Source organism: Arthrobacter sp. MSA 4-2 (assembly GCF_016405885.1).
Lineage (GTDB): Bacteria > Actinomycetota > Actinomycetes > Actinomycetales > Micrococcaceae > Arthrobacter_D.
Genome location: NZ_JAEKGC010000006.1, coordinates 1 through 115343 on the forward strand (window position 1 = coordinate 1; position 115343 = coordinate 115343).

General features: G+C 67.5%; 96 protein-coding genes, 1 other RNA gene and 1 pseudogene (1 of these 98 running past the window's edge). 40 read left to right on the top strand and 58 right to left on the bottom strand.

The genetic code is table 11. The features are described 5' to 3' along the window. Positions 1-270: 270 nt before the first annotated feature. From I6N91_RS07930 to I6N91_RS07955, 6 genes are all read left to right on the top strand, one after another. Positions 271-4095, top strand: coding sequence for a multifunctional oxoglutarate decarboxylase/oxoglutarate dehydrogenase thiamine pyrophosphate-binding subunit/dihydrolipoyllysine-residue succinyltransferase subunit (locus tag I6N91_RS07930; protein ID WP_198812055.1), 3825 nt, complete (start codon positions 271-273; stop codon positions 4093-4095). A gap of 125 nt (positions 4096-4220) precedes the next feature. Beyond that, positions 4221-4817, top strand: coding sequence for a GDSL-type esterase/lipase family protein (locus I6N91_RS07935; protein WP_133404947.1), 597 nt, complete (start codon positions 4221-4223; stop codon positions 4815-4817). Positions 4818-5107: 290 nt separating this feature from the next. Next, positions 5108-6886 (top strand): ABC transporter family substrate-binding protein, encoded by a 1779-nt coding sequence (locus tag I6N91_RS07940; protein ID WP_198812056.1) that lies wholly within the window; start codon positions 5108-5110, stop codon positions 6884-6886. A gap of 103 nt (positions 6887-6989) precedes the next feature. Next, positions 6990-8522, top strand: a complete 1533-nt coding sequence (locus tag I6N91_RS07945) for an ABC transporter permease (protein WP_198812057.1) — start codon at positions 6990-6992, stop codon at positions 8520-8522. Positions 8523-8532: 10 nt separating this feature from the next. Continuing rightward, the gene (locus tag I6N91_RS07950; RefSeq protein ID WP_233091624.1) at positions 8533-9567 is read left to right on the top strand and encodes an ABC transporter permease; all 1035 of its coding nucleotides are present in this window, start codon (positions 8533-8535) and stop codon (positions 9565-9567) included. Further along, the gene (locus tag I6N91_RS07955; protein WP_198812058.1) at positions 9564-11351 is read left to right on the top strand and encodes an ABC transporter ATP-binding protein; all 1788 of its coding nucleotides are present in this window, start codon (positions 9564-9566) and stop codon (positions 11349-11351) included. Before I6N91_RS07950 ends, I6N91_RS07955 begins: the two co-directional genes overlap by 4 nt. An 86-nt stretch (positions 11352-11437) precedes the next feature. Here the strand turns inward: I6N91_RS07955 and I6N91_RS07960 are convergent, their stop codons facing one another. Further along, the gene (locus I6N91_RS07960; protein ID WP_198812059.1) at positions 11438-12403 is read right to left on the bottom strand and encodes a zinc-binding dehydrogenase; all 966 of its coding nucleotides are present in this window, start codon (positions 12401-12403) and stop codon (positions 11438-11440) included. Positions 12404-12548: 145 nt separating this feature from the next. Here I6N91_RS07960 and I6N91_RS17560 point away from each other — a divergent pair, with 145 nt between their 5' ends. After that, entirely contained in the window at positions 12549-12623 is a 75-nt protein-coding gene (locus I6N91_RS17560; protein WP_369299106.1) for a 50S ribosomal protein bL37, read from the top strand. 67 nt (positions 12624-12690) lie between these two features. Here the strand turns inward: I6N91_RS17560 and rsrA are convergent, their stop codons facing one another. After that, positions 12691-12951, bottom strand: a complete 261-nt coding sequence (rsrA, locus tag I6N91_RS07965; RefSeq protein ID WP_198812060.1) for a mycothiol system anti-sigma-R factor — start codon at positions 12949-12951, stop codon at positions 12691-12693. Next, complete coding sequence (locus I6N91_RS07970) at positions 12948-13691, bottom strand: sigma-70 family RNA polymerase sigma factor (RefSeq protein WP_269823068.1); 744 nt, start codon at positions 13689-13691, stop codon at positions 12948-12950. The genes rsrA and I6N91_RS07970 overlap by 4 nt, the downstream gene beginning before the upstream one ends. Positions 13692-13989: 298 nt before the next feature. Between I6N91_RS07970 and I6N91_RS07975 the strand changes: the two genes are divergently transcribed. The 4 genes from I6N91_RS07975 (at position 13990) to I6N91_RS07990 (ending at position 17379) form a co-directional block, all read left to right on the top strand. Next, positions 13990-14538 (top strand): DoxX family membrane protein, encoded by a 549-nt coding sequence (locus I6N91_RS07975; RefSeq protein WP_198812061.1) that lies wholly within the window; start codon positions 13990-13992, stop codon positions 14536-14538. A 5-nt stretch (positions 14539-14543) separates the two neighbouring features. After that, positions 14544-15893, top strand: a complete 1350-nt coding sequence (aroA, locus tag I6N91_RS07980; protein ID WP_198812062.1) for a 3-phosphoshikimate 1-carboxyvinyltransferase — start codon at positions 14544-14546, stop codon at positions 15891-15893. Beyond that, positions 15886-17019, top strand: coding sequence for a ribosome small subunit-dependent GTPase A (locus I6N91_RS07985; protein WP_198812063.1), 1134 nt, complete (start codon positions 15886-15888; stop codon positions 17017-17019). The genes aroA and I6N91_RS07985 overlap by 8 nt, the downstream gene beginning before the upstream one ends. Before the next feature lie 156 nt (positions 17020-17175). Further along, positions 17176-17379, top strand: a complete 204-nt coding sequence (locus I6N91_RS07990; RefSeq protein WP_026532371.1) for a cold-shock protein — start codon at positions 17176-17178, stop codon at positions 17377-17379. Between the two features lie 126 nt (positions 17380-17505). Here the strand turns inward: I6N91_RS07990 and fmdA are convergent, their stop codons facing one another. Genes fmdA through I6N91_RS08005 form a run of 3 tightly spaced genes read right to left on the bottom strand, consistent with a single transcriptional unit; the run spans position 17506 to position 19761 of the window. Continuing rightward, entirely contained in the window at positions 17506-18762 is a 1257-nt protein-coding gene (gene fmdA / locus I6N91_RS07995) for a formamidase (RefSeq protein ID WP_198812064.1), read from the bottom strand. A 41-nt stretch (positions 18763-18803) separates the two neighbouring features. Further along, entirely contained in the window at positions 18804-19094 is a 291-nt protein-coding gene (locus tag I6N91_RS08000) for an FmdB family zinc ribbon protein (RefSeq protein ID WP_198812065.1), read from the bottom strand. Between the two features lie 31 nt (positions 19095-19125). After that, complete coding sequence (locus I6N91_RS08005; RefSeq protein ID WP_198812066.1) at positions 19126-19761, bottom strand: AmiS/UreI family transporter; 636 nt, start codon at positions 19759-19761, stop codon at positions 19126-19128. A 346-nt stretch (positions 19762-20107) separates the two neighbouring features. On the opposite strand from I6N91_RS08005, the gene hisN reads away from it, so the two are divergent. From hisN to I6N91_RS08040, 7 genes are all read left to right on the top strand, one after another. Further along, entirely contained in the window at positions 20108-20917 is an 810-nt protein-coding gene (hisN, locus tag I6N91_RS08010) for a histidinol-phosphatase (protein WP_120165147.1), read from the top strand. Between the two features lie 65 nt (positions 20918-20982). Then, on the top strand, positions 20983-21732 hold the full coding sequence (locus I6N91_RS08015; RefSeq protein WP_198812067.1) for a class I SAM-dependent methyltransferase: 750 nt from the start codon (positions 20983-20985) through the stop codon (positions 21730-21732). Between the two features lie 32 nt (positions 21733-21764). Beyond that, positions 21765-22670, top strand: a complete 906-nt coding sequence (locus tag I6N91_RS08020; protein WP_198812068.1) for a metal ABC transporter solute-binding protein, Zn/Mn family — start codon at positions 21765-21767, stop codon at positions 22668-22670. Then, on the top strand, positions 22667-23419 hold the full coding sequence (locus I6N91_RS08025) for a metal ABC transporter ATP-binding protein (protein ID WP_198812069.1): 753 nt from the start codon (positions 22667-22669) through the stop codon (positions 23417-23419). Before I6N91_RS08020 ends, I6N91_RS08025 begins: the two co-directional genes overlap by 4 nt. A gap of 1 nt (position 23420) precedes the next feature. Next, positions 23421-24332, top strand: coding sequence for a metal ABC transporter permease (locus I6N91_RS08030; RefSeq protein WP_198812070.1), 912 nt, complete (start codon positions 23421-23423; stop codon positions 24330-24332). Further along, complete coding sequence (locus tag I6N91_RS08035) at positions 24333-25070, top strand: metal-dependent transcriptional regulator (RefSeq protein WP_198812071.1); 738 nt, start codon at positions 24333-24335, stop codon at positions 25068-25070. Positions 25071-25174: 104 nt separating this feature from the next. Further along, a complete protein-coding gene (locus I6N91_RS08040; RefSeq protein WP_198812072.1) occupies positions 25175-26275 on the top strand; it encodes a glutamate--cysteine ligase in 1101 nt (366 codons plus the stop codon). A gap of 12 nt (positions 26276-26287) precedes the next feature. Here I6N91_RS08040 and I6N91_RS08045 read toward each other — a convergent pair whose 3' ends face one another. The 9 genes from I6N91_RS08045 to prfB all read right to left on the bottom strand — a co-directional run bounded on the left by I6N91_RS08045 (position 26288) and on the right by prfB (position 34524). After that, on the bottom strand, positions 26288-28054 hold the full coding sequence (locus I6N91_RS08045; protein ID WP_198812073.1) for an alpha-glucosidase: 1767 nt from the start codon (positions 28052-28054) through the stop codon (positions 26288-26290). 51 nt (positions 28055-28105) lie between these two features. Continuing rightward, positions 28106-28327 (bottom strand): hypothetical protein, encoded by a 222-nt coding sequence (locus tag I6N91_RS08050; RefSeq protein WP_120165139.1) that lies wholly within the window; start codon positions 28325-28327, stop codon positions 28106-28108. Between the two features lie 166 nt (positions 28328-28493). Beyond that, positions 28494-28861, bottom strand: a transfer-messenger RNA (tmRNA) gene (gene ssrA, locus I6N91_RS08055). A 146-nt stretch (positions 28862-29007) separates the two neighbouring features. After that, positions 29008-29379, bottom strand: coding sequence for a hypothetical protein (locus tag I6N91_RS08060; protein WP_198812074.1), 372 nt, complete (start codon positions 29377-29379; stop codon positions 29008-29010). After that, positions 29379-29852, bottom strand: coding sequence for an SsrA-binding protein SmpB (smpB, locus tag I6N91_RS08065; RefSeq protein WP_120165137.1), 474 nt, complete (start codon positions 29850-29852; stop codon positions 29379-29381). The genes I6N91_RS08060 and smpB overlap by 1 nt, the downstream gene beginning before the upstream one ends. Positions 29853-29918: 66 nt before the next feature. Next, entirely contained in the window at positions 29919-31418 is a 1500-nt protein-coding gene (locus tag I6N91_RS08070) for a M23 family metallopeptidase (protein ID WP_198812075.1), read from the bottom strand. A gap of 36 nt (positions 31419-31454) precedes the next feature. Next, on the bottom strand, positions 31455-32369 hold the full coding sequence (gene ftsX / locus I6N91_RS08075) for a permease-like cell division protein FtsX (protein ID WP_198812076.1): 915 nt from the start codon (positions 32367-32369) through the stop codon (positions 31455-31457). Beyond that, complete coding sequence (gene ftsE / locus I6N91_RS08080) at positions 32366-33070, bottom strand: cell division ATP-binding protein FtsE (RefSeq protein ID WP_133404986.1); 705 nt, start codon at positions 33068-33070, stop codon at positions 32366-32368. Before ftsE ends, ftsX begins: the two co-directional genes overlap by 4 nt. A 335-nt stretch (positions 33071-33405) precedes the next feature. Next, positions 33406-34524 (bottom strand): peptide chain release factor 2, encoded by a 1119-nt coding sequence (gene prfB / locus I6N91_RS08085; RefSeq protein ID WP_198812077.1) that lies wholly within the window; start codon positions 34522-34524, stop codon positions 33406-33408. A gap of 327 nt (positions 34525-34851) precedes the next feature. Here prfB and I6N91_RS08090 point away from each other — a divergent pair, with 327 nt between their 5' ends. After that, positions 34852-35466 (top strand): hypothetical protein, encoded by a 615-nt coding sequence (locus I6N91_RS08090; protein WP_198812078.1) that lies wholly within the window; start codon positions 34852-34854, stop codon positions 35464-35466. Positions 35467-35628: 162 nt separating this feature from the next. Then, positions 35629-37743: a hypothetical protein gene (locus I6N91_RS08095; RefSeq protein WP_233091625.1), complete on the top strand. Its 2115-nt coding sequence runs from the start codon at positions 35629-35631 to the stop codon at positions 37741-37743. A gap of 53 nt (positions 37744-37796) precedes the next feature. Here I6N91_RS08095 and I6N91_RS08100 read toward each other — a convergent pair whose 3' ends face one another. Continuing rightward, positions 37797-38075 (bottom strand): hypothetical protein, encoded by a 279-nt coding sequence (locus tag I6N91_RS08100; protein WP_198812079.1) that lies wholly within the window; start codon positions 38073-38075, stop codon positions 37797-37799. 35 nt (positions 38076-38110) lie between these two features. Beyond that, entirely contained in the window at positions 38111-38299 is a 189-nt protein-coding gene (locus I6N91_RS08105; RefSeq protein ID WP_198812080.1) for a hypothetical protein, read from the bottom strand. A gap of 81 nt (positions 38300-38380) precedes the next feature. Here I6N91_RS08105 and I6N91_RS08110 point away from each other — a divergent pair, with 81 nt between their 5' ends. After that, positions 38381-39397, top strand: coding sequence for a GlxA family transcriptional regulator (locus I6N91_RS08110; protein ID WP_198812081.1), 1017 nt, complete (start codon positions 38381-38383; stop codon positions 39395-39397). Next, positions 39394-40767, top strand: a complete 1374-nt coding sequence (locus I6N91_RS08115) for a CoA transferase (RefSeq protein ID WP_198812082.1) — start codon at positions 39394-39396, stop codon at positions 40765-40767. Before I6N91_RS08110 ends, I6N91_RS08115 begins: the two co-directional genes overlap by 4 nt. Before the next feature lie 10 nt (positions 40768-40777). Here the strand turns inward: I6N91_RS08115 and ftsW are convergent, their stop codons facing one another. Further along, positions 40778-42019, bottom strand: coding sequence for a putative lipid II flippase FtsW (gene ftsW / locus I6N91_RS08120; RefSeq protein ID WP_198812083.1), 1242 nt, complete (start codon positions 42017-42019; stop codon positions 40778-40780). Between the two features lie 581 nt (positions 42020-42600). Between ftsW and I6N91_RS08125 the strand changes: the two genes are divergently transcribed. The 4 genes from I6N91_RS08125 to I6N91_RS08140 all read left to right on the top strand — a co-directional run bounded on the left by I6N91_RS08125 (position 42601) and on the right by I6N91_RS08140 (position 46341). Continuing rightward, positions 42601-42804, top strand: a complete 204-nt coding sequence (locus I6N91_RS08125; RefSeq protein WP_198812084.1) for a hypothetical protein — start codon at positions 42601-42603, stop codon at positions 42802-42804. 183 nt (positions 42805-42987) lie between these two features. After that, on the top strand, positions 42988-44547 hold the full coding sequence (locus I6N91_RS08130; RefSeq protein WP_198812085.1) for an APC family permease: 1560 nt from the start codon (positions 42988-42990) through the stop codon (positions 44545-44547). Continuing rightward, positions 44547-45779 (top strand): saccharopine dehydrogenase family protein, encoded by a 1233-nt coding sequence (locus I6N91_RS08135; RefSeq protein ID WP_198812086.1) that lies wholly within the window; start codon positions 44547-44549, stop codon positions 45777-45779. The genes I6N91_RS08130 and I6N91_RS08135 overlap by 1 nt, the downstream gene beginning before the upstream one ends. Before the next feature lie 169 nt (positions 45780-45948). Further along, positions 45949-46341, top strand: coding sequence for a hypothetical protein (locus I6N91_RS08140; protein WP_198812087.1), 393 nt, complete (start codon positions 45949-45951; stop codon positions 46339-46341). 117 nt (positions 46342-46458) lie between these two features. On the opposite strand, the gene I6N91_RS08145 is transcribed toward I6N91_RS08140, so the two are convergent. The 4 genes from I6N91_RS08145 to I6N91_RS08160 form a co-directional block, all read right to left on the bottom strand. Then, on the bottom strand, positions 46459-47199 hold the full coding sequence (locus tag I6N91_RS08145; protein WP_198812088.1) for an NYN domain-containing protein: 741 nt from the start codon (positions 47197-47199) through the stop codon (positions 46459-46461). 166 nt (positions 47200-47365) lie between these two features. Then, positions 47366-48058, bottom strand: coding sequence for a hypothetical protein (locus I6N91_RS08150; RefSeq protein WP_198812089.1), 693 nt, complete (start codon positions 48056-48058; stop codon positions 47366-47368). 278 nt (positions 48059-48336) lie between these two features. After that, positions 48337-49740, bottom strand: a complete 1404-nt coding sequence (locus tag I6N91_RS08155; protein ID WP_233091626.1) for an MFS transporter — start codon at positions 49738-49740, stop codon at positions 48337-48339. Further along, entirely contained in the window at positions 49737-50261 is a 525-nt protein-coding gene (locus tag I6N91_RS08160; protein ID WP_198812090.1) for a helix-turn-helix domain-containing protein, read from the bottom strand. Before I6N91_RS08160 ends, I6N91_RS08155 begins: the two co-directional genes overlap by 4 nt. Positions 50262-50558: 297 nt before the next feature. Between I6N91_RS08160 and I6N91_RS08165 the strand changes: the two genes are divergently transcribed. After that, positions 50559-50921, top strand: coding sequence for a cupin domain-containing protein (locus I6N91_RS08165; RefSeq protein WP_198812091.1), 363 nt, complete (start codon positions 50559-50561; stop codon positions 50919-50921). Positions 50922-51080: 159 nt separating this feature from the next. Here the strand turns inward: I6N91_RS08165 and I6N91_RS08170 are convergent, their stop codons facing one another. Next, complete coding sequence (locus tag I6N91_RS08170) at positions 51081-52376, bottom strand: FG-GAP-like repeat-containing protein (protein ID WP_233091627.1); 1296 nt, start codon at positions 52374-52376, stop codon at positions 51081-51083. A gap of 494 nt (positions 52377-52870) precedes the next feature. Here I6N91_RS08170 and I6N91_RS17105 point away from each other — a divergent pair, with 494 nt between their 5' ends. Then, complete coding sequence (locus tag I6N91_RS17105) at positions 52871-53032, top strand: hypothetical protein (RefSeq protein WP_233091628.1); 162 nt, start codon at positions 52871-52873, stop codon at positions 53030-53032. Between the two features lie 75 nt (positions 53033-53107). Here the strand turns inward: I6N91_RS17105 and I6N91_RS08180 are convergent, their stop codons facing one another. The 9 genes and pseudogenes from I6N91_RS08180 to I6N91_RS08220 all read right to left on the bottom strand — a co-directional run bounded on the left by I6N91_RS08180 (position 53108) and on the right by I6N91_RS08220 (position 59365). Further along, entirely contained in the window at positions 53108-53761 is a 654-nt protein-coding gene (locus I6N91_RS08180; protein WP_198812093.1) for an HNH endonuclease family protein, read from the bottom strand. Between the two features lie 605 nt (positions 53762-54366). Further along, a pseudogene (locus tag I6N91_RS08185) lies at positions 54367-54700 on the bottom strand (CpaF family protein); the annotation flags it as partial. A gap of 61 nt (positions 54701-54761) precedes the next feature. Continuing rightward, entirely contained in the window at positions 54762-55226 is a 465-nt protein-coding gene (locus tag I6N91_RS08190; RefSeq protein ID WP_198812094.1) for a pilus assembly protein TadG-related protein, read from the bottom strand. A 7-nt stretch (positions 55227-55233) separates the two neighbouring features. Beyond that, entirely contained in the window at positions 55234-55623 is a 390-nt protein-coding gene (locus I6N91_RS08195; RefSeq protein ID WP_198812095.1) for a hypothetical protein, read from the bottom strand. Positions 55624-55687: 64 nt separating this feature from the next. Further along, positions 55688-56083, bottom strand: coding sequence for a TadE/TadG family type IV pilus assembly protein (locus tag I6N91_RS08200; protein ID WP_198812096.1), 396 nt, complete (start codon positions 56081-56083; stop codon positions 55688-55690). Positions 56084-56086: 3 nt separating this feature from the next. Further along, positions 56087-56299, bottom strand: coding sequence for a hypothetical protein (locus I6N91_RS08205; protein ID WP_233091629.1), 213 nt, complete (start codon positions 56297-56299; stop codon positions 56087-56089). Between the two features lie 44 nt (positions 56300-56343). After that, positions 56344-57267 (bottom strand): type II secretion system F family protein, encoded by a 924-nt coding sequence (locus tag I6N91_RS08210; protein WP_198812239.1) that lies wholly within the window; start codon positions 57265-57267, stop codon positions 56344-56346. Positions 57268-57284: 17 nt separating this feature from the next. Beyond that, on the bottom strand, positions 57285-58142 hold the full coding sequence (locus I6N91_RS08215; protein ID WP_198812098.1) for a type II secretion system F family protein: 858 nt from the start codon (positions 58140-58142) through the stop codon (positions 57285-57287). Then, a complete protein-coding gene (locus tag I6N91_RS08220) occupies positions 58139-59365 on the bottom strand; it encodes a CpaF family protein (protein WP_198812099.1) in 1227 nt (408 codons plus the stop codon). Before I6N91_RS08220 ends, I6N91_RS08215 begins: the two co-directional genes overlap by 4 nt. Before the next feature lie 336 nt (positions 59366-59701). Between I6N91_RS08220 and I6N91_RS08225 the strand changes: the two genes are divergently transcribed. From I6N91_RS08225 to I6N91_RS08240, 4 genes are all read left to right on the top strand, one after another. Then, positions 59702-62788 carry a hypothetical protein gene (locus I6N91_RS08225; protein ID WP_198812100.1) on the top strand — a complete coding sequence of 1029 codons (3087 nt, stop codon included), beginning with the start codon at positions 59702-59704 and terminating at the stop codon, positions 62786-62788. Between the two features lie 430 nt (positions 62789-63218). After that, positions 63219-66098 (top strand): FG-GAP-like repeat-containing protein, encoded by a 2880-nt coding sequence (locus tag I6N91_RS08230; RefSeq protein ID WP_198812101.1) that lies wholly within the window; start codon positions 63219-63221, stop codon positions 66096-66098. Positions 66099-66197: 99 nt separating this feature from the next. Further along, a complete protein-coding gene (locus I6N91_RS08235) occupies positions 66198-69092 on the top strand; it encodes a GH25 family lysozyme (protein WP_198812102.1) in 2895 nt (964 codons plus the stop codon). A 69-nt stretch (positions 69093-69161) separates the two neighbouring features. Beyond that, on the top strand, positions 69162-70949 hold the full coding sequence (locus I6N91_RS08240) for an ABC transporter ATP-binding protein (RefSeq protein ID WP_198812103.1): 1788 nt from the start codon (positions 69162-69164) through the stop codon (positions 70947-70949). A gap of 137 nt (positions 70950-71086) precedes the next feature. Here I6N91_RS08240 and I6N91_RS08245 read toward each other — a convergent pair whose 3' ends face one another. Genes I6N91_RS08245 through I6N91_RS08255 form a run of 3 tightly spaced genes read right to left on the bottom strand, consistent with a single transcriptional unit; the run spans position 71087 to position 73156 of the window. Beyond that, positions 71087-72121 carry a glycosyltransferase family 4 protein gene (locus I6N91_RS08245; RefSeq protein ID WP_198812104.1) on the bottom strand — a complete coding sequence of 345 codons (1035 nt, stop codon included), beginning with the start codon at positions 72119-72121 and terminating at the stop codon, positions 71087-71089. Further along, positions 72108-72485 carry a DUF2304 domain-containing protein gene (locus I6N91_RS08250; protein ID WP_198812105.1) on the bottom strand — a complete coding sequence of 126 codons (378 nt, stop codon included), beginning with the start codon at positions 72483-72485 and terminating at the stop codon, positions 72108-72110. Before I6N91_RS08250 ends, I6N91_RS08245 begins: the two co-directional genes overlap by 14 nt. A 5-nt stretch (positions 72486-72490) precedes the next feature. Further along, positions 72491-73156 (bottom strand): glycosyltransferase family 2 protein, encoded by a 666-nt coding sequence (locus I6N91_RS08255; RefSeq protein ID WP_198812106.1) that lies wholly within the window; start codon positions 73154-73156, stop codon positions 72491-72493. Positions 73157-73583: 427 nt separating this feature from the next. Between I6N91_RS08255 and I6N91_RS08260 the strand changes: the two genes are divergently transcribed. Continuing rightward, positions 73584-75545: a DUF6541 family protein gene (locus tag I6N91_RS08260; protein ID WP_198812107.1), complete on the top strand. Its 1962-nt coding sequence runs from the start codon at positions 73584-73586 to the stop codon at positions 75543-75545. Between the two features lie 114 nt (positions 75546-75659). Here the strand turns inward: I6N91_RS08260 and I6N91_RS08265 are convergent, their stop codons facing one another. The 4 genes from I6N91_RS08265 to glf are packed head-to-tail and all read right to left on the bottom strand — an operon-like array spanning position 75660 to position 80499. Next, positions 75660-76388 (bottom strand): ABC transporter ATP-binding protein, encoded by a 729-nt coding sequence (locus tag I6N91_RS08265; RefSeq protein WP_198812108.1) that lies wholly within the window; start codon positions 76386-76388, stop codon positions 75660-75662. A gap of 3 nt (positions 76389-76391) precedes the next feature. Further along, positions 76392-77291, bottom strand: coding sequence for an ABC transporter permease (locus I6N91_RS08270; RefSeq protein ID WP_307843284.1), 900 nt, complete (start codon positions 77289-77291; stop codon positions 76392-76394). Continuing rightward, complete coding sequence (locus tag I6N91_RS08275; protein WP_307843285.1) at positions 77288-79315, bottom strand: glycosyltransferase; 2028 nt, start codon at positions 79313-79315, stop codon at positions 77288-77290. The genes I6N91_RS08270 and I6N91_RS08275 overlap by 4 nt, the downstream gene beginning before the upstream one ends. Continuing rightward, positions 79312-80499, bottom strand: a complete 1188-nt coding sequence (gene glf, locus I6N91_RS08280; RefSeq protein ID WP_198812109.1) for a UDP-galactopyranose mutase — start codon at positions 80497-80499, stop codon at positions 79312-79314. Before glf ends, I6N91_RS08275 begins: the two co-directional genes overlap by 4 nt. A 161-nt stretch (positions 80500-80660) precedes the next feature. On the opposite strand from glf, the gene I6N91_RS08285 reads away from it, so the two are divergent. Together I6N91_RS08285 and wecB are read left to right on the top strand one after the other, a co-directional pair. Then, positions 80661-81836, top strand: a complete 1176-nt coding sequence (locus I6N91_RS08285) for a glycosyltransferase (RefSeq protein ID WP_198812110.1) — start codon at positions 80661-80663, stop codon at positions 81834-81836. 9 nt (positions 81837-81845) lie between these two features. Then, positions 81846-82898 (top strand): non-hydrolyzing UDP-N-acetylglucosamine 2-epimerase, encoded by a 1053-nt coding sequence (wecB, locus tag I6N91_RS08290; RefSeq protein ID WP_198812111.1) that lies wholly within the window; start codon positions 81846-81848, stop codon positions 82896-82898. Here the strand turns inward: wecB and I6N91_RS08295 are convergent. The 7 genes from I6N91_RS08295 to I6N91_RS08325 are packed head-to-tail and all read right to left on the bottom strand — an operon-like array spanning position 82879 to position 90295. Next, positions 82879-84030 carry a glycosyltransferase family 4 protein gene (locus I6N91_RS08295; RefSeq protein ID WP_198812112.1) on the bottom strand — a complete coding sequence of 384 codons (1152 nt, stop codon included), beginning with the start codon at positions 84028-84030 and terminating at the stop codon, positions 82879-82881. The two genes, wecB and I6N91_RS08295, sit on opposite strands and share 20 nt — an antisense overlap. Then, positions 84027-85019 (bottom strand): Gfo/Idh/MocA family protein, encoded by a 993-nt coding sequence (locus I6N91_RS08300; RefSeq protein WP_198812113.1) that lies wholly within the window; start codon positions 85017-85019, stop codon positions 84027-84029. Before I6N91_RS08300 ends, I6N91_RS08295 begins: the two co-directional genes overlap by 4 nt. A gap of 1 nt (position 85020) precedes the next feature. Then, positions 85021-86112, bottom strand: coding sequence for a DegT/DnrJ/EryC1/StrS aminotransferase family protein (locus I6N91_RS08305; protein WP_198812114.1), 1092 nt, complete (start codon positions 86110-86112; stop codon positions 85021-85023). After that, positions 86109-86705, bottom strand: coding sequence for an acyltransferase (locus I6N91_RS08310; protein WP_198812115.1), 597 nt, complete (start codon positions 86703-86705; stop codon positions 86109-86111). The genes I6N91_RS08305 and I6N91_RS08310 overlap by 4 nt, the downstream gene beginning before the upstream one ends. After that, complete coding sequence (locus I6N91_RS08315) at positions 86702-88078, bottom strand: hypothetical protein (RefSeq protein WP_198812116.1); 1377 nt, start codon at positions 88076-88078, stop codon at positions 86702-86704. The genes I6N91_RS08310 and I6N91_RS08315 overlap by 4 nt, the downstream gene beginning before the upstream one ends. Next, on the bottom strand, positions 88071-89000 hold the full coding sequence (locus I6N91_RS08320; RefSeq protein WP_307843286.1) for a glycosyltransferase family 2 protein: 930 nt from the start codon (positions 88998-89000) through the stop codon (positions 88071-88073). The genes I6N91_RS08315 and I6N91_RS08320 overlap by 8 nt, the downstream gene beginning before the upstream one ends. A gap of 5 nt (positions 89001-89005) precedes the next feature. Further along, the gene (locus I6N91_RS08325; RefSeq protein ID WP_198812118.1) at positions 89006-90295 is read right to left on the bottom strand and encodes a nucleotide sugar dehydrogenase; all 1290 of its coding nucleotides are present in this window, start codon (positions 90293-90295) and stop codon (positions 89006-89008) included. Positions 90296-90557: 262 nt separating this feature from the next. Here I6N91_RS08325 and I6N91_RS08330 point away from each other — a divergent pair, with 262 nt between their 5' ends. Beyond that, a complete protein-coding gene (locus I6N91_RS08330; RefSeq protein ID WP_198812119.1) occupies positions 90558-94460 on the top strand; it encodes an FtsK/SpoIIIE domain-containing protein in 3903 nt (1300 codons plus the stop codon). Between the two features lie 4 nt (positions 94461-94464). Here the strand turns inward: I6N91_RS08330 and I6N91_RS08335 are convergent, their stop codons facing one another. Continuing rightward, a complete protein-coding gene (locus I6N91_RS08335; protein ID WP_198812120.1) occupies positions 94465-94887 on the bottom strand; it encodes a hypothetical protein in 423 nt (140 codons plus the stop codon). 237 nt (positions 94888-95124) lie between these two features. Here I6N91_RS08335 and I6N91_RS08340 point away from each other — a divergent pair, with 237 nt between their 5' ends. Next, the gene (locus tag I6N91_RS08340) at positions 95125-95373 is read left to right on the top strand and encodes a WhiB family transcriptional regulator (RefSeq protein ID WP_086994524.1); all 249 of its coding nucleotides are present in this window, start codon (positions 95125-95127) and stop codon (positions 95371-95373) included. A 117-nt stretch (positions 95374-95490) separates the two neighbouring features. Here the strand turns inward: I6N91_RS08340 and I6N91_RS08345 are convergent, their stop codons facing one another. Genes I6N91_RS08345 through I6N91_RS08360 form a run of 4 tightly spaced genes read right to left on the bottom strand, consistent with a single transcriptional unit; the run spans position 95491 to position 103856 of the window. After that, the gene (locus I6N91_RS08345) at positions 95491-96966 is read right to left on the bottom strand and encodes a PAS domain-containing sensor histidine kinase (protein ID WP_198812121.1); all 1476 of its coding nucleotides are present in this window, start codon (positions 96964-96966) and stop codon (positions 95491-95493) included. A 13-nt stretch (positions 96967-96979) separates the two neighbouring features. Next, the gene (locus I6N91_RS08350; RefSeq protein ID WP_198812122.1) at positions 96980-101797 is read right to left on the bottom strand and encodes an NAD-glutamate dehydrogenase; all 4818 of its coding nucleotides are present in this window, start codon (positions 101795-101797) and stop codon (positions 96980-96982) included. Between the two features lie 47 nt (positions 101798-101844). After that, positions 101845-103191: a P-loop NTPase gene (locus tag I6N91_RS08355; protein WP_198812123.1), complete on the bottom strand. Its 1347-nt coding sequence runs from the start codon at positions 103189-103191 to the stop codon at positions 101845-101847. Continuing rightward, a complete protein-coding gene (locus I6N91_RS08360; protein WP_198812124.1) occupies positions 103188-103856 on the bottom strand; it encodes an SAF domain-containing protein in 669 nt (222 codons plus the stop codon). The genes I6N91_RS08355 and I6N91_RS08360 overlap by 4 nt, the downstream gene beginning before the upstream one ends. Before the next feature lie 243 nt (positions 103857-104099). Between I6N91_RS08360 and I6N91_RS08365 the strand changes: the two genes are divergently transcribed. After that, entirely contained in the window at positions 104100-104327 is a 228-nt protein-coding gene (locus tag I6N91_RS08365; protein ID WP_120165081.1) for a helix-turn-helix domain-containing protein, read from the top strand. 12 nt (positions 104328-104339) lie between these two features. Here I6N91_RS08365 and I6N91_RS08370 read toward each other — a convergent pair whose 3' ends face one another. Continuing rightward, entirely contained in the window at positions 104340-104891 is a 552-nt protein-coding gene (locus I6N91_RS08370; RefSeq protein WP_198812125.1) for a hypothetical protein, read from the bottom strand. 111 nt (positions 104892-105002) lie between these two features. Between I6N91_RS08370 and I6N91_RS08375 the strand changes: the two genes are divergently transcribed. Together I6N91_RS08375 and I6N91_RS08380 are read left to right on the top strand one after the other, a co-directional pair. After that, entirely contained in the window at positions 105003-105794 is a 792-nt protein-coding gene (locus I6N91_RS08375) for a LysM peptidoglycan-binding domain-containing protein (protein ID WP_198812126.1), read from the top strand. A 51-nt stretch (positions 105795-105845) separates the two neighbouring features. Continuing rightward, on the top strand, positions 105846-106337 hold the full coding sequence (locus tag I6N91_RS08380) for an Rv3235 family protein (RefSeq protein WP_198812127.1): 492 nt from the start codon (positions 105846-105848) through the stop codon (positions 106335-106337). A gap of 12 nt (positions 106338-106349) precedes the next feature. On the opposite strand, the gene secA is transcribed toward I6N91_RS08380, so the two are convergent. The 6 genes from secA to mtrB form a co-directional block, all read right to left on the bottom strand. After that, positions 106350-109082 (bottom strand): preprotein translocase subunit SecA, encoded by a 2733-nt coding sequence (gene secA, locus I6N91_RS08385; protein WP_198812128.1) that lies wholly within the window; start codon positions 109080-109082, stop codon positions 106350-106352. Between the two features lie 90 nt (positions 109083-109172). After that, positions 109173-110384, bottom strand: a complete 1212-nt coding sequence (locus tag I6N91_RS08390) for a winged helix-turn-helix domain-containing protein (protein WP_198812129.1) — start codon at positions 110382-110384, stop codon at positions 109173-109175. A gap of 91 nt (positions 110385-110475) precedes the next feature. Further along, positions 110476-111207: a ribosome hibernation-promoting factor, HPF/YfiA family gene (hpf, locus tag I6N91_RS08395; RefSeq protein ID WP_159618043.1), complete on the bottom strand. Its 732-nt coding sequence runs from the start codon at positions 111205-111207 to the stop codon at positions 110476-110478. Positions 111208-111331: 124 nt separating this feature from the next. Continuing rightward, complete coding sequence (locus I6N91_RS08400) at positions 111332-112291, bottom strand: ComF family protein (RefSeq protein ID WP_198812130.1); 960 nt, start codon at positions 112289-112291, stop codon at positions 111332-111334. Between the two features lie 168 nt (positions 112292-112459). Then, positions 112460-114190, bottom strand: a complete 1731-nt coding sequence (locus I6N91_RS08405; protein ID WP_198812131.1) for an LpqB family beta-propeller domain-containing protein — start codon at positions 114188-114190, stop codon at positions 112460-112462. Further along, a protein-coding gene (mtrB, locus tag I6N91_RS08410) for an MtrAB system histidine kinase MtrB (RefSeq protein WP_198812132.1) crosses the window boundary here: on the bottom strand, positions 114177-115343 show its 3' portion. 636 nt of this gene lie beyond the right edge of the window; only the last 1167 of its 1803 coding nucleotides appear in the window; its start codon lies beyond the right edge, outside the window — the gene reads right to left on this strand; its stop codon occupies positions 114177-114179. Before mtrB ends, I6N91_RS08405 begins: the two co-directional genes overlap by 14 nt.

The window sequence follows — 115343 nt, forward strand, 5'->3', positions numbered from 1 at the left end:
ACCACCTCCGAGGCCGAGGGCACCAGGAACACATCGGCATAGGTCAGGTCGGTGGACGGATCATTGATGAATCGCATTATTTCTCCCGCAATCGAGTACCTACCGAGTTTAGTCGCCCGCCGGGACACCACCGATTCGACCGCCGGTCAGTGATTCGCCTGTTCCTCGTTCGTGTTACTAGACTGGAAGAAGGTCTAACCACCGTCCAGGACGTCCGCACAGATGGACTTTCCCGCGCTCAGGGCTACTTACGGAAGAGGCGTATACCAAGTGCCAGAACAAACCAGCCACCGTCTACCTGAAGAGTTCGGCGGAAACGAGTGGCTTGTTGACGAACTCTACGAACAGTTTCAGAAAGACCGGAACTCGGTCGACCCGAAGTGGTGGGATCTCTTCGACTCCTTCGATGCGGAAAATCAGCCAAAAGAGAACGGCCAGGGCAATGGTGCCCCTGCTGTAGAAACCAAGGCACCCGCCGCAGCCGCGGCGCCTGCCACCAGCGAAGCGCCGGTTGTGAAGACCGAAGCCGCCGCACCCAAGGCCTCGGGCGAATCGCCCGCCTCGACACAGCAGTCGGGAAAGCCTCCCGTGGCAAAGGAGCCGGCGAAGGAGCCGGCCCCCAAGCCCGCAGCGGAGAAGAAGCCCGAACCCGCCAAGCCGGCCGGCCCGCCCATCCCGGCCCAGCTGCCGGAGACAGCGCGGAACACCCAGATGGACGAGGACACGGTCAGTGTCCTCCGCGGACCGGCGAAGGCCATCGCGACGAACATGGACGCGAGCCTCTCGGTTCCCACCGCCACGAGCGTGCGCACCATCCCAGCGAAGCTTTTGATTGACAACCGCGTCGTGATCAACAACCACCTCGCCCGCGCCCGTGGCGGGAAGGTGTCGTTCACCCACATCATCGGCTACGCCATCGTGCGCGCCCTGGCCCAGTTCCCCTCCCAGAACGTCTACTACGACATCATCGACGGCAAGCCCTCGGCGGTGCAGCCGGCACACGTGAACTTCGGCCTCGCGATCGACATGCCCAAGCCCGACGGCACGCGGCTGCTGGTGGTACCGAACATCAAGAAGGCCGAGAACATGAACTTCTCGGAGTTCTGGCGCGCCTACGAGGACCTCGTCAAGAAGGCCCGCGGCGGCAAGCTCGGCGCCGACGACTACGCCGGAACCACCGTGTCGCTCACCAACCCCGGCGGCATCGGCACCGTCCACTCGGTGCCCCGCCTCTCCAAGGGCCAGGCGTGCATCATCGGTGCCGGCGCGCTCGAGTACCCGGCCGCGTTCCAGGGCGCCAGCGAGAAGACGCTGGCCCAGCATGCGATTTCCAAGACCATCACGCTGACCTCCACCTATGACCACCGGGTCATCCAGGGTGCCGGCAGCGGCGAGTTCCTGCGCATCATCCACCAGCTCCTGCTGGGCGAGCAGGGCTTCTACGACGAGATCTTCGAATCCCTGCGCATCCCGTACGAGCCGGTGCGCTGGAGCGCGGACATCCAGGTCGACCCGATGGACGAGATCAACAAGGTCGCCCGGATCCAGCAGCTCATCCACGCCTACCGGGTGCGCGGCCACCTCATGGCCGACACCAACCCGCTGGAATACGTCCAGCGCAAGCACGCGGACCTCGATGTGCGCACCCACGGCCTGACCCTGTGGGACCTCGACCGCGAATGGCCCACGGGCGGCTTCGGCGGCAAGCCGATGCTGAAGTTCCGGGACATGCTCGGTGTGCTCCGCGACGCCTACTGCCGCACCACGGGCATCGAGTACATGCATATCCAGGACCCGGAAGAGCGCCAGTGGTTCCAGGACGAGCTTGAGCACCCCTACTCCAAGCCGAGCCGCGAGGAACAGCTGCGCATCCTGCACAAGCTGAACTCCGCCGAGGCCTTCGAAACCTTCCTGCAGACCAAGTTCGTCGGCCAGAAGCGCTTCTCGCTCGAGGGCGGTGAATCCCTCATCCCGCTGCTCGATGCCATCATCTCCGGGGCCGCCGACGACGGGCTCGACGAGGTGGCCGTCGGTATGGCCCACCGCGGCCGGCTGAACGTGCTGACGAACATCGCCGGCAAGACCTACGCCCAGGTGTTCCGCGAGTTCGAAGGAACCCAGGACCCGCGTTCGGTTCAGGGCTCCGGCGACGTGAAGTACCACCTCGGCACCGAGGGGACCTTCACCTCCGACGCCGGCAACACCACCCGCGTGTACCTTGCGGCGAACCCCTCCCACCTCGAAGCGGTCGACCCGGTTCTCGAGGGCATCGTCCGGGCCAAGCAGGACCGGCTCGACCAGGGAGGGGCGTTCCCCGTGCTGCCGATCCTGATCCACGGCGACGCAGCCTTCGCCGGCCAGGGCGTCGTGGCGGAGACGCTGAACCTCTCGCAGCTGCGCGGCTACCGCACCGGCGGCACCATCCACGTCATCGTGAACAACCAGGTCGGCTTCACCACCTCCCCGACGTCGTCGCGGTCCTCGGTGTACTCCACCGACGTCGCCAAAATGGTCCAGGCGCCGATCTTCCACGTCAACGGCGACGACCCCGAGGCCGTGGTGCGGGTGGCACAGCTCGCCTACCAGTTCCGCCAGCGGTTCAACAAGGACGTCGTCATCGACATGGTCTGCTACCGCCGCCGCGGACACAACGAGGGCGACGACCCGTCGATGACCCAGCCGATGATGTACAACCTGATCGAGGCCAAGCGGTCGGTCCGCAAGCTCTACACCGAGGCCCTCATCGGCCGCGGCGACATCACCGAGGAAGAGGCCGAGCAGGCGCTGCGCGACTACCAGGAACGACTCGAGCGGGTCTTCGCCGAGACCCACGCGGCCCAGACCTCGCCGATGCCGCTGGTCTCCGAGGATCCCGCCGCGGTCTCGAACCTCGAGCGCCCCTCCGCCCAGCAGTCCGACGGCGAGGAGGCCGCGCCTCAGCCCACCGCCATCTCGGCCGAGGTCCTCGCCGCCATCGGCAAGGCCCACACCAACGTGCCGGAGGGTTTCACCGTCCACCCCAAGCTCAAGGCGCTCCTGGAGCGCCGCGAGCAGATGTCCCGCGAAGGCGGCATCGACTGGGGCTTCGGCGAAATGGCCGCCCTCGGCTCGCTGCTGATGGAGGGCGTCCCCGTCCGCCTCGCCGGGCAGGACACCCGCCGCGGCACCTTCGTGCAGCGCCACGCGGTGTTCCACGACCGCGCCAACGGCACCGAGTGGCTGCCGCTGGAGCGGCTCAGCGAGGACCAGGCGAAGCTGTGGATCTACGATTCGCTGCTTTCGGAATACGCCGCCATGGGCTTCGAATACGGCTACTCCGTCGAGCGGCCCGACGCGCTGGTGATCTGGGAGGCGCAGTTCGGTGACTTCGTCAACGGCGCGCAGACGATCATCGACGAGTTCATCAGCTCCGCCGAGCAGAAGTGGGGCCAGCGGTCCTCGCTCGTGCTCATGCTGCCGCACGGCTACGAGGGACAGGGCCCCGACCACTCCTCGGCACGGATCGAACGGTTCCTCCAGATGTGCGCCGAGGAGAACATGGTCGTGGCCAACCCGAGCAGCGCGGCCTCGCACTTCCACCTGCTGCGCCAGCACGCCTACCGCCGGCCGCGCAAGCCGCTGATCATCTTCACGCCGAAGCAGCTGCTGCGCCTGAAGGCGGCGGCAAGCTCGGTCGAGGACTTCACCCAGGGCAGCTTCCAGCCGGTCATCCCCGACACCCTCGAGACTCCGGGCGCCGAGGTCGAGCGGGTCATCCTGGTCTCCGGCCGGCTCTACTACGACCTGCTGTCGGCCCGGCAGAAGGCCGACGACAAGAAGACCGCCATCATGCGTGTCGAGCAGCTCTACCCGCTGCCGCTCGACGAGATCAAGGAGGCGCTGTCGGCGTACCCCAACGCCGACGTCGTCTGGGCCCAGGACGAACCGGCCAACCAGGGTCCGTGGCCGTTCATCGGGCTAAACCTGCCCCAGCACATAGAGGGCGGCATCGAGCTCGCCTCCCGGCCGGCCTCGGCTGCGACCGCTACGGGCTCCGCCAAGCACCACGCGGTGGAGCAGGAAATCCTCGTGCGCAAGGCTTTCGGAAGAAAGTAACGGGCCGATCAGTATGATGTTGGGTGGGGACCTGTGCCCCACCCAACGCATTTAACGCATTACTCCAGTTCCGCACGGCGCAAATCCGTGCGTGCACCGACACCAATCAGTAACCGAGGGATCCAGTGGAACAACGCAGAATCCGGCTAGCCGCAGTGGGCGACGAACTTCTCGCAGGACTTGGAGATCCCCGCGCGCTGGGCTGGCTTGGACGCGTCATGGCCCGCACCGCCCCCGACGGCGTGCAGGTCGAGGCCTATCCCCTGGCCGCTCCACGCGAAGGCACCGAGTCCCTGGCCAACCGGTGGCTGCAGGAGACCGGGCGCCGGTTCGACGACGGTTTCGAGAACCGCCTCGTCATCGGCCTCTCCGACCGGGACCTCGACCTCGAGCTCTCCACGGCCCGCAGCCGGCTGAACCTCGCGAACATCCTCGACGGTGCCGCCCAGATGAGCGTCAAGGTCCTCGTCGTCGGGCCGCCCCCGGGGCTCGACCCCGAGCGCAACCGCCGGCTGGGGGAACTCTCGGCGGCCTTCGCCGACGTCACCACCCGCCGCAAGCACGTCTACATCGACACCTTCACCCCGCTGGTGGCCCACGAGCAGTGGCGCAACGACCTCGCAGCGAACGGCGGAACTCCCGGCCAGGCCGGCTACGGGCTGATGGCCTGGCTGGTGCTCCACCGGGGCTGGTTCCAGTGGCTTGAGATTCCAGCCTCCTAGCGAGCCCTGCCCTGTCGAAACAGCAGAAAACCACCCTCTCCCGCCGCGGAAGGGTGGTTTTCTGCTGTTTCGGCGGAGTGAAGGGTGTGACACGGCGCTGTTACTTCTGTGAAACCAAATCTCTCCATGTTTCCGCAAGGTAACGAATCAGTTATTACTTATTTACTGGGTGTCCGAGGCAACAAACCTTGGCTATGCTGACGGAAGTGTGATCGCTGTCACTGTAGCTATCCACTTGAACGGGACTGACCAACCGGTCCCGTGCGCCTCTAGCACAGTAAGGATGACGAATGCGTAATAAGCGCACAGCCTCTCTCGCGGCTCTTTCCATTGGGGTGCTTCTGCTCAGCGCCTGCGGATCGGCCGGCGGGACGGCGCAGCAGCCCTCCGAGGCTGCAGAGGAAGAGCTCGCCACGACCATCAATGTGGCCATCAGCCAGACCCCGGACGCCTACAACAGCTACACCGCCAACGCCAACAGCGTCTACAACACCTACGTGAACAACGTCGTTCACAGTACGTTTGTCGCCTTCAACGCCGACGGCGAGCTGGAGCGCAATGAAGATTTCGGCACCTTCGAGAAGACGAGCGACGACCCGCTGACCGTCAAGTACAGCATCAATGAGGATGCCGTCTGGTCCGACGGGACGCCGATCGACTTCGACGACGTCCTGCTGCAGTGGGCCGCCGCCTCCGGCAAGCACCCGAGCGGCGAGAAGGACCCCGACACCGGCGCCGAGACCGACCTGTTCCAGGCCGCCTCGACCAACGGTTTCGCCCAGGTCGAGCTTCCCGAGGGCGAGGCCGGCGACAAGGAGTTCGAGTTCGTCTACTCCGAGCCCTACGCCGACTGGGAATCGCTCCTCTCCGAGCCCATGATGCCGGCCCACATCGCGGCGGAGCAGGGCGGAATGTCCCCCGAGGGTGACGGAGCCGAGCTCATCGAAGCGATCAAGGGCACCGACATCGAGGCGCTCAAGCCCGTCGCCGAGTTCTGGAACACCGGCTGGAACTACGAGGCTGATCTTCCCAGCCTCCCCGACGAGGCGCTGATCCCCTCCTCCGGCCCCTACAAGCTGGACAACGCGGTCAACGGCACGTTGACCCTGGTCAAGAACGAGGAGTACTGGGGCAAGGAGCGCGCGGCCAAGACCGAGACCCTCGTCTACAAGACGGTCGTCGACGAAGAAGCCGTCCAGGCCCTGGAGAACGGCGACGTCGACGTCATCGACCCCTCGAGCCCGACGGTCGACACCAAGTCGGCTCTTGAGCAGATCGGCGAAACGATCACCGTGGAGACCGGTGAGACCCTCACCTTCTCCCACGTTGACCTGGCCCAGCGGCCCGGCGACGTCTTCGAGGACCTCAAGGTGCGCCAGGCCTTCGCCAAGTGCATGCCGCGCGAGGACATGGTCGAGAAGTTCGTCAAGCCCATCGAGCCCGAGGGCAAGGTGATGGACCTGCGCGAGTACCAGCCGGCCCAGCCCGACTACGACACGGTGCTTGAAGGTGCCCCCGCGGCCACCGAGAACGCCGAGCTCGACATCGAGGGCGCCAAGGCCCTGCTGGCCGACGCCGGCAAGACCGAGCCGGTCAAGGTGAGCCTGATGTACTCCTCGACCAGCCAGCTGCGCGCCGACATGGTTGCCCTCATGAAGGCCTCCTGCGACGAGGCCGGCTTTGAGATCATCCCCCAGCCCGAGGAGGAGTGGGCCGCAATGCTCTCCCAGCCCGGCTCCTGGGACGCGGTGCTCTTCGGCTGGGCCGGATCCGGCCTCGTAGCCTCCGCCGAGTCGATCTACGTCTCCGACGGCGAGCAGAACTTCGGCGGCTACAAGGACGAGAAGGTCGACAGCATCTGGAAGGAAATCGTCACGAACACCGACCCCGAAAAGGTCGTCGAGATGAAGACCGAACTGGAGCAGCAGCTCGCCGAGACCCAGTACAACGTGGTGCTCTACGCCAACCCGGGCATCAACGCCTGGAACTCCAAGGTCGAGGGCGTCCAGCCCAACCCGACGCAGACGGGCCTGACCTGGAACGCCTACGAGTGGACGAAGAAGAAGTAACCCGCTGACGCGGGGCTGTACAGAAGGGCGGGCAGATCCTTGGGTCTGCCCGCCCTTCTGACGGCACCCGGCTCATCTGCAGACCGTCCCTAGGAGCCCCCCAGTGTTGTTTTTCATTGCCAAACGTCTAGTCATCTCCTTTTTCATCATGGCGGCGGCCACGACGCTCATGTTCTTCCTCGTCATCTCGTCGGGCGATCCCCTCAGCGACCTCGGTGAGGCCTCGGGCTCGGCGAAGAAGGCGACGATCGCCGCACGCACCGAGGCGATGAACCTCGACCAGCCACCGCTCATGCGCTACTTCCTGTGGCTTCAGGACCTGGGCCACTGCCTCGTCCCGGGCGGCGTAGACTGCACCCTCGGCACCGACCGTTCGGGGAACGCCGTCCTCCCCCAGCTTGAAAGCGCCATCGGCTCGACCTTCCGCCTCGTCCTAGTGGCCACGGTGATCGCCCTGGTCCTCGGGGTGGTCGTGGGCATCGTCACGGCGATCCGCCAGTACACGACGTTCGACTACTCGATCACCTTCATCTCCTTCGTCCTGTTCTCGCTGCCGCTGTTCTGGCTTTCGACCCTGCTCAAGCAGTACATGGCGATCGACCTCAATACGTGGCTTGCCAATCCGCAGTTCCCCTACCTGACGATCCTGCTCGTCGGGGTGGTCGCCGGCGTCATCTGGACCGTCGTCGTCGGCGGCGACAGGAAGCGCAGGCTCACCGTCTTCGGCATCGCCGCCGCGGCGACCGCCGTGGCCCTGTGGCTGCTGCTGGTGACCGGCTGGTTCGTGACTCCGGGCCTGGGTCCGGTCGGCATGCTGATCTCAGCCGGGGCCGTGGCCCTGCTCTGGACCGCCCTGCTCGCCGGGTTCCGGCGCCGCCGCATCCTCTACGCCGCGCTGACGGCCGCCGCGGTGGGCTATGCCGGGTACCTCCTCTCCATCCCGCTGCTGGCCAATCCCAACTGGCTCACCGTCCTTGCGCTCCTGGGGCTGACTGTGGCGGCGGCCTACGCCGCCGGCGGCTTTGTCGGCGGCCCCTACCGGGCGCGCGCGGCGCGGATCTCCGCGGTGATCGCCTTCAGCATCGGACTGCTGATCTTCCTCGACCGGCTCCTGCAGGCCTACCCTGAACTCTCGGCGCGGTCCGGCGGCCGTCCCATCCCCACCACCGGCTCCGAGTCTCCGAACCTCTCCGGAGGCTTTTGGGAGACCAACCTCGATTACGCGCTGCACCTAATCCTGCCGACCATCGCCATCACCCTGATCTCCTTTGCCACCTACACGCGGTACACGCGGGCGAGCCAGCTCGATGTGATGAACCAGGACTACATCCGGACGGCTCGGGCCAAGGGGCTCAGCGAGCGGACGGTGCTGGTAAAGCACGCCTTCCGCAACGCGATGATCCCGATCACCACGCTGATGGCGTTCGACTTCGCCGGCGTGCTCGGCGGGGCCGTGATCACCGAGACGGTCTTCGGCTGGAACGGCATGGGCAAGATGTTCGTCGACGGCGTCCACACCGTCGATCCCGCACCCGTGATGGCCTTCTTCCTCGTCGTGGGAACGGCGGCGGTGCTCTTCAACATGCTCGCCGACATCGCCTACGCCTTCCTCGACCCGCGCATCACCCTGAGCTAGGAGCCGAATCATGAGCAGATCCGACATCGAGCCGGCAGATTCCCGCCCGCAGGTTGAGCTATCCGAAATGACGCTCGCGAGCCAGGACACCGACATCGCCCGCGGCGCACCCACCCGGCAGCAGACCGAGCGCGTCCGCACCACCGAGGCGAAGAGCCAGGGCCGCCTGGTCCGCGAGCGCTTCTTCCGCCACAAGGGCGCCCTGGCCGGCATGGGCCTGCTGGCCCTGATCGTCCTGCTGTCCTTCAGCTCCATCGGAGTGGCGGGAATCCCCGGCTGGTGGAACAAGGACTACGACGTCCTGGCCGCCCGCTTCAATGAGGGCAGGCCGACCCTGACCCTCTGGCCGTTCAGCCTCGGCGAGCACCCCTTCGGGCAGGACGTGCTGGGCCGCGACTACTTCGCGCTGACCATGCGCGGCATCCAGACCTCCCTGATCATCGCCATGACGGTCGGCCTGGTCGCCACGCTCGTCGGCACCGCCGTCGGGGCCATCGCCGGATACTTCCGGGGCTGGACCGAGGCCGTCCTGATGCGCATCACCGACGTCGTGATCACCATCCCCACGGTGGTCATCGCCGCGGTGATGGCCGGCGTCGTCGCGCGCTTCGGCATCCTTCCCTTCGGCGTCTTCCTCGGTCTGGTCACCTGGACCGGCCTGGCCAGGATCGTGCGCGGCGAGTTCCTCTCGCTGCGGGAGAAGGAGTTCGTCGAGTCGGCGAAGTCGGTGGGCGCGAGCTCGGCCCGGATCATTTTCCGGCACATCCTCCCCAACACCGTCGGGGTGATCATCGTCTTCGCGACCCTCGCGATCTCCGGGGCGATCCTGCTCGAGACGGCCCTGAGCTACCTCGGGCTCGGCGTCGTCGCGCCCGACACCTCGCTGGGCAAGGCGATCAACGACAACCGCTCGGCCCTGACCGTACGGCCCTGGCTGTTCCTGTGGCCGGGCGCCTTTATCGTCGGCATCGCCCTCGCCGTGAACTTCATCGGAGACGGCCTGCGCGACGCCTTCGATCCCAAGCAGACAAGGATCAAGCAATGACAGCTGAGCACACCGGGACGCTCTCGGACGACGCCGTGTCCCCGGCCGACGGCCCCATCCTCTCGGTGCGCGGACTCGGCGTCGACTTCAACGTCGACAACGAATGGGTGATGGCCGCCGAGGACGTCTCCTACGACATACACCCCGGCGAAATCCTTGCCATCGTGGGCGAGTCCGGCTCCGGCAAGAGCATGTCCTCGATGGCGCTGCTGGGGCTGCTGCCCCGCAACGGCCGCTCCAAGGGCAGCGCGAGGCTGATGGGCAAGGAGCTGATCGGCGCCCCGCAGAAGACCCTGAGGCGGATCCGCGGCAACGACGTCGCGATGATCTTCCAGGAACCGATGACGGCGCTCAACCCGGTGCTGACCGTGGGCGAGCAGATCCGCGAGGCGGTTGAGCAGCACACCGAGGCCTCCCCCGCCGCCGCCAAGGAACGGGCAATCGAACTGCTGCGCATGGTGGAGATCCCCGAGCCGGAACGTCGCTACGACTCCTATCCACACCAGTTCTCCGGCGGGCAGCGCCAGCGTGCGATGATCGCCATCGCCCTGGCCAACGACCCAATGCTGCTCGTCGCCGACGAACCGACGACCGCGCTCGATGTCACCGTGCAGGCCGAGGTTCTCGAACTGCTGCGCCGGCTCAACAAGCGCCTGCGCAGCGCCATCCTCCTGATCACCCACGACATGGGGGTGGTGGCGGACCTTGCCGACCACATTGTGGTGATGGAGCGGGGCCGGATCGTGGAGTCCGCCCCCTCGCAGCAGCTGTTCCTCACCCCGAAGGAGCCCTACACCCGCCAGCTGCTCGATGCGGTGCCGTACCTGGGCTCGAAGGTCGGAGGGGTCCTCACCGACGTCGAGGTCGTCGACGGCAGCATCCGGATCCACGAGGACTACGCCGAACGCGCCCTGGCGCACCGGCAGGAGCACACCGCCGCCGGCACCGTGCCCGCGCTGGAACTGGCGGGCGTGGACATCGAGTATCCGGGCCGTTTCCGGCAGCCGCCCTTCAAGGCGGTTCACGACGTGTCCTTCACCATCCTGCCCGGGGAGGTCATGGGGCTGGTCGGCGAGTCGGGCTCGGGCAAGTCGACGATCGCCCGGGCTGTCACCGGGCTGATCCGGACCAGCGCGGGCAGCGTGCGGATCGCGGGGACGGACATTACCTCGCTCTCCGCCCGGCAGATCCTGCCGCTGCGCAAGAAGTTCGCCATCGTCTTCCAGGACCCGGCCGCCTCGCTGAATCCGCGTCTCTCCATCGGGGACAGCATCGGCGAGCCGCTGTACCTGCACGAGAAGCTCTCCCGGGCCGATCTCGACCGGCGGGTGCAGGGCCTGCTTGAGGACGTGCAGCTGCCGGTCTCCTTCCGGAACCGGTACCCGCACGAGCTCTCCGGCGGCCAGCGCCAGCGGGTGGGCATCGCCCGCGCCCTGTCGCTCCGGCCGTCCCTCCTCGTCGCCGACGAGCCGACGTCAGCCCTTGACGTGTCGGTGCAGGCCGCGGTGCTGAAGCTGCTGCAGGAGCTGCAGCGCGAGCGGGGCTTCGCCTGCCTGTTCGTCAGCCACGACCTTGCCGTGGTCGAGCTGCTCGCCAGCCATATCGCGGTGCTCAGCAAGGGCCGCCTGGTGGAGCAGGGCACCACCGAGCAGGTGCTGAAGTATCCGCGGGATCCGTACACCCGGCGGCTCCTCGCCGCGGCGCCGGTGCCGGACCCCACGGAGCAGGCCGTGCGGCGCGAACAGCGCAACGCGATCCTCGCAGCGGGCACGACAGCGTCCTAGAGGTACTGTCCAGGCAGACAGCAGGCCCCCGACCTTCCGTCGGGGGCCTGCTGCATGCCGGGCCGGCCGCACCAGGGCCGGCCCGACTAGTGCCGGAAGACGATCTTGCCGAACACGTCGCCGGCGGCCATCCGGGCGAAGCCGTCCGCCGCATCCTCGAGGCCGATCACCGAGTCGATCGGCGGGCGGACGCCCGTGGCCGCCAGGAAGCGGGTCAGCCGGAGCAGCTCGTCCCGGGTGCCCATGGTGGAGCCGAGGACCCGCAGCTGGAGGAAGAACACCCGGTTCAGCTCCGCCGAGGGCGCCGGCCCGCTGGTGGCGCCGCAGGTCACCACCGCTCCCCCGGGCCGCAGCGCCTTGAGCGAGTGCGACCAGGTCGCCTCGCCGACGGAGTCGAAGACGACGTCGACCCGCTCCGGCAGGCGGGCACCGGCCTCAAAGGTGTCCGCGGCCCCCAGGGCGCGGGCACGGTCGAGCTTGTCGGTGTTCCTGCCCGTGACCCAGACGCGGAAGCCGGCGGCCGCCGCGAGGCTGATCAGGGCCGTGGAGACGCCGCCGCCCGAGCCCTGGACCAGGATCGTCGAACCGGGGGCCGCGGGCGAGACGGTGAACAGCATCCGGTAGGCGGTCAGCCACGCCGTCGGAAGGCAGGCGGCCTCCTCGAAGGAAAGGTCTTCGGGCTTGGGCACCAGGTTGCGTTCGGGCACCCACACGTAGTCCGCCATGGTGCCCGGATAGCGTTCGGAGAGCAGGGAGCGCTGCGGGTCGAGGGTCTCATCGCCCTCCCATCCCGGCGCGGACAGCACCGAGTGCACGATCACGCTGCGCCCGTCGTCGTCGACCCCCGCCGCATCGCACCCGAGGACCATGGGGAGGCGCTCATTCGGGAGGCCCACCCCCTGGAGGGAGAACAGGTCGTGGCGGTTCAGCGCGGAGGCCACCACCCTCACCCGGCGGAACCCGTCCGGCGGCGCGGGCGGCTCGAACTCCCCCACCCGCAGGGCCCCGAGCGGGTTGTCCTTCGATGTCGCTTCGACGTAGGCGGCGCGCATTGGAAATCTCCCTCGGTAGGTGCTGTGCCCCCATCCTAGGGCGGGCCTGCGGGCCGGGCGCCCGGCGCGCAGGGCGTTTAGGAGGCCCCCGCCGGATGTGGGAGACTTGAATGCAGTTCTGTAGGCATATCTAAGGAGGCCAGCCATGAGCAAGCGAGCACGCAAGCGCCGCGACCGTAAGCGCGGAGGCGCTAACCACGGTAAGCGTCCCAACACCTGATCGTTGGAACACAGCAAAAGACCCCCGGCCTTCCGGCACGGGGGTCTTTTTCTGTCTGCGGCCGGGCCTAGTGCCCGGCGGTCTTCAGCTGGCCGATCCGCTCGAGGATGTTGTCCTTCAGCGAGGTCGGTGCCTTCTCGCTGCAGGAGCGCTTCACGACCTCCCGGATGACGCACTCGAGGTCGTGCTCCTTGGCGCACTCGGCGCAGCTGTCGAGGTGCGCCTTGATCTCTACGAGGTCCTTGTGCGAGAGCTCGCCGTCAAGGTAGTCGTACAGCTTCTCGATCCGCGCATCGGGGCAGTCCCCCAATTCTTCGCAATCCTTCATTTCGCACTCTCCTGTTTCGTGCCCTTGACACCCTCCACCGCGGCCGGGGTGCCCAGCCCCCGCTCCAGCGCGTACTCCGACAGGAGGTCGCGCAGCAGCTTGCGCCCGCGGTGCAACCGGGACATCACCGTCCCGATGGGCGTATTCATGATTTCTGAGATTTCCTTGTACGCAAAGCCTTCGACGTCCGAGAAGTACACCGCCAGGCGGAACTCCTCCGGGATCGACTGCAGCGCGTTCTTGATGTCCGAGTCCGGCAGGTGGTCCAGCGCTTCGGCTTCGGCCGACCGCAGACCCGAGGAGGTGTGTTCGGCCGCCTTGGCCAGCTGCCAGTCCTCGATTGTGTCCGAATGCGACTGCAGCGGCTCCCGCTGGCGCTTCCGGTAGAGATTGATATAGGTGTTCGTCAGGATCCGGTACAGCCAGGCCTTGAGGTTCGTTCCCGGCTTGTACTGATGGAATGCCGAGAACGCCTTGGTGTAGGCCTCCTGCACCAGGTCTTCGGCGTCGCTGGGGTTGCGGGCCATGCGCATGGCCGCCGAGTACAACTGGTCGACGTATTGCATGGCGTCCCGCTCGAAGCGGGCCTTGCGGTCTGCGTCCGATTCCGTGGATACGTCCAACTGGTCATTTTCGGTCGAGCTGCTGCCCGCCGGAGCTGTTGTATTCATTGGGGGAAAGTCTACGCGCCCGTTGCTGGGCGCGGCCGAGCGGCGCCGCTGCTCCAGCGTAACGTTCAGCTGGAAGTCGGGCGCGAGCTGTTCCGAAACACTTGCAGGTGTACCCAATGTGCCCCCGTCCGTCGATTTCGCTTACTCAGATGGAACCCCGGCAGGGGCCGCCTTATTCCACCGGCTCCCCCGGAGCGGCGAGGGATCACCGCAGAGCACATTTTTCCGGCGGGATCACCCCCTGCCGGTGCGGCGGCGGGCGGATCGCCTCGCACGTCCAAAAGTGCAAAACTAGACCCAGCGTGCTTCGTAAGTTCCGAATCATCATGAACACCGGCGCCGGTGCGCCGGCAACCAGGAGGCTCTTGTGACCCTTGTCCGCGTTATCGCCCGACCACTGACCGCCAGCAGCTTCGCCTTCTCGGGGGTGGACCGGCTGCGGAGCGCAGGAAAAAACGCCGAGCAGCTCGAACCCGTCCTGACCCGGCTGGGCAAGGCCGTCCCGTCCCTGGCCCCGGTGACCGGTGACGCCAAGCGGGTCGCCCAGGTCCTGGGCGGCGTGCAGCTCGGCGCGGGCATCCTGCTCGGTCTTGGACGGTTCTCCCGGGTCGCCGGAACGCTGCTCGCGGTCTCCGCCGCGGCCAACACGCTTGTCGATTTCAAGTCGGCTGACTCCTCGACGCCGGCAGCCCGCAAGGAACGCCGCGGTCAGCTGCTGCGCAACCTCTCCCTCGTCGGGGCGGCCCTGCTGGCCTCCGTTGACACCAACGGCCGCCCCGGGCTGGCCTGGCGTGCGGAGCACTTCGCCTCGGGTGCCAAGAAGAACGCGGTGGGGATCAGCAAGGACGCCCGCAAGCAGCTGAAGAAGGCCGACCTCGCCGTCCGCCGCACCGCCGCCGACGTTGTGGGTTCCTAACGTCCATGGCCCTTCCTTCTGCCGGGACCGCCGTGCCTCAGCAATCTCCAGGCGTCTGGCCGGCCCCCCGGCCCGCCGCGCCCGTCGACGCCGTCGTTGAGGTTCCGGGTTCCAAGTCCCTGACCAATCGGTACCTCGTGCTGGCGGCCCTAGCCGACGGACCGTCGACGCTGCGCAACCCGCTCCATTCCCGTGACTCGGCGCTGATGATCGATGCCCTGCGTGCGCTCGGCGCAACGGTCACCGAGATCGAGGGGACCGGGCGATTCGGGCCGGACCTGCACGTGGTTCCCTTTCCCCGGGAGCGCCGGGAGCGGCGGATCGACTGCGGGTTGGCCGGGACGGTGATGCGCTTCGTGCCGGTGCTGGCCGCGCTGCAGGAGGGCGCCACCGCGTTCGACGGCGATCCGCACGCCCGCCAACGCCCCATGGGTGCCACCATCGGCGCCCTGCGCGGCCTGGGGGTTCCGGTCAAGGACGGCGGTGCCGGCGCCCTTCCCTTCACCGTCGACGGCCGCGGCGCCGTCGAGGGAGGGCACCTGGCGATCGACGCCGGCGCGTCCTCGCAGTTCGTCTCAGCGCTGCTCTTGGCCGGGGCGGCGTTCACGCGCGGGCTCCACCTCGAGCACGCCGGCGGCCGGCTGCCCAGCCTCGAGCACATCGCGATGACGGTGAGGGTGCTGCGAAGTGTCGGTGTGGACATCGACGACAGCGTCCCGATGTCCTGGCGGGTCAGCCCCGGCCCGATCCGCGCCTTCGACATCGCCATCGAACCGGATCTCTCCAACGCCGGGCCGTTCCTCGCCGCCGCCGTGGTCACCGGCGGCAGGGTGACCATCCCGAACTGGCCGGCGGAGACCACCCAGGTGGGTGACGCATGGCGGCAGATCCTTCCCCGCCTAAGCGCCTCGGTGGAACTGGCCGGCGGCGCCCTGACGGTCACCGGCGGCCCGCGCATCACCGGCGGGGATTTCGCCGACACCAGCGAACTGGCGCCGACGGTGGCCGCGCTGTGCGCCCTGGCCGAGACCCCCTCGACCCTGAGCGGCATCGCCCACCTGCGGGGGCACGAGACGGACCGGCTGGCGGCCCTTGTGCGGGAGATCAACGCCCTGGGCGGGAACGCCGAGGAAACCGCGGACGGTCTTCTCATCCGGCCCGCCTCCCTTCACGGCGGCGTGTTCTCCACCTACGACGACCACCGCATGGCCACGGCCGGCGCGGTGATCGGCCTCGCCGTCGACGGGGTCCTCGTCGAAAACATCGCCACCACGGCCAAGACGCTGCCGCAGTTCCCCGAACTGTGGGCGCAGCTCGTGGCCACGGCGCGCACCGGAGGCTCTCCGGGTGACTGAGGCCGGCAACCGGAGGGGCTCCCGGGCCTGGGACGAGTCCGATGTGCGGATCCGCCCCAACAAGAAGGGAACACGTCCCCGCACCAAGAACCGTCCGGCCTACGAGGACGCCGTCACCGGCAGGATCGTCACCGTCGACCGCGGCCGCTATACCGCCGTCGTCGATGAGGACACCCCCGACGAGCGGCTCATCGTCGCGGCGCGGGCCCGCGAGCTGCGCCGCAGCGCCGTCGTCGCCGGCGACCTGGTGGCGCTCGTCGGGGACCTCTCCGGCGGCCCGGACTCCCTGGCGCGCCTGGTGCGCGTTGAGGAACGGCGCACCGTGCTGCGCCGCAGCGCCGACGACACCGACCCGGTGGAGCGCGTCGTGGTCGCCAACGCCGACCAGCTGGTCATCGTGGTCGCCGCCGCCAACCCGGAACCGCGCACCGGATTCATCGACCGCGCACTGGTGGCCGCCTACGACGCCGGCATCCGCCCCCTGCTGTGCGTCACGAAGGCGGACCTGGTGCACCCGGCGCCGCTGCTTGCCAACTACGAGCACCTCGACCTGCGGGTGGTGATCAGCAGGACGGCCGCCGACACCGGCGGCATCGAGGCCACCTCCGACGACGGCGCCTCGGCCCGCCTCTCGGGCGGCGCCATCAACACCCTGCGGGAGGAGCTCGACGGGCAGGTCAGCGTGCTGCTGGGCCACTCCGGGGTGGGCAAGTCCACCCTGGTCAACGCCCTCACCGGCTCCACGCGCGCCACCGGAGGCGTCAACGCCGTCACGGGCCGGGGCCGCCACACCTCGTCCTCGGCCGTTGCGCTCAAGGCCGCCGGGTCCGCCCCCGGCACCTGGATCATCGACACCCCCGGCATCCGGTCCTTCGGCCTGGCCCACGTCGACCCCGATCGGATCCTCCAGGCCTTCCCCGACCTTGAGCCCGGAACCGCCGACTGCGAACGCGGCTGCCTGCACGACTCCAACGCCGTGAACTGCGGCCTCGACGGGTGGGTCGCCAGCGGCGCCGCCGGCGAATCCGGACCGGTGCGCCTTGCCTCCCTGCGGCGCCTGCTGGGCGCAGGGTCCACGGACTCCCGCCAGGCGGCCCAGGAGGCGAAGGAACTGGGGAGCCAGTAAACCCTGTTAGACTGAAGTCAGTTGTTGTGTTGCGCATTGAATTTCTGGCCTTGAATCCTCCTTTCGGAGTTCGAAAGCTGTTTTGATAAGCGAAAACGAACACCACGACGAGCGCACCGGAGTTCGGGGCGTCTCTCACAAGGTAAGGATCTTAAAATGGCTACAGGTACAGTGAAATGGTTCAACGCTGAAAAGGGCTTTGGTTTCATCGCTCCCGAAGACGGCGGCGCCGACGTGTTCGCACACTTCTCCGCAATCAATTCGAACGGCTTCCGTTCACTCGAAGAGAACCAGAAGGTCAACTTCGAGACCACCCAGGGACCCAAGGGCCCCCAGGCTGAGAACATCACCGTTCTCTAAGGTTTCTCTCCTCCGGGATTGCAACCTCCGGCCGCGCTGAGCGGCCGAACCAAGGGTCACCGCTGCGGCATAAGCCGCCGGTGGCCCTTGGCCGTTAACGGCTCCCGGTGGAGGCCGGGGGCCCTCCTAGGTGTTGTTCGACCGTGGCGCGCCCATGCCGGCGTTTACCCGGTGCGGGCCGGCCGCCGAGGGACGCACATCGAAGTCGAAGATCGCCGTCGGGATGTAGACCGTCGAGCACGAGTTGGGGATGTCCACCACGCCGGACAACCTGCCCTCGATCGGCGCCGACCCCAGCAGCAGGTAGGCCTGCTCGGGGCTGTATCCAAACTTCGTCAGATAGTCGATGGCGTGAAGGCACGCGCGCTGATAGGACAGGTGCGAGTCGAGGTAGTGCTGCTTGCCATCAAGGGTCACCGACGTGCCCGAAAAGGCGATCCACTCGCTGTACCGGGGGTCCACGATGCCGGGCATGAAGATGGCGTTCTCACTCACGCCGTAGGTTTCCATGCCTCCCTTGATGACATCGACTCGAAGGTCAATGAAGCCGCCCATCTCGATCGCGCCGCAGAAGGTGATCTCGCCGTCGCCCTGGGAGAAGTGAAGGTCCCCCAGCGAGAGGTTCGCGCCGTCGACGAACACCGGATAGAAGATCCGGGTGCCCTTCGAGAGGTTCTTGATGTCCTGGTTGCCGCCGTTCTCCCGGGGCGGCGCCGTGCGCGCCGCCTCCCCCGCCACACGGTCGAACTCCGACGCCGGCAGGCTCCCGAGCACCGCCTCCCGCGGTTCGGGCGGCAGCGCGAGCGGCGGCACGCGGTTGGGGTCAGTGGCGATCAGGTCGCCTTCGCGCTGGTTCCACTTCGCCAGCAGCTGCGCGGAGGGAGCCGTACCCATCAGGCCGGGGTGGATGAGCCCCACGTAGGACACCTCAGGAACATGCCGCGAGGTCGCCACCTGGCCGGTGAAGTCCCAGATCGCCTTGTAGGCGTCGGGGAACTGGTCGGTCAGGAACCCGCCGCCGTTGTTCCGCGCGAAAATACCGGTGTAGCCCCACCCCTGCCCGGCCAGCGGCCCTGAGTCCTCCTGCGGGATCGGTCCGACGTCGAGGATATCGACGACGAGGAGGTCGCCCGGCCTCGCTCCTTCGACGGCGAAGGGCCCGCTGAGCTTGTGGACGGTGAGCAGCGGGGCGTTGAGGATGTCGTCGGCGGAGTCGTCGTTGACAATGGCGCCGTCGAACCATTCACGGCAATGGACCCGGAATGAATCACCGCGCCTCACCGTGGCGACCGGCGGAATTTCCGGATGCCACCGGTTGTGTCCAATTTTCTCCTGGTCCTCGAATTTCTTGGTCGAATCGAGCGGAAATATAACGTCAGGCATTTGAACTCCTCCAATATCTGGATCTGGCCGCACCCCGGAAACTAGGGCCGCGGCAGTTTCTGGTGAAGCGGATTGGACGAATAGGGCGGGGTCCTGCGTGAATTCGTCGACGGCAGCGTCCCGGTCACCACCTGCGGTTCCGATGCACTGCGGTGTGTTGAATCGATCAGCTGAAAGGCCGCCGTGCCCGTTCGAGAAAGGTGGGGCGCGCTGATCTTCCGCCGCGCATCCTGGCCGCAGCTGGGGCAGGTCTGGACGTCCGCTGCTGCTTCCATGGGTCGGATCACTTCGAATGCTGCGCACTGAGGACAGGAATACTCATAGATGGGCATAGGGCAGACCTTTCTTTTGGGCAATGGACACTCAGGCCGGTGACACAGCCGCCCCCTCCTCCGACCTCTTTCCGTGCGGGATGCCTTTGCGCCCGAGGAAGAGACCTGCCGCCAGGGCGGCAACGGCTGCAACCGTCACCAGCAGGGCAAGCCCCGTGTTCGTCTCATACCTGCCCACCAGCAGGAAGAACGCAGGAATCGTCCCGGTGATGTGGGCGACGAAGATCGTGAACCAGCCGGTGGCATAGGTCAGGGAATCCCGCCCCAGTCCCAACAGGAGGAAGAACAGGAACCAGAGAACGGCCCAGGTCAGCCAGATGGCACCGAAGACAGGGTCCCCCACGAGGGTGAACTGGAGGGCGCCGATCACGAGGGCACAGGCGGCAACGAAAAGCGAGAACCAGCCAAGGCCCTCACCGCTGACTCCCGTGACCTGGAGTATCCCGACGTAGAGGTAGGTGAAGCCGAAGAGATACAGGCCGGCAGCCCCGAAAATGGTGGGCAGGTCGTTATTGGCCTGAATGAGGATGATGGTTGGGAAGACAACCTGCATCGTCCCGACAAAGAAATTGAGAATGGCCGCGGATTTACCGGGGACTACCCCGATAAGCATTAGCCCGTTGATGAAGAGAACCGCGCCCACGTATAACAAACCAACGCTGCTCATGGCGCTCCGTCGCGATACCAGGAGTGGAGAGAGATACAAGGCGGCTATTCCCGGTCGCCTCGGCGGGGATCCGGAAACAGCGGACGACATCAGAAGAAGTACGTTGTGACGGCGATCCTAGTCCTGCCCACGAAGGGTGTCGACACCGGCCCGGCAGCCCGTGCCCGGCGTGGACCACCTGAGAGACGGTGGATATAATATGCACTCGACCTGTGCGCCGGTTCGGGGAATGGAGAACGCCGGGCGCCTCCGGGACTGGGAGGCGCCAATCATTCTCGGCTGCACGGGCATCGTCGGGCCCCGGCGCCTTTCCGGGTAATGGCCCCGGAAGCGATAAGTTGAAGGCATGAACCTCGTCCAGAGCTACAACGATGACCTGCGCCTTGCCCACGTGATGGCGGACTCGGTCGATGACCAGACCATGTCCCGGTTCCGGGCGCAGGACCTCCGCGTAGAGACCAAGCCCGACCTCACCCCGGTCACCGACGCCGACCGGGCGGCCGAGGAATCGATCCGCAGCCAGCTCTCGCGCGTGCGCCCGCGTGACGCCGTGCTGGGCGAAGAGTTCGGGAGCACCGGATCCGGGTCGCGGCGCTGGATCATCGACCCGATCGACGGAACCAAGAACTTCGTGCGCGGCGTGCCCGTCTGGGGCACGCTGATCGCCCTCGTGGACGAAGGCCGGCCGGTGGTGGGCCTGGTGAGCGCCCCGGCGCTGGGCAAGCGGTGGTGGGCGGCCGAGGGCACGGGCGCGTTCATGGGCAAGTCCCTGGCGGCCGCAACCCGGCTGCGGGTCTCGAACGTGTCCCGCCTCGAGGACGCCTCGCTCTCCTATTCGAGCCTCTCGGGGTGGAAGGCACGCTCTGCCCTGCCGGAGTTCGTCAACCTCACCGAGCGGGTCTGGCGCACCCGCGCCTACGGGGATTTCTGGTCGTACTGCCTGGTGGCGGAGGGCGCCGTCGACATCGCGTGCGAACCCGAACTCAACCTTCACGACATGGCGGCCCTGGTGCCGATCGTGACCGAGGCCGGTGGACGGTTCACCTCCCTCGACGGCACCGATGGCCCTTACGGCGGCAACGCACTGGCCACCAACGGCACGCTCCACAGCGAGGTGCTCCGGATGCTCAACCCGCAGATGGACGATCTGCTCTGACGGGCGCACAGCAGGGAGCACCCGGCGGCCCGCGGAGGCCCGCACCGGCGCGCAGCGGGCCCCGGATGGACCCCGGCCGCCGCCGCTCGATGGCGGCCGGGTACCTCACCGGCGCCGGCCGCTACGACCGGGTCCGCCCGTCCTACCCCGATCAGATCGTGACGTGGCTGGTGCCGCCGGCCGCCGATTCCGCCGCCGACCTCGGTGCCGGCACCGGGATTTTCACCCGCATGCTGCTCGACCAGGGGCTCACCGTGACCGCCGTCGACCCCTCCGCGGACATGCTCTCCGTACTCGCCTCCCGCCTGTCCGGTGCGGCCGTGCTCACCGGGACCGCAGAGTCCACCGGCCTGCCCGGTGCCTCGGTGGACCTTGTCACCCTCGCCCAGGCCTGGCACTGGGTCGATCCTGCTGCCGCTGCGGCGGAGGCGGCCCGCATTCTCGTGCCGGGCGGCACGCTCGGGGTCCTCTGGAACCAGCTCGACGTCGGCCTGCCCTGGGTCCACCGGCTCTCGCGCATCATGCACGCGGGCGATGTCTACTCCCCCGGGTACCGGCCCGACTTCGGCCCGCTCTTCACTCCGCCCGAACCGCTGAGGGTGCGCTGGACCCAGGAGCTGGACGCCGCCGGCGTGGTTGACCTGGCGAAGTCCCGCAGCTACTACCAGCGCGCCTCCGAGGCCGCCCGGGCCCGGCTCGAAGGGAACCTCCGGTGGTACCTCCACGACTACCTGGCATTTCCAACCGACGCGGTCATCTCGCTGCCGTACTTCACCTACGCCTGGCAGGCCAGGGCCCGCACCGCCTCCCCATAGCGTTACGGACCGCCGAAGCCCTATATTTAGGTATGCCGAAATTCCTCGCGGGCCTCCTGCTGTGTGCGTGCCTTGCCCTCACCGGCTGCGCGGGTGCGCCGGTGCCGGAGCCCGCCGCCGTCTCGGACGACCGGCCCGTCGTCCTCACCACCTTCACCGTGCTCGCCGACCTCGTCGATGAGGTCGGCGGCGGGCACGTCCGGGTGGAGTCGGTCACCAAGGTCGGCGCCGAGATCCACGGCTACGAGCCGACGCCGTCGGACCTCATCCGCGCCCAGGACGCCGACCTCATCCTCGACAACGGGCTCGGCCTCGAGCGCTGGTTCGAGCGTTTCCTGCTCTCGGTCGACGCCCCTCATGTGGTGCTCTCCGACGGCGTTGACCCCGTGGACATCCGCTCCGGCGACTACCGCGGCCTCGCGAATCCGCACGCGTGGATGTCCCCGCTCGCGGCCCAGACCTACGTCGACAACACCGTCCGGGCGCTCTCGGACCTCAGCCCCGAGCACGCGGCGGCCTTCGAGGCCAACGGAGCGGCCCTCAAGGCCGAACTGCAGGCCCTGCTGGAGACCCTGCGGGCCGGTGCCCGCGACACCGAAGGCGCGGCCCTGGTGACCTGCGAGGGCGCCTTCTCCTACCTCGCCCGCGACGCCGGACTCAAGGAGGCGTTCATCTGGCCGGTGAACGCCGACGCCGAGGGCACGCCCCGCCAGATCCGCGCGGTCATCGACTTCGTCTCCCGCCACGACGTCCCCGCCGTCTTCTGCGAATCGACGGTGAACCCCTCCGCGCAGGAGCAGGTCGCCGCCGCCACCGGCGTGAGGCTCGAAGGGCCCCTGTATGTCGATTCCCTCTCCGGCCCGGACGGTCCGGTTCCGACCTTCCTGGACCTGCTGCGCTACGACATCTCCCTGATCACCGAAGGACTTTCCGGATGAGCACCCTTTCCGCCGCCCCGCCGGCCCTGCGGGCCACCAACCTCACCGTGAGCTACAACGACGTGCGCGCCCTCGACGGGGTGGGCGTAATTGTCGAAACCGGCAGCATCTGCGGCCTCGTCGGGGTCAACGGGTCGGGCAAGTCGACGCTCTTCAAGGCCCTCATGGGCCTGCTCGTGCCGGCCGCGGGCACCGTTGAACTGTACGGACGCACCAGCCGGGAGGCCCGCCAGCGCGGCCTGGTCGCCTACGTACCGCAGGCCGAGGACGTCGACTGGGACTTCCCGGTCTCCGTCGCCGACGTCGTCGCCATGGGGCGCTACGGGCTCATGGGCCCCTCCCGGCGCGCCTCGGCCGCCGACCGGGCCGCCGTCGACGCCGCCCTGGAGCGGGTGGGCCTGGCCGGGCTCCGCCGCCGGCAGATCGGCGAACTCTCCGGCGGGCAGCGCAAGCGGGCGTTCGTTGCCCGCAGCATCGCCCAGGATGCGAGGCTGCTGCTGCTCGATGAACCTTTCGCCGGGGTTGACCGCTCCAGCGAGGCGACCCTGACCACGCTCCTTCAGGAACTGCGCGACGAGGGCCGGTCGGTGCTGATGTCCACCCACGACCTCGCCGGTGTGTCCCAGCTGTGCGACTCGGCCGTCCTGCTGCACAACCGGGTCCTCGCCCGGGGCCGGCCCTCGGACGTGCTCACCCCCAGCAACCTCGCGCTTGCCTTCGGCGGCGCCCTCGAAATCCGGGAGCCCTGAGATGGACCTTCTGAACTGGCTCACCGAGCCGCTGCAGTACGGGTTCCTGACCCGCGCCCTGATCGTGACCGTCGCGGCGGCCGTGGTGTCCGCCGTCCTGTCCTGCTGGCTGATCCTGATGGGCTGGTCGCTGATGGGTGATGCCGTCTCGCACGCCGTCCTGCCCGGGGTGGCCCTGGCCTACATCGTCGGGATTCCGTTCTCCATCGGCGCGTTCGTCTTCGGGGCCGGCGCCGTCGCGCTGATCGGGGTGGTGCGCTCGACGACGAAGCTCAAACCCGACACGGTGATCGGCGTGGTGTTCACTGCCTTGTTCGCCGCGGGGTTGGCCATCGTCTCCAGCACCCCCTCGCAGATCGACCTGCTCCACATCCTGTTCGGCAATGTGCTCGGGGTGACCGACGGCGAACTGTGGCAGGTGCTCATCCTCGGCGCCGTGACCCTCGCGGTGGTGCTGTTCAAGCGCCGCGACCTGACCCTGCTGGCCTTCGACCGCACCCATGCCCACGTGATCGGGCTGAACACCAAGTTCCTCTCGGCGCTGCTGCTGGGCCTGCTCGCGCTCAGCGTGGTGGTGGGCCTGCAGGCGGTCGGCATCATCCTCGTGGTCGCCATGCTCATCACCCCCGGCGCCACGGCGTTCCTGCTCACCCGCAGCTTCGACCGCATGCTGGTCCTGGCCGTCGGCATTACGGTCGCCGCCTCCCTCGCCGGAATCTACGCCAGCTACTACCTCGATATCTCCACCGGCGCCGCCGTCGTCCTCGCCCAGTCCCTTGTCTTCACCGTGGTCTACCTGGTGGCCCGGCCCAACGGTGTGCTCTGGCAGCGCCTCCGCGTGCGCCGCAGCCGACGGCGTTCCCCTTCCGCCGAGGCCCACGTGGGCGACGCACCGGCCGGGGCGGTGTCCTGAATGGGGCCGAGGAACACTCCGGCCCTGAGCATCGGTTCGGCGAGCGTCCAGGACTACGTCAAGACCGTCTACGCCTTCACCGAGTGGCAGGACAAGCCCATCACGGCGTCGCAGCTGGCCGGGAGGCTGTCCATCGCGGCCTCCTCGGTGACCGAGATGGTCGGCAAGCTCGTGGACCTCGGTCTGGCGGAGCGGGAAAAATACGGCCCCATCCGGCTCACCCCGGAGGGACGCCGGCTCGCCCTGGCCATGGTGCGCCGGCACCGGCTCCTTGAAACGTTCCTCGTGCAGGAGCTCGGCTACCGCTGGGACGAGGTGCACGACGAGGCGGAGGTGCTCGAGCACACCGTCTCGGACGCCTTCATCGAACGCCTCGATGCCAAGCTGGGGCATCCCCACCGCGACCCGCACGGCGATCCGATTCCCACGGCCGATGGGCATATCCGCCTTCCGGCGGCCTTTCCCATCGCCACGCTCGACGACGGGCACCGCGCCCGCCTGGCCCGGGTGAGCGACGACGACCCGGAGGTGCTGCGCTACCTCAGCGGCAGGTCCGTGGGGCTTGACGTCCCACTGACGGTCACCGGCCACCGGCCGTTCGGCGGGGCACTGGCCGTCGTCTTCGACACCGCGGCGGGCCCCGCCCCCGTGGAGGTCAGCGACGCCTTGGCGCAGGCCCTGTGGGTTGAGACCCTCGAGCCCCACCCCGGCTGCGTCATGCCGGCCGCGGCGGGCTGACCGGTCCGGTTTCGGAATGTGTTTCCGGCTGACGTGCCCGGTGTCCTTAGACTGGTCAGGAAATGCCGCGCCACGACCGTTCCCCACGACCCCGGAGCCGCCCCATGACCACTCTCGGCCTTGAAGAGGAGTACCTGCTGGTGGACCCGGCCTCGGGCCTGCCCGTCCACCGCGCTACGGAGATCCAGGAACGGCTCGAGCTGACTCCGGAGATCGACCCGGACGACATCCAGCGGGAACTGCTCAGCTGCCAGATCGAGACCGCGACGCCGGTGTGCAGCACCCTGACCGAGGCCGAGGAGTCCCTGCTGAACTTCCGGCGGCAGCTCGACGCGGCGGCCCGCGAGTACGGGGTGCTCGCCGCGGCGACCGCAACCGCCCCGCGCATCGAGCAGGAGTACCCCCAGCTGACCGACAAGCAGCGCTACCACGAGCTGAAGGCCAGCGCGCCCGGAATCGTGGGCGACCAGTTCGTCAACGGGCTGCACGTACACGTCGGCATTCCCGATAAGGAGACCGGGGTCCAGGCCCTGAACCGGATCCGCCCGTGGATCCCCATTGTCACCGCCCTGAGCACCAATTCCCCGTTCTGGCTCGACCGGGACAGCGGATTCGGCAGCTGGCGGCTCGTCCACTACCGCCGGTGGCCGGTGCAGGGCGTGCCGCCGGTCTTTGAGGACGCCGCCGACTACGAGCGGCGCATTGAGCGCCTCGTCGCCACTGGGGTAATCATCGACCGCGGGGTCCTGACCTGGATGGCGCGCCTTTCCGACCGCTACCCGACCCTTGAGGTCCGTGCCGGGGACGTCCAGCTGGAGGCCCAGGACTCGGTGCTGATCGGTGCGCTCATCCGCGCCCTGGTCACCACCGCCGTCGCTGACGCCGACGCCGACACCCGGTTCCTCGACCCGCATCCCGAACTGCTCGATGCCGCCCTGTGGCAGGCAGCCCGGGACGGGCTCACCGGCGACTCGGTGGACCTGCGCACGGGCACGCTCACGCCGGCCCGCGCGCAGATGGAGCGCCTGCTCGACTACGTAGGCCCCGCCCTTGACGCCGCCGGGGACACCGCCTGGGTGCAGGCGGGCCTGGCGACGGTCTGGGAGCAGGGCACCGGCGCCGAGCGGCAGCGCCGGGCCATGAAGGAAGGCGGGCTGCCGGCCCTGCTCGAGCTTTACTCCTCCACCCTCATCAACGAGAGGTAGCCCGGGCGTCCGTCAGGACACGTCGATGACGCGCACCTCCCAGGGGCGCAGGGTGTACCGCTCCATCGCCGAGGCCCGCCCGGCACCGCCGTGCCCCGCGGCGTCCCGCGGGCTGCCGTCCCGGGCGGTGCCGGCGTCGTCGTCCCCATAATTGCCGAGCAGCAGCGTGCCTCCGCCGAGCCCGGCCGGAAGCCCGAGGGGCTCCCCCGAGACGTTCCCGAGCACCCGGAGCACGGCGCCGTCCAGCGTCCGGGTGAACGCATAGAGCACCGGATGGTCGGGATACTCAAGTTCGAAGCGTCCCCGCTGCACCACCGCGCTGCCGTGCCGCAGGGCGATCAGGCGCTGGTAGAACCGGTAGACCGAGCGCGGGGAGGAGCGGTCGAGTTCGGCGTTGACCGCGGGAAAGTTCGGGTTGACGGCGATCCAGGGGGTGCCGGTGGTGAACCCGGCGTTGACCCCGCCGGTCCACTGGACGGGCGTGCGCGCGTTGTCCCGGCTCATCCTGCGCAGGGCGGCCAGGACCTCCTGCGGGTCCCGGCCGTGCTTCATCGTTGCCTCTTCGTACCAGTTGAGGGATTCGACGTCCCGGAAGTCCTCGATGGAGGTGAAGGGCACATTGGTCATGCCCAGTTCCTCGCCCTGGTAGATGTACGGGGTGCCGCGGTGAAGGTGCAGCAGGGCCGCCCACAGCGTCGCGGATTCGTAGCGGTAGGCGCCATCGTCGCCGAAGCGCGAGACCAGGCGGGGCTGGTCGTGGTTGTCGAGGTAGAGGCTGTTCCAGCCCGTGTCCGCCAGGCCCTTCTGCCACCGGTTCCAGGAGGTTTTCAGGTCGCGCAGGTCGAGCCCCCGGTAGTCCCACTTGCCGCCGGGGCCCTGGTCGAGGCTGACGTGCTCGAACTGGAAGACCATATCCACCTCGGCGCGGGCGGGGTCGGTGAACAGTCTCGCCTCCTCCACCGTGACCCCGGGCATCTCGCCCACGGTGATCAGCCCGGCCCCGCGGCCGGCGAAAACTTCCCGGTGCATCTCGGCGAGGAATTCGTGGATTCGGGGGCCGGACATGAACTGGGGTCCGCCGTCGCCCCACAGGTGCCCGGGCGGGACGGCGCCGTCGGCCAGCGGGAGGGTCTTGGAGAGAAAGTTGATGACGTCCATCCGGAATCCGTCGACGCCTCGGTCGAGCCACCAGTTCATCATGTCGTACACGGCGGCGCGGACCTCGGGGTTTTCCCAGTTCAGGTCCGGCTGCTCCCGGGCGAAGAGGTGGAGGTAGTACTGCCCGCTGGCCGGATCGAGGGTCCAGGTGGGGCCGCTGAAGAACGACCCCCAGTTGGTGGGCTCGGCGCCGGGCTCCCCCGGCGCGAAGCCGGTCCGGGGATCCCTCCACCAGTACCAGTCCCGCTTCGGGCTCTGCGGGGAGGACGCGGAGTCAAGGAACCATGGGTGCTCGTTGGAGGTGTGGTTCACCACCAGGTCCATCACGAGCTTCATGCCGCGGGCGTGGAGGCCCGCCACGAGCGCGTCGAAGTCGGTGAAGGTTCCGAAGACGGGGTCGATGCGCTGGTAGTCGCTGATGTCGTAGCCGTTGTCCTTCTGGGGCGAGGCGTAGATCGGCGACAGCCAGAGGATGTCGACGCCGAGCTCGGCCAGGTAGTCCAGCCTGCCGAGGATCCCGGCCAGGTCGCCGATGCCGTCCCCGTCGGCGTCGGCGAAACTGCGCGGGTACACCTGGTACACGACGGCGCGGGTCCACCAGGGCGCGGGTGTCTCGGTCATGGGCGGCTCGCTTTCGGTAGGGGCATGGCGGTGCCGGCGGGCACCGGGCCGCTACCGGCCCTCATTGCGCCGCAGCAGTCCGACGATGAGGCAGAACAGGCCCAGGGCCAGCGGGACCAGGGTGTAGAGGGTGTGGGTGCCGCCCACGTAGCTCATGATGAAGATGTAGATGAAGCTTCCTCCGACAAGCAGCCAGCCCAGAATGATCAGCGGGCGCCCGCGGTGCGGCGGGGGCAGCGGTGGAAGCCATGACGGCCGATCGGTCGAGCTCATGGCGCCAGTCTAGTGTTGCCGCGCCCGCCGCCGGTGCTTCTCCGGCGGCGGACGGCAACCCGCGCGGGAAGCTGCGGCAGGGGTTAAACTGAACGGCCCCAGGCTCTCCGGAGTCCGGAAGGCCTGGGGCAGGGGTCCTCACACCGCCCGAAGGAGGCGGAGGATCAGGTGGAGATGGCGGGAATTGAACCCGCGTCCGATGCAGTGTTGTCAGGGCTTCTCCGGGCGCAGTTTGCGTCGGTTTTTCTCAGCTCCAGCCATCGTGCAAACAAGTGGCTGCCGAGCTCAGTTGTATAAGAGTCCCCCTGGTTCCTACAACAAAAACCAGGAGCAGTGGCCCTCTAAATGACGCCAGGATCCGGGGCGAGAGCAAACCCGGTCTGACGGACTAGCTAGGCTGCTTAGGCAGCGAGAGCGAAGTCAGTGCGCTTTGATTCGGCACTTATTGTTTTACAGAGAGCGTTAACGAGATAACCCTGTATCCTCGGCCCGCTTCCCCTGTCGCGACTAACATCGTCGAAACCTGTCATCCCCGTATTGAGTTACCAATGTCCGGAACCCGCCGTGAGGTGTGTCCCAGACGTTTAGTGTAACGCATGTGCCGCCGCGGTGATTCCCTGCGGTGCGTCCCTGCGGTGCTTCCCTCCGGGGCTTCCCTCCGGGGGTTGACGGGACCGGCGTCAGAAGCGGATGCCGAGGATGACCACCTGCGCCTGCCACAGGGCGACGACGACGAAGGACACCGTGACGAAGGCGATCCCGAGGGCCGCCAGGGCCGTCGTGGCTGCCTGTTTGCGCCGGAAGCTCCACCAGAACACTGCGGCATTGAGCAGCAGGAGCACCGGGGAAATCCACACCAGCACCTGGGCCAGGTAGATGTAGATCAGGAAGAAGAAGGGAATCAGGGAAAGGATCCCCACCGGAACAATGGCGAACAGGAGGAGCAGGTCCACGACGGCGCCGAGGGTGACCCACCACGGGCGCCTGTAGCGCAGCTCCGATTCGTCGGGGTGCTCGGATTCCTCCTGCGCCTCCCAGAAGACATTGCTCATCAGGCGCCGAGGTTCTTCTCGCGCATTGCGCGCAGTGCCTCGCGGTTGTCCTGCTTTTCGCGCAGCGTCTGGCGCTTGTCGTAGTCCCGCTTGCCGCGGGCGACGGCGAGTTCGACCTTGGCCCGCCCGTTGAGGAAGTACAGCTGCAGTGGCACCAGGGTGAAGCCGGACTCGCGGATCTTCTGGGAGATCTTGGTCAGCTCCTCGCGGTGCAGCAGCAGCTTCCGGCGGCGGCGGGCGGCGTGGTTGGTCCAGCTCCCCTGCGTGTACTCGGGGATATGGATCGCCTCGAGCCACAGCTCGTCGTTATAGAACACCGCGAAGCCGTCAACGAGGGAGGCCCGCCCGGCGCGCAGGGACTTCACCTCGGTGCCCATCAGGGCGATGCCGGCCTCGTAGGTGTCGAGGATTTCGTAGTCGTGCCGGGCCTTCCGATTGGTGGCCACTACCTTCCGGCCACTTTCCTTGGGCACGGCAAACTCCTTCAACAGCGGGGGCGGGCCGGAGCCCGCGTGGAATAAGTGGGTCCTATTCTACGGCTACAGAAGACCGGAAGGATCCACGAGGCTGCCGTTGAGCACCGCCTCGAAGTGAAGGTGGCAGCCGGTGGAGTTGCCCGTGGTCCCGGTGTAGCCGATGAGCTGGCCGGCGCTGACCCGCTGTCCCGGATACACATTGAAGCTGGCCAGGTGGTAGTAGTTCGTCGCCAGGGCGTTGCCGGCCCGCACTCCGTGGTTGAGCACGATCCGGTTTCCGGCGCCCTTCAGGGCATCGGAGTCGGCGTACCAGACCTCGCCCGACGCCGGGGCGTACAGCGGGGTGCCGCAGCCGACCCCGTAGTCGAGCCCGGTGTGGGTGTAGCCGCCGGTGCCGTTGAAGTCGATGCTGCCGATCGGGGTGGGGCGCCAGCCGAAGCCCGAACTGACCGGGCCGTTGACCGGCGCGAGGAGCTTGAAGTCGGACGGGTTTCCCAGGACCGGCGGCTTGATGACCGGCGCGACCGGGGCGGGTGCCACCGGCGCCACCGGGGCGGGGGCCGGACGGTTCTGGGCGGCGGCCTCGGCGGCGCGGCGCTCGTTTTCAATGCGGGCGGCCTCGGCGGCGGCAGCGGCCCGGCGCTCGTTTTCGACCCGCGCGCGTTCCTCGGCCTCGGCCTTGAGCCGGGCCTCCTCGGCCTTGCGCGCTTCCTCGAGGAGGCGGCGCTGGCGTTCGGCGATGTCGGCGGTCACCTTCTCATGGGCCGCTTCGACGCTGGCCAGTTGCGCTTCGATGACCGGCTTCTGCTTCTGGAGCTTCGCCGAGAGGGCCGAGGTGTCGGCGATGAGCGTGTCGACCTTCGCCTTCTCGGTGGCGGCGGCGTCCCGCGCCGCCTGTTCGGCCTGGAGGGCGGCTTCGGCCTCGGACTTCAGGTCCTTGATCTCCGCCTCGACGGCGGTGAGGCGGGCCTGGCTGTTCGCGTTCGTCGCGCTCTGCTGGGAGAGCCGGTCCATCGCCGCGTTCTGTCCGCGCAGCGCCTGGTCGACCATGTCCATGGAGTTGGTGAGGGATTCGGCGCCGTCTGCGCCGAGCATGAGGGAGACGTCCGAGGGGACGCCGCCGTTCTTGTAGGCCTGGGTGGCGATCTGCCCGATCACCTTGCGGGTGTCCTCGATGGCCGCCTTGTCCTTGGCGAGCTGGTCGGCGATCTTCGTCTTGGTTTCCTCGGCGAGCTGCACGCGCATGGCCAGCGCGCTGACCTCGTTGGCCGCGGATTCAACGCGTCCCTGCGCTTCGGCGAGGGCCTGCTGGGCCGCCGGGAGCTGCCCCTGGTACACCTTCAGCTGTGCGATGGTTTCGGTGATGTCCTCATCGAGGTACTCGATGGACTGCTGCACTTCGCTGATCTCCGACTCGAGGGCCGACTTGCGGTCCTCGAGGTCGTCGGCGAAGACGGGCGTACCGAAGCCCAGGGCAAGGGCGGCCGCAAGCGCGATCGAGACCCCCGCCGTCGTACGGATGAAAAAGGGCCGTGGGCCCCGATGCACCGAGCGTAAATCCATGAAATGTACCTGTCCCCTAGTACTGCCGAACCGGCCCTAGACCTTCACGTAGCGCCGCAGGGTCAGGAGTGATGAGACCCCAGCCAGCAGCGCGCCCAGAAGGATGAGCGCCGGAACCAGCAGGAGAACCTGCTGATCCGAAATGAACGCCGTCTCCGGATACTCACGGGCGAGCCAGCCGCCGATGACGAAGCGGGACATTCCCCACAACGCACCGGAGGCCAAGAGAGCTCCGACAACAGCGGCGATTACCCCTTCCAGGATGAAGGGCAGTTGAATCACTGCCTTTGAGGCTCCGACCAGCCTCATAATCCCGGTTTCCCGCCGTCGGCTGAAGGCCGACAGCCGGATGGTAGTCGCTATGAGGAGTATTGCACACACTGTCATCACCCCCGCAACCAGTAAAGCCCCTAGTGAGGCGCGGTTCATGACGGAAAAGACCTTTTCGAGCAGCTCCCGCTGGTCGCTGACGACGTCGACGCCGGGCAGGGAGGAGAACGCCTCGTTGATGACCTCATACTTCTCCGGGTCGACGAGGTTCACCCGGAAGGACTCGGGGAGCTGGTCCGCGGTGACCGAATCGACGATCGGGGAATTGGCGAACTGGTCCTTGAAGTGCCCCAGGGCCTCGTCCTGGGATTCGTATTCGACCGACGCGACGTAGGGGGTGAAGGCCTCCGACTCGAGCATGCCGCGGATGGTGTCCCGCTGCTCCTCGGTGACCGGGCCGGCGGCGCAGCTTGGCGAGGTCGAGTTCTCGACGCACAGGAACACGGCCACCTGCACGCGGTCGTACCAGTAGCCCTTCATCTGGTTGATCTGCAACTGCAGCAGTCCGGCCGCGCCGACGAAGGTCAGGGAGATGAAGGTGACCAGGATGACGGAGATGACCATTGAGAGGTTCCGGCGGAGCCCTGAGCCGATTTCGGAAAGGATGAACGCGAGCCTCATTCGGCCACCGCCTCCGTCTCGCCGATGTAGATGCCCTGGGCGTCATCGCGCACCACCGCGCCGTTGCGCAGCTCGACGACCCGCTTGCGCATGGTGTTCACGATGTCGTCGTCGTGGGTGGCCATGACCACGGTGGTGCCGTTGGAGTTGATGCGGTCGAGCACCTTCATGATGCCCATCGAGGTGGTGGGGTCAAGGTTTCCGGTCGGCTCGTCCGCGAGGAGGATGCCGGGGCGGTTGACGATGGCGCGGGCGATCGCCACGCGCTGCTGCTCACCGCCGGAGAGTTCGTGGGGCATGCGGTTGTTCTTGCCTTCGAGGCCCACGGTCTTGAGGACCTCGGGGACGGTCTCGCGGATGACCGCGCGGCTCTTGCCGATGACCTGCATGGCGAAGGCGACGTTGGCGAAGACCGTCTTATTGGGCAGCAGGCGGAAGTCCTGGAAGACGACCCCGATGCCGCGCCGGAGCCGGGGCACGCGCCAGCTCGGGATGTTGGCCACGTTCTGGCCCGCGACGTAGACGGCGCCGCGGGAGGCGCTGTCCTCCTTGAGCACGAGGCGGATGAAGGTCGACTTGCCCGAGCCCGAGGCTCCGACAAGGAACACAAACTCGGACCGGTCCACCTCGAGGGAGACCGAATCGAGCGCGGGGCGCGACGTGGCGTCGTACACCTTGGTGACGTTTTCGAATCGGATCATGACTACTCTGCGCCCATTGTGTCCAGCCGGTTCACGGGCATTTGCTGGAGGAAGGAAGCACCGGCTCCTCGACTATAGCCACGCCTGTTTGCCTTCCGGGAAAGCCGCACCGTGTGTCGGAAGTGAAAATTGTTGTTTGAGCACCGCCCGAAACGGGACCGCCGCGGCCCGTGAAGCAGCGTTCATGCTGCCTAATATAGGGCACCGCCTGCCCGCCCGTTGAGGAAATTGGGGACTTCGGCAGGAGAGGGGCGCAGGGAACCGGCCCGCAGTGCGGTGGCAGGGTGCGGGCCCGGCACGCGGCGTGCGGCCGCGGGGTGCCTACGGGGGCGCCCCTACTGGGCGTCGGCGTTACGGTTGTTGGTGCGCCAGCGGATGCCGGCGTCGATGAAGTCGTCGATCTCGCCGTCGAACACGGCCGAGGTGTTGCCCACCTCGTGCTCGGTCCGGAGGTCCTTGACCATCTGGTAAGGGTTCAGGACGTAGGAGCGCATCTGGTCGCCCCACGACGCCTTGATGTCGCCGGCGAAGGCCTTCTTCTCGGCGTCCTCCTGCTCCTTCTTGAGCAGGAGCAGCCGCGACTGGAGCACGCGCATGGCGGCGGCGCGGTTCTGGATCTGGGACTTCTCGTTCTGCATCGAGACGACGAGCCCGGTGGGAAGGTGGGTCAGGCGCACCGCGGAGTCGGTGGTGTTGACGGACTGGCCGCCGGGCCCGGAGGAGCGGAAGACGTCGACGCGGATGTCGTTGTCGGGCACCTCGATGACGTCGGTCTGCTCGATGAGCGGGATGACCTCGACGGCGGCGAAGGAGGTCTGGCGGCGGCCCTGGTTGTCGAAGGGGCTGATCCTCACCAGGCGGTGCGTCCCGGCCTCCACCGAGAGCGTGCCGAAGGCGTAGGGGGCCTTGACCTCGAAGGTCGCTGATTTCAGCCCGGCCTCCTCGGCGTAGGAGGTGTCGAGGACCTGGGTGGGGTAGCCATGGCGTTCGGCCCAGCGCAGGTACATGCGCAGCAGCATCTCGGCGAAGTCTGCGGCGTCCACTCCCCCGGCGCCCGAGCGGATGGTGACGACGGCTTCACGCTCGTCCCACTCACCGGCGAGCAGCGTGACGATCTCGAGCTGGTCCAGGGCCTTCCCCAGCGACACGAGTTCCTTCTCGGCCTCGGCCAGGGTGTCCTCGTCGTCCTCGGCCTGCCCCAGTTCGACCATGATCTCCAGATCGTCGATCCGGGTCTGGAGCGTTTCGAGGCGCTCGAGGGCGGACTGCCGGTGGGAGAGCTTTGAGGTGATCTTCTGCGCCGCGGCCGGGTCGTCCCACAGGTCCGGGGCGCCGGCCTCCTCGCTGAGCTCCGCAATGTCCTTGCGGATTCCTTCGACGTCGGAAACCTGTTCGATCGAGGTGTACTTGGCGCGCAGTGCGCGGATCTCTGCGGAAAAATCGGTGGCTGCCATGGTGAGTCCAGCCTACGTCATCCGCACCGGAGGATCCCGTCCGGGTGCGGCGGGCCCGGATCGGGAACCGGCCGGCGGCGCCCCCGGGGGCGGGCCCGGCTCCCGGGCCCGGAAGGCCGGATACCCTCCCTTTAATTGGGTAGGGGCGGGGCCCCAGCTCCCATTGACAGCGCGAAATTCGCGGGCATAGGTTTGCCGCATTGTGCGCCCGGACTGACGGACTTGGACACCCTTTCCCTCAGCGGACCTGTCGCCGCTTCGGCATCCACTGCATATTCAGGCAGGACGCGCTCTCGCTGCTCTCCTGCAACGCTCAGGAGCCCGAAAATGAAAACCCAGACAAAGGTGTGCCTTCCGCTTCTCACCACGCTCTGCCTTCTCGCCGGGTCGGCGTCGGCCGCCGCCCAGGAGGAAGAACCCGCCCCCTGGCCGCCCGCAGACACCGGCGGTGAATATCTTCCCGTTCCCGAGGACTATTACGAGCCTTTCAGCGTCAAGGCGTGCGGCAGCACCGTCACCGTGGCATCCGGCGACGTCCGGGAGGTCGAGTACAAGTCTCGGGTGAAGGATGACGGAAGAACCAAGGTGAAATACCGCGGAGATGCCACCGTTGATCTGACCCGGGCCTCGGACGGTGCGTTCATTGACGAACTCGATATCTCCGGACCGGGCACCCAGCGCATTTCCGCCGATGGGTTGTCCATCGAAGACTCGCTGAAGGGCGCCTCGATCATCTTCCCCATGGGTGACCGGGACGCCCAGGCGCTGGCAGCGGCAGGCTTCCCCGAATTTTTCTACTACGAGGGCGGAACGCTGACCATCGAAGCCCAGTTGTCCGAGGACCCGGCCGCCGTCGAACCCCTCTCGGTGAGGGTCACGACGAACACCACCAGGCAGGTGCGCGATGTGTGCGAGATGCTCGACGAGGCAGGACCGATGTAGCTGACCCCACCGGGCACCGGAGTGGAAGTTGCCAGAAGAAAGCGCAGGATTTACGCAGGTTTTTCCCCGAGGCCGGAATCGACAGCCGGCATGTGGGAGCCTCCCCTAGAGTGATGCCGGTCGGATCAGCCGACCACTTTTACCTTGGGGGAGGAGACGTCCTTGTCTCTGCATAAAAACGTCAAAAATCGGCCACCGTCGAACCGGATGCTCAGGGGCACCACCCTGGCCGGAGTAGCGGTCCTGCTCGCGGGCCTGATCACCGGCCCTGCCGCCTACGGCACCTCTTCAGTGCCACCGGAGCCCACTCCGACGGGGGCGGCCGAGACGCCCCTCCCCCCGGCCGATGAGGCCCCGCCCGCGGCGGTGCCCAGCGAACCGGCTCCAACCGAAACCGTCGAGCCCGTCGAGGAAACCGACGGCCCTGTGAACGTCGCGCTTCCCACGGTCGACGGCCCCGCCGTCGTAGGCAAGCCGGTTACCGTCTTCACCGGCGAGTGGACGGGCGTGGAAGAATTCGGCACCCTGTTGCTGGAGTGGACGGCCGACGGCGAGGTGGTCCACGAGACCACTGCGCCGCCCGGTAAGACCTTCCAGTTCTGGATCCCCGGAACCGCCGGAGGAAAGAGCCTGGTCTTGTCGGTGCGGCCTGGGTTGCTCGGTGAGCCCGTCACGACAGAACCGCTGGACGTGGGAATCGGAACCATCGACGGGGTGGGGTGGACCAACCTAATCATTGGCAAACCGGCTGTGGGGCAGGAGTTGAGCCTCCATGCCTCCTCGTGGTCAGACACCTATGGGGTCGTGCCCGTCGCGACCTACCAGTGGTACCGCGGCACCTCCGCGATTGCGGGCGCGGTCTTCCGCACCTACACGCCGGTCGCTGCCGACCTCGGACAAAAGCTCTGGGCGGAAGCGACCCTCAGCGCGCCGGGATATGCGCCGGATGTCGCATCCTCAGTCGAGGTAACCGTCGGACCCGGTGCGCTCACGGCACCGGTGCCGAGCATCACCGGTACTGCCCGCGTGGGCCAGGCCCAGACCGCCAATCCCGGCATCTGGCCGGCAGGCACCACCCTGTCCTACCAGTGGTACCGAGGCACAACCCCCATCACCGGGGCGGTTGGGCGCACCTACACCACCGTGGCGTCCGACAACGGGCAGGCAGTCAAGGTCCGCGTCCGTGGCACCAAAACCGGCTACACCAGTGTGTACAGGGATTCCGCTGCGCGCACGATCGCAGCGGGAGTCATCACCGCGACCACGCCGGCCACCGTCAGCGGCACCCACCGCTACGGCCAGACGCTGAAGGTCTCCCAGGGCTGGTCTCCGGCACCGGCCGTCATCAAGTATCAGTGGTACCGCGCCGGTATTGCCGTGTCCGGCGCCACCGGATCATCGCTGTGGCTCAACTCCTCCTACATCGGCCAGACGGTGTCCGTCCGGGTCACCGTTTCCAAGCCGGGCTACACCACCGTCTCGACCACCACCGTGCGGAAGACCGTCGGGAAGGCCGTCTTCGCGGTCACGGCGGCGCCGCGGATCACCGGAACAGCGAAGGTGGGCTACACGCTGACCACCAGCCTCGGCACGTACAGCCCGGCTCCGGCTGCCTACGGGTTCCAGTGGTACCGCAACGGCATCGCAATTTCCGGGGCTACGAACCGCTCCTACAAGCTGACTACCACCGACGGCGGCAAGCAGATCACCGCCCGGGTCTACGCCAAGGCCAACTACTACGAGACCCGCTCAACCCTGAGCGCCGCAGTGGCCATTCCCGCTGTCCCGGTCGTGGTGCTCGGCGGCGATGGAATCTACAAGGTCGGAACCACGCTGAAACCCGGGCTCTATAAGGCCACCGGGACCGGCGAGGAATGCCAATGGGCGCGCCTCAACAGCTTCGTCTGGGACCCCGAGGGAAACAACATGAACGCCCATTACATGGGGCCAGCAAAGACCTACGTTCAGATCCTTGCAACCGATGTCGGCTTCCGGACCGAAGGCTGCGGCAAATGGACCACCGTCACCAGTGCGGGACCGCGGGCGACGAGCATCACCGCCAACGGCACCTACCGGGTGGGCATCGACATTCTCCCGGGCACGTACTACGCCTATGGCACGGGCGATGACTGCTACTGGGAGACCCTGTCCGGGTTCAGCTATGACATGAATGAGTTGATCAGCAACTACTACGGACCGCAGAGGACCATCGTGACCATCCCAGCCGATGTCAAAGGCTTCTTCGTGTACGGCTGCGGAACCCTGACCCGCAAGTAGCGCGCCGCCCCTCGAGGCCGGGCTCCCCTGACCAGGGGGGCCCGGCCAACGCGTCAGGGGCAGCAGTCGGGGGCCACCGGCTGCATTGACCCGGTCAACAGTGCAGCGCTTCTCCTGGCTGCCCGCACCGGTGGCCGGAGGAACCCCAGGCGCTGGAGAAGGCCCGGTCCCCGGAACAGCGGGCGGACGGAATGCGCCGGGCCCGGGCGCAGCGGGTCGGCGGTGCCGGCCCTCCTGCGTTCCGCGTTCCGGCGGTGTTCGGCCTCGGTGAGGAACCGTGACTGTTCCGCAGCATGAAGACGGAGGAAGTATTCGGCGGGTTGATTCAGCATCGGAGTTCCTTCGACATTGAACTTCTCGGATGGGGTCAGACGCCGGCGTCGGGGAAGGTGCCGGCATAGGGAGCGCTGGGTAGCGTGCCCGCCCGCCACGCGGCGTGGCCGGGAGGCGGCGGAACCGAGTGGAACCCGTCGGAATGGATCAGCCGCAGCAGGCCGAGCCCGGAAAGGCCGACGACAGCGGCGGCAATGGCTGGGAAAGTGAGAAGAAAGTCCATGCCTCGAGTCTGCGATTCGGCGACCCCAAAAAATAGTGGCAGAAACGCCACTTTCCATCGATTTCCTGCCATACTGTGATCATGCTCACTTCAGTGGCCCTGATCGTCCTTCCCGGCGTCACGCCCTTCGAGTTCGGGGTGATCTGCGAGGTCTTCGGCGTCGACCGCTCGAACCTCGACGTAGGCCTCCCGGCCTTCGATTTCCGCATCTGCACCCCGGTGCCGGGAACCGTGGAGACCGAGACCGGCTTCTCCATCGTCGTCGAGCGCGACCTGTCCGCCACGGTGGATGCGGACCTCGTCGTCATGATCCCCTCCCACTCCGGGGACCCCCTCCCCGACGCCGTCGCAGACGTCCTCCGGGCCGCCGACCGCCGCGGCGCGCACCTCTTCTCGGTGTGCTCCGGGGCCTTCGCCCTGGCCGAGGCGGGGCTGCTCGACGGCAGGCGGGCCACGACCCACTGGTCGCATGCCCGCCAGCTCGCGGAGCAGTACCCGGCCGTGACGGTCGACGAGAACGTGCTGTACGTCCAGGACGGCAACATCCTGACCAGCGCCGGCACCGCCTCCGGGATCGACGCGAGCCTCCACCTGATCCGCCAGGAGTTCGGGGCGCGGGCCGCCGCCGCCGTCGCCCGCGGCATGGTGGTGCCCCCGCACCGGGACGGCGGGCAGGCCCAGTACATCGAACGTCCCATCCCCGCCTCGGGCGGGGACCCGATCGAGGAGCTCCTGGTGTGGCTCAGCGCCAACCTCGAGGAGGAGCTCTCCGTGCCGGTTCTGGCGCGGCGGTTGCACATGTCGGAGCGGACCTTCGCACGGCGGTTCCGGGCGGTCACCGGGGCCACCCCGGCGGCATGGATCACCGCGCAGCGCGTCCAGCGGGCCCAGCTGCTCCTGGAGGAAACCCATCTGGGGATCGACTCCATCGCCCGCAGGAGCGGCTTCGGCCAGGCCGTGCTGCTGCGCCAGCACTTCCACAAGGTGCTGGGCGTCAGCCCCGCCGCCTACCGCCGTACCTTCCACGGGCCGCCCGAGACCTGCTGCAGCCTCGTGGCCCCCGACGCGTCCGAGCAACCGGCCGAGCAGCCGGCATGAGCACCGGCGGGGAGGGAGCCTCCCTGCTGACCCGCGCCTGGTCGGCGCTCGGAGACGATCCCGCGGCGCTGCAGCGCGTGCCGCCCGGCGGCGAGCCGGCCCTCACCTCGGCCCTGAACGTGCCGCGGCTGGCCCGGGACGCCGTCGCCGCCGCCTCCCTCGCCGCTGCCCTCTGGACCGACTCCCTCCTCCCCCGCGGCCGCCCCCGGGCCATCCACCTCGACGCCGGCCGGATCGCCACCGCGTTCCTCAGTGAGCGCCACCTGCGGATCCGGGGTGACAGCCCAGACCTCTGGGCGCCCCTGTCAGGATTCTGGGAGGCCGCCGACGGGTGGGTGCGGACCCACGCGAACTACCCGCACCACCGCGGCCGCCTCCTCGCCGCACTGGAGCTGGGATCCGACGCCGGTCCGGACGACCTCGCCGCCCGCATCCGCTCCGCCGCGGCCCGGGACACCGAGGACCGGGTGTACGCCGCGGGCGGGATCGCCGCCGCCGTTCGGCCCGCCGGGCAGGGCCTGGCCGACTGGGGCGGCCCGGCCGACGCGCCGCCGCTGGCGCTGACCCGGCTGGGAACGGCGCCCACCCGCTTCCGCGGCTCCCCCGCCACCGCAGCGGCACCGCTGAAGGGACTGCGGGTGCTGGACCTCACCCGGGTGATCGCCGGCCCCGTCGCCACACGCACCCTGGCCCTGCTGGGGGCCGACGTCCTGCGGATCGACAGCCCGGCCCTTCCCGAGATGCCCGTCCAGCACCTCGACACCGGAGCGGGGAAGCACAGCGCCCTGCTCGATCTCTCCCTGCCGGCCGATGAACGCACCTTCCGGCGCCTGCTCGACGGCGCGCACGTCGTCGTCACCGGCTACCGGCCCGGGGCCCTCGACCGGTTCGGGCTGGAGCCTGCGGCCCTGGCCGGCGGGCACCCCGGCATTATCCTGGCCCGGCTCAGCGCCTGGGGAAACACCGGCCGGTGGGCGCAGCGGCGCGGTTTCGACAGCATCGTGCAGGCGGTCAGCGGCATTGCGATGCGCGAGTCCTCCGACGGCGCCCGCCCAGGCGTCCTGCCCGCGCAGGCACTTGACCACGCAGCCGGTTACCTCCTGGCCGCCGGTGTGCTCTCCGTCCTGCGGCGCCAGCAGGACGAGGGCGGCACCTGGCTCCTGGAGTCCTCCCTGGCCGGGATCGCGGCCGGGCTGCTGCAGGACTACCGGCCGCTGCTGCCCCGTGCGGAGGCCGGCCCGCCGACGATCGCGGTGAACGCCGAGGGCATCACCACCGCCCTGCCGGCGGTGGCCTTCGACGACGGACCGGAGGACTGGCCGTTTCCGGCACGGCCATGGGGCGCCGACCCGCCCGAGTGGCAGCCGTAGGACCGGCCGCTCAGCCGGAGCCGACCGCGTCCCGGGTGGTCCCGGCCGTGCGCAGGCAGGAAAGCAGGACGCCCACCAGGGCCAGCAGGGCGATGATTGACGAGCCGCCGTACGAGATAAAGGGAAGGGGTATGCCCACGACCGGAATCAGGCCCGTGACCACGGCGATGTTCACCACCGCCTGGCCCAGCACCCAGACCAGCGCCGAGCCGCAGAGGCAGATGGCGTACGGGTTGTCCGCAAGGCGTGCGATCCGGACGATCGCGACGGCCAGCGTGGCGAACAGGATCAGGACCAGGGCGGCGCCGGCCAGGCCGAGTTCCTCCCCGAGGACGGCGAAAATGAAGTCATTGTGGGCCTCGGGAATCCAGTGGACCTTCTGGCGGCTCTGCCCCAGGCCCACCCCGAACACCCCGCCGCCGGCGAGCGCATAGACGGCGTGGGTGCCCTGGTAGCCCAGCCCCTCGGCGGCCCCGGCGCCGGAGGGGTCAAGCCAGACGAGGATCCGCTTCAGGCGGTTCGGGCTCGAGAGGACCGCGATGATGACGGCGAACAGGACGACGCCCGCACCGAGCATCAGGGAGCGGAGCCGGGCGCCCGTGAAGAAGAAGAGGCCGCCGACCACGGGCGCGAGGATCAGCGCCGTTCCGAGATCCCGGCCCGCCAGCACCAGGCAGAGTGCAATTCCAGACGCCAGGAGGACCGGCACCACCCCGTGCCGCGGGTTGCGCTGGAGGTTCACCCGGTCGGTGAGGACCCCGGCGCCCCAGAGGATCAGGCTGAACTTGAGGAACTCCGAGGGCTGGATGGTCATCGACCCGATGGCGATCCAGTTCCGGTTGCCGTTCACCTCCACGCCCAGCGGCGTGAAGACCAGCACCGCCAGAGCAAAGGAGCCCAGCAGCGCCACCCGGGAGAGCCTGCGGTAGAGGCGGAGCGGGATCCGCGCGAAGACCAGGAGGGCGATCAGCCCGAGGGCGCACCACAGGCCCTGCCGCAGGAACGTCCCGTAGGGCGACTGTCCCTGTGCGGCGAGGGCGAAGGACGAGGCGGACAGGACCATGATGAGCCCGATGGCCACCAGAGAGAAGGTCGTGGCCAGCAGCAGGGCTGAAGCGCTTTTGGCGGAGCCGGGCCCCCGCGGGCTGAGGAACCGGAGCTGGCGGGAGAAGACCGGGGCCAGGCGGCTGCGGCGCGGCGCATCGATGGATGGGGAGGTCGTGGGTCGTGGTAGTGGTCGAACTGCTGTCATAGCGTCCTGCCATTTCGGTCGACTGATCCGGCGGTGGCGGCGCTTTTTCTTTTCCGATAACCCCCACTAAACCGCGCCGTTCCGGCGACGGTACTTCACGTAATTTGCAGTGCCCGGTTCAAATTCGGTGTCGTCCCTACTCGAATACTTCGAGCCACTACTTGGTTTTTGGGAGTGCGTCCCAGTAGTTGCGCGTAGAGTCGCCACATGGAAGCGGTACCCCGGCATTTGCGCCCATCGACTACGGCATTGCCCGGATCGATTCTTTGGGGGCCCGTACCGAAATCCTCGCATGCTGATCGGTTATTCGAGGTCCACGTGGATCCGTTCGGAGCGACCTGCACCGCTGATATCGACGCTCATTTTGCGAATGGTGAATTCCAGTTCGAGCAGCGGCGTATTGAATGCGTGTAGCGGCGGCCGGCCGGAAATGAGCGGAGGCCCGGAACACTTTCAGGGCATCGCGTGTGGCGGGCGAGGCATCGGCAGGTCATGAAGTCGCCGGGACGGCGTATGCCCTTGTAGGGCGGAATCAACGCGCCTACCGTTGAGGGACAGTCCACGTCGTCAGGGGCACAATCATGGCAGAACTTCGCATCGAACAGTGGTGGGTCCTTTTGGACGTCATGCCGAAGGAATGGTTCCGCGAGAACCTCCGGGCGACGGCAATCGATCCCGACGCCGCCCGAGCCGTGAGCGAGGTCGGCGGCCCCGACCTCAGCGGGACGACTCTCTCCTCCGGCGACTGGGACTTCATCGAGACCCAGTCGGAGTTCGTGGACTGAGGCGCGCACACAACCCATCCGCACCCCTCGGCGCTTCCGGGCTGGGCTGCGGAGGTTCCTGCGCCCACCCATCCCCGGACCTAAAAAGAGCCGTTACAAAAACCGACTAGTCAGTATAGTGAGGGGCGTCACATCGTTTGCGGTCGACAATGACGCCGGCCGGCCGGACAGCGGAGGCGCACGATGAGTTCCACAGCGACTGGAAGAGATGCTCAAGGCACGCCGTCGGGTGAGGGGAAGGGACTCGCGGCCGGGACCCTGGGCGTGTGGGGGTCGGTGATCATTGGGCTGGCCTCGACCGCGCCCGCGTACTCGCTGGCGGCATCGCTCGGCTTCGTGGTCCTCGCGGTCGGAGCGCAGGCACCGATCGCCTTCATCCTGGCGTTCATCCCGATGCTGTTTATCGCCTTCGCCTACCGGGAGCTCAACCGGGATGTCCCCGACTGCGGCACCTCCTTCACCTGGGCCACCAAGGCGTTCGGCCCCTGGGTGGGCTGGATGGCGGGCTGGGGGGTGGCGGTCGCCGGCATCATCGTACTCGCCAATCTCGCCCAGATCGCCGGACTCTATATGTGGCTGCTCGTGGGCGACGGTTCGCTCGCCGAAAATTCCTTCCTGGTCACCGCCACCGGCGTCTTCTTCATCGCGCTGATGACCCTGGTCAGCTACCGCGGTGTCGAAATCGGCGCGAAGCTGCAGAACGTCCTCCTGGCGGTCCAGTACCTGGCGCTGGCCCTGTTCGTGGTGTTCGCCCTCATCGGGGTCGCCAACGGCACCGCCGAAAACGCCACGGCGCCGTCGCTCGACTGGTTCAACCCCTTCGCGTTCGACAGCGTCGCAGGGTTCACCGAGGCCATCCTGCTGGCTCTATTCATCTACTGGGGATGGGACACCTGCCTGGCGCTGAACGAGGAGACCCGTGATGCCCGCCGCATCCCGGGCCTGGCGGCGCTGGTCACCACGGTCCTGCTGCTCGTCACCTACGTCGCGGTCACCGTGGCGGCGATGATGTACGCCGGGGTGGGCGAGGAAGGCACCGGTCTGGGGAACGAAGTGAATGCCGAGGACGTGTTCTTCGCCCTCAAGGACGCCGTACTCGGCCCGGCCGCCTGGCTGCTGGTGGTGGCGGTGCTCGTCTCGGCGGTCTCCTCCACCCAGACCACCATCCTGCCGACCGCGCGCGGCACCCTCTCGATGGCCGTCTACCAGGCGCTCCCCCGCCGGTTCAGCACGGTGCACGACCGTTTCCGGACGCCGTCCTTCTCCACCCTGGTGATGGGGATCGCCGCCGTCGCCTTCTACGTGGTGATGACCATCGTTAGTGAGAACATCCTCGCCGACTCGATCCTGTCCCTCGGCCTGGCCATCGCCTTCTACTACGCCATCACCGGGTACGCCTGCGTCTGGTACTTCCGCGGCGACCTCTTTACCTCCCGGCGCAACTTCGTCTTCCGGTTCCTGTTCCCCCTCCTGGGCGCACTGATGCTGACGGCGGCGTTCATCCGGTCGGCGATCGACATGGCCGACGTCGACTACGGGTACAGCGTGCTCTTCGGGATCGGCGGCACCTTCGTCGTCGGCATCGGGTCCCTCGCCCTGGGACTGGTGTTCATGCTGGCCTGGCGGACCCGGAAGGGGTCGCAGCCGTTCTTTCGCGGGGAGAGCCTGAACGCCGACACGCCCGTCCTGGTGCCCGACTCCCCCGATACCTACCGGCGCTCGGTCGACGGCGGTCTCGCCTGATGCGCATCCTCATCGTCGGTGCCGGTGGCGTGGGGTCCGCAGCGGTGCGGATCGCCGTCCGGCGCCGGTTCTTCGAGCTGCTGGTGGTGGCCGACTACGACCCGGCCCGGCCGCAGGCCCTGGTGGATTCGCTCGACGACGGCCGCCTGGTGGCCGCGCAGGTGGACGCGTCGTCGGCGGACGCGGTCGCCGCGCTCGTGCGCGAGCATGGCATCACCCACGTACTCAACGCCGTTGATCCCCGCTTCGTCATGCCTATCTTCAACGGCTGCTTCGACGCCGGGGCGACCTATCTCGACATGGCGATGAGCCTGTCGGTCCGTCACCCGGAGGAGCCGTACGCGAAGACCGGGGTGATGCTCGGCGACGAGCAGTTCGCGCTCGCGCAGCAGTGGGAGGGCGCCGGCCGACTGGCCCTGGTCGGGATGGGGGTGGAACCGGGGCTGTCGGATGTCTTCGCCCGTTACGCGGAGGACGAACTGTTCTCCTCGATCGACGAGCTGGCGGTGCGCGACGGCGCCAACCTCGTCGTCGCGGGGGCCGACGGCGAGCCGGCGTTCGCTCCGTCCTTCTCCATCTGGACCACCATCGAGGAGTGCCTGAACCCACCGGTGGTCTTCGAGCGCGGGATCGGCTGGTACACCACCGAGCCGTTCAGCGAACCGGAGGTCTTCCGGTTTCCCGAGGGGATCGGGGAGGTGGAGTGCGTCAACGTTGAACATGAGGAGGTCATCCTCATGCCGCGCTGGACCAAGGCCCGCAGGGTGACGTTCAAGTACGGCCTGGGGGACGAGTTCATCGGCGTGCTCAAGACCCTGCACAAGCTGGGCCTCGACTCCACCGAGCCGCTGATGGTCAAGGGGGCCGCCGTGGCACCGCGCGACGTCGTGGCCGCGGCGCTCCCCGATCCGGCGACCCTCGGCGATCGGATGACGGGCAAGACCTGCGCCGGCGTGTACGTGACGGGGATCGGCCGGAACGGCGCACCCCGGGCTGTGTACCTCTACCACGTCGTGGACAACGAGTGGTCGATGGCCGAGTACGGATCGCAGGCGGTGGTGTGGCAGACCGCCGTGAACCCGGTGATCGCGCTGGAGCTGCTCGCGGCCGGGATCTGGCAGGGCACGGGCGTGCTCGGGCCCGAAGCCTTCGACTCCCGGCCGTTCCTTGAGCTGCTGGCTGCCGATGCGCCGGCCGGCTACGGGTCGCCGTGGGGGCTCGAGGAGCGCTGAAACCCAAAGGACTTGGTGCGCCAGGACCTTCGGGGCAGCGTGATGTCGCGTCCGCGTATGCGCGGGCGCCCCGGGGAAAACAATTCGTTGACGCAACTGTGCGCGGCCCTTAGGCTTCGGTCACTGGTGCTGGGGGCAGTCCGACAGAGAAGCGGAAGGACCACCAACCATGAAACATCTGACCCGATTGGTTGTCGCCTCAGGCGCCGGCCTCGTTCTCGCCCTCACTGCCTCGCCGGCCCTGGCCGCGCCGTCCGACCCGGGCAGCAACCGCGCCCAGGTGGAGCACGCCGAATTCAGCAGCCCCGATGGGTCATTCACCTACGAGCGCCGCGGCGTGACCCGAAATGCCGACGGTCACTACACGACCAACACCCGCGAGAAGACGACCATCGGTCAGTCATCGTTCGACTATAAGACCCACTACACCGTGACCGACAAGGTGACGAAGCTCAGCAGCCAGAACACTGTCACCGAGAATGGCGAGACCTGCCGCACCAACTCTCAGGTCGTCATCACGAACAGTGAGACGCGCAGGGAGAATAGCGGTTCGGGCTGCTAGCACGCAGGAAGGCGAACCCGCCATAACCATGACTTCATGGGCGGCGGGGCTTCCTTGGCGCCCAAACCTGTGCTTGGCCGGGATTCGGCCATTGCTTTGAGCCAGCACGACCGTCTCTCATACGGAGGCGTTCCGCGCGACGTTGCGCTTGTCTCTAACCAGGATCTTCTGGTTCTCACGTTTAACCTCAAACAACCCTGTTGCCTCGATCAGGTTGCCCAATTTCGGATAGCCGTAGTTGCGTGGATCCATCGACGCCTGGTTTCCTATTTGGCTTCCGATCGAAGCGAGATTGGCCCAGCCGTCATCCCCACTGGCAGCTTCCACCGCATTGCGCATCAGGAGCACCAGACGGGTATCACCACGCAGCTTTCTCGGGTCGACGCCTCCGGCGGGCATGGTGTCAGGGCTCGTTGGAGGTTGCCCCAGCCCTTCGACATAGGTAAATAACGAACATGCATTGACAAACGGCTCCGGGGTTTGCCTCTGGCCAAAGCCGTACACCTTCAAGCCGTCCGCCAGTATGCGCATGACCAGAGGAGTGAAGTCTGCGTCGCTCGAAACGAGGGCGAACGCATCGATTGAACCCGCACTCAGCAGATCCATGGCATCAATCACCATCGCCATATCAGCCGCATTCTTGCCAGTGCTGTACGCAAATTGCTGGATGGGTCGTATCGCGTAGGGATGGAGAGTGGCCTCCCACTGCTGCAGATGTGGGCTTTTCCAATTCCCGTAGGCCCTTCGCACATTAGCGACGCCGTGCCGGGCCACCTCGGTAAGGACGACGTCGACCTTGGATGCTGGCGCATTGTCGGCATCAATAAGCAGGGCAATCCGCTTTTCGACTGGAATCACCTGTTGAGCATGCAGGCAGAAATCAGGTTAGTCAACCTATGCGAGTGCATAAACAAAATGTCGCCTTCACGGCTGCTTGTCGACCACGGGCGAGGAGCGATCCCATTGGCGTCATAAGGACTCCAATGGGTATTCACCCTATCTTCCGAACCAGCCGATCAGAAGGTCAGGGCTGGGCGTCGATCCTCTCGTTGCGCGCACGAATGAAAGCCCTGCTGTGTTGTAAATACTCGAGGTATTCGTCGGGGGTCCTCGGAACTGCCGGCGTCCTGAAGTTGTCGAACGGGTGGAAGAAGCGGATGGTGCCATCCTCATTAATGAGGTCCTGCAGAAGGAAAAATTCAACGTACCCGTTGAAGTCCTTGAACAGGGCAAAAAAGTCTGAATACCTGTCTAAGACTTCTCCAAACTTGTTTGACGATTCGCCTGAATAGTGGCGGCGGATGCATTCCAAGGTTATGTCGAAGCGGTCGGCGATGCTGGGGTTCAATCCCCGCGCACTATTGATCTCCACTTTTCCGCCGATGCGGTTGCCGGGAAACACGAGGGCGCTGCCGGCGGTGTAGCCGCCGTATTGAGGCAATTCATCGGCTGGGATCTGCGCGATGGCTGCAGACGCCTTGTCCGTCAGCCTCGTGGTGATGGCGTCGCTGGCAAGGAGGAAGACACCCAGTTCGGACCGATGCACGAGGTACCTGCCGGGCTCTTGCACCAAATCGAAGCGTCCTCCGCCGTAGGGCAGATCCTTGCTCCACAGCAACTGGTGATGGTTGCGCAGGGTCGGGCTGTACTTGTCGGGATCCTTCCCCTGAGGCGTATCGGAGCGGTAGTTAAAGGACGTGTCAACGCCTGCGGTCATGATGCGGCTCCCCCTGCTTGCGCCTCATTCAACGAGCTCCGTCACCGGTTCCGCTGCGTCGAGGCTACTGGCCGTGGCCAGCTCCCCGGCCGCCACGAGACGAGACATTACCGCCCCCTGCCGTCCTCCTGCGTGTCCGCCGCACATCTGTTGCGGGCGATGCGTATTAGTAGCGGCATCGACGAGCCCGGACGTGGACGACGTACCAGCCTGGCAGACCGCTGTTCGATGCGATGAGGTGGCGGTGATGGCCTTCTCGCCCGCTCAGCGGCCCAGCGCTAGGCGGCCGTCCGCTCTGTCGCTTGCTGCCCGGGGCTGCGCTGCTTACGGATGGTGGCGCTGATGACGGCTGCGATGGTGCACATAGCTGCCGCCCCGAACCAGGCGTAGGTGTACTGGCCCGTGGCATCCCTGATGGCACCGGCGCCCAGTGCTGCCGCGGCTGCTCCGAGCTGGTGGGCTGCGAACACCCAGCCGAACACCACGCTGCCGTCCGCGCCGAAGGTTTCCCGGCAGATGGCCGCCGTCGGCGGCACGGTGGCCACCCAGTCGAGACCGTAAATCACGACGAAGACGATCATGCTGGGCTGGACTTCGGCGCCCAGGAGCAGCGGGAGCGCCAACAGGCCGATCCCGCGGAACTGGTAGTAGACGACGAGCAGGATCCTCGGGTTGAACCGGTCCGTCAGCCAGCCGGAGGCGATGGTGCCCACGATGTCGAAGATGCCGACGACGGCGAGCAGGCCGGCGGCAGTGGTTTCCGGCATGCCATGGTCGTGCGCCGAGGGAATGAAGTGGGTGCCGATCAGGCCGTTGGTTGTGGCGCCGCAGATCGCGAAACCGGCAACCAGAGCCCAAAACGTCCGGACGCGGCTGGCCCTCCTAAGGACCTGCAGAGCGCGGACCGCGGCGTTCCTCCGGGGACCGGTCTCCGGCGTTGGGGTTACCGGCAGCGTTCCGTCGGCAGGTGGGGTTTCGCCGTATGGCAGCACGCCTGCGTCGGCCGGGGAGTTCTTGAGAAACTTCAACACCAGCGGCACCACAGCCAAGGCGCCCGCGGCGATCAGCAGGGACGCCTGCCGCCAGCCCGGATCCTGGGCGAGCAGGGCGATGAACGGCAGGAAGACCAGTTGGCCGGCAGCACTGCCCGCCGTGAGGATGCCGATCACCAGCCCCCGGCTCTTGACGAACCAGGTGTTGGCGATGGTGGCGGCGAAGACCAGGGCCATGGACCCGGTGCCTAGCCCGATCAGCAGGCCCCAGGTCAGCAGGATCTGCCATGCCTGGTTCACCAGCACGGTGAGGGCGCTTCCTGCACCGATCAGCACCAGCGCGGTCGCCGTCACCGCCCGAATACCGAACCGCTCCATCAGGGCAGCTGCGAACGGTGCCGTGAGTCCAAAGAGGACGAGGTTGATGCTGACGGCTGCCGATAAGACGGTGGTGGACCAGCCGAACTCCGCCTGCAGCGGCACCATCAGGGCCCCCGGTGCCGCTCGGAACCCTGCGGCACCCACCAGCGCGAGGAAGGCCACGGCGGCAACGGTCCAGGCGGGGTGGAAGCGGCGGGAACGCGCGGGTGCGGGGGCGCCGCCGGTGGCGGGGTTGTGGGTTCCGCCGGCCACTCCCCGGCCGGCTTCCGCGGCCGTTCCGTCGACGTCGACGGTGCGGTCCGCGCTCATACTGCTGCCGCCTTCGTCGCTTCAGCGGACGGCACCACGGCGGTGGCCAGTTCCACCGGCGCATCGGTCCTTGTCTGGCTGTGCCACTTCGTGGTGGCGGCAGTCAGCCGTTCACCGCACCCGGTGCAGGTGTCGGCGGAGCCGGTGCGCTGACCGCAGACGGAGTGGATGACGTACATATGTGCCTGCTCGGAAGGTGCAGGGAGGTGTTTCTCGGACCAGATCGTGACCGCGTTCAGGACCGGGAGGGCGTCCTCCCCCATCGGGGTGAGAACGTACTCACTTCTGGTGCGACCGCCGTCGTTGTACGCCCTCTTCGTGAGCAGCCCGGACTCCACGAGATCTGCAAGACGCCTGGTGAGAACGGAATCGGACACTTCCAGCCGGAGCTTCATGGCATCGAAGCGCCCGTTCCCGAAGAACACCTCCCGGAGCACCAGGAGGATCCAGGGATCACCAAGGACGTCAACGCCGCGGGCCATGCTGCAGTCGCGTTCGGACCAGTCTGATCGGAGTGCCATACCGGCACTCTAGCTGACTTTCTTCAAGATAGGCAGGTCCATGCCGAGAGATTGTCGGGAACACCGGTCTCCGGTCAGCCACGGGGCCACACCGGGTGCAGCTCATCCGGGGACCATATGCCCTAGGCAGCAAGGGGCGACCGGGTTTATACCTTGTGGCAGTAGCCCAGTGCATGGGCGGCCCTTCCGCAGCGGGCACCATCAGCTGCATTCCATACCCATCCGAGGAGGTGAAAATCCCCAGAGAGCAGTCACCGGAACCTAAACAACGAGCAATTTCATCCACAGGAGGTCAATATGCCAGGGCTAGTTCGAAAAAGCCTCGATTCGCCCGAGGAGACGCGTCCCTTCGAGGGCGGTACGGGCCAGCTTCAACTCGTCAACCTGGAGCAGGGCGCCGTGGGCCGCGCCACGTTCAATCCGGGATGGCGCTGGTCCGAGCACGTCAAGCCGATCGCCAAAACCGACAGCTGTCAGGCCGCCCACATGGGCTATTTCATTTCCGGCCGGATGAAGGTCGTAATGAACGACGGCGAAGAGATGGAGTATGGGCCCGGCGACTTCGCCACCATGGCGCCCGGGCACGACGCCTGGGTACTGGGAGACGAACCCTGCGTGATCATTGACTGGCAGGGTTTCGCGGACTACGCCAAACCCTGAAGTCACGGGCGCAGCCCGCCGGAGATGAGAAGTCCGCGCCGGCTCAGGCCCGGGCTTCTCACCGACCGGCCGCAGCAGCCGCGGCCGCAAAGAATCTCCGGAACGCAGGCAAGGCCGCCGGGGTGGCCGCCGGTTAGTGCGTTGGAACTGTGCTGGAGGTCAGAAGATCGCGTTGAGTCCGTTCCACCCGCTGCCGATCTGCACTCGGGGCAACCACCCGCCTGACCCATTGCCCCGGTACAGCCACAGGTTGCCCTGACGGTCCCGTCCCACGACGTCGGCGGTACGGTCGCCATTGAGATCTCCGGGGCTCATCACCGCCGTCAGTGAATTCCAGCCTGATCCCACCCGGACGCGCGGCAGCCACCCGCCTGCGCCGTTTCCCGGATACAGCCATAGGTATCCCGTCGCCGTTTCGCGTGCCAAGAGGTCCACACGTCCGTCGCCGTTGAAGTCCCCCGGTCCGACGATGGAGTTGAATGAGTTCCAGCCAGTTCCCGCCCGGACCCGCGGCAACCATCCACCGGTACCGTTTCCCCGGTACAGCCACAGGTACCCGGTCGACCGCTCCCGCGCGAGAACATCGACGAACTGATCTCCGTTGAAATCGCCTGGCCCCACGATGGAATTGAACACGTTCCAGCCGGTTCCCACCCGTACCCGTGGCAACCATCCGCCGGTTCCGTTTCCCCGGTAGAGCCACAGATATCCGGTGGCCGCTTCCCGGGCCAGCACGTCGGCTTTTCCGTCACCGTTGAAGTCACCTGGTGTCTCGAGCGCGTTCAGCGGACCCCAGCCCGCTCCGATGCGTGTACCAGCCCATACCGCGCCGTTCCCCTTCCCCCGATACAGCCGGAGGTCTCCGGTCGCCGTCACCCGGGCCATCAGGTCGTTGTTCCAGTCGCCGTCGAAGTCGGCGGTGGACCGCGAGAGGGTCGATGCCGGGACGGCTAAGGGCGTGAAGGCGTAGGGTTCGCAGGTCAGATCGTAGTCCCGTGTGTCGTCGTACCACTGAGAGAGGTACACCCGGCCGCCGGAGAAGCTGGACTGCCGGCATCGATCCAGCGCTTCGCTCGGATAGTCGAGCCTGCCAGCGGTGGCCCACACCGGCACCCCGGGCAACCGCCACGACCCGGTGATGTCAGCCCAACCCGCCGCATAGGAGTACAGCCCGTAGGAAAACCCCGAGTCACGGAGGCCGCGCATCAGCCCTTCGATGATGAGCCGGTTATCCCGCCGCTGAGCGGCGGTGCCCGTCGGCCAGGGTTGAGCCGGACGCGGCTCGACGTCGATCCATACAACCGGCGGACGGAAACCGACCCGGCTCATGCTGGCGACGGCGAACTTCGCCTCGGCGTAACCCACGTTGGACAATTGTGCGGCCCGGGTGGTGGCAGTCCACGGTCCCCGGGCACCGTACGCACTCAACTGCGCTGCAGTGGGGAACGCAGCCATTGCGTAACCGTGGGTCTTCTTGTTGTTGTTTCTGGCCCAGTTGACTTGGCTTGCCAGACAAGGATTCTCGGTGAAGGGCAAACCCTTCGTCAGCCCAATGATGACGAATTGGGTGGAGACCGGTGGCAGAGGCAAACCAAACCCGCCGACGGAGGACGGACACTGAGGCCAGGACACGTCGTGGCCATAGAGGGGCGCGGCGTGAACCGGCGGTGCGACGGTCACGGACCCAGACAAGAGGGCAAGCGATGTTCCGAGAGCTAGAACCATCCGGCGGAGCGAGCCAACCACCATGCCAACCACCTCATCCAAGGTGAGTATTTTATCGCCGATCGCGGGTCTTGGTCGGTTGGAGGCTTATCACAATTGAGGGTCCAATTGGGGTCGGAAGCCGCTCCAGCCTCTCGATCATCTCTCGGGAACTCGCTGGGGATTCCAACCCCGACGCTCAGCAGATTGTGGCCGACGGGTTGGCACGGTCCATCGTGCGGCAGGTGAACGCAGCATGGCTGGGCAACCTCGCCGCCCCTGCACCCAAGGGCCTGGCTTCCCTGACGACGTCGGGCGTCGTCACCGCTGGCGGGCTGGTAAACCCGGTTCCATTTGCGGCAGCGTTCTCCAATGCTGATGGACAACCGCCCCTGGGTAACACCTGATAATGAAAGAACCGGCCCCGTTTTTCGCCTGAGGTTGAATGCTCTCGTTCTGTCTGGCTTAGACCCAGATCGAGCCTAGTACTTAACGACCGTGAGTGAGGCGGCCGGGCACTGGTCGGCTTTCTGAACCAGGACGGCCTTCTCTCGTGAGTCGACGGTCATGCCCCACCGCGTCTTCACCATGACCCACTGGGCGATGTAGGAGCACTGGTTGGCCGGCGGCATCCAGTCCTCGGGGCCCTTGGCCTGCTTCTGCTGGTTCAGCAGGTTCGTCTGCGCGTTCAGCGAATGGGCGTAAAGGTCGTTGTAGAACGTGACCCTGCGGGCCTGGGTCCAGTTCCGGGCACCGGAGCCCCAGGCCTCGGCCACCGGGACCAAGTGGTCGATCTGCACCGTGGTGGGCGAGGTGTGGACCTTGTTGTCCCAGCTCGTGACCCACCGGCCGGCAGTGACAGTGCACCCGCCCGAACTGTAGGTCGGCGCCACCCTGGTTTCGGAGATGAGGACCTCGGCGCGGGTGTACTGGCAGTCCCTGTTCGTGTCGATCCAGCCGCTGCCAAAGTACCGGGCCCGGTCATAGCCAAGATTGTTCTCTGCGGCGAGGGGCAGGGCGCGGGCCGCAGCCCGCAGATTTGTGGTGTAGGTGGTCCCTGCGTCTGCAGGAACGGTAATTCCGGTGAAGAGGAGCCCCGCGGTGAACGCGGCGATGAGACCAGCTTTGATTTTCATGATTTCCCAGCTTTCGGGCGCCTCCAGCAAGCGCCATATACACAAATTTGCGGCCAACCCCGCCTAGAGATCCTCCAATGACAGAAATACAGTGGTCAGGCCCACGCAATACGGTGTCACCACGAGGTCCAGCTGTTTCCCTATACCGGGCACTGATCCACTGCCACTGCCTCCGGGATGGTGTCTTAAATCCGTACCGTAGTCGGGGAGATGCGCACCTTCTTGTCCAGGTGATCATCTTCGGGTTCGGCCTCAGCGCGTGAACATCTGCCACCGCGAATTCGCTGAACCCATATTTCCTCCGAAAACATGATAGGCCGTAGCCCGCCAGCCGAAACCAAGGAATTACAGAGGTTTTATGCAGTTTTAACGCACCAAACCGATCTGTCACAACCCGCGTGGGAAAGTGACGCAGTGTCTAGGAGAACGCTGAAAATTTTCGTGCGAATGGGGAAAAATTGGGAGCGAATAGCGGGTTGCCGCTACGCCTGAAAGGCGCCCCACCTACGGTCTCACCTAGAACGCGGGGAGGACCCGCGTCTCATCCTGCGAATGCCTGGGTGTATCTACTACCGTCGATGGGTAGGGATGTGTCGGTGGTCGTTTTGTACCGCGCCCGAGACGAGGATGTTCACCCAGCCCCGATCGCGGCGCCCAGGAACCGGGCCGCCTGCGGCGTCAGCGTCCCCAGCCCGATGAGGTGCTCCAGGCGGGTAGCCGGGTGACGAACCGGCGGATATTTACAGCCCAGTGCCTGCGGGTGACATCCAAGATCACCACGTGCAGCCTCGAGCCATCGGGCAGGGAGGCATCGACAAAGGACGAGGAGGGATCGACGCGCCGCCCCGAAGACTTGAGCATCCACTCCACGAGGTCCCGGACTTGCTGGGGGCAGGTCAACGAGGTCAGTTGGGAGTCTATGCCGCGGGCGACGTTCAACTTCGGGGGGACGCTGGCTCACTGCTCCTCGCCCGTTGCTTTCTGTGTCCTCGCTGTGCCGTCAGCGGGTGAGTTCGGAGCGGGCGTCGGCGGTGGCGGTGATCGGGATTCCGTCGGGCACCAGGACGGTGACCAGGGGCGGGTGGACGACGGCGGTGAGGACCACCTGCGCGGTCCTGCCGTCAGGTGTGCCAGTCGCCCGATCCACGGCCAGGGAGGGAAGCCGCTGTCCTGCGCCGGTGCGCTGCAGATACCCCTCGGCCGTGGACCGCACGGTGCCGGGGTCAAGCACCGGTTGCGGGCCGGTGCCCGCTGTGGGGTCGATGGTGAAGGTGTCCGCGGCGGTCAGGGCGGCGCCGTCGGCCGCCGACAACAGGCGCGAATGCCCGAGGTAGACCGCCGATGCGGCAAGCACCACCGCCAGGACCAGCAACAGCAACAGCAGATAACCGATGATCAGCACCCCCACCTGACCGTCCTCGTCCGCCCAGCCGATTCCCCGTCCGGCCTCTCCCCCTGCCTTCATGCCGGGCTCATCCGAACCGCTCCACCGACTGGGTGGCACTCGAATCCACCGTGACCGCCGAGTCATTCACCCCGGGCATGGCGGGAATCAGCGGCAGCGGCACCGCCAGGCGGACCACGACCGTGACGGTGGAACCCGGGGAAAGACAGACACCGTCACAGGACAACTCAACCTGGGCCTGCTCCGGGGAGAAACCGAAGTTCTCCACCGCCACCAGGGCCGCCTGCCGCGCCTGGGCCTGACCCTGCTCCGGAGTGTCGGCCTCTACGAACACCTTGGCCGCGTGGTCGGCCGCACCCACCACAGCGAACGAACCGCCCTGCAGCTGCCCCGCCGACAGGATCAGGTAGACCACTGGGACCAGCAAGATCAGACCGAGGAACGTGAACTCGAGCACCGCGCTGCCAGCCTCCTCCCGAGCCCGGAAGCGTGCAGTGCGGACCAGCCCGGACCGGGCGGGCCTACGACGGAAGGACCGCACGGCCCTGCACCTCCAGCACCCCGGCCGGACCGAGCAGACCCACCACCGGAAGCGGAGCCCGCACCACCACCTCCACGAACTGCGCCCCCGGGGCCCCCGAGCGTTGGACCGTCACATCCGAAGCGAAGTCCTCCCCCACCCCCGCGGTGATCAGCTCGGCGGTACGCTGCCCGGCATCCCCGGGACTTCGGTCGGCAAGGGTCCCGTACCGGGCACCCGAGGCGGCCGCGTCGATCAGGGTGTTGCGCACGTGCAGCACCAGCATCAGCTGGACCACCGCCAGGAAAATCACCGTGAGCAGCCCGCCGATCAGCGCGAAATCGACAACCGCCGATCCCGCCTCACCCCGCAGGCCCCGGCGAACTCGCGACCGCACCACCTACGGGGACACCTGATTCATCGCCGCCTCGAACAGGCCCTGCAGCGCAGGCCCCGCCAGGGCCAGCAGCCCCGCCACAAGGACCGCCGACATCAGCGTGATCATCACCCACCCGGGCACATCCCCGCGCTCAGCGTCGGGGTCGGAGACGACCCGCCGGTAGATGGCGGCGAGGGCCAGCCAGGCGCGGGCACCACTTCGATCTCTTGCCATTGTCGTCTCCATTCTCTGAGCGGCCGGCTTTCCGGTCGTGCGGTTCAGAATCCAAGGTTGATCAGCGCAATGCCGGGGTACACGGCGAAGAGGACAGTCAGGGGAAGCACACCGAAGACCAGCGGAACCATCATGGCGATCTCCTTCTTACCGGCCGATTCCATGAGCTCCCGTTTGGACATGTCGCGCACGTCCTGCGCCTGGGCCCTCAGCACCTCGGCCAGCGGGGTGCCGCGCTGGACCGCGACGGTCAGCCCGTCGACGAACCGGGCAAGCGGGGCCAGCTGGGTGCGGCGGGAGAACTCCTGGAACGCTTCGACCACCGGGGTCCCAGCCCGGGTTTCGGCAAGCACCCGCCCGAACTCCCCGGCCAGCTCGCCGCGGGCGGTCCTGCACACCCGTTCCAGGGCGCCGGTCGCGCTCTCTCCGGCGCTGACGGCCAGCGCCATCAGTTCGGCAAGGCTGGGAAATTCCGCGAGCATCCGCGTCTCCCGGCGCGGGATCTGCCGGGTCAGGAGATAGTCGCGGAACAGGTACCCTCCGACGGTGCAGGCGAGAACCAGGACCGCAGCGAAGAACGCGTTCGATCGTCCGGAGCCGGCTGCCAGGACCGTCAGGGCGGTGGACGCACCGAGTCCGAGCGCCGCCCAGAGGATCTGCTGGGCCCGGAAGTCGGTAACGCTCAGTCCTCCACCGGCCTGCACCAGTCGGCGGTCCAGCAGGGTCGATGCGGGATTGAACCGGTTCAGCCGGCGCACCGCATCACGGAGAACCGGCTGCAGGATGCGGCCCAGGGGGCCGAAGGGTGCCGGGCGGCCCGCGTCCGCGCCGAGCAGGCGGGACCGGACGTCCACGACCTTCAGCTGCGGGCTGATCCGGTCCACGAATCGGACACTCCGCGCCGACGGCAGCCCCGCGAGCACCATCCACAGGCCAAGTCCGAGCGTACCGCCCGCCAGGAGGGACATTGCCACCACCTGCCCGGTCACCGGAGCACCCTCTCGTCCTCGGGCAGTGCGCCGATACGCAGCATCATGCGGTAGCAGACGATCGACACCACTAGGCCTCCGGCCAGGACCAGAGCGCCGGCACCGGAGTTGTAGGCGCGGACGGCTTCAGGCCGGGTCGCCAACAGGAGCAGCACGAACCACGGTGCAGCCACGGCGAGCCGGGCCGCGTTGACCGTCCAGGACTGGCGCGCCTCGAGTTCATTGCGGGTGCGGGCGCTGTCGCGGAGGAACTCCGAGAGGGTGCCCAGCAGCCGGCCGAGGTCCGACCCTCCCACCTCGCGGGTCATCCGCAGGGCCTCGACGATGCGGTCGGCCACCGGGTCGGCGAGCCGATCCTTGAGCCTGCTCAACGAGTCATCGAACTGCCCACCCGCCCGGTAATCCGCCGCGAACTCCCGAAACGCGCCGCGCAGTTCGGCCGGCCCTTTGTCGGCGAGCTGCATCAGCGCCTCGGGCAGCGAGAGACCGGCACGGATTGCGGAGCGCAGGTGATCGACGACGTCGGGCCAGAGCTCCCGCAGTGACGCCGTCCGCTTCGCCGCCCGCCACCGCACCAGGGCATAGGGGGCCGAGGCACCGAATAAGGCGAAACAGACAGCGATGGGCATCGAGCGGACCAGGACAACGGCAGTCAGAAGGACGAGGAACCCAGTGACGGCGCAGGCGCCCAGCAGCCCCCGCACCGACACCGAGCCGACCCCGGCCCGCACGAGCAGCTCCCGCAACCGTGGGGTCCGCCGCGGGTGGGCGGAACTCCGGGGAGGCGGGCCCCAGCACGCCCACCAGATCAGGAAGAGCCCGGTCCCGAGCATCACGCCCAGGAGCGCGCTCACCGGCCCTCCTCAAGGAGCGCCGCGATATCGACGCCGGCCGCGGCAAACTTCTCCTCCGCGGGCATGGCGGTGGCGCAGACCCGCAGGGCACCCTCCACCCACCGAAAGACGGGCGAGGACTCGATGACGCCGTTCTCCACCCGGGCGCCCACGGCCATGATCTCCGTGACCCGCCGCTGGCCGTCGCCGGCTCGTGCGCAGTGCACCACGAGGTCGAGGCAGGATGCGACGGTGGGCACCACGAACTCACTCGTTATGTTTTTGCCCGCCAGCAGCGGCAGGGTGCAGATCTTGGTCAACGCGTCACGGGCGCTGTTCGCATGCACGCTGCACATCCCGGGTAGGCCGCTGTTCAATGCGATGAGCATGTCCAGGCTCTCCGCCTCCCGGACCTCCCCGACGATGAGCCGGTCCGGGCGCATCCGCAGGGCTTCCTTCACCAGGTGCCGGAGCGGGATCTCCCCGGTGCCTTCGAGGTTCGGCTGCCGGCACTGAAGCCCGACGACGTCCCGCAGCGGCAGCTTCAGCTCGAAGATCTCTTCCACCGTAATCACGCGCTCACGCGGCGGAATCGAGGCGCCCAGGCAATTGAGCAGCGTGGTCTTCCCCGCCTGGGTGGCGCCGGAGACGAGGATGTTCAGCCCGGCCCCGACGGCGGCCCCGAGGAACCGGGCCGCCTGCGGCGTCAGCGTACCCAGCCCAATGAGGTGCTCCAGTCGGGTGGCCCGGGCGATGAACCGGCGGATATTGACCGCCCAATGGCTGCGGGTGACATCCGGGATCACCACATGCAGCCTCGAGCCGTCGGGCAGGGAGGCATCGACGAAGGGCGAGGAAAGATCAAGGCGCCGCCCCGAGGACTTCAGCATCCGCTCCACGAGGTCCCGGACCTGCTGGGCGGTCAGGGTCAATGAGGTGAGCTCGGACTCCCCGCCGCGGGCGACATAGATCTCCGAGGGAGCGTTGATCCACAGCTCCTCGACCGTTGGATCATCAAGGAAGGGCTGCAGCACCCCGAACCCGGCGACGGCGTCATACACCTGTCGGCGCGCGTTCTCGAGGTGGCCCAGCGGGGGCAGGGAGCCCAAAATGGCCCGCTCGTCGTAGTCATTGACCGCGTCCTCGACCAGACGCAGGATCTCCGGGGCCTGCTCCGCGGGGTCAAGGCCCCGGCGGCGAATCAGCTCGCGCACTTCCTCCTCGACCATGCGCACAGCGTCCATTCGAACCCCCGACCTAGGACTTCCATAAGAAGCACCCCCAGCCGGCGCACCATCAGCCTAAGGAGTGGCACGCGGCAGGACCAGTGCCGATTCGGCAATGTGGACAAATTTCTTCCGACGCTCCACGGCGGCCCTCCCAAGAGGAGCAAGGAAAAACGCTCTCCCGCGGTCGTCAATATGGGTTACTCTCTGAGGACCCGACGCGTTAAGTGCCTGCGGCAAGCAACCGATTGCTCCATCGATGCCTGTCCAAGCGACTGCAAAAGTGCGTCCAACAGCACCTCCCGTGCTGTGGTCGGGCAGGAAACGGTCTCGGAGCATCTAGTTGGGGAACTAATGAATTCAGCACCGTGGGCACCTGTGCCCGGATCCCGCACGCCCGCATCGCGCCAGCCAGCCTGGGGGAATCCTAACCAGCTCGTAGCCCACGGCAGAGCGCTGGTCGTACTGCTCACCGCTGCGGCCCTCCTCGGCGGATCCTTGACGCCGGCCAATGCCCAGGAAGTGCCCCCGGCCCCGGAAACCGGAAGCGAGATGCCCACCCCGGATCCCTCCCCGTCATCCGAGCCCCCGGAGCCGGATCCCTCGCCATCGGCCGAGCCCAGCCCGGAGCCGTCGCCGTCGGAGGAACCATCGGAGGAGCCGTCACCGTCGACCACCATCGACGAGGCAATTGACCGGTTCAACTCGGCCAGGAGTGAGCTGGGGTTCGCACCGGTCGAGCTGAGCGACGAAGCGGGAGTTTTCCTCGAAGCCGTCCACGGCTTGACCGACGAGGAAAGGGCCCCGGAAATAGCGGCCTTCGCACTCGACCACACGCTGACTCCCGTGCCGTTGTCCTACCTCGAGCAGGAAGGGTCTGCTCCGGCTCCGGCGCCGGAACTCCTGGACAGCTACTTCGCGTCCCTCCTTGAGCCACCCCTTTCCGATGACTCCGGCTGGGAAGACGCCATGGAGGACGCGACAGCCGTGGGCTGGTTCTCGAAAGAAGATGTCGACACGGATGGCCCCACCACGCAGAGCAGCGGGTTCAGCCTTTTCGGCAAGCCGACACCGACCTTCTCCGAAGCACCGCAGCTCAGCGGGTTGAGTCAGGTCGGCCGCACGGTCACCTTCGAGCCTTCCGGCTACACGGCCGGAGCGGCCTTGTCGCTGCAGTGGTTCCGCGACTCGGACCCGATCGACGGCGCCACGAACCCGGACTACACGCTGCAGCTCGAAGATCTCGGCCGCGAGATCTCGGTGCGGGCGACGCTGTCCAGGGAGGGCTGGATCGACGGCGTCTCGGTCCACCCGCTGGCCGAAGTGGTGGAGCCGGGAGGCCTTGTGGCACCGACCGTCACCATCTCCGGCATGCCTCAAGTGGGGGCTAGACTCATGGCCGTCCTTGGCGACTCGGGGCCGGTGCCCGCCACCATCGCCTATGAATGGCGGCGCGGCAGCACTGTGATCCCCGGCGCCGATGGCGCCTCGTATGCTCCCACGGCGGAGGACGTCGGCCACCAGATCAGCGTCACCGTCACTGCCTCGGCGCCCGGCTACACCCCGGCCACGGCGACATCCGAGCCCACCGAGCCGGTGAGCGGACTGCTCACCGCCCCGGTGCCCGTCATCACGGGCGCCGCCGTCGTCGGGTCGAAACTGGTTGCCTCCCCCGGCACCTGGGCGCCGGGGCCGGTAACCCTGACCTACGCCTGGTACGCGCACGACGCCCCGATCCCGGGCGCCTCCTCAAGCACTTACATGCCCTCCCCCGACGACGCCGGCAAGCGCCTCACGGTCCGGGTGACTGGCCAGAAGCCCGGCTATGTGACTCGCACCCGCACCTCCGAGGAAACCGCCGCCGTCCTGCCGGCTCTGGTTTCCCCGGTGCCAAAAATCACCGGCGCGGTGACTGTCGGGTCGAAGCTGACCGCCTCCCCCGGCACATGGGGACCGGCGCCGGTGGCCCTCACCTACGCCTGGTACGCCAACGGCGTCCGGCTCACCGGCGCGACCTCGGCGTCCTACACCCCCACCTCCGGCGTGGTGGGTAAGCGAATTGCGGTTCACGTGACCGGGTCCAAGACCGGATACGCCCGCGCGGTCAAAGTATCGGCGTCCACTGTGCCCGTGGCTCCGGTCGAAGACATCCCGCCGACGCCCACCGAAGCGGGATCACGCAGCGGCTGGAACTCCATCGCGAGGGACATGTTCCACCGGATGGAGAGCGACCCGGACGGGCAGGAGGATTATGCCTCCTGGACCTACGCGTATCAGGCCCGGATGGCAGCGGAATACCGCGGGTGGCAGCACCCGACGACCCAGCAGTACCTCGCAAAGGTCTACAGCCTGAACAAGGCCGACGGAGGATACGGCATGGGGAAGTCCTGGGACGCCTTCGGGGACGGGTCGGTCAACCCCGCCTCCACGACGTACACCGTCTCGACGGCGGATCATGTCGGGGAGGTCCTGCTCGCGGGGCACCTCGCCGGCGCCGTACCCAAGGAAGAGCTGGTCGCGGTGGTGGATTCCCTCCTCAGTACGCCGATCGACGACACGCCCAACGGACGATGCATGGCCTATTCCAAGAGCCCCTCGGACCGTCCCTCAACAGCCGGATGCGTCGTGAACGTCTCCCTCGGGGCCGCGGCGTTCCTCAACAAGGTCGCGGATTCGGGCGTCCTGGACGACGACCCGCCCAGGCTGGCGCACACCTACCGGGTGGTATCCCAGTTGAAGTGGCTGGGCATCAACACCTACAACGAAACCCTCGGAGGCTGGGCCTACCTTTACCTTCCCTCCGGCAAGCCACCCTTCGGCCGGCTCCCGGTCCAGGACGCGAACCACAATGCGTACACCTTCGAGTCGGCCATCACCCTGTACGGCAGGCAATGGCTCAATGACGGAATGGCACGCTGGCTCGCAAAGCCGCCCCCGTTTCCCGCATTCTTCGACCTCACCGGCCGGGTGAGGCAGCAGTCCCTGACACCGTCGGTCCATGCGCAGAACGCGCTCAAGGACGCCGCGTTCGTCAGCGGGAATGTCACCCTGAGGACGCAGTACGCGCAGTTGGGCATGTGGTCGATGCGGTTGGCGAAGAGTGCAACACTGCATTCGATGCAATGGCGCCCGACCGCCTCAATCGGCAGCATCGGCGTCTTCAACAGCAAAGGGACCCGCCTCACAACCACCGTGCGCAAAGGATCGACGGTCTACCTGCGCTCGACTGTCCTTTCCGGGACCGCTGTTCCAATCGTGAATCAGACGGTGAAACTGTCGATCGACGGCTCGTACAGCAGCAGAAAGACGACGGGCCACCAGGGGAACATCGCATTCACTGCCACTGTCACCCGAAACTCCTGCTATTCCTTGACCGTGAGTAAGGAGTACACCGCATCGAAGACTCCCGTCACCAAGACCATATGTTTTCGGGTCACCTGACGGGCGGGCTCCGGGAGGTCAAGAAAAGCTAAACTTTTTCTCTAAAGGGGTTGACAATGCCCGACACGCCCCATTCATCACACCAAAATGCCGTAATTAGCAAATAAGATTGGCTTTCACACAAGAAACAATAGTCACAGGTGTAACGTCGTTGTAGTCTTCATGGGACCGCTCGCCCTGGCCTTTTGGTCTGGACTCTGGAGAACCCGTGACTTTTGCCTCCCTCAATAGAATCTTGTGCTCCACGGCCCTTTCGATGGCAATCTGCATTGGCGCAGCTCCGCTGACGGCCACAGCACAGACTCAACCCGCTCCCGTGGCGACTCCTGCCACGGAGGAGCAGATCGCACCGGGCGTTGCTCCGGACCCTGCAGGTGAGGCTCCGACCGGACCTCCGTCGCCCGCGGCCACGCAGGATCCCGCGGTTCCCTTGGCACCGGCATCCGAGACCCCGGCTCCCGCAGACCCGCAGCCGACCGCGGAAACCACCGCACCTTCAGAGGATGAAGTCACGTCATTCGTCCCCGACCTCGACTGGAACCCCCTGCTCGAGCCCGGGGCGAATCCCCGGCTTGGAGAAAACCATCCCGAGCCGCACGAGGCTGCCCAGGAGCACGGGCAGGAGGAAGGAAAGCTCGGGGCCGCCGCCTTCGGACCCCGCTACGGAAACTTCAAAGTGAAGCTCGTAACGGTGAAGCTAGCGGACAAGACCCTGGCGGATGTAAACGCAATCAACCTCGACGCCGCGCGGGCTTCAATCGCCGCTGCGGATTCATACTGGCGGTCGGCGTCCATGGGCCGGTTGTCCATCACCACCGTTTCCGAAGTGAGGGGATTCGCTTCGAAGGCCAGGCACACCGATTCCTACGACCAGATCATGGCCACCGTAACGAGGGAGCTCAACTGGCAGTACAACCCCTATGAAGCGCTGGTCCTCTTCATTCCGCACCGGGACCTGAATTCATATGGAAACTGGGGAATCCTGGGCGGCGGATTCACCGACAGCGCGACAAGCGGCCGCGTCATCATGCCCTACCCCTCGGCAACGACGAAGAACGTGGTTTCCCACGAATTCGGCCACGTGCTCGGCCTACATCACTCGAATTCCCTGAACTGCACCAACGGGCGGGTCGACGTCGCTCGAATTGCGGGAGCGACGTGGGGCGATACTGCGTGCAGGTCCTGGGAATACGGCGACACCCTCGACATCATGGGCTTCGCCCAGCTGCATACCCCAATGATCAACTCGTTCATGTACGAATTCGGCGGCTTTGGCCGCGGAGATGAAATAAGGAATGCCGGCATCGCGAGCGGGTCGAAACAGTACACCCTGAAGCCGTGGGCCGGGGGCGAAGCGCAACGGGCGGTCAAATTCACCGATCCAGGCAGCGGCGAGGTCTACTACATCGAACTGCGCCTGCCCGTCGGCCGGGACGCCAACAGCGCCATCGGCGGCAACCGCGGAGTCAAGATCATTAAGAAGGACCACCTTGGGTGGAACGGCAATGCCTCGGTGGTGCTGACCCCCAACAGCAGGTGGGTCGGCTACTACAACGAAAACCACGCGTGGCAGGCCGGGTCCGTCTTCACGACGCACCGGGGCACCCGCGTGCACATCAATTCGATCGGAGCGACCAGCGCCTCCATCACCATCACCGCGCTGACTTCCACGGTGGCTCCTGCTCCTGCGCCGGTGGTGCTGGATAAAACCCTGGCGGCGGTCAATGCCGGGGATTTCAACCGTAACGGCACCCATGACCTGGTCTCCCGGCGCCCGGATGGGACCCTGTGGTTCCATGACGGCACCGGCACCGGTTCGTTCCGGGCCCCGGTGAAGATCGGCTCGGGGTGGGGCATCTACAGCCAGCTCATCGGCGGCCAGGACTTCAACGCGGACGGACGCCCTGACCTGGTCGGACGCAAGACCGACGGCACGCTGTGGTTCTACGCCGGCACCGGGGTGGTCACGGCCACCGCCGAGGGCTATCGGGGCCCGGTCAAGAGCGGTGTGGGGTGGAACGCCTTTGACATCATGGTCTCCCCCGGGGACTTCACCGGGGACCGCCGCCCCGACCTGATCGCCCGCAAACCCGACGGCACCCTCTGGCTCTACCGGGGCACCGGCATCAGCCCGGACATCGTGAACGGGGCGGTGCGCATCGGCACCGGCGGCTGGACGGGCTTCAACCTGCTCTCCGGCGCCGGGGACTACACCGGCGACGGACGCGCGGACCTGCTCGCCCGCAAACCCGACGGCGCCCTCTGGCTCTACCAGGGCACCGGAAACGTCAGCGCCACCAGCACCGGATACCTGCCCGGACGGGCCATCGCCACCGGCTGGGCCGGCTACTCCGACATCGTCGGAGCCAGCGACTTCAACCGCGACGGCAAGACCGACCTCGTGGGCTTCAGGGCCGACATGAGCCTGTGGTTCTTCGCCGGCACCGCCATGAAGGACAACGGCTACCGCCCCGGCACCCGGATCGGCTCCACCGGCTGGCAGAACTACAACACCATCGTGGGTCCCGGAGACTTCAACGCCAACGGCACCAAGGACCTCATCGCCCGCCGCAAGGACGGAACCCTGTGGTTCTACAACGGCACCGGCAGGGGCGCCTACGGCACGCCCATCCGGATCGGCAGCGCCGGCTGGAACACCTTCACCGACATCCTGGCCCCCGGAGACCTCAACGGCGACCGCCGCCCCGACCTGCTGGCCCGCCACCAGGACGGCTCGCTCTGGTTCTACGCCGGCACCGGAACCGTCAACACCACCAGCGAAGGCTACAAACCGGGCCAGAAAATCGGCCAGGGCGGATGGCAGGCCTTCTCCCAGCTGATGGCCCCCGGGGACTACAACAGCGACGGCAGGCCCGACCTGCTCGGACGCAAAACCGACGGGACCCTCTGGTTCTGGGCCGGCACCGGCACCATCAGCGCCACCAGCGAAGGCTACGGCAGCGCGGTCCAGATCGGACGCGGCGGCTGGCAGGGCTTCAACCACGTCATCACCCCCGGAGACTTCACCGGCGACAAACGCAACGACCTGCTCGCCCGCAAACCCGACGGCACCCTCTGGCTCTACGCCGGCACCGGAGCCGCCTCACCCACCCAGGAAGGCTACAAACCCGCCGTCCCGATCGGCACCGGCTGGAACAACGCCACCACCATCACCGGTCCCGGCGACTTCAACGGCGACACCAAGGCCGACCTCCTGACCACCCGCGCCGACGGCTCCCTCTGGTTCTACGCCGGCACCCACGGAACCAACGCCGGCTACAACCCCGCAAAACCCGCCGGAAAACTCTAACCCCACCCCCCACATACCCTCGACCGGCCCTGGGTCCTCCTCCACCTGGCGCAGACCACGGGTCCCGGTCGAGGACCTGCGCAACCTGGAGAATGCCCTGTGAAACTGAACCGTCCGGCCAGCGTGCTGGCCGCCTCCCTCCTCACCGCAGCACTGGTGGGAGGGACGACCCCCGCACTGGGCCTCGTCCTTCCCGAGGCGGAACCACAGGCGACGACATCTCCCGAACCGGCACCGGCCGACGGCACAGCGCCGGCGGCGCCCGCGGTCCCGCAGGAAAGCTCCACCACACCCGCTCCCTCTTCCCCGTCCGAAGGCCCAACCGCTCCCACCCAGCCTGCGCCTCAGACGCCGGGCCCCGACGAAACCTCCGGCGGGACTGACGGAGCGCCCACCGACGCCGCGGAAATGTCCCCCGAGGAACTGGCCCGGAACGCGTCCGCCCTTGCGGACCTCATCGGCCCCCTTGGAGCAAGTCTGGGCCAGGGAGTCGAACGCATCGCAGAGACCGGAGACCCCCAGGTACCCACCGACGAGGAGCTCACCCAGATTGCACAGGAGGAGCGGTCGACCTCCGGTAATGAGGCCACGCCGGGCGCGGTCCAGGCCGTTCCCGAAGCCGACCAGGCGGGGGCCATGAACCGGTCCACGGACACCGACTTCCCGATGGCAAGGACCGCCTTCCAGCCCCTGGTGAACTACTGGAAACCCGCAGGAATCCTCGGGGTGGATGTGAGCAGCCACCAGGGCAACGTCGACTGGGCGGCCGCCTGGCGTCAGGGCTCCCGGTTCGCCTACACGAAGGCGACCGAGGCACTCGTCTACAAGAACCCCTATTTCGCCTCCCAGTACAAAGGGGCGGAAGTGTCGGGGATGGACCGGGGTGCCTACCACTTCGCCATTCCGAACGTCTCGAGCGGTGCCGCGCAGGCTGATTACTTCATCCGCAACGGTGGAGGATGGTCCGCGGACGGAAAAACCCTGCCTCCGCTCCTGGATGTCGAGTACAACCCGTACCCGGAGCTCGGCAACACCTGCTACAACATGAGTCCGGCCCAGATGGTCAACTGGATCCGTGACTTCTCGAACACGATGTTGAGCCGTACCGGGCGCCTGCCGATGATCTACACCACCGCCGACTGGTGGAACCGCTGCACCGGATACAGCACCGCCTTTGCCAACCACCCCCTCCATGTCGCCTCCTACAACAACTGCTGCACCGGTCCCCTTCCGGCCGGGTGGCGGGTGGAGAGCCTGTGGCAGTACACCAGCGACGGACCAGTTGTCGGCGACTGGAACCGGTGGAACGGGACGGCGGCAGCCTTCGACCGGTTCGTCCGGGGCGGCTATACCGCCCCTGCTCCTGCTCCTGCGCCGGTGGTGCTGGATAAAACCCTGGCGGCGGTCAATGCCGGGGATTTCAACCGTAACGGCACCCATGACCTGGTCTCCCGGCGCCCGGATGGGACCCTGTGGTTCCATGACGGCACCGGCACCGGTTCGTTCCGGGCCCCGGTGAAGATCGGCTCGGGGTGGGGCATCTACAGCCAGCTCATCGGCGGCCAGGACTTCAACGCGGACGGACGCCCTGACCTGGTCGGACGCAAGACCGACGGCACGCTGTGGTTCTACGCCGGCACCGGGGTGGTCACGGCCACCGCCGAGGGCTATCGGGGCCCGGTCAAGAGCGGTGTGGGGTGGAACGCCTTTGACATCATGGTCTCCCCCGGGGACTTCACCGGGGACCGCCGCCCCGACCTGATCGCCCGCAAACCCGACGGCACCCTCTGGCTCTACCGGGGCACCGGCATCAGCCCGGACATCGTGAACGGGGCGGTGCGCATCGGCACCGGCGGCTGGACGGGCTTCAACCTGCTCTCCGGCGCCGGGGACTACACCGGCGACGGACGCGCGGACCTGCTCGCCCGCAAACCCGACGGCGCCCTCTGGCTCTACCAGGGCACCGGAAACGTCAGCGCCACCAGCACCGGATACCTGCCCGGACGGGCCATCGCCACCGGCTGGGCCGGCTACTCCGACATCGTCGGAGCCAGCGACTTCAACCGCGACGGCAAGACCGACCTCGTGGGCTTCAGGGCCGACATGAGCCTGTGGTTCTTCGCCGGCACCGCCATGAAGGACAACGGCTACCGCCCCGGCACCCGGATCGGCTCCACCGGCTGGCAGAACTACAACACCATCGTGGGTCCCGGAGACTTCAACGCCAACGGCACCAAGGACCTCATCGCCCGCCGCAAGGACGGAACCCTGTGGTTCTACAACGGCACCGGCAGGGGCGCCTACGGCACGCCCATCCGGATCGGCAGCGCCGGCTGGAACACCTTCACCGACATCCTGGCCCCCGGAGACCTCAACGGCGACCGCCGCCCCGACCTGCTGGCCCGCCACCAGGACGGCTCGCTCTGGTTCTACGCCGGCACCGGAACCGTCAACACCACCAGCGAAGGCTACAAACCGGGCCAGAAAATCGGCCAGGGCGGATGGCAGGCCTTCTCCCAGCTGATGGCCCCCGGGGACTACAACAGCGACGGCAGGCCCGACCTGCTCGGACGCAAAACCGACGGGACCCTCTGGTTCTGGGCCGGCACCGGCACCATCAGCGCCACCAGCGAAGGCTACGGCAGCGCGGTCCAGATCGGACGCGGCGGCTGGCAGGGCTTCAACCACGTCATCACCCCCGGAGACTTCACCGGCGACAAACGCAACGACCTGCTCGCCCGCAAACCCGACGGCACCCTCTGGCTCTACGCCGGCACCGGAGCCGCCTCACCCACCCAGGAAGGCTACAAACCCGCCGTCCCGATCGGCACCGGCTGGAACAACGCCACCACCATCACCGGTCCCGGCGACTTCAACGGCGACACCAAGGCCGACCTCCTGACCACCCGCGCCGACGGCTCCCTCTGGTTCTACGCCGGCACCCACGGAACCAACGCCGGCTACAACCCCGCAAAACCCGCCGGAAAACTCTAAACCCACCCCCCACCGGTCCCCTGCTCCCCCGAAAGGACGATCGCTGCTTCGAGTATTGTGAGATGCAGAATGAATAATCTCCTCAAAACCCTCCGGCCACTCCTCGCTACGCTGCCCCCGGGGAGCCGCCGGTTCCTCATTGGCTACGGCATAGCTACGGCCTGCCTCTCACTGCTGGACATCATCTCCCTGGGACTCATCGCCGTCCTGCTCCCGTCCCTCGTGAGCGGGGCGGACGTACAGCTGCCGTTCCTCGGGAACGTGAGTGAGCAGAGCCAGCTGCTCACGCTCCTGGGAATCGCCTGCGCGCTGGTCGTTGCCAAGGGTGTCTTCGCAGTGATGATCCTTCGGTCGGCGACGGCGCGGTTCGCCAAGCATGAAGTCGCCATTGGTGACCGGCTCCTGGCCTCCTACCTCTCGTCGCCGTGGGAGCAGCGCCTTCAGAAGAACTCGAGCGAGCTGGTCCGGTCCGTCGACGTCGGCGTCGGCCTGTCGGTCTCGGGGGTGCTGATTCCCTCCATGACACTGTTCGGCGAGCTCGGGACCCTCCTCGCCGTCGGAGTGGTGCTGGTGGTGGCACAACCGCTCATCGCCGTCGTCAGCATCCTCTACCTCGGGCTCGTCGCCCTGCTGCTCGCCCGGGTCATCTCCCCGCTTTCGGTCCGGATGGGCCAGGAGAACCTCAAGTGGTCGGCCAAGACGGTGAAGATCCTCACCGAAGCACTCGCGGCGCTGAAGGAGATCACCCTCGCCGACCGGGCCTCCGAAGTGCGCGCCCAGGTCCACGAAACCCGTAGCCACAGCTCGGTGGCCCGGGCGAACTCGGTCTTCCTGGCCCAGGTTCCCCGCTACGTGCTTGAATCCGCACTGATTGTCGGTTTCCTCCTGGTTGGAGGGGTCGGTTTTGCCACGGGCGGCGCCGAGGGTGCCGTCAGCGCTATCGGCCTGTTCGCCGTCGCCGGTTTCAGGCTTGTCCCGTCGCTGACCCGGCTGCAGGCGGTCCAGTCACAGGTGAACTCAAATTCGGCCTTTGCGCAGCAGGTCGCCACAGACATCCGTGAAAGCGAGCAGCTGCTCGCGGAAAGCGCACAGGAGAATCCGCAGCAGGACCTCAATGGGGAACGCGTCGACATCGTGCTGCGCGATGTCAGTTTCACCTACCCCGGCGCGGCCCAGCCCGCCCTGCGCGGCGTCAACGCGACCATCCCCGCAGGCAGCCACGTCGCCTTTGTCGGCTCGTCCGGTGCGGGCAAGTCGACCATCATCGATATCCTCCTCGGCCTCCTCCGTCCCACCTCCGGTCACGTGGAAGTGGACTCGGAGCGCATGGACCGGGTCCTGACCTCGTGGCGGAAACGGATCGGATATGTTCCCCAGGACGTCTCCCTGTTCGACGCATCGGTCGGCCAGAACGTCGCCCTGTCCTGGGACCCGGCGAACGTCGATCACGCCAAGGTTGAGGCGGCCCTGCGGCGGGCCCAGATGTACGACGTGGTGATGAACCGGGAGGGCGGACGGGACGCCCTGATCGCCGAGCGCGGGCTCGCCCTCTCCGGCGGACAGCGCCAACGGCTGGGCATCGCCAGGGCGCTCTACAACGAACCCGACGTGCTCGTGATGGATGAGGCAACCAGCGCCCTCGATACGGCAACGGAGTCCGCGGTGACCACCGCGATCCGGGAGCTCCACGGCGAAGTCACCGTCATCACGGTCGCCCACCGGCTTTCGACGATCCGCTCGGCGGACATCGTCTTCTTCATGCAGGATGGGCGGATCGTCGCGCAGGGCACCTTTGACGAGGTCGTGGCCGCGGTTCCGGACTTCGCACGTCAGGCGCAGCTCGCGGGTTTGAGCTAGGGGCCGGGACCGCGCCCGCTCCCCTGCGGGCCTGCCCGCCTGCGCTTCCGCCTGCGGAATCCGCCGGGGGGACCGTCCGGGGCGCGGGCGTGCTCGACAGGGCCTAAACGCGGCGTCCCCGGACGCGGTTGGAGCCGCTACAGGGAGGCGGCAGCGTAGATCTCGCGAAGACGCTTCACGGCCGCTGCCGGGTCGTGGTGCTCGGCTATCCACTTCCGGCCCCCGGCTCCGCGCCGGCGCAGGGTTTCCTCATCCGCCAGATCCGCGGCGATGAGCTTTGCCATGGCCGCCGGCGAATCCACGTCCTCGTGGCCCACCGGGATGTCCTCCGGATAGAAGCCCGGCGTCAACGAAATGTAGAGCGGCACTCCCAGGGCCATCGCCTCCAGCTCGCTCGCTGCAAGGATGCCGGCGGCCTGCCCGACCGCGGCAGTGGATGCGTTCACGAAGTCGAGGTAGTCGCGGTGGCTCATCCTGGGAACAAGGTGGACCCCGGCCTTTTCCGCGTCGGCGGCCATCGGACCCCAGTCGAGTCCGTAGACATCGAACGCGCCGCCGCTTACCTGCACGAGCTGACGCGCAGTCTCCAGCTGGCCCGCCGCGTTCTTCGAGTCGTCCCAGCGGGAGACAAAAAACACCCGCGGCCTGCCCTGCGGGCGGGGAACCGGCGAAGGCAGCTTGGAAAGGTCGATCGAGACCGGCAGGTACTCGGCATCGGGCCGGTGCGGCAGGATGTGCTCGCGCAGGTCTGGGGTTGTGTACATCACCGCGGCCGCGTTGCGTACGCCCCGGAGAATTGTCTCCCTCCACCGCTCGTCGTACTGGAGGGTGCGGATGTCGGTGCCGTGCAGCGTGAGCACGTACTTCTTCGGGACGAACCTGGAGTGTTGGGTGACGCCGCCGGAGTGGATGTGAAGCAGGTCGGAGGAAACGGCCCGGCGCGCGAGGCCGAGGAGCCACGCCCCGCCCTGGGCTGCATACCGGGCTCGGCCCTTGACCCCCGTCAGCGGGTAGTCGGCGACGGCCCGCGGGTAGAAGCTCCAGGGCAGTTCCTGTTCGGAGGCCTTCGCGAGGATGCGCTCGGCGTAGAAGGCGCAGTCGTTGACGTGGACGACCTTCACCGCGGACAGATCCTGCCCCGCCGCCGGCTCCACCGGCTTAGTACCGTCCACTCGGGGCATCCTTTTCGTCATTCTTCTCCCAAGGCCGCTCGGCCTCGTCCAGCGCGATGCGCCGCGAGAGCTTCGTCAGGGTGGTCTCCATGGAACGGAAGCGCTGGTGCGTCGTCGACATGTACACCAGGAAGGAGACGATCAGTGCGTAGAGCACCAGGTCCGTGCCGCGGCCTACCCCGACGATCCGTGCGAACTGCGTGAGGATCGTGGGGAAGAAGATGGACAGCACTGCGGCGACCGCGAAGAGGAGGATCATGATCCGGCGGATGGCCATGTGCTTGGCGTTTGAACCCCCGCGGATGAGCACGAGGGAGAAGCCCACGACGACGAGAACCAGGACAAGCTGAACCACAATTAGCATTTGAATTACCTAAAGAGCAGGTCCGCCACAATATTGACGGAGTTGAGGAGGGATTGCCCCTTGGATTTTGAATAGTCCGTGTAAATAATTTCGACAGGGTGCTCGGTCCACCGTGGGCGCATCGCGGAAATCATTTGAACCAATTCGGAGGCGTGCGCCATGCGGTTCTGGGTGATGTGGATGTTCTGGGCCACGCCGCGGTTGAAGGCCCGCAGACCGTTGTGCGCATCCGTGAGGGGCATACCCGTGCTCCACCGCGTTTGAAGCGCCGCTGTCCGAAGCACCAGCCTCTTCAGCGCCCCGATCTGGGTGCGGCCATCAAGGAACCGGGATCCCAGAACGACGTCGGCTTCTCCGCTTTCGATGCGCTGCACCATGTCGGCGGCGTCGGAGACCCGATGCTGGCCGTCGGCGTCGAAGGTCACGACGCTCGTCATATCCGGATCCTGGAGGGCATACTCCAGGCCGGTCTGCAGGGCGGCCCCCTGTCCCAGGTTTACCGGGTGGTTCACCACGACGGCTCCGGCGGCCCGGGCGGCGTCGGCCGAGGCATCGGTGCTGCCGTCGTTCACGCAGACGACGTGCGGGAACACCGGAAGCAGATCTTCGATTACTGAGCCGATGATGGAGGCCTCGTTGAACAGCGGGATCACAATCCAGGTACGACTCACAAGCCCAGTATCGCATAAGGGCTCCGCGGAGACACATCGACAGCCGGCCGGAGGGTCGGCCGCGAAGTGCGGCCAAGAAGGCGGAATTCATTGTCGAATTCGTCCTCGTTGACCATTGGACGGTGGCCGCCCGGGAATTGTGCATTTCCATTTTTGGGCCCGCCGGCTCCGGATCGGCGCACAGCATGGGTGGCTCACAAGGGCCGGGGAAATAACCCCGACGGCATCCGGAACTGAACCGTCCGGGCCGCGCGGCGGGCGCCCTCCACCACCACCCACCGGCCAGGGCTCGGGGAAAGATCGGAGGCTCCTAGCGGGTCCGCGGTACCTGCCCGTGATACCGTCGACAGGTTCGCCGGAGCCCGGCGAACCATCTTTCTCTGCCCGCGCAGATCAGCGCGGCCGCACCTTAGCCGCAGGAGTGTAAATGTCCTGGTGGGACTCCCTCCCGACCATCGCCGCAGCGATCGCTCTGCTTACCTTGCCGGGCCTGGCGCTGTCAGCGGCGCTCAACGTGCGCGGTCCGCTGTCGATCGGTCTTGCACCGGCCTTCTCGGTGGCCCTGTCCGGAGTGTCCGCCGTGGTGCTGTCGTTGCTTGGCATCGGCTGGTCGCTGGGCAGCTTCCTTGTGGCCTGCCTGGTTTTCCTGGCCGCGGCAGTTCTCGTGAAGCGCTTTGTGTTCCAGTCCGGGTGGGCTGAATTCTCCTTCCGGATCGACCGGGCCACGGCGCTCGGGGGGGCGGTCGGGTTGGTCCTGGGCGGCATCGCCGCCTCGTACAACCTGGTCCGGGTCTTCGACCACCCAGACAATATTGCCCAGCGCTATGACAATGTGTACCACCTGAACGCCGTGCGATGGGTGCTCGAGCAGGGGGACGCGTCGACGCTGACGCTCGGCCGGATGCTCAACCCGACAGCGGAAATCGCCATCTATCCGGCCGCGTGGCATGGCTTTGCCGCCCTCGTCGCCGACGTTGCGGGGCAGCCCGTGCCTGTCGCTGCCAATGGTCTCAACCTGGTCGTGGCTTCGGTGCTGTGGCCCATCGGCGTCATGCTGTTGGCCCGGGTGGTTTTCGGTCCTCGGATGGCGCTGATTGCGATCGCAGGCCTGTTCTCGGCGGGATTCCCCGCCTTCCCGCTGGGACTCATCGACTTTGGTCCGCTCTATCCCAACCTCCTCTCCTACTCGGTGCTGCCGGCCGCGCTTGCCCTGGCGATGATGGTGCTGAGGATCCGCCCCCGCTCGGGCACGCAGTATGGCGTGGTTGTACTGGCCTTCCTTGCCTCCCTAGCGGCGCTGGCGCTCGCCCAGCCGAATGGCTTCACTGCGTTGTTGGCGCTGACCCTGCCGATCGCCGTCTTCGCCTGGTGGAGGTGGACGGCAGCCCGGATCACGCGGCGCAGCGTCCGCGGGGCCCTTCTGCCCCTCTTCATCGCCGCCGGCTTCATAGCCGCGTTCGTGTACGTCTGGCAGGCGCTGCTCATCGGCTACAACACCTGGCTTCCTTTCACCCGGTATGCGAGTGCCATCGGACAGGCCGTCACGAGCGCTCCCCACAACCGGAGCATTCCGATCGTCATCGCGGTCTGCACCGTAGCCGGGTTGGCGCGCCTCAGCAGAAGACGGTCCCTGTTCTGGCTGCTGGCGGTCTATGCGGTGGCTGTGGCGCTCTACGTCGTCTCCGCCGCGGAGCCCCGGGGCCCCCTGCGGATCCTGGCCACCGGCAGCTGGTACCAGGACCCGCAGCGCCTCGCCGCGCTTCTTCCGCTTCCCACCGTGCTGGTGGCGGCATTCGGCGCAAGCTGGATCCTCGCCTGGCTGTGGAGGAGCCTCCTGTGGTTCCCGCGGACGCCGTCCGCCGCCCAGAAGGTGGTGGTGGGCGCTGTGGTTGCGGTGGTGGCGGTCCTGGGAGGACTGCAGAGCCAGCGCGGCGCGATCGACGAGTTCGTGCTTGAAGCCCGAAGCCACCACACCTTCGAGGGAAACCCCACCATCCTGTCACTCGATGAACTGGCGCTGCTCGAACGGGTTGACGAAACGGTCCCTGAGGACGCCGTCATCGCCGTCAATCCGTGGAACGGCGGATCCCTTGCCTACGCGATCAGCGGCCGCAGTGTGACCCAGTACCATATGAGCCCCGGCGCGCTGCGCCCGGACCTCGCCGTCCTGGCGGAGGAACTCGACGACGCGGCAGCCGGCACGGAGGCCTGCACCATTGCCCGTGAGGAACGCGTGGAGTACGTGCTGGACTTCGGCGACTTCTACCTCCTCGACCGAGAAGAGGCCTATCTCTACCCCGCCTTCGACGACGCGGCCGGCGCCGCCAACCTCGAACTCGTCGACAGCGAGGGCGACGCCCGGCTATACCGGGTGGCGAACTGCTCCTAGCCCGTGCGGTGCCGCCGCCCGGTCCCCGATCGCATCGGGCGTGGAAACAAAGAATGCGGAGGCCGCAGCGGCCTCCGCATTCTTTGTTTCCGGGGTGGAACGCCGGCGTGAATTTCAGCTGGCGCGGATGTGGGCGATCGCGTCTCCCACTTCGCCGTCCATGACAACCCGGCCGCGCTCGAGGACGATCCCGCGGTCGCAGACCTTGCTCACCATGTCGAGATCGTGGCTGACCACGACGAGCGTCTTCCCGGCCTCGTTCAGCTCCTTGATCTTCGCCAGGCACTTCTTCTGGAACGGCTCATCGCCCACCGCGAGGATCTCGTCGATGAGGAAGATGTCCGGGTTGGTGTGCACGGCCACGGCGAATGCCAGGCGCAGGTACATGCCCGAGGAGTAGAAGCGGACCTCGGTGTCGATGAACTCGCCGATCTCCGAGAACTCGACAATCGAATCGAACTGTTCCCGGATCTCTTTTTCGCTCATCCCGAGGATCGAGCCGTTGAGAAAGACGTTGTCCCTCCCGCTCAGATCCGGGTGGAACCCGGCGCCCACCTCAATGAGGCCGGCCACCCTGCCCCGGGTTCGAACGCTGCCGGAATCGGGCAGCATGACGCCCGAGATGTGCTTGAGCAGGGTTGATTTGCCCGAGCCGTTGAAGCCGAGGAGGGCGACGGTCTCGCCCTCCTCCACAGTGAAGGAAACCCCTTCGAGGGCGGAGAACTTCTTATAGAGATCGCCCCGCCTGCCCTTGAGCAGCCACAGGAAGGTCTCCTTCATGGAGCGCGTATGGCGCAGCACGAACCGTTTCTCGATGCTCTTGATGTCGATCGATATGGGCATTGTCTACAACTCCTGGGCGAAGCGGCCCTCGAGCCGGCGGAAAAGAAGCTGCCCGAGGACGAGCGTGACGATGGAGAGCGCCAGGGCGATCGGGACCCAGAGCGACAGGAAGGAGGGCGGCAGCGCCTGCGTCTGGTCGGCGGTCGGCATCCAGAACGCGTAGTGGAAGGTCTCTACTCCGACGGTCAGCGGATTGAGCAGATAGATGTTCAGGGCGGTCTGACCCAGCTGGTCCCGCACCGTGGTCCAGGCGTAGAGCACCGGCGATGCCCAGGTCGCCACCATCAGCAGCAGGTCCACGAGGTTCTCGGCGTCCCGAAAATAGACGTTGACGGCACCGAAGATCAGGCCGAGACCCGTGGCCATCAGCGCCACAATGATAAACCCGACCACGGCGGCTGCAAGCTGCAGGACGGACGGCGTCCACCCGGCGAACAGGCACGCCACGATCAGGATGATGATCTGCGGGAGGAAATGGATGGCGGACACCCAGATGGCGGACACCGGGAACAGCTCGCGCGGCAGGTAGATCTTCTTGATCAGTCCGCCGTTGAGAACGATCGACCTCGACGCATTGCCAAGTGCTTCCGAGAAGAAGTTGACGAGCACGATCCCGGAAAAGAGGTAGATGGCGTAGTTCGGCAGCCCTCCGGGGTTGCGTGCGCTCTGCTCGAGGCCGAGGAAGATGCCCAGCGCGATGTAGAAGACGATGAACTGCACGCCCGGTTTGACGTAGGACCACAGCAGACCGATGACGGAGCCGCGGTAGCGGACCTTGATCTCCTTATCGACGAGCAGCTTCAGGAGGAACCTGCTGCTGATGACGTCCCGGAGTCCGGCACCGTGCCCGGGCGAGACCAGGCCGACGGTGCCGTCATCCGGCGTAGAGACTTTCGTCTTCACTCTTTGGTCCCTCCGGCGGGGTTGTCCGGTCCGTTGACGGCGAAGGTCTGCTTCCAGGCCTCCTGCGAGGTGAACTGGGGCAGCGCCTTCTGGTACTGCTCGGCCAGCTCGCTCCAGTTGAGGAGCAGACGACGGTGCAGGTCGGCACTCCTCAGTGCCAGCTCCCGTACCTTCTCGGCGTCGCGCTTGTGCCAGGACGCCCCGGTGCCGTCGGAGGACGTGACCAGCGCAGAGTCCAGCTGGGCGAGCCGCCACCACCGCGCATCCATGGCCGCGACATGCTCCTCGGGGTTGCGCACCGCGCTCTCCGCGACGGGCTTCAGCTGGTGCACGGCGCTCGCAAGCAGCTTCACCACGGCCGCGGGCCGGGTGCGGGCCGGCGTCGCGCCCTTGCCCTTCCGAGGTGGCTTGCTGCGCTTCACGGGCGGGAAGTCGACCAGGTCCTTCGACACGCGGGCATCGTCGAACTGCGCACGGGTGGCGCGGACCTCACCCAATTTCGTCCCGATGGTGCGGTGGAGGTGGTCCGGCCCCTCGAGGACGTCGGCCAGGGCCTGGAGCCGCAGCTCCACCGCCGAGTACTGCATGGACAGCAGGTGGCGCACGTCCACGGCGAAGCTTTCCTTCGGCATGCGCCCGCCCCGCTTGTACGGCGAATAGATCATGGTGGCCACCCACCGGTTGCGCTGGTGGTAGTAGGCCTGCCAGTCGATCGTGTCGTCCTTCTCGGTCCACGGCATGTGCCACACGGCCGCGCCCGGAAGCGTCACCGTCGTGAACCCGTGGGACTTGGCCCGGATGCCGTATTCCACGTCGTCCCACTTGATGAAGACGGGCAGCGCCAGGCCGATTTCCTTAATGATCCGGGTGGGGATGAGGCACATCCACCAGCCGTTGTAATCGACGTCGATCCGCCGGTGCATCCACGGCGTGGTCCGGAGGTTGCTTGAGGCGAAGTCATGGGCCTCCCGGGTGTTTGCAGTGCCGCCGTAGGTGAAGCGGTACTGTTGCACGGCCTCGCCGAAGTTGTGCATCACCGAGCGCTCGAACAGGTTGAACATGTGCCCGCCCACGATGGTGGGGTTGCGGGTGAAGTCGGCAAACTGGACTGCGCGGAGAATACCCTCGGTCTCCATCTCGACGTCGTCGTCGAGCAGCATGACGTAGCGGCTGCGGCCGTCCTCGACGGTCTCCAGCATGCCCCGCGCGAATCCGCCGGATCCACCGAGGTTTGCCTGCTCCACGATCGCCAGCCGGTCACCCAGCGCGGACGTCGCCTCGTCGATCCCGGGCTCATCCCGGACCTTCTGGGTGCCCTGATCGGTGACGATGACCCGGTCCAGGACGTCGAGCAGTTCGGTTGAGGCCCCGAGGATTCCAAGGTTGCGGACGCAGTAGTCGGGCCGGTTGAAGGTGGTCACGGCGATCGAGAGCGTCCCCGCTTCGAACCCGTCCGGCTCGGGAACGCTCCACTCCGCCTTGGTCAGACGGACGGCGCTGCCGTGGGCCGCGAGGTCGAACCAGTACCAGCCACCGTCACCGAAGTTGGTGATGGGAAGATCGACGACCACCGGGGTGGATCCGGTGCCGTCGGCGCGCATGCTGCTCACCCGGTTCGCAGCGCCGCGGGAACTCGACCGGTAGACCACGACCGTTGCCTCGCCGGTCAGCTCGATGGTCAGGCGGACCGTCCGGACCGCCGTGTGTGCCTGCCAGTAGCTCGCCGGGAAGGCGTTGAAGTAGGTGCCGAGCGAGACCCTCTCATGGGCCGGGAGGGACAGACTGCGCCGGTCGAGCACGTAGTCGGGGTGGACCTCGGCCCCGGTGGCAATGGCCCCGGTCCCCGAGGCGGCACCGGACGGGGAATCCGCTTCCACGACCCGCTGGGAGTTGTTGAAGTCGACATAGAGCGGCATGGTGTCGATGTCGGCGGCTTCGGGGAACACCACCCGGTGGACCGTTTTCCACTTCATGTCCTGCGCGCTGCGGGTCTTCTTGGTGTCAGCCTTTACCGTCGTGCTCACGCGTCCACTCCTCCACTTTCAAGCCGGGCGCCGCCACTGAAGTGCGGCTTGATCTTGTTGTCGTACATCGCGAGGGCGGAGCCGATGGCCATGTGCATATCAAGGTACTTATAGGTGCCGAGGCGTCCACCGAACAGCACGGACTCTTCGCCGCGGGCCAGGTCTCGGTAGGCGAGGAGCTTGGCGCGGTCGTCGGCGGTGTTCACCGGGTAGTACGGTTCGTCGCCTTTCTCCGCGAAACGGGAGAATTCGCGCATGATGACGGTCGCGTCCTTCGTGTAATCCCGCTCGGGGTGGAAGTGCCGGAACTCGTGGATGCGCGTGTAGGGCGCGTCTTCGTCGGGGTAGTTCATGACGGCGCAGCCCTGGAAGTCCTCCATCGGCAGGACTTCCTCCTCAAGGTCGATGGTCCGCCAGGACAGGTTCCCCTCGGCGTAGTCGAAGTAGCGGTCCACGGGGCCGGTGTAAACGACCGGGACCTGGCCGAGCGTGGACGTGCGCGAAAAGGCGTGACCGTCGTCGAAAAAGTCGGTGTTGAGGTGCACCTCGATGTTGGGGTGGGCCGCCATGCGTTCGATCCACGCCGTGTAGCCGTCGGTCGGCAGGCCCTCGTACTTGTCATTGAAGTACCGGTTGTCGTAGGTGTACCGGACGGGAAGCCGCGAAATGATGTCGGCCGGGAGATCCTTGGGATCGGTCTGCCACTGCTTCCCGGTGTAGTGCTTGATGAACGCCTCGTACAGCGGCCGTCCGATCAGCTGGACGCCCTTGTCGTTGAGGTTCTGCGGATCGGTTCCGGCCAGCTCCCCCGCGTGCTCCTGGATGAGCGCGCGCGCCGCCGTGGGTCCAAGCGAAGAGCGGAAGAACTGGTTGATGGTGCCCAGGTTGATGGGCATCGGGTAGACCTCGCCCTTGTGGCTTGAGTACACCTTGTGCTGGTAGCTCGTGAACGAGGTGAATCGGTTGACATACTCCCAAACCCGCTCGTTGGAGGTGTGGAAGAGGTGCGCCCCATAGCGGTGCACTTCGATACCCGTGGACGCCTCATTCTCACTGTAGGCATTGCCGCCCACATGATGACGGCGATCGATTACAGCTACTTTGAGCCCCAGCTCTGTGGCCGCTCGCTCCGCAATGGTTAGGCCGAAAAAACCAGATCCCACGATGACGAGATCAACGCTCACAAAAACTCCTGCTTCGGTTGGCCAGACAGAGAACGTCCCTACCTGCGGGGTCAAGGTTACCCGACCTCGGTCTGAGAGCAGCCACGCAGCGCGGCACGGGCGAGGATGCGCAGGCGGCGTCACGCGCCATCGGCCCGTCCGACTACACCTAGAGTTGCAGTATGCGACCGAAAATACTTTGCATTTCCTTTTCCGACATCCGCGCTGATGCGCGCGTGCTCCGTCAGCTGGAGGTTCTCGCCGAGTTTGGGGACGTCACAACACTGAGTTATGGCGTGAAGCCCGATGCCGCCTCGGATCATCTGGAGATCGATGCGAGCCTTCCCTCACTCCCACAGACCCCTGTCGGAGTTGCTCTTCTGGCGCTGCGCCTCCACCGCCGGGCGGAACTCATCGCGCCGGCGGTGCAGCGTGCCTTCCAGCTCAATGCCGGCCGCACCTACGACCTGGTCGTCGCGAACGAAGCCCGCGCACTCCCCCTTGCACACCGCATCGCCAACGGTGCGCCGGTGTGGGGGGACATGCATGAGTGGGCGCCCGAAGAACGCGCCCACGTCCGGTCGTGGAAATTGCTCGTCAAACCGTTCATGACCGATGTCTGCGCCCGCTATCTTCCCAAAACGCAGGCGGTGACCGTGGTTAATGACTCGATTGCAGCCCTCTATGAGAGGGCCTTCGGCTGCGCCACGGAGACAGTGAGGAACGCCAGGCCCTTCGTGGATCTCGAACCGGTGCCGGTCGATGCAGCCACCATCCGGTTGGTGCACAGTGGGGCGGCTGTTCCCGGCAGGAACCTCGAGGGAATGATTGAAGCCGCTGCGGGACTTGGTCCGCAGTACAGTCTCGACTTCTACCTTGTTCCGGCCAGGGACGGCGGGAAGTACCGCCGTTACCTTGAGGAGCTCGCGGCCGGCGCGGCCCAGGTCACTTTCCACGACCCGGTCAAGCCGGAGGAGCTACCGGCCGTACTGAACCGGTACGACGTGGGAATCTTCTCCCTGCCTCCCCAGACGAAGAACCATGAACTCATGCTCCCCAATAAGTTCTTCGACTTTGTCCAGGCCCGGCTGGCGATCGTCTTCAGTCCGTCGCCCGAAACCTCACGCCTGATTCGGGAGAGCGACCTTGGTGCCATCACAGAAGATCATTCACCGGCCGCTCTGATCCGCAGTATTCAAGGGATGACCCGGGATAACATCGCGCGGTACAAGGACAATGCGCACCGGGCCGCCCGGCAGCTCAGTTCCGAATCGGACGAATCCACGGAACGCTCGATCCTGCGCAGGCTGCTCAGCCTGAACCCCTCGACGGCCTCCGGCTCAATCCCCGAACGATAGGATTTTCCCATGCGTATTCTTAGCGTCGTTGGCGCGCGCCCCCAGTTTGTGAAGCTTGCGCCGATTGCCGCAGCGATGAAAGGCCGTGCGGAGCACCTCATCGTCCATACCGGCCAGCACTATGATGCGTTGATGTCGGACGTCTTCTTCAGTGATCTGGGAATCCCCGAGCCGGACTTCAATCTGGGGGTCGGCTCCGGAAAACACGGTCAGCAGACGGGCGCCATGCTGACCGGGCTTGAAGAGATTTTCGAGCAGGTCCGCCCCGACTGGGTTCTCGTTTACGGCGACACGAACTCAACCCTCGCTGCGGCGGTCGCGGCCGTGAAGATGCACATTCCGCTGGCCCACCTTGAAGCAGGGCTGCGCTCGTTCAACCGCCGCATGCCGGAGGAGCACAACCGGGTGCTGACCGACCATGCCTCAGACCTGCTGCTCGCGCCGACCAAGGTCGCCGTCGACCATCTCAGCCGTGAGGGTCTCGCCGAACGCACGGTGCTCGTGGGAGACGTCATGACCGATGTCCTGTTCCGGACACGTGCCGCTGTTGAAGCACGCGGCGAAGCGGTGCCCTTTGGGATGAGCCCCGGAAACTACTACGTCAGCACCATCCACCGTCCTGACAATACCGACGACCCCGACCGGCTGAAGCTGATCATTGAATCCCTGGCCGCCCTGGATAAGCCGGTTCTCCTCCTGGCCCACCCGCGGCTCGTCGGCCTCGCCGAGCGCCATGGCCTCGAACTGGAGACCGGGTCCATCCGGGTCGCGTCGCCGCTGGCATACCCGCAGCTGGTGAATGCCGTCTCCCACAGCGCCGGCGTCGTCACCGACTCCGGCGGGCTGCAGAAGGAGGCCTTCCTGCTGCGGGTGCCGTGCACCACCATCCGCCCGGAGACCGAATGGGTGGAGACGGTGGACCTGGGCTGGAACGTCCTCGTGTCGGAGGACCTAGGTTCGCTCACCTCGGTGGTGCAGCGCCCTGCGCCCCAGCCAACCGACGCCACCCCCTACGGTGAAGGGGCGGCGGCCGAGCAGGTGGTCAGCGCCCTTCTTCGATAGCGCGCAGCACCTCGGCGGCGGCGTGACGCCCCGAGGTCCGCAGCGAAGCGTTGTCCTCGACCCACGCAGCCCGCGCCGCCCGGCCATGGTCCGGCTCCTCGAGAAGCCGGATCATGGCCTTGGCGACCTCGGTCGACGAGAAGCCGCTGGCGTACCCGAGGTCGCCTTCGGCCACCATTCGCGCCGATGCCCCCTTGCCGGCGTAGATCACCGGAGTCCCGCAGGCCGCCGCCGCATAGATTTTTGTCGGTTTGGCGAAGTCGTAGCCCTGGTCGGGAACGATGCTGACGAGTGAGCCCGCCGCTCCCCGAATCCATTTGGCCGCTTCGGCCGGCGGCACGACCCCGCCGAAGCGGATCCGGTCGTCGCCGATGCGGGCGGCCCTTTCCTTGAGTGCCGCCTCGGCCGATCCCTGGCCGAAGAAGTGAAGCCGCACATCGGGGAAGCGCAGCAGCACTTCCTCCATAGCATCGATGAAGATCTCCGCGCCCTGCCACTCCGACATCGTCCCCGTATAGACGAAGTACCTGTAGCCCGGCTCGGCTGCGGGCCCGTCCGGGGAGAAGGTTTCGGTATCCACACCGTTGCCGACGACGACGACCCGGCTCGGGTCGACCGAAAACTGCCGCGTCTGGTCGGCGACGCCCTGTGAGATGGCAATGACCTTCAGCGCCTTCCGCAGCGCCACGCCCTCGATGGACCGCATGATGCTCACCACCGGCGCCGGAGCACTCGTTGCGGCCAGGGCATCGGTCCAGATATCCGCGGCGTAGTAGACGTAGCGGCGGCGGCGGAGCCATGACGACAGCGCGACCATCAGACCGGTGGTCGGAGGCGGTTCGGAGACGACAATATCCGCCCGCGCGGCAAGGAGCCGGAAGAAGAGCGGAAGGTCGAAGCTCATGTACTGGACGTAACCACGGACGTTTCCCCCGCTGTCGCGGAGCACCGGCCAGCGCTTGACTCCCTTGGCGGGGCGGGGGTCATCGGTGCCGCGCGGCGGACGCGTGGTGAGCACCGAGACGTCGGCGCCGGCGTCGTTGAGGCCCCTCGTGAGCGCCTGAAGCCGGAACGCGGCCGCTCCCACCTCGGGCGGATACAGCCGGGTGGCCAGCAGTACCTTCGACCTCACAGGCCGATGCCGATCGTCGAATTGGTGTTGGCCGCCTGGATCATCGCCTCCGCCACGCGGAGTGTGTTGAGCCCCTCCCGCATGGTCACGGTGTTGTTCGAGATTCCCAGCACGGCGTCGCGGAACGCCTCGTGCTCCACGCGCAGCGGTTCGCGCTTCGTCAGCGCGAGGCGGGTGATGTTGCCTTCCGAGACGCCGCGGAAGTTCGAAACCGCCTCCCACTCGGTGGTAAAGGTACCGTTCTCGTAGAACGTGAGATCTGCGGTGAGCGTGTCGGCGACGAAGGCGCCCTTCTCCCCCGTGACGACGGTGAGCCGTTCCTTCATCGGGGAGAGCCAGTTCACGAGGTGGCTGGTGATCACACCGTTGGCCAGCTGGCCCGAGGCGGTGACCATGTCCTCGTGCGGTCGTCCGGAGCGGGTGCTCGTGCGGGCCGACACGGAGGTGAAGGGAGACTGGGCGAGCCACGAGGTGAGGTCGATGTCGTGGGTCCCGAGGTCTTTCACGACGCCGACGTCGGCGATGCGGGCAGGGAAGGGACCCTGCCTCCGGGTGGCGATCTGGTAGACCTCCCCCAGGTCGCCCGCTTCAATGCGCGCGCGCAGCGACTGCAGCGCAGGGTTGAACCTCTCGATGTGCCCGACGGCTCCGATCAGGCCGGCGTTCTCGAATGCTTCCACGAGACGCTGGCCGGCTTCAACAGTGTCGGCAATCGGTTTCTCCACGAGGGTGTGGACGCCGGCGCCGGCCAGGGCCAGCCCGACCTTCTCGTGCAGGCCGGTCGGCACGGCGCACACCGCCATGTCGATGCCTTCGGCGATGAGTTCGTCGACCGAGGCGCAGACCGGGAGCTTTCCTGCGACCCCGTGCGGATCGCCGTACGCGTCGGCGACGGCGACCAGCTCGAGGCCCTCGACCTCCCGGATGACGCGGGCGTGGTGGCGCCCCATCATTCCCAGTCCGATCAGGCCGACCCGGAGATCCGCCATGCTAGGCACCCGCCTTCGCCAGGGCGTTGACGGCGGTCACGATCCGGTCGAGATCCTCGGAGTCCAGCGACGGATGGACCGGCAGCGACAGGACCTCGCGGGCGGCGGTCTCCGTGTTGGGCAGGTCCTCGGTGCGCTGGAACGAGGGCAGGCGGTGGTTCGGAATCGGATAGTAGACGCCCGAGCCGATGTTGTATTCGTCCTTGAGGGCCGCGGCGAAGGCGTCCCGGTCGCCGCCGACGCGCACTGTGTACTGGTGGTAGACGTGCACTGCGCCTTCGGCCACCGTGGGCGTCGCCACGCCTTCGATATTCGCGGAAAGGAAGGCGGCATTGGCCTGGCGCTGAGCGGTCCATCCGCCGACCTTCGTCAGCTGAACGCGCCCGATCGCGGCGTGGAGGTTCGTCATCCGGGCGTTGAAGCCGACCAGCTCGTTCTCGTACTGGCGCTCCATGCCCTGGTTGCGCAGCAGGCGGAGCCTGCGTTCGATCTCGGGGTTGCCCGTAGAGACCATCCCGCCCTCGCCGGAGGTCATGTTTTTCGTCGGGTAGAGGGAGAACATCGCGAAGTCGCCGAAGGTGCCGACCTGGCGTCCGCCCAGTGAGGCGCCGTGGGCCTGGGCGGCGTCCTCGAAGAGGGCGATCCCGTGGCGGTCCGCGAGCGTCCGGTAGGCCTCAATGGCGGCCGGGTGTCCGTAGAGGTGGACCGGCATGATCCCCTTGGTCTTCTCCGTGATCAAGGACTCCACATGGGCGATATCGAGGCAGTAGTGATCGAGTTCGATGTCGGCGAAGACGGGCGTGGCGCCGGTGAGCGCGACGGAGTTCGCCGTGGCAGCGAAGGTGAAGGACGGAACGATCACCTCATCGCCGGGGCCGATACCCGCGGCCAGAAGCCCCAGGTGGAGTCCTGCCGTTCCGGAGTTCACGGCGACGGCCGCGCGGCCATCGAGGAGGACCTCGGAGAATTCCTTCTCGAACGCGGCAACCTCGGCACCCTGTGCCAGCATCCCGGAAAGGAGGACGGCGTCGACGGCCGCGCGCTCTTCGTCTCCGACGATCGGTTTCGCTGCTGGAATGAAGTCCTTGCTCATGCCTCTACCTCTACTGGTTTCAGTGTGTCGTTCGTTTCCTCGTACCGTTCCCCCGTCTCAGGGCAGACCCAGAGGGAACCTTCGGCCTTCAGCGGGTGCCCTGCCCTGCCCACCCAGCCGAGGCGCTTGGCCGGAACTCCGGCGACCAGGGCGTAGGGCGGGACGTCCTTCGTGACCACGGCGCCCGCGGCAACCGTTGCCCAGGCCCCGATGGTCACCGGAGCCACGCAGACTGCGCGTGCGCCGATGGCCGCACCCTTCTCGATGGTCACCCCGACGGGCACCCAGTCGTGGGCGCTCTTGAGGCTTCCATCCGGAGAAATGGACCGGGGGTAGGTGTCATTGGTGAGCACGACGGCCGGGCCGATGAACACGCCCTCGCCGAGCACGGCGGGTTCGTACACCAGGGCGTAGTTCTGGATCTTGGTGTTGGCGCCGATTTCGACGCCGGTTCCGACGTACGCTCCCCGTCCCACGATGCAGTTCTCGCCCAGCCGGGCGTTTTCGCGCACCTGCGCCAGGTGCCAGATCTTTGACCCCTGCCCGATTACGGCGTCGGGCGAGACGTCCGCAGTTTCAGCGATATAGCTCATGACACACTTTCTTTTTGAGGTTCGGCGGGCGCCACTGCTTCGTGCCTTCCCGTCCCAGCATCTCTGCGCCGCTCCACCATGGCGATGGCACACGCGAACAGGCAGATCCCAAGGGCGACAGGTACTGCCCGGTAGGTGAAGAACGCGTGGATCTGCGAATGGTTGCTCAGGGCCTCGTACCAGACCGGGACCACCAGGACCGGCAGGGCCAGGACCATCGCGACACCAATCCGGCGGACTCCCCCGCGACGCACCGCTACCAGCAGCGTGACGGCCCCCAGCAGGAGCACCGCCAGAAGAACCAGCCGGGAAGTCGGCACGTGATTCAACCAGTAGAGCGCATTCGCCTTGGTCGGGGCACCGAAAGCGGTGTCGAGCCAGGTCTCCTTACCCGCCGTCCGGTACTCAACGTTGCCCCGGACAAACGTCGTCACCTCGTTCCAACCAAGGAACAGGGCGGCAATGACCCATCGGGACGCCCACGTCAGGAAGAAGCTGAGCGGCCAGAGCACGGCCACTCCTACTCCTGCAGCGACGGTCCCGGTGAGCTTCCCGAACCGATGGTAGGTGACTGCCGCCGCCACAGCGGACGCCAGGGCCCAGGGGATTGCCGGAGTCGTGAGCAGGTCGACAAAACAGAACAGGGCTGCCCCGAGGATCGTCGATCCTGCGAGGCGCGCGCGGCCACCTCCCGCACCCCATGCCACCAGGGCAGTGCTGAGGAAGATGAAGGACAGGGAAATTGCCTGGCTGAAGGACGTCGAGGGCGTGGACATGATGTTGGTGGCCAGCAGGACCGGGGCCATCAACGCGATGGCTGCATATTTGCTCGTCCTGCGCGCGACCTGAGAGAACGCCAGTACCAGCGATCCCAGCAGCATCGCGCCCGCCACGATCCTCACTCCGTCCATGCCGGCCAAGGCGAGAACAGGACGCGTGATGATGGTGTATCCGGCCCAGTACTTGTAGTAGTCCCCATTCACCGGATCACCTCCAGCGGCAAGCAGGCGGATGTCTTCCACGCCCCGCGCGCAGTTGGATATCCGCGGCATGTACACCGCGCGGTCGAAGGCGCTTTCCCCGGGGTTTGACCCGAGGCCTGTGCCGACCACGACGCACTCGGTGAATGCGTCTGAGGTTCCACCCATCCGGTCGGGAGTCGAAGCGGGTCCGTAGGTTCCCGCATTGATCGAATGGATCAGGTGCGTGAGGATCGGCCGGTCGGGAACCGCCTGCCCAACGACCAGGAACAGGAAAAACACAATCTGAAGGGCGACGAATCCACCGACGAAGTAACCGGACACCCGCAGGAGCGAGGGCCGGCGGCGCAGCCTCAACGACAACTCCGCCCGGGAGGTACTGCCGTTACCCATGCCCTACCACCTCCCAGGAGAGGTATGCGAGGCGGGAGCTCTCGTCGCGCATCTTCTTCAGCACATCCATCAACGTGCCGCTGATCATGGCGAGTACGGCGAGGATCACAAGCGAGGAGGCGAGCAGGGCCGTCGGGAGGCGCGGCACCAGTCCGGTGTCGACGAATTCGACGATGATCGGGAGGCCCAGGATGAGCGCGACCACGGCAAGCACACCGGAAATCAGGCCGTAGGTGGGAACCGGCCGCTCGTGCAGGGCAAGTTTCAGCACTGTTCGAAGGATGCGCTGACCGTCATGGTAGGTCCGGAGTTTGCTTTCGGTGCCCTCCGCCCTGTCCCGAAAGGCGATGGGCAGTTCCGCCTGCGGAATGCGCGCGCTGATGCTGTGGACCGTCAGTTCGGTCTCGATCTCGAAGCCTCGGGACAGTGCGGGAAAGGACCGGACGAAGCGCTTCGAGAAGACCCGGTAGCCGCTGAGCATATCCTCGACCTTGTACCCGAAGATCAATCCGACAATGCCGTTGAAAAAGCGGTTCCCGAGCTCGTGTCCGGACCGGTACGCAGAGTCGCTCTCCTGCCGGCGCACGCCGGTCACCTGGTCGTAGGGACCGTCGAGCAGTTTGTTGATCAGCTCCGGGGCGGCCGCGGCGTCATAGGTGTCGTCGCCATCGATGAGCACATACACATCGGCGTCGATGTCGGCGAAAGCCCGCCGGATGACATTGCCCTTGCCCTTCCGGTCCTCGAACCGCACCACGGCTCCCGCGGCCCGCGCCACCTCTGCGGTGTTGTCGTCGCTGCAGTTGTCGTAGACGTAGATTGTCGCCGTCGGAAGCGATGCCTGGAGGTCGGTGACAACCTTGCCGATCGCTCCCGCTTCATTGTGGCAGGGAACGATGGCCGCAATTTTCACGTTCGACACGGCGGTTAGGCCTTGCCGATAACGCGGTAAACCACACCGTCCCACTTTTCGGCGCTGCTGACCCGGCGGCCGTCAATGAACGCCTTCACGCCGGGAAGGTCGGAGGAGCTCAGCGAGGCGTATTCGGCGTGGTTGGCCTGGACGACGGCGGCGTCGATGGGCTCTCCGAAGTGGTAGGGCGTGAATCCCAGCTTCTCGAGTTCCTCGTCCGTGTACAGAGGGTCGTTGACGAGGGCCGTGGCCCCGCGGGCCTGCAGGGCGTCAACGGCGGCGAAGACCCCGGAGAAGGCCGTTTCCTTGACTCCGCCGCGGTAGGCGGCGCCGAGGACAACCACCCGTGCTCCCTCGAGGGAGCCGTAGGCACCTTCGAGCAGGCCGATGGTGTAGTCGGGCATTCCGGCGTTGGCTTCCCGCGCAGCACGCACGACGGTGGCGGCTGGGTCGTTCCACAGGTACAGCCGGGGGTACACGGGAATGCAGTGGCCACCCACGGCGATGCCGGGCTGGTGGATGTGGCTGTAGGGCTGGGAGTTTGAGGCTTCGATGACCTGGTAGATGTCGATGCCCACCGTTGAGGCGTAGCGCGCGAACTGGTTGGCCAGCCCGATGTTGACGTCGCGGTAGGTCGTCTCGGCGAGCTTGGCCAGCTCGGATGCCTCGGCGGAGCCAAGGTCCCAGACGCCGTTGCCGCGCTGCAGGTCGGGGCGCTCATCGAAGTCCAGGACGGCCTCGTAGAACTCCACTGCGGCCTTTGCGCCTTCGGGAGAGAGCCCGCCAACGAGCTTGGGGTACTTCCGGAGGTCTTCGAAGACCCGGCCGGTCAGCACGCGCTCTGGGGAGAAGACGAGGTGGAAGTCCTTCCCTTCAACTAGGCCGGAACCCGACTCGAGCGCAGGCTTCCAGCGGCTGCGGGTGGTTCCCACCGGCAGCGTCGTCTCGTAGGAGACGAGGGTTCCCGGTGTGAGGTGTCGAGCGAGCTCGGCGGTCGCCCCGTCCATCCAGCCGAAGTCGGGGTTGGCATCCGCGTCAACGAAGAGCGGCACGACCAGGACGACGGCATCCGCCCCCGGGACGGCATCGGCGTAGCCGGTGGTCGCCCTCAGGCGGCCTGCGGGTACGAGCTCGGCCAGTTTTTCCTGAAGGTGGGCTTCTCCGGGGAACGGCTCCCGGCCGCTGTTGATCAGATCGACAACTGCGGCATTGACGTCGACGCCAACAACTTCGTGGCCTTTGGACGCGAACTGGACCGCCAGGGGCAATCCGATCTTTCCGAGCGCGATAACAGCAATCTTCACAGCAGCATGACCTTTTTCTAGGATTTTGAGGGCTCACCCTTCGAGGGCATCGAGGCAAGCCTATAGGTTGTGCCCGCAATTAACCGCCTTGGCGGTATCGGGCGCGCCACTGCACCAGCTCCGTCCGGCGTCCCCTTAACTCCGGTTGGCCCCGGGCGCCCGGGACCGTCCGGCCGCGTTGTCCACAACGCCTGCCGCCCGCATTCCTGCCGCCGGGACGGTGCCTATCCTCGCCGGAGGAGCATTCATCTTTGGAGCGGGTATGCAGCTTCACCTTTCCGTGGTGGCGGGCCCCGGCGCCCCTGCCGCCACCGCGTCACGCCTCCCGTGCGAGCTCGTTGTCGATCTGCGGCGGCCGATGTCCGGACAGGACCTGGCGGGGCACCTCACGTCACGCTTCGGGGACACAAGCCTCTCGGTCGCGGGTATCCCCCTCGCCGCACTCGAGCCGGGCGTCCCTCCCCTGGTCAACGGGGCCGTCCTCGTTGCCGGAAGCGGCCGTGCCGGTCCGGGGCCATCGCCGGCACGTTCCGCCCTCGTGCTTCTCGTGCATTCCGGACCGGACGCCGGGCGCATCTTCCCCTTAGTGCGGGGTTCGTACTCGATCGGCAGGTCGGGCTGCGATATTTCGCTGCGCGATCCGGCGCTGTCCCGGCGCCACGCGATGCTGGCTGTCGGAAAGGACCGCGTCCTGCTGCGCGATGCGGGCTCGGCGAACGGCACGTGGGTGGATGGACACCGGATCACGGAGGCGCCGGTCACCTCCTCCTCCTCGCTCGTTGTGGGCGGCTCGCGGTGCGGCCTCGCCCTCACAGGAGCCCGCCGCCCGGAATTCCGCCCGGGGGACCTCGGGGAACCCCTGGACATCACCGCCGAGCCCGTGTCGGAGCGCGAGCGCTTCCTCGCGCCGACGGTTTTGCTGCCGGTGGTGGGCGGGGCGGTTTTGGCCCTGGCCCTGCAGATGTGGCTCCTGCTCGCCTTCGCCGCGGTCGCCTCGCTGACCGGGTTGCTGTCGATCTGGGCCGTGCGACGACGCCGCCGGCGGTTCGAGGCCGCCGTCCGGAGCGCCGCCGAGGCCGATGCGAAGCGGCGCTGTTCGGCGGTGATGGATGCCGGGGCGGTCGCCCTCCAGGCGTACGGGCGCGGCCCGGAAGAGCAGCGGACGGACCGGGGCACGGCCTCCCCGTCCGCGGCCGATGAGGCTTCCCGGACCGCGAATATCCGTTTGGGTGAGGCCGACCAGCAGGCGAACCTTCGACTCACCCGTCCGGGACCGGAATGGACGCCGCCCATTCTCCAGCGGATGCCCGTGGTTCTCCCGTTCCGGCCGGCATCCGAACGCGCCCTTCCCACCCGGATCCACCTGCATGGCCCCCGGGAGGACGTGCTGGGCATGGGACGGCTCATCCTGCTCCAGTTCTCAGCGGTACTCGGATCCGACGCGGGGGTGGTCTGCCGCGGCCTCCCGTCCGAACTGCCCACCGCGGCGCGGTTCCTGCCGGGGGTCCGCCTGGTGTCCACGCCCGCCGCACTGGAGGCGGTGATCGGCGAGGGGCCCGGCCCGGTGCTGATTGAGTTTTCGGCGGCACCCGGGCCCGTTCCGCCAGGTGAGTGGGCCGGGGCCGTTAACATCTCGGTGCGGCCGGGCCGGGCCACCGTGGTCCACGGCTCCGGCCGCCTCGGGTTCGTTCCGGATCGTGTGGGTGCCCCGGCCTTCGAAGCCTGTGCCCGCGCCCTGGGCACAGCCTCGTCCCGGACTCCACCGGGCGGGCGCCGGGTGCGACCTTCGCCTTCATTCGAGGACGGCCTGCACCTTCCGGCCCCGCCCTCCGCCAGGGAACTGGGCGAGCGGTGGGCCGACAGCGCGGGACAGGACAGCCTGGAAGCGCCGATTGGTGGTGCGCCGGGCGGTCCCCAGGTCTTCGATCTGGTGAGGCAGGGGCCCCACCTCCTGGTTGCCGGCACAACGGGTTCCGGAAAATCACAGCTGCTGCGTTCCCTGGTCCTCGGCATCGCGGCCCGCTATCCACCGCCGCGGGTCAACTTCCTCCTCCTTGACTTCAAGGGAGGCTCGGGCCTTGGCCCGCTGAGCGGGCTGCCCCACTGCGTCGGGTTCCTGACGGACCTGTCGGCGGAGTCGGTGGAACGGGCGCTTCGGTCGCTCCGGGCCGAGCTGCGCCGACGGGAGGAACTGTTCGCCGCCCACTCCGTCCAGGACATCGCCGGACTGTCGGCGTCGACGACGGTTTCCCTCCCGCGGCTCGTGGTGGTGGTCGACGAATTCCGCAGGTTGAGCGATGACGTGCCCGGGGCTGCCGGGGACCTGATGAAGTGTGCGGCGCTGGGCCGGTCGCTCGGGGTCCACCTGGTCCTGGCGACCCAGCGGCCCACCGGCGCCGTCACGGGTGATCTCCGGACGAATATCACCGCGTCGATTGCACTGCGGGTCCAGAACGACATCGAATCCATTGATCTCATCGGTTCGATCCGGGCTGCGGCCATCCCGGTGGGCCTGCCCGGTCGGGGTTTCCTGAAGGTCGGGCCCGGGGAGCCCCGGGAGTTCCAGGTGGCGCCGGCGGCCGGGCCGCCCCCGGGACCAGGCCCCATTCTGGAGCTGGCCGAGTGGCTTCAGGGGACGCGCACCGACATGCCGGATCCGGCGCCGGAGGGGGAGCCGGATGCGGTTCGGTTCCTCGTTCAAAGGATTGCGGAAGCAGCCCGGATGATCGGCACTCCCGATCAGTACCGCCCGGCCCTCCCGCCGCTGCCGGCGGAGCTCCTCCCCGCGGGCCCCGGGGCGTCGGTGCCGGAGGCGCTCACCCTGGGACTGCTCGACCTTCCCGACCGGCAGTCCCAGCCTCTCCTGTGCTGGGCACCCGGCGGCTCGCACCTCGCCTTCATCGGTTCGGCCTCCTCCGGAGCCGCCGGAGCGCTGAGGCACACCCTTACGGAGTGCCTGCTGGTCCTGCCGGACACGCACCTCTATATCCTCGACGGCGACTTCACGCTCGCCTCCGCCTCCGACGCACCCCAGACCGGAGCCTACGCCGCCGCCCACGAACCGGTCCGGGCAGAACGGATCCTCTCCCGCCTCGCGGCCGTGATCCTCGAACGGCTCACGGCCCCCGCCGCACCCGGCACTCCCCCGATTCTCCTCGCGGTCTCGGGCTGGGGCCGGTGGGCGGGCACCTTCCGGTCCCGCCGGTTTTCCGCGGCCGAGGACCTGCTTCACGACGTCGTCCGCGACGGTCCCGCCGCCGGGGTGTCGCTGGTGATCACCGGTGAAAGGGAGCTGACCGCTGCCCGCTTCGTCGGGCAGGTACCGAACCGGGTCTACCTGCCTCTGGGAACGCCGCCGGAGGTGACCGCCGGCTGGCCCCGGCTGCCGCCGGTCGACCCGGTGCCGGGACGGGGCGTTGCCTTCGGTAGGTTTGGCCCGGCCCGGATCGGCCCGGTCCTGATCGACGACGGCGCCCCCGCCCAGCTGATTGTTCGGGCCCGGGCGGGGGCAGCGGCACCGCGGCCGCCGCAGCGGCGCCCCTTCCGGGTTGACCCGCTGCCGGTCGAGGTGCGGTCAACGGACCTCTCGGCGCCCACCGGGACCGGCACGGCCTGCCGGATTCCAATCGGGATCGGCGGCGACGAGCCGGAGACCGTCTTTCTTGAGCTTGAAGCCGGGGGCCTCTGGGCCGCGGTTGGACCGCCGGCCTCGGGCAGGTCGACCCTCCTGGCCCTGCTCGAAAACCAGGCCCCGCCCTGGCTGCACCGCCTGCGGCCCCGGGACGATCCGGTGACCTACTGGCGGGCCGCAGGGAGCCGCCCTCCCCTGGCGACGGACCCGGCGCGGTGCCTGTTGCTGATCGACGACGCGGAGACCCTGCCCGACGCCCTCCACCCGGTCCTTGAGGCATGCCTCGCGTCCGGGGCCCGGGCGGTGCTCGCGGCGAATCTCCAGTTCCTGCACAGCCAGCGGCCGTTCGCCCGGCTGGCCCGGGCCGCGGGACGCGGCGTCATCCTGGCGCCGCGGTCCGAATCCGACGGCGAGGTCTTTGGGGTCCGGCTGGAGCCCCCGGAGGGCATCGGCCCGCCCGGACGCGCGGTGGTTCTGGACTCGGGCCGGCAGTTGCCGGTGCAGCTCGCGCAGTTTCCCGAAGGCGGCCCCTGATGCCCTACAGGGTCCGGGTTTCCCCGGTGGCCCGTGCCGTGTAGTTAAGGACGGGGCGGGTGAAGAGGGCGATCAGGACAACCGCACCCGGCACCAGCATCGCGAGGCCGATCACCACCGACCCGCTGGAGAAGAACGACACCGAAAGGATGACGAGGAAGAGCTGGATCACCAGGGCGGCCGAACGCGGCCACCGGAAACCCCGCCACAGTGCACGGGCCAGCACTACGAGCCAGATGGCAAGGAGGATCAGGAACACCGCCAGGAAGACCGTTCCCCCGACGGAGACCAGGTCGCCCATGGCCAGGGTGCTCAGGAAGAGGGCTCCGACGCCAAGGAAGCCCAGGGCCTCAAGCAGGAGGATTCCCGCGATCACGGCGACGCCTGCCGGGCGGAGGTGGGGAGCTGGCTCGGTGGGTCTTGACACACTGGCACCCTACCGGAGATAGTTCCAGTACGGCCAAGACCGGACCCCTCCCGCACCCCTCTTGTGACCTAACCCTCATCGGTCTGCGCAACTCCCGGTGTATTAGCTCTTGTTTACCGTGACGTAACGTGACAGCCTTGATCTGAGATGAAGCGGGGGCCGCATACGGCCCCTTTACTATGAGGGCCCTCGTGAATGTTTTCACAAGGATGGGGGCTAAAGGAGAAAGTGGTCAGCATGGATTGGCGTAGCCGCGCTGCGTGTCTGGACAAGGACCCGGAGTTGTTTTTCCCGGTCGGAAATACCGGGCCGGCGCTTCTTCAGATCGAAGAGGCCAAGAGCGTCTGCCGTCGCTGCCCCGTCATCGACACCTGCCTTCAGTGGGCGATCGAATCCGGACAGGACGCAGGCGTCTGGGGCGGAATGAGTGAAGACGAGCGCCGTGCGCTCAAGCGCCGGGCCGCGCGTGCCCGCCGCGCCTCGTAACCAGCTGCAGGGCGGCCGACAAGCCGTAGCCAGCACATGCAGGAGGGCCGCCCGCGGGCGGCCCTCCTGCATTTAAGTCGGAACCGGCCGCCCGATCCGATCGACGTATCCGGCCACTCAGGCGCATCGGTCGTTGTGCAGGCCCATCTCGAGGTGCACCGTCGTGCCGCCGCCCTCCCGGGCACTCCACTCGATGGTCCCTCCGAGCTCGCTGTTCACCAGCGTCCGGACGATCTGCAGGCCGAGGCCCTGGGGAAAGTCTCCGGCGGGCAGGCCCACGCCGTCGTCGGCGATCGTCACGTCAAGGAGTTCCTCGCCGTCGCGGTCGGTGCGCCGGTTGGCTGCGAGCCACACGGTGCCGCTGCGGTCGGCGAGTCCGTGCTCGACGGCGTTGGTCACCAGCTCATTGATGACAAGGGCCAGCGGCGTCGCGAAGTCGCTGGGCAGCTCGCCGAAACAGCCGCTGCGTTCGGTGCGCACCGCGTGGGACGGCGAGGCGACCTCCGCCGAGAGCCGGAACTGCCGCTCGATGAGCTCATCGAAGTCAACGCTCTGTGCAAGGCCCTGGGACAGGGTCTCGTGCACCAGGGCGATGGTCGCAACCCGCCGCATGGCCTGCTCGAGGCCCTGCTTGCCCTCCTCGCTGACCATCCGCCGTGACTGCATCCGCAGCAGGGCGGCAACGGTCTGCAGGTTGTTCTTCACCCGGTGGTGAATCTCCCGGATGGTGGCGTCCTTGGAGACGAGTTCCATCTCCCGGCGGCGCAGTTCCGAGACATCCCGTACGAGCACCAGCGCCCCGAAGCGGTCCGCCTCGTCCCGCAGTGGGATCGCCCGCAGGGACAGGCTGACGCCGCGGGAACTGATTTCGGACCGCCAGGGCATGCGCCCGGTCACCACGAGCGGCAGGGTCTCATCGACCATCCGCCGGTCCTTCAGCAGCGGGGTCGTGATCTCGGCCAGCGACCGTCCCTCGAGGGTTTCCACGTCCCCGAGCCGCCGGAACGCCGAGACGCCGTTGGGGCTGGCATATTCGACGATTCCGTCGACGTCGAGCCGGATCAGTCCGTCACCGACGCGGGGGGCACCCCGCCGCGAGCCCGTCGGCGTCGCGAAGTCCGGCCAGAGGCCCAGGGTTCCCATCCGGAGCAGATCCTGCGCGCACTGCCGGTAGGTGAGCTCCAGCCGGGAGGGCATCCGCGGCGTGGACATGTCCATATGCGTCGTCACGATGGCCAGGGTCCGGCCGTTGCGCACCATGGGGACCGCCTCGACCCGCATGGCGGTCTCCACGCACTGTTCGTCCGGCGTGCATTCGATGCGCTGGCTCTCCCAGGCCCGGTTCACCAGCGGAAGCAGGTCCGCCCGGATCCGCTCCCCCACGAAGTCGCTGTGGAAGACGGTATGCGAGGTCGAGGGCCGGGCATGCGCCAGCGCGACGTACCCCCCGTCGTCGAGTGGAAACCACAGGGCGAGGTCGGCGAACGCGAGGTCCGCCACCATTTGCCAGTCCCCCACCAGAAGGTGCAGCCACTCCGCGTCCCCCGGCGCGAAGCCCTGATAGTCGCGGATCGGGTCGGTGAAGATAGCCATGAATTCCTGTCAATCAGCGGACGATGGAGCGCAGCAGTCGCAGCGCCACCGAGAGCGAAGAGATATCGTCCTGTTCGAGGCTGTTGACCTCGTCGAACATGTTCCGGGCGCGCGCCAGCTGGTCGGCGTGCTGCGCCTCCCACTCATGCAGGCGGGCCATCGGCTCGCCTCCGCGGAGCCGGTCCGAGGCCTTGAGCACCGCGACGGTGATGTCGGCGACGGTCGAGTAGAGATCATCGCGCAGCGCCGCCCGGGCCAGCGCCTGCCACCTGTCCTTGCGGGGAAGGTGGGTGATGCGCTCGAGGAGGTTGTCCACGTCAAAGTAGTCGTAGACGGCGTAGTACACGCGGGCGATGTCCTCAACCGGTTCGTCGACCCGCCGGGTGCTGAAGGCGATGTCGAGGAGGGCGAAGGACTCGAACTGTTCGGCCCAGGTGGTCACTATGGACTCGGGCAGCCCCCGCTCCTGCGCCACGGCCGTCCACTTCCGAACGCGCTCGAGGTCTCCGCCGCGCACGAAGGATGAGAGGCGGGACCGCAGCGGGTCCATGAGGGGCTTGAACGCAGCGATGCTTTCTTCGACCGGGGTGGTGGCCTCGACGTGGTTCACGAACCAGCGGACGGCCCGGTCGAGCAGGCGCCGCAGGTCCAGGTGGACCTCGCACCAGTGCTCGGTCGGGAAGTCCGCGGGCAGTGCCTCGAGCGCGGTGACGATCGAGTCGAGCTCGTAGATCTCGCGCAGCGCAACGAAGGCCCGGGCGACAGCGGATTCGGAGACCGAGGTCTCCTCCATGACGCGGAAGGCGAAGGTGATGCCGCCCATGTTGACCATGTCGTTGGCGACGGTGGTCGCGATGATCTCCCGGCGCAGCGGGTGGGTGTCGAGCAGGTCCCCGAAGCGCTCCACCAGCTGGTGCGGGAAGTACCGGCGCAGGGTGCCGGAGAACCAGGGGTCATCAGGCAGGTCGCTGTTGGTCAGGGCCTTGGCCAGCTCGATCTTCGCGTAGGCCGCCAGGACCGACAGCTCCGGGGAGGTCAGGCCCTTCCCGGTCTCAAGCCGGGCCCGCAGCGCCTTCGTGGTGGGCAGGGCCTCGAGGCCCCGGTCCAGATCCGCGTGCGCCTCAAGCCAGTCCATCAGCCGCTCGAAGCTCGGGCTCCACTCGATGATCCGCTGGCGGTCATTGAGCAGCAGCACGTTCTGGTCGATGTTGTCGCGCAGCACGAGCTCGCTGACCTCATCGGTCATGGAGTGGAGGAACTCGGGGCGTTCCTCAGGCGTCATCCGGCCCAGCTTCACCATCCGGTCGACGAAGATCTTGATATTGACCTCGTGGTCGGAGCAGTCGACGCCGGCGGAGTTGTCGATCGCGTCGGTGTTGAGCACCACGCCGTTCAGCGCCGCCTCGATCCGTCCGCGCTGGGTCATGCCCAGGTTTCCGCCCTCGCCGACGACCTTGACCCGCAGGTCGCTGCCGTTGATCCGGATCGCGTCGTTGGCGCGGTCCCCGACCTCGGCGTTGGTTTCGGCTGAGGACTTCACGTACGTGCCGATGCCGCCGTTGTAGAGCAGGTCGACCGGCGCGCTCAGGATGGCCTTCAGGAGTTCCGGCGGGCTGAGGGTGGTCACGGAGTCCTCCAGGCCGAGGACGGCCCGGACCTGGTCCGAGACCGGAACCGACTTGGACTGCCGGGGGTAGATACCTCCGCCTTCGCTGAGCAGGGAGGCGTCGTAGTCCTCCCAGCTGGAGCGCGGCAGCTCGAACAGCCGCCGGCGCTCGGCGTGGGAGGCCGCGGGGTCCGGGTTGGGATCGAGGAAGATGTGCCGGTGGTCGAAGGCGGCCACGAGCTTGATGTGTTCGGACAGGAGCATGCCGTTGCCGAACACGTCCCCGCTCATGTCGCCGACGCCCACCACGGTGAAGTCCTGGGTCTGCGTGTCGAGGTCGAATTCGCTGAAGTGCCGCTTGACGGACTCCCACGCGCCGCGGGCGGTGATGCCCATCGCCTTGTGGTCGTAGCCCACCGATCCGCCCGAGGCGAACGCGTCGCCGAGCCAGAAGCCGTATTCCGCCGACAGTCCGTTGGCGATGTCGGAGAAGGACGCGGTGCCTTTGTCCGCCGCGACGACCAGGTAGGAGTCGTCGCCGTCGTGGCGCACCACCCGCTCGGGCGTGACCACTGTTTCCCGTCCGTCGACGGTGACCAGGTTGTCGGTGATGTCCAGCAGCGCGCGGATGAAGGTGCGGTAGCTCTCCGTTCCCTCGTTCAGCCAGGCCGCCCTGTCCACCGTGGGGTCGGGAAGCTGCTTGGGGAAGAATCCACCCTTGGCCCCGGTGGGCACGATGACGGCGTTCTTGACGGTCTGGGCCTTCACCAGGCCCAGCACCTCGGTGCGGAAGTCCTCGCGGCGGTCCGACCAGCGCAGCCCGCCGCGGGCGATTTCCCCGAAGCGCAGGTGGACACCCTCGACCTGGGGCGAGTACACCCAGATCTCGAACTTGGGCCGCGGGAAGGGCGCCCCCTCGATCGACGGGGTGTCGAGCTTGAAGCTGACGTGCCGCTTGTTCTGGAAGTAGTTCGTGCGCAGGGTCGCGTCGATGAGGTTGGCATAGGAGCGCAGGACGCGGTCGGCGTCGAGGGTCACGACGCGTTCGAGTCCCGCGGCGAGGTCGACCCGGGCGGCTTCGGCCGCGGCCTCCCGGTCGGAGGTCAGGTCGGGATCGAACCGTGCTTCGAACAGCGCGACGAGCGCCCGGGCCACGCCGGCGTTGCGCAGCAGCGTATCGGCGACGAAACCGTAGGAGTTCGCGTTGCCGATCTGGCGCATGTACTTGGCGTAGCTGCGCAGGATCAGCACCTGGCGCCAGCTGAAGTGCTCGCGCACCACCAGGCGGTCGAAGGTGTCCGATTCGCTGGCACCGACGACGGCGGCAGCGAACGCCTCCTTGAGCAGGTCGGCCGTTTCGAGCGGGCTGATGCCGGCCGGATACCTCAGGCCAAGGTCGTACAGGAAGTACTGCTGGCCGTCGGCGCGTTCGATTTCGAACGGCCTTTCGTCGAGGACCTCGAGGCCGAGGTTGTGGAGGAACGGCAGGATCTGGGTGAGGCTTTTCGGCTCCATGAGGTAGAGCTTGAGCCTCGCGTCCTCCTCGGCGCCGGGGCGCTGCGGGACGTAGACGTGCATGCCGGGGGCACCGGTGGAGCCGTCGAGGGCTTCGAAGCGGCTGACGTCCTCAAGGGCATCCTCAACCTCGTAGTCCACCCGGTACCCTGCCGGGAAGGCCTCCCCCCAGAGCTCGGACAGGCGCTCGGCTTCCTCCCGGTCGAAGCGGTCCCGGGCGACCTCGGCGATGCCTTCGGCCCAGGACCGGGCGGCCCGGACGAGCCGCTCCTCGAGCTCGGCGCTGTCGACCTGCTGGACCTCCCCGCCGCGGGCGAGCCGGATACGGAAGAACAGCCTCGCCAGGGCCGATTCGCTGACGCGGGCCTCGAAATCGATCGAGTCGGCGTGGAAGGTGGCGCGCAGCTCCTCCTCGATCCGGAGCCGGACGCTGGTCGTGTACCGGTCGCGGGGGAGGTAGACCAGGGCTGACATGAACCGCCCGTAGATGTCGGGGCGGAGGAACAGGCGGGTGCGGCGGCGTTCCTGGAGGCGCAGGATACCCATGGCCGTGCTGACGAGGTCCTCGACCTCGATCTGGAACAGCTCGTCCCGCGGATAGGTTTCGGCGATCGAGAGCAGATCCTTGCCAGAGTGCGAGTCGGAGGGGAATCCGCAGAGCCGGAGCATCTCGGTGACCTTGTCCCGGACGATCGGCACGTTCCGCACCGACCCCGTGTAGGCGCTGGTCGCGAAGAGCCCGATAAAGCGCCGCTCCCCGTTGACGTTGCCCTGCGCGTCGAAGCTCTTGACCCCGATGTAGTCGAGGTAGGCGGCGCGGTGGACGGTGGAGCGTGAGTTCGCCTTGGTGATCACCAGGGCGCGCTTCTCACGGGCCTTGGCGCGGCCCGCCGAGGTGAGGTGCTGGATCCGCCGGTCGGCGTCGGTGTCGCGGAGCAGGCCGAGGCCGCTGCCGTGGCGGACGCAGAGTGCGTCGAGGCCGTCCTCAACGACGAGGTCGTATTCCTTATAGCCGAGGAACGTGAAGTTCCCGTCGTCGAGCCACCTCAGCAGTTCCTGTGCCTGGCGGAGGTCCGGGATGGAGGAGCCGCCGGCAACCCCGTCCAGGGAATCCGCGATGTTCTGGACCTGGGCGCGCATGGCGGGCCAGTCGTGCACCGCGGCCCGCACGTCGGCCAGGACCTTGTGAAGGCCGTCGATGAGCTTGCCGCGGGCCTCCTCGTCGGGAATCCGGTTGATCTCGATGGACATCCACGATTCGATCGAGGAGGCCCCGGGGATCAGGTAGGAGATGTCGGGAAGCGCGGCCGTGTCTCCGCTTGAGGAGCCGGCGCTGGAGGGGACGCGCTGGAGAGCGTGCAGGGCGTGGGACGCTTCGTCGCGTGCCGCCACGAAGGTGGGATGGACCACCAGGCGGATGGCGCAGCCCTGGCGGACCAGTTCCGCGGTGACCGAATCGACAAGGAAAGGCATGTCATCGGTGACAATGGCGACGACGCTCGCCTCGCCCTGGTCGAAGACATCGACCACCGGCTCTCCGGCGGCCCGCACCTCGGCGAGCCGTCGGTGGGTCAGCGCGCGGTCACGCAGCACTGAACCGCTGTAGGCTTCGGCGTCCTCCCCTGCGAGGTGTTCATAGTAGTGCTCAATGAAATCCTCAAGCGACGTGTCTGAACTGGACTGATCCGTGACGCTGGATCCAGACGACATGAAAAACGCCTCCGTAACGAGATGAAAGACCGCTCCCTTGCGGCCCCTTACCTTGGAAGCCTAACGGGCATCCATGAAAACTTCACTTCGTTGGAGCTCCATCCAATGCGGCGGCGTTGGCGTTGTTCAACCGTCACATCGACGAGTCCCGCAATCGCCCTCCGCAGGGCCGAGGACGGGGCGGTTTCGACGAGCGCCGAGCCCGCCAGCAGCGCCTCGTCCGCCGCCGGAAAATCGGCGGGGAGGAAGGCCGAGATGGCCGTGCCGGGCCCGAACCGCTCCCAGGCCTCCCTCAGCTGGTCCTCCGGCGAGCGCCCGACGGACCCGGGGCGGACCTTGTTGAGCACCACCCTCGGCTCGGCCGAGGGCACCGCCTCGGCGAGGACGGCCAGCGAGCGCACGAGGCGCGGGACGCCGACGGCATCGGCGGCACCGACCGCGAGAACGGAGTCGGCCAGCTCAAGGCAGCGCAGTGCCGCCCCGTTGCGGCGGGGAGCGGCGGTGTCGAAGCTGAGCTCCTCGTCCGCTTCGAGGCAGAATCCGCAGTCGACGATGGTCACGGCGGCGCTCGCGCGGGCGCACTCGAGGACCCGGGCCAGGGCCGCGGGACGCACCTCGGGCCACCGGTCCGGGCGGGTCAGGCCGGTGAGGACGCCAAGCCTGCCGCCGCCCACGGCGACGGTTGAGGCCACCCGGCGGAGTCCGTCCGGGTCGAGCGTCCCCTGGTCGGCGAGCCGGCAGGCCTGGGCCAGTCCGGCGGCCTCATCGAGCAGACCCAGGAACGCCGCAGTGCTGGCCCCATAGGTGTCGGCATCCACGAGCAGGACCGTGGACCCCGCCGCGGCAAGTTCCGCCGCCATATTCACGGCCACCGTGGTGCGGCCCGGGGCCCCTGTCGGCCCCCACACGGCGGTGACGGTGCCGCCGCCGGGTTCGTCGGAGGGCGGCTCGGCCGCTTGCTCTGGTGGCGGCAGGGCAGCGGCCGGGTCGGCGTAGGCGCTGGTGACCGCGCGCCCGCCCGGACTCCGTTCGGCGCCGGACAGACTTTCGACGGCCGCCGCCACGAGTTCGGCCAGCGGGCCCGGCGCGATGCCGGGAGGCGCCCGGCGCACCCCGGGCGCCCCGACCCCCGCGGCCGGTTCGTCCTCTCCCGCGAGCACCACGACGGCGATCCCGGTGTCGCGCAGCCGCTCCAGGAGTGACACCGTCAGCTCTCCGGTTCCCGGCGAGAGGATGGCTGCGCGGGCCAGTCCTGCCTGGCCGGCTGCCAGTAGTTCGGGCACCCCCTCGCAGCGGCGCACGACGGTCACCGGGCCGTGGAGTTTCTCCAGCCCCGGAACGTACTCCCCCGCGGCCGGTCCCACTGTGACCACGGGGATGACCGGGCCGGTCACGGACCACCCCGCGGGTTCAGCACCACTGCGATCTTCGCACCGTTCGACAGGGCGTTCAGCAGGGCCGGCATTGCCTCGTCGGCCACCAGCACGTAGACCCGGGATGGGGAATCCGTTCCCAGGGCCGATTCGTTGACCGCGATCTCGGAGACCTCGGCGCCCTCTAGCAGGAGCCGGGGCTGCTCGAACCGGGCGCCCTGCCCGGTGGCCGCGTCCGGCAGGGCGACCCAGACATCAACCCGCACCCCGGGTTCCGTGCCGGTGGGGAGGGGGTCCTCGATGGGAAGGCCGACCGGTTTCCGGTTCAGCTCGTCCGGGCGGCCGACGGCGGCGGCAGGAACCAGTTCGCCCGGGCGGACGAACCGGGTCACCACCGCGTTCTTTGGAAGGCCGGAGGAGGCCCGAAGGTACTTCTCCTCCGAGCCGCCCAGCCGGACGGCGACCGTGGTGAGGTCACCGGACTCCAGGCGGGTGCCGACAGGCAGTTCGGTACGGGCGGCGAGGACATCCGTGGTCCGGTCGAGGCTGCCCACCAGGGCCGTGACCCCTGCCGTGGAGGCCAGCACGAGCAGGAGACCGATGATGAGCCGTGGATCCCGCCAGGACGGCCTGCCGATCCGGGGCGCGGTGGGGTTCCGGTCCGTCCGGCTGGCGTTACCGCTCATGGAGCTTCCTCCGCACGCTTCGGAGCACTCTTCGGCGCCGGCGGATGGGCACCGGCGCTCCTGCCATTGTTGTGCAGGCGGCACACAAAATAAACAGAAGGTTTACGGCTCGCCCGAATCTGTGGACAACCGGCACCTCCGGGGCCGCGGAGTGACAGAATTGAGGCACGTCCAGCCGGGTGCCCGCGGTTGGAACGAAAGCGTTCGTGGAGGCAAGGCCACGGCTGAGGAAGAGGTGTTCGTGTGGCTGAGAAGCGGTTCCTGACCCTCGCCGACGTTGCGGAGGTGCTCAATATCAGCTCCTCCCAGACCTACGCCCTGGTTCGGTCGGGGGAGCTTCCTGCGATCCAGGTGGGCGGGCGCGGTCAGTGGCGCGTCGAGGCAAGGGTCCTCGAGGACTACATCGCCGATGCCTATCGGAGATCCGCAGCCTCCCTGCGCGGAAGCGCCGACCCGGTCAACAACGCCTGAGCGTCGATGGTGTCAGGGTCGGGAGGCCACCGCGGCCACCGCGGCGAAGGGCAGCGCCACCACTGCCAGGACATTGGCCGCCCTGCGGTGCTCGCCCGGCGGAACGAGTGCCACCTCGAGGAAATCGGCTCCGACCCGATCCAGCGTGCCCTCGGAAACCGTTGCCGGTGACCCTGCATAGACGCTGACCTGCGCCCGGTCGCGGGCCAGCGCCCGGTAGGCCGAGGCAAGGCCCAGGCGGGCGTGGATCCCTGCCGGGCGCGGGGCGACGGCACGTCCAAGCCCTTCGATCCTCAGGATCGCGGCGAAGGGCACCAGGACGGACCGCTGCCCCTCCGCGAGCACGAGCCATTCGGCGCCGACATAGGCCAGCCTGCCGGAAAAGCCCTGCCCATTCCCGGTCCGGACCTTCAGCCCCTGGGCGATGGAGCCGGCCAGCCGGTCCGCGAGAGCCACCCGTGCCTGCTCCATCCTGAGGAGGTCTGCCGCCGCCGCTTCGTCCGAGGCCGCCCGCGCAGCCGCCAGCTGGGCCTCGAGATCAGCGAACAGGGCTTCCCACCGCATGGTTCAACGGTAGGCAGGCGGGTAGAGGGGGTCAACGAATTCGAGTAGTCGCAAACGTATACAAGCGACATCAAACGCGCTCAAATTGATGCAAACGCAAGGGAGCTGAGTATGGAAAGGCATTCGGCGGTCCTCTACCCGGCGGTCCTCCTCGGCCTCGGGGCGATCCTCGTCCTCTCGGGGGTGGGGCTTGCCTCCGGTGGCTCGCGGGCGCCGGAGACCGGTATCGGCGCCGCGGTAGCCTCTGTCGGCCTAGTCGTCCTGCTCTGGTGGTCCGGGGCCCTGGCGCTCGCACTCGGCGCGGAGTTCCTCGAAGGCAGGGGCCGCGCCGCCGCCGCCTCAAGGATGGCGGCCCTCACTCCGGGCTTCATGCGCCGGCTGTCCGCCGTGCTGCTCGGGGCGAATCTACTGGCCGCTCCGTGCGCGGCCTCGGCGCCCGCGGCGGCGCAAATAACACCCGCGGTCCCGGCACCCGCCGTCGCGGAGCCCTCGGTCGCGGTGCCTCCGGTATCGCTGCCCGCGGTCGCGGCGCCGGCTGTCACGGCGCTGACAGTTCCAGCCGACCGCGGCGAGGACCCTCAGCTGGGGCAGTCCCACCCGTCCGGCCGGGAACCGCGGGTCAGCCCGGACTGGAAACCGCTGCCGCTCCCCTACGATCCGGGCCTGCTGGCCCGGCCGCCAGGCCAGCAGGGCTCCGCACCGGAGGCGGATAGCGCCGGGGTGGTTGTCCGCGGTGGTGACTCGCTGTGGTCGATAGCCGCGGCGCGGCTCGGTCCCCTCGCCTCGGACGCCGAGATCGCGGCAAGCTGGCCGCGCTGGTACGCGAGGAACGCCTCAATGATCGGCCCGGACCCGAACCTGCTGACACCGGGCCAGACACTGGCTGCACCGGACCCGCCCTGAGCGTCCCAGCCGGCAGCAGGACCGCCCATCCCACGCAGTGAAAGGACCGTCATGGCCACTCTGACCCAGCAACGAATCCAGGCACGCCCGGCCCGTGCCGCCGCACCGTGGGCCCTCCCGTCCTGCGCGGACCCGCCGGAGCAGCCGCCGCCGGAGGCACTGCTGCCGGAAGCGGAGGAGCGCGTCGGCGGCATCGCGCGCGCCGTGGCGCAGGGAGCCGTCGAGGTCCTCGGGGGCAGCCGCCCCGCCTCCCAGATGTCCCGGTGGCTCGATCCGGCCAGCTACGAGAAGCTGCACCTGCGCGCCTGCCTTCTGCAGAAGGTCGCGGCCTCAGAAGCCACCGGCTCCTGCCCGGGCGGCGCTCTGGCGGACCGGCGGGCCTACCGCTGCGTGACGGTCCGCAGCGCGCGGCTCTGCCGCGTCTCCGCGACCGCCTTCGAGGCCGCACTGGTCGTCCTGGACCGCAGGCGGGCCCGCGCCGTCGCCCTGCGGGTCGAACACCGCCGCGGCGACTGGAAGGTCACCGCCCTGGAGATCGGCTGAGCTACCTCTTGGCTACTTCTTCGGCCGCTTGGAGCCGTTCCGCTCGGCCCGTGCCTTCGTCTCGGCGACGGCCGTCTTCAACCGCTCCACGTGCGTCTCGACCTCGCCCTGCGCGTTCGGTGCGGAGAAGTTCAGGCTGGCGGGGCGCTGCGGCGCCTCAAGGCCCGCCGCCCGGATCGAGGGAACCTGGACCAGTCCGCGGCCGTCCTGGACGCCCAGCCCGTTCGACGCCGGCACCGCGGGGGCGGCGACCTCGACCTCGAGGTTGAACAGGTAGCCGATGGTCTCCTCGCGGATTGCCTCCATCATGGCCTGGAAAAGGATGAAGCCCTCACGCTGGTACTCCACGAGGGGGTCGCGCTGGGCCATGGCCCGCAGCCCGATGCCCTCCTTGAGGTAGTCCATCTCGTAGAGGTGCTCCTGCCACTTCCGGCCGATCACCGACAGGACCACGCGCCGCTCGAGTTCGCGCATCGTCTGCTCGCCGAGCGCCTCCTCCCGCGCCTGGTAGGCGAGCTTGGCGTCGGAAAGGATTTCCGAGTGGAGGAAGTCCCGGGTGATCTTCGACTTCCCACCGGCTTCCTCGATGACCTCATCGATGGTGAGGGTGATCGGGTAGAGCGTCTTGAGGTTGGTCCACAGCAGCTCGTAGTCCCAGTCGTCGCCGTGGCCCTGGGCGGTGGCCTCGTCGACCATGGCCGTCACCACGTCCTCGAGGAAGTAGCCGACCTTCTCCTTCAGGTCGCCGCCTTCGAGGATGCGCCGGCGGTCGCCGTAGATGGCCTCGCGCTGGCGGTTCAGGACGTCGTCGTACTTCAGGACGTTCTTGCGCTGTTCGGCGTTGCGCCCCTCGACCTGGCCCTGGGCGTTCTCGATGGCCTTGGAGACGAGCCGCGACTCGAGAGCGACGTCGTCGGGCATGCTCGAGCTGTTCATGATGCGCTCGGCGCCGCCGGAGTTGAACAGCCGCATCAGGTCGTCGGTCAGCGAGAGGTAGAACCGCGAGCGGCCCGGGTCGCCCTGGCGGCCGGAGCGGCCGCGCAGCTGGTTGTCGATCCGGCGGGATTCGTGGCGCTCGGTGCCCAGCACGTAGAGCCCGCCGAGTTCGCGGACCTCATCCTGCTCGGCCTCCACGGCCTTCTTGGCGGCCTCGAGGGCCGCGGGCCACTGGGCCTCGTACTCCTCGGGGTTCTTCGCCGGGTCGAGCCCGCGCTTCTCGAGTGCGGCGACGGCGTTGAACTCGGCGTTGCCGCCGAGCATGATGTCGGTGCCGCGGCCTGCCATGTTGGTGGCCACCGTGACGGCGCCCTTGCGTCCGGCCTGGGCGACGATGGCGGCCTCGCGGGCGTGGTTCTTAGCGTTGAGGACCTCGTGGCGGACCCCGGCCTTGGCCAGCTGCTTGGAGAGGTATTCGCTCTTCTCGACGCTGGTGGTGCCGACCAGGACCGGCTGGCCGGTCTCGTGGCGTTCGACGATGTCCTTCACGACGGCGTCGAACTTCGCCACCTCGTTCTTGTAGATCAGGTCGGCCAGGTCCTTGCGGGCCATCTCCTTGTTGGTGGGGATGGGCACGACGCCGAGCTTGTAGGTCGACATGAACTCCGCGGCCTCGGTCTCGGCTGTGCCGGTCATGCCGGAGAGCTTCTCGTAGAGCCGGAAGTAGTTCTGCAGCGTGACCGTGGCCAGCGTCTGGTTCTCCGCCTTGATCTCGACGCCTTCCTTGGCCTCGATCGCCTGGTGCATGCCTTCGTTGTACCGGCGGCCGGCGAGGATGCGGCCGGTGTGCTCGTCGACGATCATGACCTCGCCGTTGAGCACGACGTAGTCCTTGTCGCGCTTGAACAGTTCCTTGGCCTTGATGGCGTTGTTGAGGAAGCCGATCAGCGGGGTGTTCGCGGACTCGTAGAGGTTGGAGATGCCGAGGTAGTCCTCGACCTTCTCGATGCCGGACTCGAGCACGCCGACGGTGCGCTTCTTCTCGTCGACCTCGTAGTCGGTATCGACGGAGAGCTTCTTCACGACCTTCGCGAACTCGTTGTACCAGCGGTTGACGTCGCCGGAGGCCTGCCCGGAGATGATCAGCGGCGTCCGGGCCTCGTCGATGAGGATGGAGTCGACCTCGTCGACAATGGCGAAGTTATGCCCGCGCTGGACGAGCTCGGAGGCGCTCCAGGCCATATTGTCGCGCAGGTAGTCGAAGCCGAATTCGTTGTTCGTACCGTAGGTGATGTCCGCGGCGTATTGTTCGCGGCGCGTCGCGGGGTCCTGCTTGGACAGGATGCACCCGCTGGTCATGCCCAGGAACCGGAACACGCGGCCCATCAGGTCCGACTGGTATTCGGCGAGGTAGTCGTTGACCGTAACGATGTGGACGCCCTTGCCGCTGAGGGCATTGAGGTAGGCCGGGGCCGTGGCAACGAGGGTCTTGCCCTCGCCGGTCTTCATCTCGGCGATATTGCCAAGGTGCAGCGCGGCCCCGCCCATGAGCTGGACGTCGAAGTGGCGCAGGCCCAGGGTGCGGCGGGAGGCCTCCCTCACTGCGGCGAAGGCCTCGGGCAGGAGGTCGTCCAGGCTCTCGCCGTCCGCGTGGCGCTTTTTCAGCTTGTCGGTCTCCCCGCGCAGCTCAGCGTCGGACATCGCACGGAAGTCGTCCTCGATGATGTTGATCGCGTCGGCGTAGTTCCGGAGTTTCTTCAGTGTCTTCTTATCGCCGGTGCGGAGAACTCGTTCAAGAAGTGATGGCACTGGTATCTGCTCCCAATCTAAGGCTGCCGAAAGATGGCGTGATCAGTCTACGGGAAGACGCTTGGTCTCCCGCTTTAGTTCCCGGACGGCTCAACGCCGCCCCAGCGCCGCGGAAAGCGGCGCCGCGAGGTCTCCCACGGGTTCGACGACGACCTGCTGCAGGCCGAGCCATTCGGCCATGGTACCCACTTCAGCTGCGAGTTCGTCGGCGGTGCCCGCGGGCGCGCCCGGTTCGGCATAGCTTCCGCGCACCAGCAGACGCCCGGTGGCCCGGTCGGCCTTGAGGTCCACCCGCGCCGCCATCGTCTCACCGAGCAGGAAGGGCAGGACGTAATACCCGTAGCGGCGTGCCGCCGCCGGAGTGTAGATCTCGAGCCGGTAGTGGAAGCCGAAGAGTTCCTCGAGCCGCGGGCGGTCAAAGACGAGGGAGTCGAAGGGGCTCAGCAGCGCCCTCCCGGCGGCGCGGCGCGGTATTGCGGCGTCGCGGTGGAGGTAGGCCGGCCGGTTCCAGGAGCCCACCTGGGCACGGGTGAGGACTCCCCTCCCCTCGAGGATCCGCACCGCCTCCGCGGTGTCGCGGACGGGGGTGCGGAAGTAGTCGGCGAAACTGCGCACGGTCCCGATGCCCAGCGCGGCGGCGGCGCGTTCGGTCAGGACGAGGATCGCCTCGCGCGGGTCGGCCTCCTCGGCTGCGAGGTCGGAGGTGGGCAGCACCCGGGCCGAGGGGGCGTACCGGCGTTCGAAGGAGGAGGTCCGCCCGGCCGAGCTGATTTCCCCGCGGGCGAAGAGATCCTCGAGGACCCGTTTGACGGCGCTCCAGTTCCATCCCCAGTTATCGGTGCTGCGCTGCTCCGAGTGGCCGAGGCGTTCCTGCACCTGTCCGGCGGTCAGCGCCCGGCTTGAGGCAAGGAGCGTGAGGATCCGTTCCTCGAGGGATGAGCGGAGCACCGGGTCCATCCCCGACGCTCCGCTCCAGGTGCGCCGCTGCCAGGGGCGCAGGTGCGGAAACAGGGCAGGGTCGATGAAGCTGGCCTCGTGGGCCCAGTACTCGGTCAGCCGGCGCGGATGCCTTCCGGCGAACCGGTCGAGGACTGCCGGGTCGTAGGCGCCCAGCCGCGAGAAGACCGGAAGGTAGTGGGAGCGCACCAGGACGTTGACCGAATCGATCTGGAGCAGCTGGAGCTTATCGAGGATCCGGCCCACGGACCGCGTGGTGGGCGGGGCCGTGGGCCGGGTCTTGGCTAGTCCCTGGGCCAGCAGGGCTGCCCTGCGGGCCTGGGACAGGGTGAGGCGAACGGTCATGGCCCTGCCGGGGGCAGGGGGTGAGCCGACGACGGGGCCCCGGACGCGCCGCCAATGGCGCGGGTCCGGGGCCCGGAAGTGGGACGGGGTGTCACTGGGTTGCAGCGGCTTCCTTCGCCCGGTACGCCAGGAGCTCCTCCTGGGGGTCCTGCGTCCCTTCGGCGCACTTCGAATCGAGGGTGATGACTCCGTAGGTCCAGCCCTGGCGCCGGTAGACGACCGAGGGGGCGCCGGTGGCAGAGTCGACAAAGAGGTAGAAGTCGTGGCCGACCAGTTCCATGTTGTCGACGGCGTCGTCGAGGGTGATCGGCTCTCCGGAGAAGACCTTCCGCCGGATGAGGACCGGTGAGTCCCCTGCCGGGACATCGTCCGGTGACTCGTAGGGGTCAGTCGAGGCGGCGGGTGCCGTCGTTCCGTTGGAGGAATCGTCCGCGAGGGCAGCGTAGATCGGCTGGGAAGTGCTGACCGGTTCGAGCCCGGCGGTGGCAGCGCCGACGGCGACGGGGGTGTGCCGTCCGTGGTGGACCTTGCGGCGGTCCCGCGCCCGGCGGAGGCGTTCCAGGAGCTTGTTGTAGGCGAGGTCGAAGGCGGCGAACTTGTCCGCTGCCGAGGCTTCGGCCCGGATAACCGGCCCCCGGGCCACCACCGTCAGTTCGACGGTGAGGGCGGTGTCGGCGTCCCTGGCACTTGTTTCCTTGGTGATCTTGGCATCCACCCGCTGGACCTTATCGCCGAGCTGTTCGATCTTGTCGATCTTCTCTGCGGCGTACTCGCGGAACCGGTCCGATACTGCAAGGTTCCGGCCGTTAATCACAAATTCCATGGTGCCCTCCAAATCGCTAAGGTGACACAACAGCGGCCGGTCAGGCTGCCCCGGTCCGCTGCCGATGGGTGCTTGTCTGCTTTTCAACACCCATACCTCACGGTAGATCAAGGCACCCCGTAATTCATCCCTCCCCGCGCCGATTTCTCCGGAATTCGCTGTAAGCCAACTCGGCTCCGGACGGCGGTGGCGTGGCCGCCAGGACGACGGCGCCGGCCACCGCCGCGCCCTCGGCCCGCAGCACCCGGACGACCTCCGCGAGGGTCGCTCCGGTGGTCAGGACGTCGTCCACGACAAAGCACTGCACCCCCTCCAAACGGCCGCGGTACCGACGCCGAACCCGCATCGACCCGGCGACGTTCTCCTGCCGGCCGCGTCGTCCCAGCCCCTTCTGCCCGCCCTGCCGCGCCGGGGCAATCCACGGGATGCCGGCGGGCCGTCCGTCCAGACGCACTCCCGGATGGCGGTGCCTGACGGGCCGTGCAAGCAGGGACCCTGCGGGGAGCTCACCGCGGCGGCGGAGCCCGTCCAGCAACAGGCCCAACGGGTCGTAGCCGCGGCGGCGCAGGGACCGCCCGCGGGTGGGGACGGGCACGAGCAGGCAGGGACCCGCCGGCAGGTCCGCGCGGGCGGCGAGCAGGGCACCGCCGAGGGCCGCCGCGAGGGGGCGGGCCAGGTCGGTGTGGCCGGCGTTCTTGAACGCCAGCAGGACCCGGGCCACCACTCCCCCGTAGGTTCCCGCGGCGACCACCGGCAGGGGCTCAAACCCGCCTCCGGCATCGTCCGCGGCCGGTGGAGCGCCGGTAACGCTTTCCGGTCCGTCAGAATCGCGCAGCGGGAGGGAACCGGCGCCGGCCTCGGCCCGGAAGGGACGCACCGTGGCACGTCGGAAGGCCCGCCGGCACGGCCGGCACAGGGAGGTGTCATGGCGGCCGCATCCCACGCACGAAGTCGGCAGGATCAGTGCGCAGAAACCCCGAAGGGCGCGGCCGGCCGCGGCCGGGATGCCTCCGTACCTGCTGCCGTCGATGCTGCCGCCGGGCGCCCCGCCGTCGTCCGGGAGTGTGCGGATCGGGTGAGCCATGCCTTCAGGGTGCCGCGGAGGCTGGGGATTCCGGGGCGCCGGCGTGCTGTGTGGATAAGGGTGCTGTGTGGATAAGGGTGCTGTGCGGATAAGACCCGGGCGGGCACGGAGCATCCCGCCCTGCGGCACGCGGTGTGGCGTGCAACGGCGGGAATGGCCCTCCGGGCATCAGCCGGGGAAGGCCGGGTCCCGCACCCCTTCGACGCTTCGGATCCAGCTCAGTCCCACTCGAGCGAAGAGGGCCTCGGCGGTCTGGATGTAGAAGTCCTCCTGCGGATCACTTCCGGCGCTGATGTTCAGCACGCCCTTGTGCGGCTTGAGGGCCTCGGTCTCCCCGCTGAGCTGGACGATCAGGGGCGTCACCTCGGCCGACTCCGAGACCGGGGAGGCGACGATGGTGCTCTCGCCCGCCCACTTGGCGGTGCCGATGTTCGCACCCGCGTTGAGGGCGATCGGGATCCCCAGGCTTTGCGGAATGCCCTGGGCGCTGCGCGTGATCCCGGCAAGCAGCACCTCGGAGGTCCCGGCCTCATCGACGACGAGCAGGGCGCGGGCGCCGTCCCTGGAGATCTGGAGCTCCCTGACCGTCCGGTCGGCGAGCCACGACGCGGAGACGACGACCGCGTTGCGCGTCAGCCCGCCCGGAGGCACCGCAACCACCTCGGTGCCGCGGCCGCTCGGGCCGCCTTCGACGCTGCGTGCGGTCCACACCCAGTTGCTGGTGTCGAAGCTGGGGGCGGTGAGGCCGGTGCCTTCGACGGCGGTGCGGACCTCGCTGCCCGGGGCGGTGGCCAGCAGCGCCGTGGAGCGGCCGTTGAGGAACGCGAAGTTGCTCCCCTCGAGGGACCGCGCCGGGTCCTTGGGGTTGTAGGCGGCAACCGAGGGCAGCCCGTCGACCGGGAGCACATCGAGGTTCCTTACGGTGCGCACCTCGTTGTCCGCGATGACCACCTGCTCATTGCCCACCGGAGGGTTGAAGTCGGGAATCACGAGGGCCGAGTCGGGGCTGCCGAGGTCGATCGGCTGGCCGGCACTCATCTCCACGGAGGTGACGTCGTTGAGCGTGGTGAGGTTCACCCGCAGCTGCTGCTCCATCTGCTGGAGGCGGAGGTCCGTCGCGTCCTGGAGGACATCGGCCGACAGTTCGACGGAGGCCACCCCGGAGGCGATCGGCACCGATTCCTGTGCGAGGGTGACTCCCTCGGGGAAGGCGCTCGTGACAGCACCCTGCAGGTAGGGGGCGGGGCCGGCGAGCAGGGCCTGCACCACCCGGGCGGCGATGCCGGGGCGGCGGACGAACCAGCGGACGTCGGGCACCCAGTACCGGTAGCCGCTGCTGTAGAAGTAGAGATGGTGCGCGGTGGCCAGCAGGGAGGCATTGCTTTCGGTGACCATGATCCCGTTGGGGATTTCACTGATGCGCCACTGCCCGTTGATCTTCACCATTTCGGCGCGGACGCTTTCGGTGGTCGGGGTCGGCGGGTCGGTGCGGATGCCCCGGGCGTCAATGATTCCGGTGATCTCGAGCTGCACCTGCAGCGCGCCCTCGGCTTCCCGCTGGATGATCCTCGGGTCGGCCCTGAAAATCACGATCCGTTCCTCGGGCTGCCACGTCCGCGCCAGCTCCGGGGTCAGGAATTCCCGGGCCACCTTGTACCCGTCCGCCGCGCCGGTGCCTGCCGTGATGAACTCCTGGAGCAGCACCTCGGGCGGCGCACCCGGCTGCGGGCCTTCGGGCGAGAAGACCTGGGACACGGTGTCCTCCTCGACCGCGGGCGCGGGAATGGTGGCCACCGGTCCGCTCCGGGGAATGGAGGAACAGCCGGAGAGGATCAGGAGCAGGGCAATGACCGCGGCGATGAAGGAGCCCCGCGTTCCGGCGGGCCTACTGGATTTCACTTTTCTCCTTCAGCTGCGGGTCGGGGGTGCCGCTTCCGGCCGCGGGCGGGACGTCGGCGGGCACAGTGCCCGAAGGGCCGGCGGACGGCACACCGGCGGGCGGGAGGTCGGCGGGTGCGGCGCCCGAAGGCCCTGCGGCGAGCGGCAGCGGCAGCCGGTCGCGCGGCGGCAGGGGCAGCGGGGAGACCAACAGATCCCCACCGCGCTGCTTGGGCAGGGTGAGCCGGAAGCAGGATCCGTTCCCCGGCTCGCCCCAGGCCTGGAGCCAGGCCGAGTGCAGGCGTGCGTCCTCGACGGCGATGGACAGCCCCAGCCCGCTTCCGCCCGTGGTGCGGGCCCGGGCGGGGTCCGCCCGCCAAAAGCGGTCGAAGACCCTCGAGGCCTCATCCTCGGTCATGCCGATGCCGTAGTCGCGCACGGCGACCGCGACGGCGTCGGGGTTTGAGGCGATATAGATGTGGACGGGTTTCCCCTTGCCGTGCTCGAGCGCATTGACCACCAGGTTGCGCAGGATCCGCCCGATCCGGCGGGGGTCGGCGTCGACGATGCAGCTGCTCTCGGACGAGACGATGCGCAGGTCCGAGCCGAAGTTGTCGGCCAGCGGCTGGGCCCCGTCGACAACGTGCTTCACCACCAGGAAGAGGTCGGTGGGCTCGGACTCGAGCACCGCCGCACCGGCGTCGAAGCGGGAGATTTCGAGGAGGTCCGCCAGCAGCGACTGGAACCGTTCCACCTGGTCGTAGAGGATCTCCGCGGAACGCTTGTTCACGGGGTCGAAGTCGGTCCTCGCCTCGTGGAGTACCTCGGCAGCCATGCGGACCGTCGTCAGCGGGGTCCGCAGTTCGTGGGAGACGTCCGAGACGAAGCGCTGCTGCATCTGCGACAGCTGCGCCAGCTGGGTGATCTGGTCCTGGAGGCTGGTGGCCATGTGGTTGAAGGACGCCCCGAGCCGGGCCACCTCATCCTCGCCGCGGACCTCCATCCGCTCCTGCAGCTCGCCGGCGGCCAGCTTCTCCGACACGAGGGCGGCATGGCTGACCGGCCGGACGACGCTGCGCGTCACGAACCAGGCGATCGCCCCGATGATCCCCAGCAGCACCGTCCCGGCGAGCCACAACACGCGGTGGATGTAGTCGAGGGTCAGCTGCATGGA

Coding starts and splice junctions, on each gene's coding strand:
- I6N91_RS07940 (WP_198812056.1), top strand. CDS start 5,108: ATGCGTAATAAGCGCACAGCCTCTCTCGCGGCTCTTTCCATTGGGGTG.
- I6N91_RS07950 (WP_233091624.1), top strand. CDS start 8,533: ATGAGCAGATCCGACATCGAGCCGGCAGATTCCCGCCCGCAGGTTGAG.
- I6N91_RS07955 (WP_198812058.1), top strand. CDS start 9,564: ATGACAGCTGAGCACACCGGGACGCTCTCGGACGACGCCGTGTCCCCG.
- I6N91_RS07960 (WP_198812059.1), bottom strand. CDS start 12,403: ATGCGCGCCGCCTACGTCGAAGCGACATCGAAGGACAACCCGCTCGGG.
- rsrA (WP_198812060.1), bottom strand. CDS start 12,951: ATGAAGGATTGCGAAGAATTGGGGGACTGCCCCGATGCGCGGATCGAG.
- aroA (WP_198812062.1), top strand. CDS start 14,544: ATGGCCCTTCCTTCTGCCGGGACCGCCGTGCCTCAGCAATCTCCAGGC.
- I6N91_RS07990 (WP_026532371.1), top strand. CDS start 17,176: ATGGCTACAGGTACAGTGAAATGGTTCAACGCTGAAAAGGGCTTTGGT.
- fmdA (WP_198812064.1), bottom strand. CDS start 18,762: ATGCCTGACGTTATATTTCCGCTCGATTCGACCAAGAAATTCGAGGAC.
- I6N91_RS08000 (WP_198812065.1), bottom strand. CDS start 19,094: ATGCCCATCTATGAGTATTCCTGTCCTCAGTGCGCAGCATTCGAAGTG.
- I6N91_RS08005 (WP_198812066.1), bottom strand. CDS start 19,761: ATGAGCAGCGTTGGTTTGTTATACGTGGGCGCGGTTCTCTTCATCAAC.
- hisN (WP_120165147.1), top strand. CDS start 20,108: ATGAACCTCGTCCAGAGCTACAACGATGACCTGCGCCTTGCCCACGTG.
- I6N91_RS08015 (WP_198812067.1), top strand. CDS start 20,983: ATGGACCCCGGCCGCCGCCGCTCGATGGCGGCCGGGTACCTCACCGGC.
- I6N91_RS08020 (WP_198812068.1), top strand. CDS start 21,765: ATGCCGAAATTCCTCGCGGGCCTCCTGCTGTGTGCGTGCCTTGCCCTC.
- I6N91_RS08025 (WP_198812069.1), top strand. CDS start 22,667: ATGAGCACCCTTTCCGCCGCCCCGCCGGCCCTGCGGGCCACCAACCTC.
- I6N91_RS08030 (WP_198812070.1), top strand. CDS start 23,421: ATGGACCTTCTGAACTGGCTCACCGAGCCGCTGCAGTACGGGTTCCTG.
- I6N91_RS08035 (WP_198812071.1), top strand. CDS start 24,333: ATGGGGCCGAGGAACACTCCGGCCCTGAGCATCGGTTCGGCGAGCGTC.
- I6N91_RS08040 (WP_198812072.1), top strand. CDS start 25,175: ATGACCACTCTCGGCCTTGAAGAGGAGTACCTGCTGGTGGACCCGGCC.
- I6N91_RS08045 (WP_198812073.1), bottom strand. CDS start 28,054: ATGACCGAGACACCCGCGCCCTGGTGGACCCGCGCCGTCGTGTACCAG.
- I6N91_RS08050 (WP_120165139.1), bottom strand. CDS start 28,327: ATGAGCTCGACCGATCGGCCGTCATGGCTTCCACCGCTGCCCCCGCCG.
- I6N91_RS08060 (WP_198812074.1), bottom strand. CDS start 29,379: ATGAGCAATGTCTTCTGGGAGGCGCAGGAGGAATCCGAGCACCCCGAC.
- I6N91_RS08070 (WP_198812075.1), bottom strand. CDS start 31,418: ATGGATTTACGCTCGGTGCATCGGGGCCCACGGCCCTTTTTCATCCGT.
- ftsX (WP_198812076.1), bottom strand. CDS start 32,369: ATGAGGCTCGCGTTCATCCTTTCCGAAATCGGCTCAGGGCTCCGCCGG.
- ftsE (WP_133404986.1), bottom strand. CDS start 33,070: ATGATCCGATTCGAAAACGTCACCAAGGTGTACGACGCCACGTCGCGC.
- prfB (WP_198812077.1), bottom strand. CDS start 34,524: ATGGCAGCCACCGATTTTTCCGCAGAGATCCGCGCACTGCGCGCCAAG.
- I6N91_RS08090 (WP_198812078.1), top strand. CDS start 34,852: ATGAAAACCCAGACAAAGGTGTGCCTTCCGCTTCTCACCACGCTCTGC.
- I6N91_RS08100 (WP_198812079.1), bottom strand. CDS start 38,075: ATGCTGAATCAACCCGCCGAATACTTCCTCCGTCTTCATGCTGCGGAA.
- I6N91_RS08105 (WP_198812080.1), bottom strand. CDS start 38,299: ATGGACTTTCTTCTCACTTTCCCAGCCATTGCCGCCGCTGTCGTCGGC.
- I6N91_RS08110 (WP_198812081.1), top strand. CDS start 38,381: ATGCTCACTTCAGTGGCCCTGATCGTCCTTCCCGGCGTCACGCCCTTC.
- I6N91_RS08115 (WP_198812082.1), top strand. CDS start 39,394: ATGAGCACCGGCGGGGAGGGAGCCTCCCTGCTGACCCGCGCCTGGTCG.
- ftsW (WP_198812083.1), bottom strand. CDS start 42,019: ATGACAGCAGTTCGACCACTACCACGACCCACGACCTCCCCATCCATC.
- I6N91_RS08125 (WP_198812084.1), top strand. CDS start 42,601: ATGGCAGAACTTCGCATCGAACAGTGGTGGGTCCTTTTGGACGTCATG.
- I6N91_RS08130 (WP_198812085.1), top strand. CDS start 42,988: ATGAGTTCCACAGCGACTGGAAGAGATGCTCAAGGCACGCCGTCGGGT.
- I6N91_RS08135 (WP_198812086.1), top strand. CDS start 44,547: ATGCGCATCCTCATCGTCGGTGCCGGTGGCGTGGGGTCCGCAGCGGTG.
- I6N91_RS08140 (WP_198812087.1), top strand. CDS start 45,949: ATGAAACATCTGACCCGATTGGTTGTCGCCTCAGGCGCCGGCCTCGTT.
- I6N91_RS08150 (WP_198812089.1), bottom strand. CDS start 48,058: ATGACCGCAGGCGTTGACACGTCCTTTAACTACCGCTCCGATACGCCT.
- I6N91_RS08155 (WP_233091626.1), bottom strand. CDS start 49,740: ATGAGCGCGGACCGCACCGTCGACGTCGACGGAACGGCCGCGGAAGCC.
- I6N91_RS08160 (WP_198812090.1), bottom strand. CDS start 50,261: ATGGCACTCCGATCAGACTGGTCCGAACGCGACTGCAGCATGGCCCGC.
- I6N91_RS08165 (WP_198812091.1), top strand. CDS start 50,559: ATGCCAGGGCTAGTTCGAAAAAGCCTCGATTCGCCCGAGGAGACGCGT.
- I6N91_RS08170 (WP_233091627.1), bottom strand. CDS start 52,376: ATGGCTGCGTTCCCCACTGCAGCGCAGTTGAGTGCGTACGGTGCCCGG.
- I6N91_RS08180 (WP_198812093.1), bottom strand. CDS start 53,761: ATGAAAATCAAAGCTGGTCTCATCGCCGCGTTCACCGCGGGGCTCCTC.
- I6N91_RS08190 (WP_198812094.1), bottom strand. CDS start 55,226: ATGAAGGCAGGGGGAGAGGCCGGACGGGGAATCGGCTGGGCGGACGAG.
- I6N91_RS08205 (WP_233091629.1), bottom strand. CDS start 56,299: ATGGCAAGAGATCGAAGTGGTGCCCGCGCCTGGCTGGCCCTCGCCGCC.
- I6N91_RS08210 (WP_198812239.1), bottom strand. CDS start 57,267: ATGTCCCTCCTGGCGGGCGGTACGCTCGGACTTGGCCTGTGGATGGTG.
- I6N91_RS08220 (WP_198812099.1), bottom strand. CDS start 59,365: ATGGACGCTGTGCGCATGGTCGAGGAGGAAGTGCGCGAGCTGATTCGC.
- I6N91_RS08225 (WP_198812100.1), top strand. CDS start 59,702: ATGAATTCAGCACCGTGGGCACCTGTGCCCGGATCCCGCACGCCCGCA.
- I6N91_RS08240 (WP_198812103.1), top strand. CDS start 69,162: ATGAATAATCTCCTCAAAACCCTCCGGCCACTCCTCGCTACGCTGCCC.
- I6N91_RS08250 (WP_198812105.1), bottom strand. CDS start 72,485: ATGCTAATTGTGGTTCAGCTTGTCCTGGTTCTCGTCGTCGTGGGCTTC.
- I6N91_RS08260 (WP_198812107.1), top strand. CDS start 73,584: ATGTCCTGGTGGGACTCCCTCCCGACCATCGCCGCAGCGATCGCTCTG.
- I6N91_RS08265 (WP_198812108.1), bottom strand. CDS start 76,388: ATGCCCATATCGATCGACATCAAGAGCATCGAGAAACGGTTCGTGCTG.
- I6N91_RS08285 (WP_198812110.1), top strand. CDS start 80,661: ATGCGACCGAAAATACTTTGCATTTCCTTTTCCGACATCCGCGCTGAT.
- wecB (WP_198812111.1), top strand. CDS start 81,846: ATGCGTATTCTTAGCGTCGTTGGCGCGCGCCCCCAGTTTGTGAAGCTT.
- I6N91_RS08300 (WP_198812113.1), bottom strand. CDS start 85,019: ATGGCGGATCTCCGGGTCGGCCTGATCGGACTGGGAATGATGGGGCGC.
- I6N91_RS08305 (WP_198812114.1), bottom strand. CDS start 86,112: ATGAGCAAGGACTTCATTCCAGCAGCGAAACCGATCGTCGGAGACGAA.
- I6N91_RS08310 (WP_198812115.1), bottom strand. CDS start 86,705: ATGAGCTATATCGCTGAAACTGCGGACGTCTCGCCCGACGCCGTAATC.
- I6N91_RS08315 (WP_198812116.1), bottom strand. CDS start 88,078: ATGGGTAACGGCAGTACCTCCCGGGCGGAGTTGTCGTTGAGGCTGCGC.
- I6N91_RS08330 (WP_198812119.1), top strand. CDS start 90,558: ATGCAGCTTCACCTTTCCGTGGTGGCGGGCCCCGGCGCCCCTGCCGCC.
- I6N91_RS08340 (WP_086994524.1), top strand. CDS start 95,125: ATGGATTGGCGTAGCCGCGCTGCGTGTCTGGACAAGGACCCGGAGTTG.
- I6N91_RS08345 (WP_198812121.1), bottom strand. CDS start 96,966: ATGGCTATCTTCACCGACCCGATCCGCGACTATCAGGGCTTCGCGCCG.
- I6N91_RS08350 (WP_198812122.1), bottom strand. CDS start 101,797: ATGTCGTCTGGATCCAGCGTCACGGATCAGTCCAGTTCAGACACGTCG.
- I6N91_RS08360 (WP_198812124.1), bottom strand. CDS start 103,856: ATGAGCGGTAACGCCAGCCGGACGGACCGGAACCCCACCGCGCCCCGG.
- I6N91_RS08370 (WP_198812125.1), bottom strand. CDS start 104,891: ATGCGGTGGGAAGCCCTGTTCGCTGATCTCGAGGCCCAGCTGGCGGCT.
- I6N91_RS08375 (WP_198812126.1), top strand. CDS start 105,003: ATGGAAAGGCATTCGGCGGTCCTCTACCCGGCGGTCCTCCTCGGCCTC.
- I6N91_RS08380 (WP_198812127.1), top strand. CDS start 105,846: ATGGCCACTCTGACCCAGCAACGAATCCAGGCACGCCCGGCCCGTGCC.
- I6N91_RS08390 (WP_198812129.1), bottom strand. CDS start 110,384: ATGACCGTTCGCCTCACCCTGTCCCAGGCCCGCAGGGCAGCCCTGCTG.
- hpf (WP_159618043.1), bottom strand. CDS start 111,207: ATGGAATTTGTGATTAACGGCCGGAACCTTGCAGTATCGGACCGGTTC.
- I6N91_RS08400 (WP_198812130.1), bottom strand. CDS start 112,291: ATGGCTCACCCGATCCGCACACTCCCGGACGACGGCGGGGCGCCCGGC.